General features: G+C 31.8%; 105 protein-coding genes and 12 tRNA genes (2 of these 117 cut by a window edge). 61 read left to right on the top strand and 56 right to left on the bottom strand.

Features of this window, described 5'->3' with window-relative positions; all coding sequences use genetic code 11:
* Positions 1–980: the 3' portion of a chorismate mutase gene (locus ACOSP6_RS09430; protein WP_422095266.1), read on the top strand. The gene continues 103 nt to the left of window position 1, outside the view; the window shows 980 of its 1,083 coding nt (coding positions 104–1,083); its start codon lies beyond the left edge, outside the window; its stop codon occupies positions 978–980.
* Between the two features lie 54 nt (positions 981–1,034).
* Here ACOSP6_RS09430 and ACOSP6_RS09425 read toward each other — a convergent pair whose 3' ends face one another.
* Positions 1,035–1,685, bottom strand: a complete 651-nt coding sequence (locus ACOSP6_RS09425) for a hypothetical protein (protein ID WP_422095265.1) — start codon at positions 1,683–1,685, stop codon at positions 1,035–1,037.
* 59 nt (positions 1,686–1,744) lie between these two features.
* Here ACOSP6_RS09425 and ACOSP6_RS09420 point away from each other — a divergent pair, with 59 nt between their 5' ends.
* The 4 genes from ACOSP6_RS09420 (at position 1,745) to ACOSP6_RS09405 (ending at position 4,660) form a co-directional block, all read left to right on the top strand.
* Entirely contained in the window at positions 1,745–2,497 is a 753-nt protein-coding gene (locus ACOSP6_RS09420) for a DUF5995 family protein (protein ID WP_422095264.1), read from the top strand.
* A 41-nt stretch (positions 2,498–2,538) separates the two neighbouring features.
* Positions 2,539–3,489 carry a ribosome small subunit-dependent GTPase A gene (gene rsgA / locus ACOSP6_RS09415; RefSeq protein WP_422095263.1) on the top strand — a complete coding sequence of 317 codons (951 nt, stop codon included), beginning with the start codon at positions 2,539–2,541 and terminating at the stop codon, positions 3,487–3,489.
* Positions 3,490–3,495: 6 nt separating this feature from the next.
* Complete coding sequence (dtd, locus tag ACOSP6_RS09410) at positions 3,496–3,948, top strand: D-aminoacyl-tRNA deacylase (protein ID WP_422095262.1); 453 nt, start codon at positions 3,496–3,498, stop codon at positions 3,946–3,948.
* Between the two features lie 67 nt (positions 3,949–4,015).
* Complete coding sequence (locus ACOSP6_RS09405) at positions 4,016–4,660, top strand: YceI family protein (RefSeq protein ID WP_422095261.1); 645 nt, start codon at positions 4,016–4,018, stop codon at positions 4,658–4,660.
* A 35-nt stretch (positions 4,661–4,695) separates the two neighbouring features.
* On the opposite strand, the gene lipB is transcribed toward ACOSP6_RS09405, so the two are convergent.
* Positions 4,696–5,409: a lipoyl(octanoyl) transferase LipB gene (lipB, locus tag ACOSP6_RS09400; protein WP_422095260.1), complete on the bottom strand. Its 714-nt coding sequence runs from the start codon at positions 5,407–5,409 to the stop codon at positions 4,696–4,698.
* 358 nt (positions 5,410–5,767) lie between these two features.
* Between lipB and ACOSP6_RS09395 the strand changes: the two genes are divergently transcribed.
* Together ACOSP6_RS09395 and ACOSP6_RS09390 are read left to right on the top strand one after the other, a co-directional pair.
* Complete coding sequence (locus ACOSP6_RS09395) at positions 5,768–7,984, top strand: reprolysin-like metallopeptidase (RefSeq protein ID WP_422095259.1); 2,217 nt, start codon at positions 5,768–5,770, stop codon at positions 7,982–7,984.
* A gap of 163 nt (positions 7,985–8,147) precedes the next feature.
* Positions 8,148–10,364: a reprolysin-like metallopeptidase gene (locus tag ACOSP6_RS09390; protein WP_422095258.1), complete on the top strand. Its 2,217-nt coding sequence runs from the start codon at positions 8,148–8,150 to the stop codon at positions 10,362–10,364.
* Between the two features lie 83 nt (positions 10,365–10,447).
* Here the strand turns inward: ACOSP6_RS09390 and ACOSP6_RS09385 are convergent, their stop codons facing one another.
* From ACOSP6_RS09385 to ACOSP6_RS09370, 4 genes are all read right to left on the bottom strand, one after another.
* Positions 10,448–13,174, bottom strand: coding sequence for a carboxypeptidase-like regulatory domain-containing protein (locus tag ACOSP6_RS09385; RefSeq protein WP_422095257.1), 2,727 nt, complete (start codon positions 13,172–13,174; stop codon positions 10,448–10,450).
* 18 nt (positions 13,175–13,192) lie between these two features.
* Positions 13,193–14,065, bottom strand: coding sequence for a GLPGLI family protein (locus ACOSP6_RS09380; protein ID WP_422095256.1), 873 nt, complete (start codon positions 14,063–14,065; stop codon positions 13,193–13,195).
* Positions 14,066–14,145: 80 nt separating this feature from the next.
* Positions 14,146–14,982, bottom strand: a complete 837-nt coding sequence (locus ACOSP6_RS09375) for a GLPGLI family protein (protein ID WP_422095255.1) — start codon at positions 14,980–14,982, stop codon at positions 14,146–14,148.
* Between the two features lie 18 nt (positions 14,983–15,000).
* Positions 15,001–15,579, bottom strand: a complete 579-nt coding sequence (locus ACOSP6_RS09370; protein ID WP_422095254.1) for a hypothetical protein — start codon at positions 15,577–15,579, stop codon at positions 15,001–15,003.
* A gap of 123 nt (positions 15,580–15,702) precedes the next feature.
* On the opposite strand from ACOSP6_RS09370, the gene ACOSP6_RS09365 reads away from it, so the two are divergent.
* The 5 genes from ACOSP6_RS09365 (at position 15,703) to ACOSP6_RS09345 (ending at position 20,681) form a co-directional block, all read left to right on the top strand.
* Positions 15,703–17,319: a sensor histidine kinase gene (locus tag ACOSP6_RS09365; protein WP_422095253.1), complete on the top strand. Its 1,617-nt coding sequence runs from the start codon at positions 15,703–15,705 to the stop codon at positions 17,317–17,319.
* A complete protein-coding gene (locus tag ACOSP6_RS09360) occupies positions 17,312–17,992 on the top strand; it encodes a response regulator transcription factor (RefSeq protein ID WP_422095252.1) in 681 nt (226 codons plus the stop codon). Before ACOSP6_RS09365 ends, ACOSP6_RS09360 begins: the two co-directional genes overlap by 8 nt.
* 55 nt (positions 17,993–18,047) lie before the next feature.
* Positions 18,048–18,662 carry a deoxynucleoside kinase gene (locus ACOSP6_RS09355; RefSeq protein WP_422095251.1) on the top strand — a complete coding sequence of 205 codons (615 nt, stop codon included), beginning with the start codon at positions 18,048–18,050 and terminating at the stop codon, positions 18,660–18,662.
* Between the two features lie 480 nt (positions 18,663–19,142).
* Positions 19,143–19,367 carry a hypothetical protein gene (locus ACOSP6_RS09350; protein WP_422095250.1) on the top strand — a complete coding sequence of 75 codons (225 nt, stop codon included), beginning with the start codon at positions 19,143–19,145 and terminating at the stop codon, positions 19,365–19,367.
* A gap of 75 nt (positions 19,368–19,442) precedes the next feature.
* On the top strand, positions 19,443–20,681 hold the full coding sequence (locus ACOSP6_RS09345) for a radical SAM protein (RefSeq protein ID WP_422095249.1): 1,239 nt from the start codon (positions 19,443–19,445) through the stop codon (positions 20,679–20,681).
* Here ACOSP6_RS09345 and ACOSP6_RS09340 read toward each other — a convergent pair.
* Positions 20,678–21,412 (bottom strand): TrmH family RNA methyltransferase, encoded by a 735-nt coding sequence (locus tag ACOSP6_RS09340; protein ID WP_422095248.1) that lies wholly within the window; start codon positions 21,410–21,412, stop codon positions 20,678–20,680. The two genes, ACOSP6_RS09345 and ACOSP6_RS09340, sit on opposite strands and share 4 nt — an antisense overlap.
* A gap of 169 nt (positions 21,413–21,581) precedes the next feature.
* On the opposite strand from ACOSP6_RS09340, the gene ACOSP6_RS09335 reads away from it, so the two are divergent.
* From ACOSP6_RS09335 to accD, 3 genes are all read left to right on the top strand, one after another.
* Positions 21,582–24,062: a BamA/TamA family outer membrane protein gene (locus tag ACOSP6_RS09335; RefSeq protein WP_422095247.1), complete on the top strand. Its 2,481-nt coding sequence runs from the start codon at positions 21,582–21,584 to the stop codon at positions 24,060–24,062.
* A 110-nt stretch (positions 24,063–24,172) separates the two neighbouring features.
* Positions 24,173–25,231 (top strand): class II fructose-bisphosphate aldolase, encoded by a 1,059-nt coding sequence (fbaA, locus tag ACOSP6_RS09330; RefSeq protein WP_422095246.1) that lies wholly within the window; start codon positions 24,173–24,175, stop codon positions 25,229–25,231.
* A gap of 102 nt (positions 25,232–25,333) precedes the next feature.
* Entirely contained in the window at positions 25,334–26,191 is an 858-nt protein-coding gene (gene accD, locus ACOSP6_RS09325) for an acetyl-CoA carboxylase, carboxyltransferase subunit beta (RefSeq protein WP_422095245.1), read from the top strand.
* Between the two features lie 57 nt (positions 26,192–26,248).
* Here the strand turns inward: accD and ACOSP6_RS09320 are convergent, their stop codons facing one another.
* Positions 26,249–27,091, bottom strand: a complete 843-nt coding sequence (locus ACOSP6_RS09320) for a hypothetical protein (RefSeq protein WP_422095244.1) — start codon at positions 27,089–27,091, stop codon at positions 26,249–26,251.
* 184 nt (positions 27,092–27,275) lie between these two features.
* Between ACOSP6_RS09320 and rpsO the strand changes: the two genes are divergently transcribed.
* The 6 genes from rpsO (at position 27,276) to folK (ending at position 33,892) form a co-directional block, all read left to right on the top strand.
* Positions 27,276–27,545 carry a 30S ribosomal protein S15 gene (gene rpsO / locus ACOSP6_RS09315; protein ID WP_422095243.1) on the top strand — a complete coding sequence of 90 codons (270 nt, stop codon included), beginning with the start codon at positions 27,276–27,278 and terminating at the stop codon, positions 27,543–27,545.
* A gap of 147 nt (positions 27,546–27,692) precedes the next feature.
* Positions 27,693–29,873: a polyribonucleotide nucleotidyltransferase gene (locus ACOSP6_RS09310; RefSeq protein ID WP_422095242.1), complete on the top strand. Its 2,181-nt coding sequence runs from the start codon at positions 27,693–27,695 to the stop codon at positions 29,871–29,873.
* Between the two features lie 212 nt (positions 29,874–30,085).
* On the top strand, positions 30,086–30,616 hold the full coding sequence (locus ACOSP6_RS09305) for an RNA polymerase sigma factor (protein ID WP_422095241.1): 531 nt from the start codon (positions 30,086–30,088) through the stop codon (positions 30,614–30,616).
* On the top strand, positions 30,591–32,123 hold the full coding sequence (locus ACOSP6_RS09300) for an outer membrane beta-barrel protein (RefSeq protein ID WP_422095240.1): 1,533 nt from the start codon (positions 30,591–30,593) through the stop codon (positions 32,121–32,123). The genes ACOSP6_RS09305 and ACOSP6_RS09300 overlap by 26 nt, the downstream gene beginning before the upstream one ends.
* A gap of 157 nt (positions 32,124–32,280) precedes the next feature.
* Entirely contained in the window at positions 32,281–32,613 is a 333-nt protein-coding gene (locus ACOSP6_RS09295; RefSeq protein ID WP_422095239.1) for a hypothetical protein, read from the top strand.
* A gap of 151 nt (positions 32,614–32,764) precedes the next feature.
* Positions 32,765–33,892 (top strand): 2-amino-4-hydroxy-6-hydroxymethyldihydropteridine diphosphokinase, encoded by a 1,128-nt coding sequence (gene folK, locus ACOSP6_RS09290; RefSeq protein ID WP_422095238.1) that lies wholly within the window; start codon positions 32,765–32,767, stop codon positions 33,890–33,892.
* Here folK and ACOSP6_RS09285 read toward each other — a convergent pair.
* The 4 genes from ACOSP6_RS09285 to gldB form a co-directional block, all read right to left on the bottom strand.
* A complete protein-coding gene (locus ACOSP6_RS09285) occupies positions 33,889–34,686 on the bottom strand; it encodes an SH3 domain-containing protein (protein ID WP_422095237.1) in 798 nt (265 codons plus the stop codon). The genes folK and ACOSP6_RS09285 overlap by 4 nt on opposite strands.
* Before the next feature lie 158 nt (positions 34,687–34,844).
* Positions 34,845–35,279 carry a hypothetical protein gene (locus tag ACOSP6_RS09280; protein ID WP_422095236.1) on the bottom strand — a complete coding sequence of 145 codons (435 nt, stop codon included), beginning with the start codon at positions 35,277–35,279 and terminating at the stop codon, positions 34,845–34,847.
* A 70-nt stretch (positions 35,280–35,349) separates the two neighbouring features.
* Positions 35,350–35,688 carry a gliding motility protein GldC gene (gldC, locus tag ACOSP6_RS09275; protein WP_422095235.1) on the bottom strand — a complete coding sequence of 113 codons (339 nt, stop codon included), beginning with the start codon at positions 35,686–35,688 and terminating at the stop codon, positions 35,350–35,352.
* Entirely contained in the window at positions 35,688–36,644 is a 957-nt protein-coding gene (gene gldB / locus ACOSP6_RS09270) for a gliding motility lipoprotein GldB (protein ID WP_422095234.1), read from the bottom strand. Before gldB ends, gldC begins: the two co-directional genes overlap by 1 nt.
* A gap of 57 nt (positions 36,645–36,701) precedes the next feature.
* On the opposite strand from gldB, the gene nadE reads away from it, so the two are divergent.
* Positions 36,702–37,490 carry an NAD(+) synthase gene (gene nadE, locus ACOSP6_RS09265; RefSeq protein WP_422095233.1) on the top strand — a complete coding sequence of 263 codons (789 nt, stop codon included), beginning with the start codon at positions 36,702–36,704 and terminating at the stop codon, positions 37,488–37,490.
* 365 nt (positions 37,491–37,855) lie between these two features.
* Here the strand turns inward: nadE and dnaG are convergent, their stop codons facing one another.
* The 10 genes from dnaG to ACOSP6_RS09215 all read right to left on the bottom strand — a co-directional run bounded on the left by dnaG (position 37,856) and on the right by ACOSP6_RS09215 (position 50,040).
* Positions 37,856–39,832 carry a DNA primase gene (gene dnaG, locus ACOSP6_RS09260; RefSeq protein ID WP_422095232.1) on the bottom strand — a complete coding sequence of 659 codons (1,977 nt, stop codon included), beginning with the start codon at positions 39,830–39,832 and terminating at the stop codon, positions 37,856–37,858.
* 66 nt (positions 39,833–39,898) lie between these two features.
* Positions 39,899–41,137, bottom strand: coding sequence for an ATP-dependent Clp protease ATP-binding subunit ClpX (clpX, locus tag ACOSP6_RS09255; RefSeq protein ID WP_422095231.1), 1,239 nt, complete (start codon positions 41,135–41,137; stop codon positions 39,899–39,901).
* A gap of 51 nt (positions 41,138–41,188) precedes the next feature.
* Positions 41,189–41,863: an ATP-dependent Clp endopeptidase proteolytic subunit ClpP gene (gene clpP, locus ACOSP6_RS09250; protein ID WP_422095230.1), complete on the bottom strand. Its 675-nt coding sequence runs from the start codon at positions 41,861–41,863 to the stop codon at positions 41,189–41,191.
* Positions 41,864–42,317: 454 nt separating this feature from the next.
* Positions 42,318–43,949: a tetratricopeptide repeat protein gene (locus ACOSP6_RS09245; protein ID WP_422095229.1), complete on the bottom strand. Its 1,632-nt coding sequence runs from the start codon at positions 43,947–43,949 to the stop codon at positions 42,318–42,320.
* Positions 43,950–44,012: 63 nt separating this feature from the next.
* Entirely contained in the window at positions 44,013–45,326 is a 1,314-nt protein-coding gene (gene nqrF / locus ACOSP6_RS09240; RefSeq protein ID WP_422095596.1) for an NADH:ubiquinone reductase (Na(+)-transporting) subunit F, read from the bottom strand.
* A 2-nt stretch (positions 45,327–45,328) separates the two neighbouring features.
* Positions 45,329–46,063 carry an NADH:ubiquinone reductase (Na(+)-transporting) subunit E gene (gene nqrE / locus ACOSP6_RS09235; RefSeq protein ID WP_422095228.1) on the bottom strand — a complete coding sequence of 245 codons (735 nt, stop codon included), beginning with the start codon at positions 46,061–46,063 and terminating at the stop codon, positions 45,329–45,331.
* Positions 46,064–46,091: 28 nt separating this feature from the next.
* Positions 46,092–46,736, bottom strand: coding sequence for an NADH:ubiquinone reductase (Na(+)-transporting) subunit D (locus ACOSP6_RS09230; RefSeq protein WP_422095227.1), 645 nt, complete (start codon positions 46,734–46,736; stop codon positions 46,092–46,094).
* A 2-nt stretch (positions 46,737–46,738) separates the two neighbouring features.
* Positions 46,739–47,479, bottom strand: a complete 741-nt coding sequence (locus tag ACOSP6_RS09225) for a Na(+)-translocating NADH-quinone reductase subunit C (RefSeq protein WP_422095226.1) — start codon at positions 47,477–47,479, stop codon at positions 46,739–46,741.
* 2 nt (positions 47,480–47,481) lie between these two features.
* The gene (locus ACOSP6_RS09220; protein ID WP_422095225.1) at positions 47,482–48,690 is read right to left on the bottom strand and encodes an NADH:ubiquinone reductase (Na(+)-transporting) subunit B; all 1,209 of its coding nucleotides are present in this window, start codon (positions 48,688–48,690) and stop codon (positions 47,482–47,484) included.
* Positions 48,691–48,693: 3 nt separating this feature from the next.
* Positions 48,694–50,040: a Na(+)-translocating NADH-quinone reductase subunit A gene (locus ACOSP6_RS09215; protein ID WP_422095224.1), complete on the bottom strand. Its 1,347-nt coding sequence runs from the start codon at positions 50,038–50,040 to the stop codon at positions 48,694–48,696.
* A gap of 161 nt (positions 50,041–50,201) precedes the next feature.
* Here ACOSP6_RS09215 and ACOSP6_RS09210 point away from each other — a divergent pair, with 161 nt between their 5' ends.
* From ACOSP6_RS09210 to ACOSP6_RS09200, 3 genes are read left to right on the top strand one after another with little or no spacing between them, the layout of a single operon-like run.
* Complete coding sequence (locus ACOSP6_RS09210) at positions 50,202–51,419, top strand: DUF5103 domain-containing protein (RefSeq protein WP_422095223.1); 1,218 nt, start codon at positions 50,202–50,204, stop codon at positions 51,417–51,419.
* A 46-nt stretch (positions 51,420–51,465) separates the two neighbouring features.
* Positions 51,466–51,852, top strand: coding sequence for a Co2+/Mg2+ efflux protein ApaG (gene apaG / locus ACOSP6_RS09205; protein WP_422095222.1), 387 nt, complete (start codon positions 51,466–51,468; stop codon positions 51,850–51,852).
* On the top strand, positions 51,852–52,940 hold the full coding sequence (locus tag ACOSP6_RS09200) for a DUF3667 domain-containing protein (RefSeq protein ID WP_422095221.1): 1,089 nt from the start codon (positions 51,852–51,854) through the stop codon (positions 52,938–52,940). Before apaG ends, ACOSP6_RS09200 begins: the two co-directional genes overlap by 1 nt.
* Here the strand turns inward: ACOSP6_RS09200 and ACOSP6_RS09195 are convergent.
* Positions 52,877–53,638 (bottom strand): NRDE family protein, encoded by a 762-nt coding sequence (locus ACOSP6_RS09195; protein ID WP_422095220.1) that lies wholly within the window; start codon positions 53,636–53,638, stop codon positions 52,877–52,879. The two genes, ACOSP6_RS09200 and ACOSP6_RS09195, sit on opposite strands and share 64 nt — an antisense overlap.
* Positions 53,639–53,770: 132 nt before the next feature.
* Here ACOSP6_RS09195 and pruA point away from each other — a divergent pair, with 132 nt between their 5' ends.
* From pruA to ACOSP6_RS09175, 4 genes are all read left to right on the top strand, one after another.
* Positions 53,771–55,396 (top strand): L-glutamate gamma-semialdehyde dehydrogenase, encoded by a 1,626-nt coding sequence (gene pruA, locus ACOSP6_RS09190; RefSeq protein WP_422095219.1) that lies wholly within the window; start codon positions 53,771–53,773, stop codon positions 55,394–55,396.
* Between the two features lie 139 nt (positions 55,397–55,535).
* Complete coding sequence (locus tag ACOSP6_RS09185; RefSeq protein ID WP_422095218.1) at positions 55,536–57,161, top strand: DUF1800 family protein; 1,626 nt, start codon at positions 55,536–55,538, stop codon at positions 57,159–57,161.
* A 26-nt stretch (positions 57,162–57,187) separates the two neighbouring features.
* On the top strand, positions 57,188–58,822 hold the full coding sequence (locus tag ACOSP6_RS09180) for a DUF1501 domain-containing protein (protein WP_422095217.1): 1,635 nt from the start codon (positions 57,188–57,190) through the stop codon (positions 58,820–58,822).
* A 260-nt stretch (positions 58,823–59,082) separates the two neighbouring features.
* Positions 59,083–59,268 (top strand): hypothetical protein, encoded by a 186-nt coding sequence (locus ACOSP6_RS09175; RefSeq protein WP_422095216.1) that lies wholly within the window; start codon positions 59,083–59,085, stop codon positions 59,266–59,268.
* Between the two features lie 178 nt (positions 59,269–59,446).
* On the opposite strand, the gene rsmG is transcribed toward ACOSP6_RS09175, so the two are convergent.
* Positions 59,447–60,076, bottom strand: coding sequence for a 16S rRNA (guanine(527)-N(7))-methyltransferase RsmG (gene rsmG, locus ACOSP6_RS09170; protein WP_422095215.1), 630 nt, complete (start codon positions 60,074–60,076; stop codon positions 59,447–59,449).
* 141 nt (positions 60,077–60,217) lie between these two features.
* On the opposite strand from rsmG, the gene ACOSP6_RS09165 reads away from it, so the two are divergent.
* Together ACOSP6_RS09165 and ACOSP6_RS09160 are read left to right on the top strand one after the other, a co-directional pair.
* Positions 60,218–61,309: a fatty acid desaturase family protein gene (locus tag ACOSP6_RS09165; RefSeq protein WP_422095214.1), complete on the top strand. Its 1,092-nt coding sequence runs from the start codon at positions 60,218–60,220 to the stop codon at positions 61,307–61,309.
* Between the two features lie 11 nt (positions 61,310–61,320).
* Positions 61,321–62,508 (top strand): pyridoxal phosphate-dependent aminotransferase, encoded by a 1,188-nt coding sequence (locus tag ACOSP6_RS09160; protein WP_422095595.1) that lies wholly within the window; start codon positions 61,321–61,323, stop codon positions 62,506–62,508.
* Between the two features lie 23 nt (positions 62,509–62,531).
* Here the strand turns inward: ACOSP6_RS09160 and ACOSP6_RS09155 are convergent, their stop codons facing one another.
* Positions 62,532–63,011, bottom strand: a complete 480-nt coding sequence (locus tag ACOSP6_RS09155; RefSeq protein ID WP_422095594.1) for a retropepsin-like aspartic protease — start codon at positions 63,009–63,011, stop codon at positions 62,532–62,534.
* Positions 63,012–63,144: 133 nt separating this feature from the next.
* Between ACOSP6_RS09155 and ACOSP6_RS09150 the strand changes: the two genes are divergently transcribed.
* The 4 genes from ACOSP6_RS09150 (at position 63,145) to ACOSP6_RS09135 (ending at position 65,589) form a co-directional block, all read left to right on the top strand.
* Entirely contained in the window at positions 63,145–63,909 is a 765-nt protein-coding gene (locus ACOSP6_RS09150; protein WP_422095213.1) for a TatD family hydrolase, read from the top strand.
* Between the two features lie 156 nt (positions 63,910–64,065).
* A complete protein-coding gene (locus ACOSP6_RS09145) occupies positions 64,066–64,581 on the top strand; it encodes a hypothetical protein (protein WP_422095212.1) in 516 nt (171 codons plus the stop codon).
* Positions 64,582–64,669: 88 nt separating this feature from the next.
* Positions 64,670–65,110 carry a doxx family protein gene (locus tag ACOSP6_RS09140; RefSeq protein ID WP_422095211.1) on the top strand — a complete coding sequence of 147 codons (441 nt, stop codon included), beginning with the start codon at positions 64,670–64,672 and terminating at the stop codon, positions 65,108–65,110.
* Positions 65,107–65,589, top strand: a complete 483-nt coding sequence (locus ACOSP6_RS09135) for a methylated-DNA--[protein]-cysteine S-methyltransferase (protein WP_422095209.1) — start codon at positions 65,107–65,109, stop codon at positions 65,587–65,589. Before ACOSP6_RS09140 ends, ACOSP6_RS09135 begins: the two co-directional genes overlap by 4 nt.
* Positions 65,590–65,674: 85 nt before the next feature.
* Here the strand turns inward: ACOSP6_RS09135 and ACOSP6_RS09130 are convergent, their stop codons facing one another.
* Positions 65,675–66,121, bottom strand: a complete 447-nt coding sequence (locus ACOSP6_RS09130; RefSeq protein ID WP_422095208.1) for a nucleoside deaminase — start codon at positions 66,119–66,121, stop codon at positions 65,675–65,677.
* Entirely contained in the window at positions 66,121–66,678 is a 558-nt protein-coding gene (locus ACOSP6_RS09125; RefSeq protein ID WP_422095207.1) for an MOSC domain-containing protein, read from the bottom strand. Before ACOSP6_RS09125 ends, ACOSP6_RS09130 begins: the two co-directional genes overlap by 1 nt.
* A gap of 63 nt (positions 66,679–66,741) precedes the next feature.
* On the opposite strand from ACOSP6_RS09125, the gene ACOSP6_RS09120 reads away from it, so the two are divergent.
* Entirely contained in the window at positions 66,742–67,506 is a 765-nt protein-coding gene (locus ACOSP6_RS09120) for a UDP-2,3-diacylglucosamine diphosphatase (RefSeq protein WP_422095206.1), read from the top strand.
* Positions 67,507–67,560: 54 nt separating this feature from the next.
* On the opposite strand, the gene ACOSP6_RS09115 is transcribed toward ACOSP6_RS09120, so the two are convergent.
* Positions 67,561–70,173 carry a TonB-dependent receptor gene (locus ACOSP6_RS09115; RefSeq protein WP_422095205.1) on the bottom strand — a complete coding sequence of 871 codons (2,613 nt, stop codon included), beginning with the start codon at positions 70,171–70,173 and terminating at the stop codon, positions 67,561–67,563.
* A gap of 248 nt (positions 70,174–70,421) precedes the next feature.
* Between ACOSP6_RS09115 and ACOSP6_RS09110 the strand changes: the two genes are divergently transcribed.
* From ACOSP6_RS09110 to ACOSP6_RS09055, 12 genes are all read left to right on the top strand, one after another.
* Positions 70,422–71,411: an AAA family ATPase gene (locus ACOSP6_RS09110; RefSeq protein ID WP_422095204.1), complete on the top strand. Its 990-nt coding sequence runs from the start codon at positions 70,422–70,424 to the stop codon at positions 71,409–71,411.
* Positions 71,412–71,489: 78 nt separating this feature from the next.
* A complete protein-coding gene (locus ACOSP6_RS09105; RefSeq protein WP_422095203.1) occupies positions 71,490–71,819 on the top strand; it encodes a hypothetical protein in 330 nt (109 codons plus the stop codon).
* A 3-nt stretch (positions 71,820–71,822) separates the two neighbouring features.
* Positions 71,823–72,689: a DUF58 domain-containing protein gene (locus ACOSP6_RS09100; protein ID WP_422095202.1), complete on the top strand. Its 867-nt coding sequence runs from the start codon at positions 71,823–71,825 to the stop codon at positions 72,687–72,689.
* Position 72,690: 1 nt separating this feature from the next.
* Positions 72,691–73,767: a hypothetical protein gene (locus tag ACOSP6_RS09095; RefSeq protein ID WP_422095201.1), complete on the top strand. Its 1,077-nt coding sequence runs from the start codon at positions 72,691–72,693 to the stop codon at positions 73,765–73,767.
* A complete protein-coding gene (locus tag ACOSP6_RS09090) occupies positions 73,757–74,761 on the top strand; it encodes a vWA domain-containing protein (RefSeq protein ID WP_422095200.1) in 1,005 nt (334 codons plus the stop codon). The genes ACOSP6_RS09095 and ACOSP6_RS09090 overlap by 11 nt, the downstream gene beginning before the upstream one ends.
* 3 nt (positions 74,762–74,764) lie before the next feature.
* Entirely contained in the window at positions 74,765–75,808 is a 1,044-nt protein-coding gene (locus tag ACOSP6_RS09085; RefSeq protein WP_422095199.1) for a VWA domain-containing protein, read from the top strand.
* A 1-nt stretch (position 75,809) separates the two neighbouring features.
* Positions 75,810–76,619 carry a tetratricopeptide repeat protein gene (locus tag ACOSP6_RS09080; RefSeq protein WP_422095198.1) on the top strand — a complete coding sequence of 270 codons (810 nt, stop codon included), beginning with the start codon at positions 75,810–75,812 and terminating at the stop codon, positions 76,617–76,619.
* A gap of 90 nt (positions 76,620–76,709) precedes the next feature.
* Positions 76,710–78,470, top strand: coding sequence for a BatD family protein (locus ACOSP6_RS09075; RefSeq protein WP_422095197.1), 1,761 nt, complete (start codon positions 76,710–76,712; stop codon positions 78,468–78,470).
* Complete coding sequence (locus tag ACOSP6_RS09070) at positions 78,467–79,231, top strand: hypothetical protein (RefSeq protein WP_422095196.1); 765 nt, start codon at positions 78,467–78,469, stop codon at positions 79,229–79,231. Before ACOSP6_RS09075 ends, ACOSP6_RS09070 begins: the two co-directional genes overlap by 4 nt.
* A 53-nt stretch (positions 79,232–79,284) precedes the next feature.
* Entirely contained in the window at positions 79,285–79,584 is a 300-nt protein-coding gene (locus tag ACOSP6_RS09065; protein WP_422095195.1) for a hypothetical protein, read from the top strand.
* Between the two features lie 77 nt (positions 79,585–79,661).
* A complete protein-coding gene (locus tag ACOSP6_RS09060) occupies positions 79,662–81,254 on the top strand; it encodes a SulP family inorganic anion transporter (RefSeq protein WP_422095194.1) in 1,593 nt (530 codons plus the stop codon).
* A 99-nt stretch (positions 81,255–81,353) separates the two neighbouring features.
* Positions 81,354–81,983, top strand: coding sequence for a carbonic anhydrase family protein (locus ACOSP6_RS09055; protein WP_422095193.1), 630 nt, complete (start codon positions 81,354–81,356; stop codon positions 81,981–81,983).
* Between the two features lie 48 nt (positions 81,984–82,031).
* Here ACOSP6_RS09055 and ACOSP6_RS09050 read toward each other — a convergent pair whose 3' ends face one another.
* Positions 82,032–82,550 carry a CvpA family protein gene (locus ACOSP6_RS09050; protein ID WP_422095192.1) on the bottom strand — a complete coding sequence of 173 codons (519 nt, stop codon included), beginning with the start codon at positions 82,548–82,550 and terminating at the stop codon, positions 82,032–82,034.
* Positions 82,551–82,613: 63 nt separating this feature from the next.
* Between ACOSP6_RS09050 and ACOSP6_RS09045 the strand changes: the two genes are divergently transcribed.
* Positions 82,614–82,970: a hypothetical protein gene (locus ACOSP6_RS09045; protein ID WP_422095191.1), complete on the top strand. Its 357-nt coding sequence runs from the start codon at positions 82,614–82,616 to the stop codon at positions 82,968–82,970.
* On the opposite strand, the gene ACOSP6_RS09040 is transcribed toward ACOSP6_RS09045, so the two are convergent.
* Complete coding sequence (locus ACOSP6_RS09040; RefSeq protein ID WP_422095190.1) at positions 82,967–83,761, bottom strand: SDR family oxidoreductase; 795 nt, start codon at positions 83,759–83,761, stop codon at positions 82,967–82,969. The two genes, ACOSP6_RS09045 and ACOSP6_RS09040, sit on opposite strands and share 4 nt — an antisense overlap.
* A 121-nt stretch (positions 83,762–83,882) precedes the next feature.
* Here ACOSP6_RS09040 and ACOSP6_RS09035 point away from each other — a divergent pair, with 121 nt between their 5' ends.
* Positions 83,883–85,271, top strand: a complete 1,389-nt coding sequence (locus tag ACOSP6_RS09035) for a TlpA family protein disulfide reductase (protein WP_422095189.1) — start codon at positions 83,883–83,885, stop codon at positions 85,269–85,271.
* Positions 85,272–85,324: 53 nt separating this feature from the next.
* Here ACOSP6_RS09035 and ACOSP6_RS09030 read toward each other — a convergent pair whose 3' ends face one another.
* A complete protein-coding gene (locus ACOSP6_RS09030) occupies positions 85,325–85,681 on the bottom strand; it encodes a YraN family protein (RefSeq protein WP_422095188.1) in 357 nt (118 codons plus the stop codon).
* A gap of 37 nt (positions 85,682–85,718) precedes the next feature.
* Between ACOSP6_RS09030 and ACOSP6_RS09025 the strand changes: the two genes are divergently transcribed.
* Complete coding sequence (locus ACOSP6_RS09025) at positions 85,719–86,075, top strand: hypothetical protein (RefSeq protein ID WP_422095187.1); 357 nt, start codon at positions 85,719–85,721, stop codon at positions 86,073–86,075.
* Between the two features lie 132 nt (positions 86,076–86,207).
* Here ACOSP6_RS09025 and ACOSP6_RS09020 read toward each other — a convergent pair whose 3' ends face one another.
* Positions 86,208–87,122 carry a S66 peptidase family protein gene (locus ACOSP6_RS09020; RefSeq protein WP_422095186.1) on the bottom strand — a complete coding sequence of 305 codons (915 nt, stop codon included), beginning with the start codon at positions 87,120–87,122 and terminating at the stop codon, positions 86,208–86,210.
* Between the two features lie 156 nt (positions 87,123–87,278).
* Here ACOSP6_RS09020 and metG point away from each other — a divergent pair, with 156 nt between their 5' ends.
* From metG to ACOSP6_RS08975, 9 genes are all read left to right on the top strand, one after another.
* Complete coding sequence (gene metG / locus ACOSP6_RS09015) at positions 87,279–89,333, top strand: methionine--tRNA ligase (protein ID WP_422095185.1); 2,055 nt, start codon at positions 87,279–87,281, stop codon at positions 89,331–89,333.
* Between the two features lie 120 nt (positions 89,334–89,453).
* Positions 89,454–90,920 (top strand): hypothetical protein, encoded by a 1,467-nt coding sequence (locus ACOSP6_RS09010; RefSeq protein WP_422095184.1) that lies wholly within the window; start codon positions 89,454–89,456, stop codon positions 90,918–90,920.
* Between the two features lie 39 nt (positions 90,921–90,959).
* Positions 90,960–91,862 (top strand): histone deacetylase, encoded by a 903-nt coding sequence (locus ACOSP6_RS09005; protein ID WP_422095183.1) that lies wholly within the window; start codon positions 90,960–90,962, stop codon positions 91,860–91,862.
* Between the two features lie 21 nt (positions 91,863–91,883).
* Positions 91,884–93,461, top strand: a complete 1,578-nt coding sequence (locus ACOSP6_RS09000; RefSeq protein WP_422095182.1) for a hypothetical protein — start codon at positions 91,884–91,886, stop codon at positions 93,459–93,461.
* Between the two features lie 82 nt (positions 93,462–93,543).
* Positions 93,544–95,673 (top strand): Tex family protein, encoded by a 2,130-nt coding sequence (locus ACOSP6_RS08995; protein WP_422095181.1) that lies wholly within the window; start codon positions 93,544–93,546, stop codon positions 95,671–95,673.
* Positions 95,674–95,725: 52 nt separating this feature from the next.
* Entirely contained in the window at positions 95,726–97,039 is a 1,314-nt protein-coding gene (locus ACOSP6_RS08990) for a cytochrome ubiquinol oxidase subunit I (RefSeq protein WP_422095180.1), read from the top strand.
* Positions 97,036–98,064 (top strand): cytochrome d ubiquinol oxidase subunit II, encoded by a 1,029-nt coding sequence (locus ACOSP6_RS08985; protein WP_422095179.1) that lies wholly within the window; start codon positions 97,036–97,038, stop codon positions 98,062–98,064. Before ACOSP6_RS08990 ends, ACOSP6_RS08985 begins: the two co-directional genes overlap by 4 nt.
* A 323-nt stretch (positions 98,065–98,387) precedes the next feature.
* Complete coding sequence (locus ACOSP6_RS08980) at positions 98,388–98,579, top strand: cold-shock protein (protein ID WP_422095178.1); 192 nt, start codon at positions 98,388–98,390, stop codon at positions 98,577–98,579.
* A 424-nt stretch (positions 98,580–99,003) separates the two neighbouring features.
* Positions 99,004–99,219 carry a hypothetical protein gene (locus ACOSP6_RS08975; RefSeq protein ID WP_422095177.1) on the top strand — a complete coding sequence of 72 codons (216 nt, stop codon included), beginning with the start codon at positions 99,004–99,006 and terminating at the stop codon, positions 99,217–99,219.
* A 165-nt stretch (positions 99,220–99,384) separates the two neighbouring features.
* Here ACOSP6_RS08975 and ACOSP6_RS08970 read toward each other — a convergent pair.
* From ACOSP6_RS08970 to ACOSP6_RS08900, 15 genes are all read right to left on the bottom strand, one after another.
* Positions 99,385–99,456 (bottom strand) — tRNA-Arg (locus ACOSP6_RS08970).
* A gap of 5 nt (positions 99,457–99,461) precedes the next feature.
* Positions 99,462–99,947, bottom strand: coding sequence for a ribonuclease H-like YkuK family protein (locus ACOSP6_RS08965; RefSeq protein ID WP_422095176.1), 486 nt, complete (start codon positions 99,945–99,947; stop codon positions 99,462–99,464).
* 30 nt (positions 99,948–99,977) lie between these two features.
* A tRNA-Phe gene (locus ACOSP6_RS08960) sits at positions 99,978–100,061 on the bottom strand.
* A gap of 6 nt (positions 100,062–100,067) precedes the next feature.
* Positions 100,068–100,140, bottom strand: a tRNA-His gene (locus ACOSP6_RS08955).
* 5 nt (positions 100,141–100,145) lie between these two features.
* Positions 100,146–100,217, bottom strand: a tRNA-Gln gene (locus ACOSP6_RS08950).
* Between the two features lie 5 nt (positions 100,218–100,222).
* Positions 100,223–100,296 (bottom strand) — tRNA-Leu (locus ACOSP6_RS08945).
* 5 nt (positions 100,297–100,301) lie between these two features.
* A tRNA-Lys gene (locus ACOSP6_RS08940) sits at positions 100,302–100,374 on the bottom strand.
* A 184-nt stretch (positions 100,375–100,558) separates the two neighbouring features.
* Positions 100,559–100,631: transfer RNA gene (locus ACOSP6_RS08935), tRNA-Asp, on the bottom strand.
* Positions 100,632–100,800: 169 nt separating this feature from the next.
* Positions 100,801–100,872: transfer RNA gene (locus tag ACOSP6_RS08930), tRNA-Arg, on the bottom strand.
* Between the two features lie 6 nt (positions 100,873–100,878).
* Positions 100,879–100,965 (bottom strand) — tRNA-Ser (locus ACOSP6_RS08925).
* A gap of 7 nt (positions 100,966–100,972) precedes the next feature.
* Positions 100,973–101,066: transfer RNA gene (locus ACOSP6_RS08920), tRNA-Tyr, on the bottom strand.
* Positions 101,067–101,174: 108 nt separating this feature from the next.
* Positions 101,175–101,247 (bottom strand) — tRNA-Cys (locus ACOSP6_RS08915).
* Positions 101,248–102,160: 913 nt separating this feature from the next.
* Positions 102,161–102,676: a hypothetical protein gene (locus ACOSP6_RS08910; protein WP_422095175.1), complete on the bottom strand. Its 516-nt coding sequence runs from the start codon at positions 102,674–102,676 to the stop codon at positions 102,161–102,163.
* 15 nt (positions 102,677–102,691) lie between these two features.
* Positions 102,692–104,155, bottom strand: a complete 1,464-nt coding sequence (locus tag ACOSP6_RS08905; RefSeq protein WP_422095174.1) for a SusD/RagB family nutrient-binding outer membrane lipoprotein — start codon at positions 104,153–104,155, stop codon at positions 102,692–102,694.
* A gap of 10 nt (positions 104,156–104,165) precedes the next feature.
* Positions 104,166–107,249, bottom strand: coding sequence for a SusC/RagA family TonB-linked outer membrane protein (locus ACOSP6_RS08900; RefSeq protein ID WP_422095173.1), 3,084 nt, complete (start codon positions 107,247–107,249; stop codon positions 104,166–104,168).
* Between the two features lie 409 nt (positions 107,250–107,658).
* On the opposite strand from ACOSP6_RS08900, the gene ACOSP6_RS08895 reads away from it, so the two are divergent.
* Positions 107,659–108,234: a phosphatase PAP2 family protein gene (locus ACOSP6_RS08895; RefSeq protein WP_422095172.1), complete on the top strand. Its 576-nt coding sequence runs from the start codon at positions 107,659–107,661 to the stop codon at positions 108,232–108,234.
* Here the strand turns inward: ACOSP6_RS08895 and ACOSP6_RS08890 are convergent.
* The 9 genes from ACOSP6_RS08890 to ACOSP6_RS08850 form a co-directional block, all read right to left on the bottom strand.
* Positions 108,226–108,789, bottom strand: a complete 564-nt coding sequence (locus ACOSP6_RS08890; protein WP_422095171.1) for an exonuclease domain-containing protein — start codon at positions 108,787–108,789, stop codon at positions 108,226–108,228. The two genes, ACOSP6_RS08895 and ACOSP6_RS08890, sit on opposite strands and share 9 nt — an antisense overlap.
* A 2-nt stretch (positions 108,790–108,791) precedes the next feature.
* Entirely contained in the window at positions 108,792–109,892 is a 1,101-nt protein-coding gene (locus ACOSP6_RS08885; protein WP_422095170.1) for a slipin family protein, read from the bottom strand.
* A 302-nt stretch (positions 109,893–110,194) separates the two neighbouring features.
* Positions 110,195–110,275, bottom strand: a tRNA-Ile gene (locus tag ACOSP6_RS08880).
* Between the two features lie 620 nt (positions 110,276–110,895).
* A complete protein-coding gene (locus ACOSP6_RS08875; protein WP_422095169.1) occupies positions 110,896–111,213 on the bottom strand; it encodes a hypothetical protein in 318 nt (105 codons plus the stop codon).
* 17 nt (positions 111,214–111,230) lie between these two features.
* On the bottom strand, positions 111,231–111,758 hold the full coding sequence (locus tag ACOSP6_RS08870) for a tetratricopeptide repeat protein (protein ID WP_348710246.1): 528 nt from the start codon (positions 111,756–111,758) through the stop codon (positions 111,231–111,233).
* 1 nt (position 111,759) lies between these two features.
* Complete coding sequence (prfH, locus tag ACOSP6_RS08865; RefSeq protein WP_422095168.1) at positions 111,760–112,452, bottom strand: peptide chain release factor H; 693 nt, start codon at positions 112,450–112,452, stop codon at positions 111,760–111,762.
* An 8-nt stretch (positions 112,453–112,460) separates the two neighbouring features.
* Positions 112,461–113,012, bottom strand: a complete 552-nt coding sequence (locus ACOSP6_RS08860; RefSeq protein ID WP_422095167.1) for a hypothetical protein — start codon at positions 113,010–113,012, stop codon at positions 112,461–112,463.
* A gap of 192 nt (positions 113,013–113,204) precedes the next feature.
* Positions 113,205–114,596, bottom strand: a complete 1,392-nt coding sequence (locus ACOSP6_RS08855; protein WP_422095166.1) for an RtcB family protein — start codon at positions 114,594–114,596, stop codon at positions 113,205–113,207.
* Positions 114,597–114,653: 57 nt separating this feature from the next.
* Positions 114,654–115,343: the 3' portion of a PcfJ domain-containing protein gene (locus tag ACOSP6_RS08850; RefSeq protein WP_422095165.1), read on the bottom strand. Its footprint extends 672 nt past the window's final position; 690 of the gene's 1,362 nt are visible here — the last part of the coding sequence; its start codon lies off the right edge, out of view — the gene reads right to left on this strand; its stop codon occupies positions 114,654–114,656.

Here is a 115,343-nt window from a genome sequence, read left to right as displayed (position 1 = left end):
TAAAAATTGCTCATGAATTGAAAGATACTGATGCAACAGTATTAAGAGCGGGAATTTGGAAACCAAGAACAAGACCTGGAAATTTTGAAGGTGTTGGTGCACTTGGATTAAAATGGTTACAAAGAGCCAAGAAAGAAACTGGAATGTTAACTTCTACAGAAGTTGCCAATAAAGATCATGTGAAGTTAGCTTTAGAGCACGACATTGATATTTTATGGATTGGAGCAAGAACAACGGTAAGTCCATTTATTGTTCAAGAAATTGCAGATGCTTTAGAAGGAACTGATAAGATTGTTTTAGTTAAAAACCCTGTAAATCCAGATTTAGCTTTATGGTTAGGTGCTATTGAGCGTTTATACTCAGCAAACATCAAAAAGTTAGGTGTTATTCACAGAGGGTTTTCAACGTATGAAAAAACAAGATATAGAAATAACCCAAACTGGCAAATTCCTATTGAATTGCAGAATCGTTTCCCAGACTTACCATTAATCTGTGATCCTTCTCATATCGCTGGACGTAGAGATATTATTTTCGATATTTGTCAGACTGCTTTAGACTTAAACTTTGACGGTTTAATGGTAGAAACTCACTACGATCCTGATAATGCTTGGAGTGATGCGAAACAACAAATTACTCCTGAAACATTAATCCAGATGATGGTGGATTTAAAAATCAGAAAAGAAACGGATACAGAGGCAGATTATAGCAATGCTTTAAATACACTAAGAACTCAAATTGATGTAGTAGATCATCAATTAATTGAAATGTTAGGAAAACGTATGAAAATTTCTGACCAAATTGGTTCTTTAAAGAAAGACAAGAACGTTGCAATTCTTCAAACAAAACGTTGGAACGAAATTCTAGGCAAAATGATTCTAGAAGGAGAAGAAAATAATTTAAGTGAAGAGTTTGTGCTTAGAATATTTAAAGCAATTCACCAGGAAAGTATTAATCATCAGAAAAAAATTATTAATTCATAAAAAAAGGAGAGGCTTAAAAGCCTCTCCTTTTTTTATGAATTATTATAAGAATTATTATTTTTTCTTAGTGTAAGACAACCTTCTTGAAGCCTTTCTCATTAATTTATTTATTAAATCATCCGGACTACTTCCTAAGCTTCCTCTAACTTTTTTATTGTAGTTCCATAACAAAACCCCATCTTTTGCATTATGCACAGACATGTTAACTGTAGCTGCATTAGTTGTTCCCCAGAAACCAATTAATAAACCTAGAGCAACTGAGGCTCCCTCTGACATAGGTTTATTAGTTTTGTAGTCTCCAGATATAATAGCATCAACACCTAAAATTTGAGCTAACTCTTCAGGTGTAAAGTCAATAAGATTCTCTTGTGTAATCCCTTTTTTTCTCAATAAAGCTGTTGTTCTATTCGGGTCTTGAACCTCAATAGTTTTTAATTTTCCTCTTTTCTTTCTCTTTAAAAACCAAGAATACATTGCTGTTTGAATACTTTTACCTTCTGCTAGCTCTAGCTTGTGTAGGTCTTCCGTAGTCATTTTTTCCATTTGTTTTTTTCTCAACTCCACCTGAGCTCTGAAAGGTAAAATGGCTATTTTTTTATGATCCTTGGCTATTTCATCAAAATCAGGATTTTCATACAAACTAGTTTGAGAATAAGCCGAAAAAACAGTAATTGTAAAAACAATAAGAGTAAAAATTTTTTTCATAGAAATTTAAATTTATATTTCGGTAAAAGTAAAAGAAAATTAGTACAACTTGAAAAAAAATGATTAAAATCCATACAATTGATGATGTTATCACTGTACTTCAAGACATTATCGAAACTTCAGTAATAGAAAAAAGCCCATTAGGTTATTTTGCTGCTTTATATCAAAAAGTAACCATTAAAGTAAAAGAAGGAATTCAAGACAACTTTTTTGAAGATGGTCCACGAATGGAAAAGCTAGACATTATTTTTGCTAAAAGATACATTGATGCTTATTACAGCTACAAGGAAAATAAATTGGTTACCGAATCATGGGAAAAAGCTTTTTCATTATCAAAAAATTTCTGGCCAATTGTATTGCAGCACCTGTTAATTGGTATGAACGCACACATTAATTTAGATTTAGGAATTGCTGCTGCTCAAGTTTCACAAGGACAACCTATTGAAAATTTAAAAGGTGATTTTGATAAAATAAACTCGGTTTTATCTTCTTTGATTTTAGATGTTGAAAATGATTTAGCAACTATTTGGCCTTTCCTGAGAAAAATCTTGAAATACACACGCGATGTAGATAATTTTTTAGTTGATTTTAGTATGGAGATTGCGCGAAATGGCGCATGGGATTTTGCAGTTAAACTTGCCAATACACCATCATCAGAATTGAACAATGCAATTAAACAAAGAGATTTAAGTGTAGCAAAAACAGCATCTTTAATTAGTGAACCTGGAATAATTGCAGATATTATTTTCGGCATTATTCGATTAGGAGAAAGAGGAAGTGTTCCAGAGAAAATTAAAGATTTAATGAGTTAATCTTATCAAAGAGATTCAATTTTTATTCTCATCTTTGTTATATGACAGGTACCGTTTATAAATCTACAGGAAGTTGGTATTGGGTAAAAACTGAAAAAGGTGAGTTTTTAAAATGCAGAATTAAAGGAAAATTCCGAATAAAAGGCATCAAGAGTACCAATCCTATTGCAGTTGGGGATCATGTGAAATTTGATATCGATACTAAAAGTGATGAAGAAACTGGAATTATCACCGAAATTTTTGACCGTAAAAATTTCATCGTTCGTAAATCGGTAAATCTTTCCAAACAAACACACATCATTGCATCGAATATCGACCAAGTATTTTTGCTGGTTACAATAGACAACCCACCAACATTCACCACATTTATTGATCGTTTTTTAATAACAGCCGAGGCTTATTCAATAGAGGTTATTCTTGTTTTTAATAAAATCGACACTTACGAAATTGAGCAAAAAGCTGAGATTTTATACCTAAAAGACATTTACGAACCTATTGGATATAAATGCATAGAAGCTTCTGCTACAGATGGAACTAATGTTGATAAAATCAAGGAAATGATGGAAGGAAAAGTGAGTATGTTTTCTGGTCATTCAGGAGTTGGAAAGACAACTTTATTGAACTGTATCGAGCCAACATTAGATTTAAAAACAAAAGAAATATCTGAGCAACATAAGCAGGGTCAGCACACAACTACTTTTGCAGAAATGTTTGATTTAAGTTTTAATGCTCAAATTATTGACACACCGGGAATAAAAGGTTTCGGTGTTGTTGATATGGAAAAAGACGAATTAGGAGATTATTTTCCTGAGTTTTTCGCCTTAAAACAAGATTGTAAATTCAACAATTGTATTCATATTAACGAACCTCATTGTGCCGTGAAGGAAGCATTAGAAAACGAAGAAATTTCTTGGTCCCGATACAAAAGTTATCTGCAAATTATAGAAGGAGAAGAAGAAAACTACAGAACCGATATTTTATCAGGAAAATAAAGTTAAATGAAAGCGGTAATACAAAGAGTTACTAAAGCAAGCGTAACTATTGAAGGTGAAAAAGTAGCATCTATAGATTCTGGTTTGTTAATTTTATTGGGAATTGTAAATGATGATACTCAAGAAGACATAGAATGGTTATCCAAGAAAATTGCAAACCTTAGAATTTTCAATGATGAAAATAATGTGATGAATAAATCACTAATTGATGTTAATGGTGATGCAATAATTGTAAGTCAATTCACGTTACATGCATCGACCAAAAAAGGGAATAGACCAAGTTATATTCAAGCTGCAAAACCTGACATTGCCATTCCTTTATACGAGAAATTTATTACTGATTTTGAGAATGTTACTCAAAAAAAAGCACAAACAGGTCAATTTGGAGCAGATATGAAGGTAGAATTATTAAATGATGGTCCAGTAACTATAATAATCGACACAAAAGACAAAAAATAGTTTTCATAAGTGACAGATATTAAATATATTTGCCATGGAAAATAAATTAAAATTAATCCATAAAAAAATGAAAAAACTAATTTTATCATTAGCAGTTATTGCTATAGCATTAACTTCTTGTAAAAGCGAGAAAAAAGTTGAAACTAAAGAAGAGGTAAAAGTTGAGGAAAAAGTAACTGATCCAGTTAACTCATACAACGTAAACGTAGCAGAATCTACTGTTACTTGGAAAGGAGATAAAAAGATTGGTGATGCTCATAACGGGACAATCAGTTTAGAGAAAGGATTATTCGACGTTGAAAACGGACTTGTAAAAGCTGGTGAATTTGTAATCGATATGAAAACTATTACAAATTTAGATTTAGAAGCTGGTAAGGGTAAAGAAAAATTAGAAGGACACTTAAAGAACCAAGATTTCTTCGATGTTGAAAAATTTCCAACTGCTAAATTTGTGGTTGCAAGCTCAGAAGTTAAAGATGGAAAATTACACATCACCGGTAATTTAACTATTAAAGAAGTTACTAAAAGTATTACAATTCCAACTACACTAACTGAAAACGGAAATGACATTACTTTAAAAAGTGATACTTTTAATGTTGATAGAACTGATTTTGGAGTAGTATACGGATCAGGAAAATTTACTGATAAATTGAAAGATAAGGCTATTAACGATTTAATCGCATTTTCTTTTGATTTAAAAGCAAGAAAATAATTAGAATATTGATTATTTATATAAAAAAAGCGAGCCTATAGGCTCGCTTTTTTTATGAATTCATTTACTTCAAAAAGTTCTTTGAAGTACTTTAGAATTTTCTCTTTTACCTCCTCTAAATCTAACTTTCTACCTAATTCAACTTCTAAAGATGTAACAGTCTTTCCTTTAATTCCACATGGAATAATATGATCGAAGTATCCTAAATCGGCATTTACATTCAAGGCAAAACCATGCATGGTAACCCAACGACTTGTGCGAATTCCCATAGCACAAATTTTTCTAGCAAACGGAGTTCCAACATCCAACCAAACACCAGTTTCACCTTCACTTCTTTCACCTTCCAAACCATACTCAGCAATTACTTTGATAATTACTTCTTCTAAAAAACGAAGATATTTATGAATATCTGTAAAGAAATTTTCTAAATCTAAAATTGGATACCCCACTATTTGTCCTGGTCCGTGATAGGTAATATCTCCTCCTCTATTAATTTTATAAAAAGAAATTCCTTTATTCTCTAGTTGTTTTTCATTTAGTAAAAGATTACCCATATCTCCACTTTTACCAAGTGTATACACATGAGGGTGCTCAACAAATAAAAAATAATTATCCGTTAATAAATCTAACTCTTCCCTTCTATTCTTAATTTTTGTATCAATGATACCTTGAAGTAATTCAGCTTGATAATCCCAAGTTTCCTTGAAATCTTTTTGCAACAGCTCAATTAAATAAATATTTTTATTCATTTCCAGTCATTCAGTTAACCTCCATTAATTACTAAAAAAATCAACAAACCTTCAAATATTATTAGCAAAACCAAAATAAGTACGCTTATTTAAGTTGATTTGATTTTTCAAAACTAATAGAGTTCAAAGTTCGTTGAAAAAAATGGATTTAAAAACTTTCTATTTTAAGAATAAATCATGGAGATAAGAAAAAAGTTAGACAAATCATTATATATACTCTGATTTTAACATTTAAACTACATTTTTTTATGAATAATTCTGTAAATCAAGTATTTTATTAATATTTTTGTCGACCCTTACGAATTTTGTTTTCATAACAATAAATTTTAAAAAACAAATTTAATTAAAATTAATCCCGATGAAAAAAATTACACTGGTATTAGCCCTGTCATGTGTGGTATTCGTAAACGCACAAAGTTTGTGGAAGAAAATAGATTTACAAAACACTTCTTTTAGGAGTGAAAAAACCTTCAGAAAATCCCAACCAACAGAATTCTCTATATTTAGTTTAAATCTAGAAAGTTTTAAGAATCAGCTTACTTCCCAAAGTAAAGGATTCAAAAAGATAATTGAACTTCCTGGACATGACGGAAAAATAAAGGAATTTGTTTTTAAGGAAAATTCAAACTTCACAGAACCTCTTAATCCGAAATATGGTTTTATTAAAACATATACCATTCATGGTGTTAAGGATAAAAATGAATCTGGTAAAGTATCCATTGGAACTGATGGTGTTCATATAGTTTTAAATTCTCCTGAGAGAGGGACTTTTTACGTTGATCCATACACAAAGGACAACAAGAATTACATTGCCTACAACCGCAATAGTTTTGAAAGTAATGATACTGATTTTGTATGTTTTGTAAAAGAAAATGTATCGAGACAAGAAACAAAACTTTCCCAACAAAAAAATGCGAATGACGGCAATTTAAGAACTTATAGACTTGCATTAGCTTGTACAGGTGAGTATTCAACATACCATATAGAAAACCAAGGTATTTCTGGAGGAACTATAACTGAAAAAGAAGCTGCTGTTTTATCAGCAATGAATACTACATTAACTAGAATTAATCAAATTTTTGAAAAAGAACTAGCCGTAAAATTGAATATGGTAATCTCTGGAGGGAGAAATCGTATGTTATTTTTAAATGCAAATACTGATGGTTATTCAGGAGGAGATGATATCGATCTGATGATCAATGAAAATATTACTCGAACAAATGGTTTATTAGGGCCAACCAATTATGATATTGGACATTTATTCCATAAGAGCAGTTCTGTCTCTGGTTTAGCATATGTATCTGCTGTGTGTCAAAGTTTTAAAGCAGGAGGAGTTACTAGTTCGGCTAACCCAATAGGAGATCAATTTGATATTCACATCTCGAGTCATGAATTAGGACATCAATTTGGGGCTAATCATACACAGAATAATGGTTGTAATCGAAATAATGAAACGGGTATTGAGCCTGGGAGTGGTTCCACAATTATGAGTTATGCAGGTATTTGCCCACCTAATGTTCAATCTATTGCTGATGATTATTTTCACGCAGTAAGTATCAACGAAATGTGGACGAATATTCAAGGTACTTTTTGCGGAGTTACTACTGCAACGGGAAATACAGCTCCAATTGCCGATGCAGGACCCGATTATAATGTACCAACAAATACACCACTTATCTTGAATGGAAAGGGTGAAGATGTAGACGTAACAGATAATTTAAGCTACAATTGGGAACAGATAGATAATGGAATCGGGTTTATGCCTCCTACTTCAAACGGTAAAGGTCCCTTGTTTAGATCAATCCCGCCAAGTGCGTCAAGTCAGCGTTTTTTACCTGATTTAGAGAATGTTTTAAGTGGATCCAACTCAAACCTTTGGGAGGTATTACCTTCAGAAGAAAGAGATGTTAATTTTGCTTTTACTGTCAGAGATAATCACCCTGGAGGTGGTTCTAGTGCCAGAGATGACATGAAAATTACTTTTGTAAACTCTATAGGATTCCGACTGACCTCATTTGAAAATGCAATTAATGTTGATGGCGGAACTTTACAAAACATAACTTGGGATGTTGCAACGACAGACCAAACACCTATTAGTTGTCAAAATGTAAGAATTAAATTATCAACAGATGGGGGGTTAACTTTCCCAATTGTGTTAGAAGATAGCACACCTAATGATGGAATCCACGAAGTTTTAATTCCAAATATACCTACAGCCCAAGCAAGAATTAAGATTGAAGGTATAAGCAATATTTTTTACAACATAAATAATTCTAATTTTAGAATTGTAAATAATCCAACAGCATCTGTAGAAAATTTTGAATTCTCTAATTTTAATTTATACCCTAATCCTTCCAATGGTAACTTTAAAATTACTTTTGAAGTTATTAATACGGAAAGTGTAAAAATTAAATTATTTGATCTTCGTGGAAGATTAGTAGGAATTAAAGAATTTAGTAATACATCAAATACGTTTTCTCAAGAGCTTTCATTTAATTATGTTAATGCTGGATTATATTTACTCGAAGTATCAAATGGTAACAAAAAAACTGTAAAAAAAATAATCAAAAAGTAATTTTTTAAATTTTGAACATAAGAAGACGAACCTAGAAGGGTTCGTTTTTTTTAGAAAAATACTCTAAACCAGTAATTTTATTACTACTTTTATATTCCCTTACATAATATTGTTGCTACACAAAGCAATAAGTTTAAACTAATGTTAATTAAAAACAATCCCAATGAAAAGAGTTACACTTGTAGCGTTGATTTTTTGCGCAACAATAACCATGGCTCAAAGTTCATGGAAAAAAATAGATTCCGAGAACTTTGCATTTCGTGGTGAAAAAGTATTTAGAAAAACACAACCAAAAAAATTCTCTGTTTATAATTTAGATTTAGAAAGCTTCAAAAGTGAACTTACCTCCCAATCAAAAGGTATTAGTAAAATAATTTCTTTGCCAGGTTATAATGGTAAATTGAATGATTATACAGTAATTGAGACTTCTAATTTTACTGAACCTATTCATCCAAAATTTGGCTTTATCAAATCATATTCAGTTCAAGGTATTTCTGATAGAAGTGAAAACGGAAAAATTACAGTTGGAAGTGACGGCGTTCATATTACAATTCATTCTGGAAATCATCCTACCGTATATGTAGATCCTTATTCAAAGGATAAAACAACCTATATTAGTTATAACAGAGCTAATATTGAAAAAAACGATGATGATTTCACTTGTTATGTAAAAGAAACTGTAAAGGCTCAAAAAACAGAAATTAATACAGCCCAAAAAACAGCAGATGATGGCTTTTTACGAACTTACAGATTGGCTTTAATTTGTACAGGTGAATATGCACAATACCATATTAACCAACAAGGAGTTGGTGGTGGTACTGAAACAGCTCAAAGAGCAGCAGTCTTATCTGCAATGAACACAACTATGGCTCGTGTAAATGGTTTATTCGAGAGAGATTTATCCGTTAGAATGAATATTATTTTACAAAGTGGAGACAACCCACTTATTTTTTTGGATCCTGACACGGATAACTTAACGAATGATAGCGCTGGTTCTTTACTTACAGAAAGTCAATCTACATGCGATGCCGTAATTGGAAACGCTAATTACGATATTGGGCACGCTTTCAGTACTGGAGCAGGTGGATTAGCTGGTTTGGGTGTAGTTTGTTTTGCTCAGAAGGGGCGCGGTGTTACGGGAACTTCAGATCCAATAGGTGACCCTTATAATGTTGATTATGTCGCTCATGAAATAGGGCATCAATTCGGTGCACCACATACTTTTAATAATTCATGTGATGGTAATAGATCAGCCTCTTCTGCTGTTGAACCTGGAAGTGGTTCTACCATCATGGCTTACGCTGGAATTTGTGAACCTAATGTTCAGAATAATAGTGATGATCATTTTCATTCTGTAAGTATTACTAGTATGTGGAATCATATTCAAGGAACATTCTGTGGTACTACAACCGCTACTGGAAACAATGCTCCTGTTGCTAATGCCGGTGCTGACTTTAGCGTACCTAGAGGCACACCATTAATTTTAAGGGGTAATGCTACCGATGCAGATGGCACAAATAGTCTAACATATAATTGGGAACAAATAGATACTGAAATAGCAACTATGCCTCCTACAAATGGTAATACTGGCGGTCCTCAATTTAGATCCTTTTCTTCTAGTTCATCTCCTGATAGATATTTACCTAAAATAGAAACTGTAGCGGGCGGATCAACCTTTTCCACATGGGAGGTTATTCCTCAAGTTGCCAGGGAAATGAATTTTTCTTTAGTAGTCCGAGATAATAATGCCGGTGGAGGAGCAGCTGATAGAGATGATATGAAAGTTACAGTTACTAGTGCAAATCCTTTTACAGTTTCAAATCCAAGTAATACAAACTGGACTGGAGAAACTTCTCAAACTATTACTTGGGATAGATCAACAACTCATCAAGCACCTATTAATTGTCAGAACGTTCGTATTAAATTATCTACGGATGGAGGACTAACATTTCCTACAACTTTGATAGAAAGCACTCCTAATGACGGTTCACAATCTGTAACAATTCCTAATATTCCTACAACAACAGCCAGAATTATGGTTGAAGCTGCGGATAATATTTTTTATAATATGAACTCCGTTAATTTTAATATTATTGACAATCCAACCGCCTCAGTTGATGATTTTGACTTCAACAACTTTAGTGTTTATCCAAATCCTTCAAATGGAAATTTCAATATTACTTTTGAGGTTATAAATACTGAAAGTGTAGATATCAAATTATTTGATATTAGAGGTAGAATGATTGAGCAAAAAGAATTTAACAATACTCAGAGCACTTTCTCTGAAGAATTGAATTTTGACGGAATAACTACTGGGTTGTACTTATTACAAGTTCAAAACGGAGATAAACGAACTACGAGAAAATTAATTATAAAATAATCTGGAAAATAATTAGATTTTCTATAAAATAAAAACGGCAAGCTTTAGTAATTAGCTCGCCGTTTTTTGATTAATCCCGAAAACTATAAATTATACGTAATATTAAATGTTACAAATCGTGGCTGTACAATATATACAGATGAACTATTGAAAATAACATTAGAATCATCTTGGTTTAATGATTTCGTATTTAATAAGTTCGTAGCTTTAATTTTGTATTCCCATTTACTATCTCCTTTTTGATACGTTAAGTCTGCATCCCAAAAACTATAATCATTTAATGTACGTGATTGATTTCTGAAGTTATTATAAGTATAACTTGTATTAAAAACTAAATCATCTGTAATAAAAGCATCAAAATTGATGAATGGACTGTGAGTTGTAAAGGTATTTATAACTCCACCTTGATCATATTTATTAATACTTACATTATATCCAACATCGAAGTTTGGAAACTCTCTAAAATTCGAGCTAAACCTAGTTCTATAAGCCTGTGTAAATGAATTTGACTCTCTATTTTCATTCTGACCAGTTTGTCCAGAAAAGAAAAGGTTATTCGAAACAGAATACGCCATATTCCCTCCTAAAGTTACTTTAAACTTTCTATAGCTTTTTTGGAAGTTTGCGTTTGCAGAAATTGTTTCGTCTGGGAAAACTGAATTAATAGAACTAGAAACCTGATCTACTCCATTAAAAACCGTAGCTCCTTTTACTGCATCAATCAACTTACTATAATTAACACTAGCAAATACATTAGTGTAATTAAACATATTAAAACTAAAATAGCTTAAGTTTACATTATGAGACAATGAGCTTTCTAACTCTCTATTTCCACTATACAAGCGGTTATAATTGTTAAATACGAATCCCTCAGCGACTCTATTAATATCAGTAAAACTAACTTGCTGACTATAGTTTAATCGTAAACTTTCTGATTTCTTTAAAGCCACTTTAATAGAAGCATCTGGAAGTAACTTTGTAAAACTATTGTCAAAAACGCTTCCTAATTGTGTGTTTATAGCTGCATACTTATGCGCTGTAAACCCTTGATTGAAGGTAAAAATTCCTGTGATAAATTTATAATGTAATCCAGCATAATAATCATCAAAAGTATATTCAACATCATTAATTGCATCAGGATTATTGATATTGTTCTGATCTCCATTATCTAATACTTGGAAAACATCCGAATTGAATTGTTGATTACTTAATGTTGTTCCTAAAGTTACGTTTAAATTACTTTTAGAATTGATTACGTAGAAGTAATCTAACTTAGCATCTAACTTGTTTGTCTTAACTCTTTTATTCTGTGAAACATCAAATAAAGACTGATTTGTTAACCCTAATTGATTGAAAAACGATAATTGTGATAATTGCGCATTGTAAAACGGATCTTCATTCTGCCATAAATGCTGACCTTCAAAAGCGAAAATATTATTATCATTTAACGTATAGTAATAATTCAAATTCTGATTAATAGAATATGGATTCTGACTTGTTAATTGATTAATTGGAACAGATGTAAAAGTTCCATCGATTGTAGTTCGATTAGAAGTTAATAACTGTGTTTCTTTTTGATCTGAAATCTTAGCAAACACATCATAATCAAACTGATTATCAGCATTCGCTTTATAACTTGAACTTAATTTAATTAAACCTAAATCACTCTGTTGATTTGTCATACTTTGAGTAGTTTCTGTCTCAATTGATTGTGGATCATTCATGTTTGGATTCAAGTAATTTCTAACCGTATTTTCCTCTAAATCTGTATCTGAACCAGAATAGATTGCAAATCCACTTAAATCCCAATTTTGCTTTGGTGAATAGCTAAAGTTTAAAGCACCAAAACGAGATTCGATTTCTTTTGCTCTGTTATTCCTTAAGGTTAAGAAACCAATATCTGAGGAAGCGACATTAAAACCTGTTCCTTGTCCTCCACCTCCACGGAAACCTCCAGTGAATTTAAAATAATCACGACGCGTAAAAGGAACTTCACCAATATTATTGAAATCAGTTATCAGATTTAAACTATATTTTGGACTGTAATAGAATAGTTTCGGATGAACGATATATCGAGTATCTTCTCTTGCCATCCCAATTCCTGCAGAAACTTCTCCGAACCAGAAATTCTTTTTCCCTTCTTTTAGCTTTAAATTGATAACGATATTATCTTCATTATCGGTTACACTACTCATTTGACGAACTTCACTATGATTCTTTAATACCTGAACCTTGTCAATTGCGTTTGCAGGAATATTCTTTGTCGCTAATTTAGAATCACCATCAAAGAAATCTTTTCCTTCGACCATTACTTTACTCACTGTTTTTCCTTCAACCTGAATTTCTCCTTCATCATTTACTTCAACACCAGGTAATTTCTTTAAAACATCACCAAGTTTTTTTTCGGTTCCGCTTTTAAAAGAATCTGCATTATAAACAATCGTATCACCTTTTACCGTAACAGGCATTTTAGATACAATTTCAACTTCGTCAAGTGTATCATCGAGCGTTAATACAATATCCTTTATAATGTCTAATTCTTTTGTAGATATTTGAATTTCTCCCGATTTCATACCTACATAACTAGCTTTAATTGTATAGGTTGAATTTTTCTGTAAATTCAATTTATAATTACCAAAAGAATCGGTAAATCCGTAGGAATCAATTTTTTTAGTTTGCTGATTTATAGCAATCATATTGGCCATTTCCAATGCGTTACCACTGTCATCTTTCACTACTCCCGACAGTTTAATTTGGGCACTAGTATGGCTAGCGATCAAAATGATCGCCAAAAGTAATATTTGTTTCATTATTAAAATTTTGGTTATCTAACGTCTAGAATTTCTACCTCTTCTTCCTCTCCACATTTCACGCATCTCTTCCATTTTTTTCTTTACAATTTTATTGTATTCCTCTCTTGTTACTTTGTCTCCTTTAGTCGGCGCTTCAATTTCAATTCGCTCTTTAGGATTTAAGATAACCTGAGTACATAATATAGTAGTTCTACCAGAGTTAATTTCTAAAATAAGTCCAGGTAATCCCCAGTATTCTCCTGGTCCGTTACTTACTGGAATTTGAGGAGTATACCAAGCTGTTACTAAAACTTCTTTTGGCATTTCGATATCCTCAGTTACCTTCTTAACATTGGCAGTATCTTTCTTCTTTTCTTCCTTATTACGATCTCCATCTCTTCCTCTACCACGACCTCTTCTTCTCATGTTTTGCCAATCGAATTCATCGGTTTTTTTAAGCATGGTAGCTTTGTAGCATAAATAGTTTCCTATTTGTTTAGTTTCTCCAGTCATCTCCCATTTTGGCATTTCAGAATTGTCTTCAATTAAAAATTTCTTACCAAAAAACTCGCGCTCTTCTAAAAACTGTTTATCAGTAATACTTTTATATTGCAATTCTGCTGAAAATCCTCCGAATCTAAATCCGCCTCCACGTCCAGGAGCTTCTAACTTTTCTTCTTCCTTATAAATAGAAGCACTTTTGTTAAATTGAAGCACATACTTTTTTTCTAGCATATTCTTCATTCGTTCCATGATTCTTTTCTTCTGTTGCTCGGACATTTCTCGATTGTTCCACTGCTCTAAATCGAAGGTAGTTTTTGATTGATACACTGCTTTACCGTAAAAATCTTTCTGAGAAAAAGCTGTTACTGTAAAGAAAATAAACAAATAGGTTATAATTGATTTCATGTTGATTAGCTTTATTTTGTCGTTAAAGATACTATTCATAATCTAGTGTTAGACTTAAAAAAAAGCTAAAGGTTTAACCACTATCCTTGAATTTCAATACTTATTGATTCTCCTTTGTTTTTTGACTTACGATTGTTCTTGAAGCGCTCCATCATTTCTTCAGTTTTCTCTCTCATAATCTTATCAAATTTTTCCTGAGAAACTTTCTTTCCTTTTTTTGGTTTTTTGATGGTTACTTTATCCGAAGGATTTAATACTAATTCAGAACAAACAATGGTTAATTTACCTTCATGCACTTCTAAAATTAAACCTGGTAATCCCCAAAACATTCCAGGACCATTACTTACTGGTATTTCTGGTGTATACCAAACTTCAGTTGTCACGGTTACTTTCTTTTTCGTTTCTTCTTTGTCTCCATCGGTCATGGTAAAGCTAACTCGTTCTTCTTCTCTTGATCTTGTTGCTTTATAGCAAGTGTATTTACCTATCTTTTTTGTTTCAGCCGTCATTTCCCAGTCAGCAGTTTGTAACTTATCTTCAATTAAAAAAGTTTTACCACTTATTTCAGTTTTGTTTCTATAGGTTTTATTGTTTACATCTTTGTACAAAACATCATTTCCTCCACCATCACCAATCATTACAATACTTACACCTCCTGTTTGCGCTTCAGGCTTTAATTCCTTGTTTTGAGTATAAGTAGATTCTGATTTGTTGAAATTTAACGTAAATGTTTTTTGAGACATTTTTTTCAACTGCTCATGCAGCTTCTTTTGCATTGCTGAATTAGGAGCGTTTTGATCTGTGCTTATTTTAATATCCATATTTCTATGGGTTTTATACGTAGCTTTACCTTGGAAGTTTTGTGCTCCTGTTATTAATGATAACAAAACTAATGCTAGAAATAATTGAACTCTCATTATATATAATTTTAATGTTTATTTTTGGTTTTTAGTGTAATTAGACATAATCTTAATCAACTTGTCTAAATCCTTTACTTTACCTGAAATAATAAAGCTTTGCTTTATATTTAACTTTGAATTTTCATCTTCAGATTTTTTCACTTTACATCCTAAAGTTATCTCTTCGTCTTCATCTTTATCTACGAACGATTTTTTTACCTCTTCCCAGTCAATCTCTTGCAATTCTTCAACGGAATCTACTGTATAAATCAAAGAAGACATCTTAACTTTTGGAGTTGTTTCAACTTCATAATTAGATATGATTTTTATCAAATTATCTAAATTTTTTACCTTCCCTGATATTAAAAAATTGTGCTTAGAATCCGATTTTAAAACTTTCCCATTCTTTTTTACTTTTATACCAAGAGTTATTTCCTCATCTTCATCAGCATCTTCAAAAAACTCTTTAGTATCATCCCAATTAATTTTTTTTACCTCCTCTGATGAATCAACTGTAAAGATTAAAGATGTGGTTTGAATTTTAGTTTTTTTCTTTGATTGAGAATATAAATTTATTGACAAAAGTGCTAGTGCTATAAAGAATAAATTTTTCATGATTTTTTGGTTTTTTAGTTTCACACTACAAATATGATTTCAAAAAATAGCTTTCTAGGTTAACGAGTGTTAACTAGTGTTAACCGATTGAATTTGTATATATATAAAGTGTACTTTTGAAGTATGAAATCAAAAAAATACAATTGGATTCTTTATTTCATCTCGGCAACCATCATCACAACAATTGCCGTGCAATTCTATTGGAATTATAAAAACTACCAAGAGAATAAGCAACGTGTTATGAATGAAATCCAAATAAGCTTAGATAATGCTGTTGAACAATATTTTGCCGACTTATCTAAACGAAGTTATTTTGCCATTGTTACTGATGAAAAAGACACTAATGGTCAGGGTAGAATGAAAAACGTTTGGAAAAACATTTTTTCTAAAATAGATAGTACACATAATAAGTCAAACAAAAAGAATCGAAAAAAAGATTCAACCTCTAAAGTTGATTTTCAAATAACTTCTATTAAAGTCGAAACGGACAATGAAAACGAATTCCTTAAAACAACATCTGTTGTGGATAGTATTATGTGTGATACTATAATTGGCTTTAACTATAAATTCAAGAATAATAATTCAGAAAAAGGGATTACTCAATTTCATAAAGACGGAAAAACAGGTACACATATCGAAGGAAATAAAGTTTCCGATGTTAGAGTTTTTAGAGGAAAAAGAGCAACTGACAGTTTAAAACTAATTAAAGGGTTGCAAACTGTTTTTGTTGCTGTTCAAAACGATACTATTAATCCTGTAAAAATTGACTCCATTTTAAAAAAGGAATTACTTCAGAAAAACATCAATGTTAATTATGGATTCGAATATTTTAAATCTGACACATTACAAGTAGATTTTATTCCTACACCAATTAAACAGTTTGATATTATCGAATCTAAATCTACTTTTTTAGGTCCGGATAAACAATTTAAAATGAAATATTCCAATCCTTCAGCCGAGGCTCTGAAAAGAAGTTCTACTGGAATATTATTATCGTTATTATTGTCATTAGCAGTTATATCGAGTTTATTCTACTTATTAAAGATTATCAATGAGCAAAAAGAATTAGCTGAAATAAAAAACGATTTAATCAGTAATATCACTCACGAGTTTAAAACACCAATTACAACTGTTTCTACAGCTTTAGAAGCAATTAATAATTTCAACGCAATTGAAGATACTGAGAAAACTAAAAAGTATGTTTCTATCTCAGAAAATCAGATCAAAAAATTACACCTAATGGTTGAAAAACTATTAGAAACTGCAACTCTTGACAGCGAAAAACTATTGTTAAAAAAAGAGCAAGTTGAAGTCATTAATTTATTAGAAAAACTTTCAAATAAACATCAACTTTTAACCACCGAAAAAGATATTCAGTTTTCCTCAAATGCCAAGTCATTGTTTCTAAATATCGATGAATTTCATTTTGAAAATGCAGTATCAAATTTGATTGATAACGCAGTTAAATACGGAGGTGATAAAATTGATGTTTTATTAATTTCCGAAAGAGATAATATAACAATTACTGTATCTGATAACGGAAAAGGAATCGATAAAAGTCAACAAGAAAAAATATTTGATAAGTTTTACAGAATTCCTAAAGGAAACACACATGATGTAAAAGGTTTTGGAATTGGCTTGTATTACACTAAAAAAATCATTGAAAAGCATAATGGTTCAATAACCTTACAAGCAACTTCAGGTAAAACAGTTTTTAAAATTAACCTAACCAATGAGTGAAAAGATTAAGTTACTATTAGCGGAAGATGAACCAAGCTTAGGGCAAATCGTTAAAGAAAGTTTAGAAACTAGAAACTTTGAGGTAATTCATGCTTTAAACGGTGAAGAGGCTTACGAATTATACGAAAAAGAACAACCAGAAATTTTGGTATTAGATGTTATGATGCCTAAAAAAGATGGATTCACTTTAGCAAAAGAAATTCGTGAAGAAAATAGTTCGATTCCTATTATTTTCTTAACGGCAAAATCACAAACTAAAGATGTAATTGATGGATTTCAACACGGAGGAAATGACTATTTAAAAAAGCCATTTTCTATGGAAGAACTCATCGTTAGAGTGTACAATTTATTAGATAGATTAAGCTTAAAAAGAAACTTAGAGAAAATTCCAATTGGAGAGTTTACCTTAAATTACGAGAAGCAAAAATTGCACTATAAAGACGATGTAGAACTACTTACACATAGAGAGTGCGAGCTTTTATATTATTTAACCGAAAAGAAAAATGAAGTTTTAGACAGAACTTTTATTTTGAACAAACTTTGGGGAAATGATGATTTCTTTAATGCACGCAGTATGGATGTTTTTATTTCAAAACTTCGTAAGAAATTAAAAAAGGATCCATCCGTTGAAATTATTAACATTCGTGGCTATGGTTATAAATTAACCTGCTAATCTTAAAAATAATTGAAAATTATATGTAATTTTGACTGCCTTAAAACTATGATGTATGCACATAGCAATCGCAGGAAATATTGGAGCTGGTAAAACTACATTAACTAAATTATTAGCTAAACATTACAATTGGGACCCACATTTTGAATCAGTAGATGAAAATCCATATTTAGATGATTTTTACAGTGAAATGGAACGTTGGTCGTTTAACTTACAAGTTTACTTTTTAAATAGTAGATTTCGTCAAATCTTAGAACTTCGTAAATCAGGAAAAGCTATCATTCAAGATAGAACTATTTATGAAGACGCTCATATTTTTGCTCCTAACTTACATGCGATGGGCTTAATGACAAATAGAGATTTTGGAAATTATTCATCTCTGTTTGAACTCATGGAAAACTTAGTTACTCCTCCTGATTTATTAATTTATTTACGTGCAGACATTTCTACGCTTGTTGGTCAAATTCACAAAAGAGGACGTGATTACGAAAGTTCTATTAGTATAGATTATTTAAGTAGATTGAACGAGCGCTACGAAGCTTGGATTAGCACGTACAATAAAGGAAAACTACTAATTATTGAAGTTGACAAACTTGATTTTGTTGACAAACCTGAAGATTTAGGTTATATCATTGACCGAATTGATGCTCAGATAAACGGACTATTTTAAGTCAAAATTGACAATCATAATATTCAAAACTCACTAAGTATTTAGTGAGTTTTTTTGCTTTTATTCATAAAATTAAATTACGAGATTACTCATTATTTTTTCTTTCTAAAGGAGTTTTTTTACATCTACTAAAAAATATTAAGAAGTTACTTTTTACAAAAAATACCTCCACTTTTTATAAATAACAACTACAGTCCCTTTATTTCTAACTCGATTCATTAAATATTTGCATCAAATAAATTAACTCAGATTTTACTAAACCAAGTTTTTTTATTCCAGTGGGGTAACAAAAATCTTCTCTTGTTGATATAACTACAAAGAACCAGATTAAAAGTTAAGAAATGCTGGCACATTTCTTAGATAAACCAGTTTATTGCCAGATAAACGGTAACCAAAGTTTAAATATTTACAGGAAGCTGAAAATGTATTATTTAACCTGAAATCTAAAAAAGAGTAAGCGAAAAACTAAATTTTACTAAAATGAAAAAATCATTTTTTTTACCAAAAGGATTAGAGAAATTTTCAAACAATCAACTTAACGATTTATCTCTTATTAAAGGTGGAGCGATTCCAGCAGATGATGATGTAATTTATTACCCAACAAGTGGTGGCGGTAAAAACTGTCCTTACGGTCAAGTTTGGAGCGACAAATTACAAAGATGTGTTGCTATTGCTGAAAAAGAAGAAGAAAAATTCAGATTCTAACATAATTTAAAATCTATACAAGGGAATTTTTTAATTCCCTTGTTAAATCAATCTTTAACAAAACTCTTTTCAATCATGAATTTTAATTCTTTAGCTTTAAAAATAGCAAGTAGATGTAACTTAAATTGCTCTTATTGTTTCATGTATAACCTTGGTGATACAACATATAAAAAACAACCAAAATTTATGTCTGATGACATAGTAGAACAAGTTATTTCTAAGACAAAAGCATATGTTCAAAAATATAATAAAAAAGATTTTTCTTTTATTTTTCATGGAGGAGAGCCTTTACTTACTTCTAAAGAGTTTTACATCAATTTCGTAAATAAAGTTCAAGAAATACAAAAGGAGCTTCCAAATGTTGCATTCACATTTGACCTACAAACAAATGGAGTTTTACTCAACAAAGAATGGATTTCATTATTTAAAGAGTTAAATATTTCACCAAGTATTAGTGTTGATGGAACAAAAAAAGCTCATGATATGTTTCGTGTAGATCATAAAGGAAATGGCAGTTATGACAAGGTATTTGAAAGTGCTAAGTTATTACGAAAAGAAATGGATTTTGCAGATATTGCTTGCGTTATCAACATAAAAGAAAGTCCACAGGAGATTTACAATAGCTTTAAAAAAATGGATGCTAGTTATGTAAACTTCCTAATTCCTGATTATACACATGATAATTTTCCTTTTGACAAAGATAAAACTGCTATGGCCGATTGGTTAATTGAACTGTTTGATATTTGGATTAGTGATGCAAATCGTTTCAAGATTCCAATTTTCTTAGGACTTTTAAACTCATTAATGCGACTTCAAGAAAATGTAAAAAATGAATCTACCGTTTTAGTTATTGAAACTAACGGTGAAATAGAAGCAATTGATTCTTTGAAAGCTTGTGGCCATGGATTTACTAAAACTGGATTAAATATTAAAAATCACAATTTTGATGATATCCAAAACACTTCATTGGGTAAGTTATATTTTAATGATTTCAACACAAAATTGTCTAGTCAATGTTTACAATGCCCATTAAAAGAAATATGTAAAGGTGGAAGATTAGTGCATCGATTTAACAAAGAAAACGGTTTTAATAATCCATCTGTGTATTGTAATGATTTGATAAATTTAATTGCTCACGTTCAAAAATTCTTTATTTCATGTTACCCTGAACTGCATGAGCAAGAAAATATCGAGCCGATAAATCCAATAGAAATTAAGAATTATTTGAAAACTATATCAAAAAGCGAACACGATTTATTCGTTGAAGAATTAGAAGCTTTCTCTCAAAAAAGACAAGTTGAAAAAATTTATTAGAGTCTTCTTTTGAATTCACTTAACAATATAGAAGTTGCAGTTGCAACGTTTAAACTTTCTGTTTCTTGAATCCTACCGAATCTAGGAATCGTTAGTTGTTCTTGAATTACTGATTTAACCTCGTTTGAAATTCCATTAGCTTCATTCCCCATAATTAAAACAGCTTCTTCCGGCAATTCAGTTTTATACACATTTTGCCCATTCATGTCTGCCGTAAAAGTTGGTAATTCACTTTTTTTCAAAAAATCTACCAAATCTGTATAAACAATATTTACCCGAGTTATTGACCCCATTGTAGATTGAATTACTTTTTGATTATAGCAATCAACGGTATCTGTAGAACATATCAATTGTTCAATTCCGAACCAATCACATAAACGAATAATGGTTCCCAAATTCCCGGGATCATTTATAGAATCTAACGCTAAAATCAGACCCGATTGTTTAATTGGTTTCATTTTTGGAACCTTAAAAATTCCCAAAACTTTATTTGGAGTTTTAAATGAACTTACTTTTTTAAGTTCTGATTCAGTAATCAAAACAACCTTATTCATTTCATTAATGGAAATACAATTTTCCTCAGTAACAAATAATCGTTCAATTTCTAAATCTGATTTTATTAGCTCTTTTACAACTTTAATTCCTTCTGCTATAAATAAGCCGTTTTCTTGACGGTATTTTTTTTGTCTTAAACTATTAATTAGTTTGGTTTGATTTTTGGATAAACTCATTGGCAGTTTTTTAACAGCACTTAACCATAAAATTGGTATTTTTGACGAATCAGTTATTTTTGGAAAAGCATTAAAACTCACTTATAACACAGGTGATTTCTAGTTTTTTTTAGATTTACCGTAGTTAGAAAAGGCCCAAATTAAAAGACTAAAACGAGGCGTAAAGTTAATGAAAAAACTTTCTTTTTATTTTTTATTTCTGCTGCTTTTAAGTTCATGTAACACAATTAAACATGTTCCTGAAAACGAATTATTATTAACTAAAAATGTTATTACAGTTGATAGTATTCAGCAAAATGATGAAAAATTAAATGAGTTATTACTACAACGCAGAAATGCTCGAGTTCTCGGTGCTCTTCCTCTCTCACTTTACTTTTACAATTTAGGAAATCCGAAGGGATCTCAAGATGTAGAAGAATGGAAAGAAAATCATCCTCGTTGGTATAATTTATTTAAAGATGTTTTTTCGGAAAAGCAAAGTATTTCTGTTGCAAATACTTTCATTGGTCTAAATCAGTGGTACCTAAACAATGGACAGGCCCCAGTTATTATCAACGATAAAAAAACGAGGAAAACCGTTCAAAATTTAGAAAATTACTTCTTAACAGAAGGTTACTTTAGAGCAAAAGTATGGTCAAAAAAAGACACTCTCGGAAAGAAGAAAGGTAAGATTTCTTATTTCGTTACCAAAAACAAGCCTTCTTTTCTAGACTCGATAGTAGTAAATATAAGGTCAAAAGTACTTGATTCTATTTATAAAACTCAAAAAAGTAAAAGCTTCCTAAAAACAGGAGATCAGTATAAAAACCAAAGTTTTATCAATGAAGCTAATCGTTTGGTAAAGTTATTTCGTAACAAAGGAGTCTATCATTTTAACGAAAACTATATTGAATTTATTAATGATACGCTTCAAAACTATCAGAAAACTAAAGTTGAGTTAGGTATTTTAGATCGTTTGGTTGAACAGGATGGTAATTATGTATCAAAACCATTTAAAGTACAGCGAATCAAAAAAATTAACGTTTACACGGATTACACGTATGCTTTAAGGAATGAATCTTATTTAGATTCTACTTCTTATAAAGGTGTTAATTTTTTCGCACACAAAAAATTAAAATACAATCCTAAATACTTAGGTCAATCCATATTTATAAAGCCTAACCAAATTTACACTGATTCTTTAAGAACATTAACTCAAACACATTTAAGAGGTTTGAGAAACTTTAAAAACACATCGATAAGATATAATCCGTATGATGAAGAATCATTAGAAGCAAATATATTTTTAACTCCAAGAGAAAAGTATACCATTGGAATTGAAACTGAATTATCGAGATCCAATATTAGAAACTTTGATATTTCGGCTAAATTTTCTGTTACCAATAGAAATACATTCAAGGGAGCTGAAATATTTAAATTATCATTTTCTGGAGGATACTTCAATTCTCGAAATGGTCCTGGATGGGAAATCGGTACAAATGCTTCTCTAGAAGTTCCAAGATTTATGGTTCCATTCGGGCTTCATAGATTAGTTCCTAAAAGCATGCAACCTAGAACTACTTTTTCTTCCGGTTTAAATATTCAAAAAAATATTGCTTTAGATAAGCAGAATATTTCAGTTGGTATTGATTACCGTTGGAATTTTAATGACCGAAAATCTATCCAGCTCGAATTGTTAAACGCACAATATGTACGTAATTTAAATGTAGATAATTATTTCACTATCTACAGCTCTGAATATTCCAAATTAAAAGAAATTGATGATTTAAATCCAAACTTTACATTACCAGAAAACTCACCAGAAAACAATGCTGCTATTGTCCGCTTCATGAATGACATCCTTGGAGATGTAAGTTTTCAAGCCTCTAATCCACAAGAATTCCAAGACAATAAAAACATTTTAAATCGATATGATATTATTACTTCCGATTTCTTAATTCCAGAAATTGCCTACGCTTTTACATATAACAATCAGGTAAACATTAAAGACAATGATTTTTCTTATTTCAGGGTTAGAATAGCAAACTCTGGAAATGTTATGGGATTATTATCAAACCAAACTAATCAAAACGATCAAAAAACAGTTTTTAAGATTCCCGTAGCGCAATATTTTAAAACTGATATCGAGTATAAAAAGTTTTGGGATTTAGGACAAAATAATGTGATTGCACATAGAACTATGCTAGGAGCTATTATTACTTACAATAATTCGGCAATTCCTTTTTCTAGAAGCTACTTTGCTGGAGGTTCTAATGATATCAGAGCTTGGAGGACTTATGATTTAGGTCCGGGAAGAAGATTACCAGGTTTAGAGTATAATATTGGTAGTTTAAAATTTCTAACTTCCTTTGAGTACAGATTCGACATCGCAGGGAACTTAAAAAGTGCCATATTCATGGATGCAGGAAATATCTGGGATATTACTAACTCTTCTTTAGTTGATGAAGAATCTCGTTTTTCAGGGCTAAAATCTCTTACAGACATGGCTGTTGGAACAGGTTTCGGTATTCGTTATGATTTTAAATTTTTAGTTGCGCGACTCGATTTAGGCTTTAAAGTTAGAGAACCGTATTTAACCGATAAAAGATGGTTCCAAAACTTTGGTTTTTCAAATGCAGTGTATAATATCGGTATAAACTATCCATTCTAGCAAGAAAACTTAACTATAACGTAATCGTAATCTCTTTTTCTTTTTCTTCGTTAAATCGAAAAATTATGTAGTTTTGTTTCTATTCATGACACAAACCTAAAACTGAAAAAATGATAAAACCTGGAGTTGCAACTGGACGTGAAGTTCAAGAGATTTTCAAATTAGCAAAAGAAAAAGCATTCGCACTACCTGCAGTAAATGTTGTAGGTTCAAATTCTATAAACGCTGTTTTAGAAACTGCAAAAGAAGTAAATGCACCTGTTATTATTCAATTTTCAAATGGAGGAGCACAATTCAATGCAGGAAAAGGATTATCAAACGAAGATCAAAAAGCTGCAATTGCTGGTGCAGTAGCTGGTGCAAAGCATATTCACCTAATGGCTGAAGCTTACGGGGTTCCTGTAATTTTACATACAGACCATGCCGCTAAAAAGTTATTACCATGGATTGATGGTTTATTAGATGCTAGTGAAAAACACTTCGCTGAAACTGGTAAACCTTTATATAGTTCTCATATGATTGATTTATCGGAAGAACCTATTGAAGAGAACATTGAAATTTGTAAAGAATACTTAGCTAGAATGAGCAAAATGGGTATGACTTTAGAAATTGAGTTAGGAATTACAGGAGGTGAAGAAGATGGTGTAGATAATACTGATGTTGATACTTCTAAATTATATACACAACCTGAAGAAGTTGCTTATGCATATGAAGAGTTAATGAAAGTTAGTGACCAATTTACTGTGGCTGCAGCTTTCGGAAATGTTCATGGTGTTTATAAACCAGGAAATGTAAAATTAACTCCAAAAATCTTAAAGAACTCTCAAGAATATATTTCTGAGAAATACAATGTGCCAAGCAACACTATAGATTTCGTATTCCATGGTGGATCTGGATCAACTGTAGAAGAAATTCGTGAGTCAATTGGTTACGGAGTAATTAAAATGAACATTGATACTGATCTTCAATTTGCATTTAACGAAGGAATCAGAGATTATATGACAGGTAAAATTGAGTATTTAAAAACTCAAATTGGTAATCCTGAAGGAGATGATGTGCCAAATAAAAAATATTACGATCCTCGTAAATGGTTACGTGAAGGTGAAATTACCTTTAAAACTCGTTTAAAAAAGGCGTTTGAAGATCTAAACAACATCGATACATTATAGATATTTAATCACATTTTAGTTTATTTTGGTAATTAACTTTAGTTTTTTACTTATTTTGCGGGCTAAATAACAAACTGACTAAATACTATAATACATCGTAATATGGCTTGGTTTAAACGAAAAGATAAGGGGATACAAACCCCTACAGAAGAGAAGAAAGACACTCCTAAAGGTTTATGGTACAAAACTCCTAGTGGAAAAATTATTGATACTGACGAGTTAAAGAAAAACCTTTATGTAAGTCCAGAAGATGGTTACCACGTAAGAGTAGGAAGTAAAGAATACTTTGAATTATTCTTCGACAATAATGAGTTTACTGAACTTAACGAGAAGTTAACAGCAAAAGATCCTTTAAAATTTGAGGATACTAAAAAATACCCAGAGCGTTTAAAAGCTGCACAAGAAAAAACAGGATTGAAAGATGCTGTAAGAACTGCAGTAGGAAAATCTCAAGGTAAAGATTTAGTAATTGCTTCTATGGATTTCGCTTTCATCGGAGGTTCGATGGGAAGTGTTGTTGGAGAGAAAATAGCAAGAGCTATTGATTACTCTATTCAAAATAACATTCCATTCTTAATGATTTCAAAATCTGGTGGAGCACGTATGATGGAAGCTTCTTTATCATTAATGCAATTAGTAAAAACTTCTGCAAAGTTAGCTCAATTAGCAGATGCAAAGATTCCTTATGTTTCTTTATGTACAGATCCAACTACTGGAGGAACAACAGCTTCTTTCGCTATGTTAGGAGACATTAACATTGCTGAACCAAATGCTTTAATTGCGTTTGCTGGACCTAGAGTTGTTAAAGATACTACAGGAAAAGAATTACCAGAAGGATTCCAAAGATCTGAGTTTGTATTAGAACACGGTTTCTTAGACGGAATTTATGAAAGGAAAGACTTAAAAAAACAGGTAAACTTGTATTTAGATTTAATTCAAAATCAACCTGTAAGAGCATAAAACAAAAAACCAGCCCAAAAGGCTGGTTTTTTTCAACTGAAAAACTACTATCACTACCTATTTATTTCTTAACGAAATCTCTATGCTTTCTCCTGCAGCATTTGTTAAGGTAGCTTTATTATCGCATGATCCATCCCCAAAATCAAGTGTGTAAACATTTCCATTTTTTGATATCTCTGTAACTCCGCTTACAATGTACTTACAAGCATATTCTCTTCGTAAGCTTTCTATGATATTTCCTGTGAACTCAACACCATTTTTATTTACAAACTTCCAATTACCTGAAATCGAATAAACATCATCCCCTCTTAATAAAGTATCATCACCCTCTATCTTCTCGCGAATTCTAGTTCCTTCTAATGTTACAACTTCACCTGAAGATAAAGTCAAACTTAAATCAACTGTATGAGTAGCTTCTTTATTCCCATTTCCGTTTTCCTTAACCTTCACCACAGATTTAGAACCTTCTAACTGATTACCATCAATAGAGAAGTCTTCAAAAGTTACCGATTTAGAATACCCCGAATCTGTTTTTTCGTACACAATAATAATTTTTCCAGTAAAGACTCTTCCTCTTTTACCAACACAACCGTCGCCAAAATCAAGAGTAATAGTTATTGTATTTTCATTTGGATTTTGTTCTACAGATCGAATTACACAATCAGCAACACTACTTTTACTTTGGTCAATACCTTTGCCCAACAAATTAAAATCGTTATCATCATCTTCTAGAACATTATCAATATCAGCGGTAATATCATCTGCTAATACAACAGCTTCCACATCATCTGTAGTTAAATCTGTTTCTGTCGTTTCTATCCCATCGTTTTCAGAACAAGATGCAAAAACTACCATTCCAATAATTGCTAATAATCGTAAATTAAAAACCTTAAGTATCATAATTAATAAGTATTAAAAGTTAATATGGTTCTATGACTTTATGTTTCTTAAAAGGTTTAATTTCAATAAAAAAAAGATTGGTTATTTTAACTTTAAACGTAGTTTAATCTTTAGAAAAATAATTGTACATTTGCAACTTCAATGAAATTCATTGGTACATTAAAATTATTTAAACAATATTGGTATGTATTTAACTAAAGAAGTAAAGCAAGACATTTTTGCAAAGCACGGTAAAGGCGCACAAGACACAGGTTCTGCGGAAGGACAAATCGCGTTATTTACTCACAGAATTAACCACTTAACTGAGCATTTAAAGAAAAACCGTAAGGATTTTAACACAGAGCGCTCGTTAGTGAAGATGGTAGGTAAGCGTAGAAGCTTACTAGACTACCTTAAGAAGAAGGATATCAATAGATATCGTGCAATCATTAAAGAATTAGGAATTAGAAAATAATACCTAAATAAAAAGAGGCTGGAATTTTCAGCCTCTTTTTTATTATCTTTAGCAAAAGTTGTAATTTACTTCAACTTCCATTGAAACAACAACACACACAACACAACACACAACCTAAAAAATTAATTTTTTATTAGAAAACATTTTATGATTCCAAAAGTATTTAGCCAAGTTATTGAACTTGGAGACGGAAGAACTATTACATTAGAAACAGGAAAATTAGCAAAACAAGCAGATGGTTCTGTTGTTGTTAGAATGGGAGACACAATGTTATTGGCAACTGTTGTATCTGCAAGAACTGCAAATCCAGGTATTGACTTTTTACCTTTAACTGTAGATTATAGAGAAAAATTTGCCGCTTCAGGTAGGTACCCTGGAGGTTTTATGAAGCGAGAAGCAAGACCTAGTAATGACGAAATTTTAACAATGCGTTTAGTGGATCGTGTTTTACGTCCATTATTCCCAAAAGATTATCACGCTGAAACTCAGGTAATGATTCAGTTAATGTCTCACGACCCAGAGGTAATGCCTGATGCTTTAGCTGGTTTAGCTGCATCTGCTGCTATTCAGTTATCAGATATTCCTTTTGAAACTCCAATTTCTGAAGTTCGTGTAGCCAGAGTTAATGGTGAATTTATAATTAATCCTAGTTTTGACCAATTAAAAGAAGCTGATATCGACATGATGATTGGTGCATCTGCTGATTCGGTTGCCATGGTAGAAGGAGAAATGGATGAAGTTTCAGAAGAAGAAATGGCAGAAGCAATTAAGTTTGCCCACGAAGCTATTAAAATTCAATGTGAGGCTCAAACAAAACTTGCAGAAGCTGTCGGTAAGAAAGAGACTAGAGAATATGAAGGTGAGGAAGTAGACGAAGAATTAGAAGCTAAAATTAAAGAAGCAGCCTACCAAAAATGTTATGATATTGCAAAAAAGGGTACTTCTAAACAAGAAAGAGGGTTAGCTTTTTCTGAAGTTAAAGAAGAAGTTTTAGCAATGTTTACAGAAGAGGAACTAGAAGAAAAAGGAGATTTAGTTTCTAAATATTTTAGTAAAGCTCACAAAACAGCAGTTAGAGATTTAACTTTAGAAGAAGGTTTACGTTTAGATGGACGTAAAACAACTGATATTAGACCAATTTGGTGTGAGGTAGACTATCTACCTAGAACTCATGGGTCATCAATATTTACAAGAGGAGAAACTCAGGCATTAGCTACGGTTACTTTAGGTACTTCTAGAGATGCTAACATGATTGACTCTCCTACTGTTCAAGACGAAGAGCGTTTTTATTTACACTATAATTTCCCTCCATTCTCAACTGGAGAAGCTAGACCTTTAAGAGGTACTTCTCGTCGTGAAATTGGACATGGAAACTTAGCACAACGTGCTTTAAAAGGGATGGTTCCTGAAGATTGTCCTTACACAGTTCGTGTAGTATCTGAGGTATTAGAAAGTAACGGTTCGTCTTCTATGGCAACTGTATGTTCTGGTACTATGGCATTAATGGATGCTGGTGTTCAATTAAAGAAACCAGTTTCAGGTATCGCAATGGGATTAATTTCTGATGGTGATCGTTATGCTGTATTATCTGATATTTTAGGTGATGAAGATCATTTAGGAGATATGGACTTTAAAGTTACTGGTACTGCTGATGGAATTACTGCTTGCCAGATGGATATTAAAATCAAAGGACTTTCTTATGAGATTTTAGTAAAAGCTTTGAAACAAGCTCGTGATGGTCGTTTACACATCTTAGAAAAATTAACAGACACAATCGCAACTCCAAATACTGAAGTTAAAGCTCACGCACCTAAAATGGTTACTGTACGTATCCCTGGAGATTATATCGGAGCTGTTATTGGACCTGGTGGAAAACATATTCAAGAGTTACAGAAAGAAACTGAAACTACAATCGTAATTAACGAAGACGAAGTTACTGAAGAAGGAATCGTTGAAATCTTAGGTACTAGTCAAGAAGGAATAGATAAAGTATTAGCGAGAATAGATTCTATTACTTTTAAACCAGAAAAAGGAAGTATTTACGAAACGAAAGTTGTAAAGATACTAGATTTTGGTGCAGTAGTTGAGTATACTGATGCTCCAGGAAACGAGGTCTTATTACATATTTCTGAATTAGCTTGGGAACGCACTAATAATGTTACTGATGTGGTAAATATTGGTGATATCATTGATGTAAAATACTTCGGTGTTGATCCTAAGACACGTAAGGAAAAAGTTTCTAGAAAAGCTTTATTACCTAGACCTCCTAGACAAGATAAAAAACCTAGAGAGGATAAAAAGCCAAGAGAAGATAAAAAAGAGGTTTAGTCTCTACAAATATTAGAATATTAAAAAATCGTCAAGTAAAATTGACGATTTTTTTATTTTATACGCAACCTTTTTTATAATTAAAGACTAAAGAATAGGACAAGCATTTTTTCGTCTCAATCTGTTTACTAAAACAAATGTTAATCATTCATAAAAAAACAGAAAACGATATTGTTCTGTTTTAAATTGTGGTGAAATTGTAATTATAAAAATTGAAGCTAGAGAAACTAATTAAATCATGTGTTAAAGGTGATATGAATGCACAAAGCATTATCTATAACAGATACAAAGATTCTCTGTTTTCTCTTTCTCTTAAATACTGCACTACTAAAGAAGAAGCTAAAGATAACTTACAAGATACTTTTCTCGATATTTTCTTAAATATCAAAAAATACAAACACAAAGGATCATTTGAAGGATGGATGAAAAGAATAGCTATTAACAAAGCTATCGATCGTTACAAAAAAAACATAAAAACTAATCCAATAGATAACTTCAATGTAGAGTCTGAAGAAATTTTAATTGACAATATTGATGAAGTTCCGTTAAATGTAATTTTATCATTTGTTCAAAATCTTCCAAATCAATACCGATTAGTATTTAACTTATATGAACTTGACAATTACTCTCATAAAGAAATAGCTAAGCTATTATCTATTTCTATAGGAACTTCTAAATCTAACTTATTTAGAGCCAAGAAGATTTTAAAAGATAACATTGAACAATACCAAAGAAGGAATTAATATGAAGCATAAAAATGACATAGGAAAGGTATTGAAAAACAGATTAGGAGAGCTTAATGAATCACCTGATATTGACATTTGGAATACTCTTGAATCAGAGTTAAGAATTCATAAAAGGAATAGAATAATTAAAAGAATTGCTTTCATTCTAGTCTTTCTGATTAGCTTATATATTCTTTACGTTGTGATTGATAAAAACAAAGAAATACCATTAGGCAACCCAATAGAAAATACTGTATACAATCATAATACGTCTATTATAAAACAGAATTCTACAGAAACTTATAATGAACATCAGTTAGTTCTTGAAAATCAAAAAATAACGAATGAGACTAATTTAAAACTAGAATCTTTAAATGACAAGATTGACAATAATAGAAATAACAATAAAACAATCAATAGTACTCAAAAGAAAGAATTCAAAAATATATCTAAGAAAATTTCGAGTCCCAAAAATAATCATGACTCCATTCAAAAAAAACTCCTTAAAAATACTCTAACAAAGAAACTAGAAAGGAAGGATTCTTTAACTAAAAAGCTCACAACAATTAGAAAACATAATGCTATAAATAGTTCTGAGAATTTTAGAGTTCATGATTATAATCAACAAATTACCTTAAAGGAATTCGATAATCGCAGTTCTGAATCAGGCAAATACTTCAATGAAACCAAAGAAGAAATCACAAGGTCCAAATCAGAAGTAAATCCTTCAGAAAAACACCATGAATATTTGAAATTAAAAAGTAACGGTTACTATCAATTTCAACTTTCAACGATTCTGAATGATTCTTTAATCTTAAAAACCATCTCTAAAGATTCAATTAAAAGGACTTCAAGTCGCTGGAGTATATCTGTAAATGGCGGTATAAATCAAATTAACACTAATTTAAAGGAGAACATTATTCACAATAACCTTATTGATACTAAAAATAATTCTACATCGGAATCGTATGGAATTCGTTTAAACTATCAATTAAACGATAAATTTTCCTTGCGTTTGGGTTTACAAAAACTATCATTCAGATTTAACACTTCTAATATAGCAAACACTAACCCAAACATACGTATTGACTCAATTGTAAACACGAATAATGTTACACCATTAATATCAACTGGCGATTTAATAACTAAATTAAATAACTCCTCTTCTTTTGAGCTTAACGAGATGAGCAATTACCTCGAATTTCCTCTTGAAATTAAATATAAACTTCCGAAAGTTGAAAATCTTAGCTTAATAGCAGGTGCGAGTTATTTACACCTTTTAAATAGTGATGTTTATGTTAACTCAAATAATGGAAATCAGTTTAAACTGGCTAAATCCTTAGATACACGTACAAGTGCCTATTCATTAAACTTTGGTATAGGATACGATATTCGACTTAGTAAAAACTTTTATCTCAACTTAGAAGGGTTTTACAAACAATACTTAGGGCTTTATGATTCTAATGGAACAAATTTTAGCACACACAACTTAAACTTTCAAGCCGGATTTACATTTAAGTTCTAATCTTAAAACTCATTATTAGAGACAACTTTATTCTTAAATAATCTTAAAAACTGTTAATCTATATTTCTTTACGCAACCCTTTCATTTTTTTTAGACTTCTATATAGAAGGAAAATTGAAAGTCTTTCTTATTTAATATTAATCATAAAAAATCTAACATGAAAAACGTTGCATCATTCTCTATCATCTCTATTACATTTATACTTTTTAATTGTCAAGATCCTTATAATTTAGATTTACCTACAGCTCCTAAAACATTAACCTTTAATGATTCTATCATTGATATAGACACCATTATTGATATCGATACAATTCCGCCATTAGACACTATTCCTGCCGACACAATATTTCCGCCTGACTCATTAGCTATAAGTTCAACCATAAATCCTAATGATATTTCAAGGGCTTACAAAAACGCAGAATATTTCGAGAAATCTTATAATGAATTAATGGAAATTGCCAGTGTTTCACATGAGGAATTACTTAACTAATAAAACTGTACAACTGAAAACATATTTTCTGAAGTAGCTTATTTTGACGCCAAATAAAAACTTTATATTATAACATTCGTTAGTAAAAAACAGTCTAAAATTAACATTAATAGTATAAGGTTTTGTTTCTTTGCTCTTCTAAATAGCTACTTTGAAAATACAACGTATTACATACTTATCGTTAGGCACAAATCAAGGAGATAAATTTAAAAATCTACAAGATGCAGTTAATCTAATTGCAGAAGAAATTGGCAGTGTTCTAAAGGTTGCTTCGATCTATGAAACCGCTTCTTGGGGTTTTGATAGTGCCAATTTTTACAATACTTGTGTTAAAGTATCTACATATTTGCCTCCAGAAGAACTTATAACAAGATTATTAGAAATCGAAAAAGAACTAGGTCGTATCCGAAAAGAAAACACCACATATTCAGATCGTTTAATCGATTTAGATATTCTTCTTTTTGATGATGAGATTATCTTTTCTAAGAATCTAATTGTACCGCACCCAAGAATGTTGGAACGTAAATTTGCATTAGCTCCGTTGGCAGAAATTGCAAATACATTAATTCATCCTATAGAAAAAAAACAAATTGGAGTTTGCTTGAAAAATTGTTCTGACAATTCAGAAATTTCAAAGGTCAAGGAAAAGATTAATCGTCCGGTTTCAATTGCTGAAAAGTACAATTACATCGCTATTGAAGGAAATATTGGTGCAGGAAAAACTACACTAGCTAAAATGATGTCAGATGAATTTAATGCTAAGATTGTTTTAGAACGCTTTGCTGACAATCCTTTTCTACCAAAATTCTACAAAGATGAAGAGCGTTATGCTTTTCCTCTTGAAATGAGTTTTTTAGCTGATCGTTATCAACAACTTTCAGATGATTTGGCACAATTTGACTTGTTCAAAAACTTTATTGTTTCTGATTACTATATTTTTAAGTCATTGATTTTTGCTCAAGTTACGCTTCAAAATGACGAGTATAAATTATATCGTAAAATGTTCGATTTAATGTATAAGGAAATTGTAAAACCTGATTTGTATGTTTATTTATATCAGAATACAGAAAGACTGCTTCAAAACATCCAAAAACGAGGCAGAGCTTATGAACAAAATATTGAGGCTGCTTATTTAGAAAAGATACACGACGGATACACTAATTTCATCAAAACTCAGCAAGATTTAAATATTCTAGTGATAGATGTATCTGAGCTTGATTTTGTAAACAATAAGGAAGATTATAAAACTATTTTAAACAAGATTAAGAATTACAATTAATTTATTTCTTCTACTAACTTTTCACCGTTCCAAGAATACGTTTTTAATACTTCGATAGAGTCAACCTTATAATCCTCTCCGGGAATTATTTTCGCATAAATTATTTTATCTTTTTTACCGTTCTTATCCATTGGGAAAATATAATCAAAATAAGGCTCGGGACCATCGCAATGATCATTATTAATCATTGGAAGCTTCACCAACTCCTCATCTTTATTTAGAAGGAAGAAGAATTCTTTAGTATAAGAACAACATGCTGAATAATTCAAACTTACATTTACTACAAGGTTTATATTTTTCAACTCACTCGCTTTTTGCATATTAGCATCAGACCCTTCGTAAAATTCCAAATCCCCTAGAGGAAACTTAGCGATCTCCTTTTGTTCTTTACTCATTAAATATAAATATAACGGTTTCGCATTCTCTGGACTTCCCATTACTTTATAATAAGCGCTTTCTTCAATTGCATCTTCTTTGGTTAAATAGTAGCCATATTCACTGCAATTGCTTTGAGATATAAATCCGCTAAACACATATCCTGAAATATTTTCTATAGAGTCTTCAACTTCAACCCATTCTCCTTTTATAGAAATACCATTATCTTTTATAGTCAGATTTTGACCGCTTCTATTTATTAATGAAATTTTGGTTCCAAACTCAAATTTCCCTATCCTATTAGCATTTTTGCTGGGAGCATCTCTAACGATTAACCCGTTCGGAGCATCAACATAATGCACTTCTTGACCAAAAGTATTTGCTACTATAATCAATAATAAAAGAGTTAAATATTTCATGTGTATAAATATTACGTTTATTAAAAGGTTCACAAAAACTAAAAGTGTTACCCTTATGGTACAAAATAGCAAGATAAAATTTTCTTAAAAAAATAAAGTACGGTTTCCCCATACTTTTGGTAAGGAAAAACCGTACTTTATTTTACTTTAATAAGAATTTATTCAACGATTATAGAAAGCTTTGTTTGCACCTCAAAAGGAACATCAGTATCAAAATCTTCGTCCCAATATACGTCTGCAACTCCCTTCCATGAAATTTCTATTGTATCATTTGTAACATCACTGAATTCAAGAGAATTGTTTTTGGTTTCAGTATGACTAAAAACATAAAGCAACCCTATCTCTGGATGTTTATAGCTTACATCATTTGAATCTTTCCAACTTATTACTCGATTCTTTAAATCTGGCCAAGTAGAAACATTTTTGAATATAAAACCTTGATGACGCAAACACGGTTCCCACAACTCTTCATCAATCATTTTATCGACAGTCTCTATTTCAATGTAACAATGTAAATCACCATCCTTAAATTCACCTTGAATGTAGGCTTTAGATATGTCAAAAACTCTATTCTTTAATTTCAGAAATGCCATATATAAGTGTATTCAATTGCTTAAAAACCAATTACAAGTTGTGCTTTTAATATGAATTATGATAGAGAATTTACTTTTTTAGTAACTCTAACTTTTCGGCAAAATAATCGCAAAAATCGCGCATTGTAGCACTCATTTTTTCATCATTCGTGGCACGCTCAAAAGTGTCTGCCATTGATACCAAAGTTTGATGAAAAAACTTTTTCATTTCATCAACAGGCATGTCTTTTGTCCATAAATCCATACGCAAAGTATCTTTTTGTTTATGATCCCACACAGACAACATAATTGCTTTAGAAGCTTCGTTGGTAATTCCACCGTCTTGAGCATTCCAAGAAATTTCTTCTGGAACTCTATTTTCATCTAATCCAACTTTAAATTTTATCTCTGATGTATGTACTATAGCCATTATCTTTTTGGTTTGTATTTTGATTTTTTGAAAATTATATCTTCTTCCGTTTGTAAAAGTTCAGGCAAAGATACGTCATTATTCTCCATATAAGAGCGCACAATTTGCCATCCAATCCACACTCCTATTCTTCCAGGAGATAAATTATCCTCTCCTAAATAAAACTTAGAAAAAGGAGCTGTATCCAAAAATCGTTTATTCAATTTTGAGTCGGTATCATATAATAACTCTTTCTCAATGAAGTACTTCCATATCTCTTCTTCACTCTCTTTAGCCCAGTTAAACTTTGTGTCACTATAACCAATCTTTTCTCTATCCGAAATTCTAGGCAAATACGCATCTAACAAATACATCTTTTTACCTTCATAAATCATTTTATTAATAAAACTACGCTCATTATTTGGAAGCATTTGTTTATTAATTATAGCATTAGCCACGTCTACAATTATATGATTTTTGCGATTGTTTTGCTTTACATATTCAGGAAAATCGATATAAAACTCATGATTATCACCTAAATAACAATCCAGAGAAATTAAAAGTAAACCTCCATCAAATAATACACGATTTTCATAATCGACATTTGTCAACATCGTTATTACAACTGGTTCTTCAAACTTTTTATCATAAAATTTAACATATTGAAATAACTGCTTGAGCTGATTTTCCAAAAAAGATATATCACTATACACTTTCTGAGTTTCAGCAAACAATTCCTGTTCGTCTTTATTCTGAATTTTGTTTACCCAAACTGAATCAATATCATGAGGAAAAAACATTGGGTAAATTTCTTTGGTCTTAGCAAGTGTTTCTGGAGTTGTTTTATAGAAATCAATATCGAAGCGAGCTAATTTTAAATCAACATCAATATCAGAAACATTAATATCTAATTTGTTTTCTTCTTTACAAGAAGTTACAATAAACAGCATTAGTAAAAAGGTCAATAATTTTCGCATTAAATGGCTATATTTACGTTCAATTAATAAACTTCGAATTTACTAAAATCGTATAACATGAATACTCCTAAAGTTGCTGAACACATTATAAATTGGTTAAAAGATTACGCTATAAACGCAAAAGTAAACGGATTTGTAGTTGGTGTTTCAGGAGGAATAGACTCTGCTGTTACTTCTACTTTATGCGCCAAAACTGGTTTACCGACGTTATGTGTTGAAATGCCAATTCATCAAGCTCAAAGTCAAGTTACTCGAGCACAAGATCATATTGCACAACTAAAAAAGCGTTTTTCAAATGTGAGCGATACAAGAGTAAATTTGACATCTACTTTTGAAGACTTTAAAACTGTGGTACCTGAAGTTGAGGCTTCGCCAAAACAAGATTTAGCTTTAGCCAATACAAGAGCACGTTTACGAATGACTACATTGTATTATTTTGCTGGCTTACATGGATTATTAGTTGCTGGAACAGGAAATAAAGTTGAAGATTTTGGTGTAGGTTTTTTTACTAAATACGGTGATGGTGGAGTCGATTTAAGTCCGATTGCTGATTTAGTAAAATCTGAAGTATATGCTTTAGGTAAATATTTAGAAGTTCCTGAAGCTATTCAGAAAGCCCAACCGACTGATGGATTGTTTGGTGATAGTCGAACAGATGAAGATCAAATTGGTGCCTCTTACGACGAATTGGAATGGGCCATGGAAATGCAAGATAAAGGAAAAAAAGCTGACGATTTCGAAGGTCGTGAAAAAGAAGTATATACTATTTATACTCGATTAAACACAATTAACCAGCACAAAATGGTAGCAATACCTGTATGTGAAATTCCTAAAAAACTAAAGTAAATTAGCAGACACCATTAACTGCTTAATTTTTTTATACGCTCGTTTTTTATGACCGTTAGAAATTTGAAATGGTAATTCTATAAATAATAGAATTAGCTTACCTATTTGAAGCAATTTTCTCATAGTTTCGTTAAGTTTTGTTTCTGTTTCTTTTCTTTGGGGATCCTAAATTTACTAAAAAATTATTGTTAGACTAAAATTATTATCTATTTTTTAGCATCGCTCAAAATTTTGATTAAAATTTTACATTTAATTAATCAAAACTTAAAATAAATTCATTTTTCCATAAATAGGACACCAAAGCTACTCAATTATAAAACAATTGAAATGGAGAAAAACCCCCTTTTTGAATTAGGAAAAAAACGCTAAACTACTCTGTTCAACTTTTCGTATAATAATTTTTTTAGCTCAATGTAATTTGTTACCTCTTCAAAATCAAGAGTTTGATTTTCTACTTCTGTTTCTTGAGCCTCTTTAATTATAGTGTTGATTTTTGTTTCAATTAGTACTCTTCTAATATTCAAAATTGCATCAGTTACTAATTTGGGAAGTATTTTTGAAGTTTGGGTTACAAAAACCTCCTTACGCTCCCAATCACTTAATTCATACTTTTCTTCATCCATTAAGATATTGGTTACCAAACTAGAAACTTGACTATTTTCACTTGCAATTAATTTATCAATCGATATTTTCTCATCTTGATTTAATTGATGAATAATTTCATAGTAAACGTCTCTGAAAGTTTCGTGTGTAAATTCAATTTCGTCTTCTTGTAGATTTAAATACAACTCATTAGAAACCGTATTAGTATACTCTTCTTTCTCGATAATTGGACGACCATGTTTATCTTCAGAATGCACCCAATTAATTAGCTCAATTTCCTCATTACCATACATTAAAAGTATTCTAATAATCTCTTTCTCTAATAGCAGCAAACTATTAACTTTTGGTTCAGAGGCTTGTTGTTTTACAGGTTGTAAAGGTGCGGTTGTTGTTGGGTACTGACTTCCCCTATTTTTATCTTTTTGATCTTTATTTATTAACTGAGCAAGCTCACTAAATAAAACACGCTCGGAAATATCCATAATTCGAGCACATTCTTGCACGTAAACTTCGCGTTGAATTCCATCAGGAATTTTAGATATACTAGTAACAATATCTCTAATCAATCCTGCTTTTTTCACAGGATCGTTTTCAGCATCTTTTATTAATAGAGATACTTTAAAATTTATAAAATCTTGTGCCTTCTCGTCAAGATATTTCTTTAGTTCAGCGTCAGAATTTGCTTTCGCAAAACTATCTGGATCTTCGCCTTCAGGAAAAGTAACAACTTTAACGTTCATCCCTTGTTCCAGAATTAAATCAATTCCTCTTAAAGAAGCTCTAATTCCGGCTGCATCACCATCAAAAAGAACTGTTATATTATTTGTTAAGCGATGAATTAAACGTATTTGTTCTGGTGTTAAGGCTGTACCAGAAGAAGCAACAACATTTTCAATTCCAGATTGATGAAACGATATAACATCTGTATAACCTTCAACTAAAAAACAATTGTCTTGCTTGGCTATTTCCTTTTTTGCCTGATAAATACCGTATAAAATTTTACTCTTATGGTAAATATCACTTTCTGGTGAGTTTAAATATTTAGCGGCTTTTTTATCATTAGTTAAAATTCGACCACCAAAACCAAGTATTCTTCCTGACATACTATGTATCGGAAACATTACTCTACCTTTAAATCGGTCGAACATCCTATCTTTCTCTCCTCCTTCTTTTACAATTGTAAGCCCCGTAGATTTCAAATATTTGATATCATATCCTTTATCTAGAGCTGTTTTTGTAAAGTTATCCCATTCATCTTTACAATATCCTAAGTCGAATTTCTCTATGGTATCTTCTCTAAATCCTCTTTCTTTAAAATAAGAAAGACCAATAGCTCTACCTTTTTGAGTATTCATCAAAATGTCGTGAAAGTAATCTTTTGCGAATTTAGAAACCAAAAACATGCTTTCGCGCTCGTTTACTTGTTTCTTTTGCTCTTCACTTTGCTCTGTTTCCTCGATTTCAATATTATACTTTTTTGCGAGCCATTTTATAGCTTCTGGATATGAAAAGTGCTCATGTTCCATTAAAAATGAAATCACATTCCCTCCTTTTCCAGTACTGAAATCTTTCCAAATTTGCTTTACAGGAGACACCATAAAAGAAGGTGTTTTCTCATCTGTAAAGGGACTTAATCCTTTAAAGTTACTTCCTGCTTTTTTTAACTGAACAAACTCACCTATTACCTCCTCTAATCGAGCGGTTTCAAAAACTTGATCTATGGTTTGTTTGGTAATCATACTATAAAGATAAAAAACCTCGCAAATATAATATTTGCGAGGTTTATTCTGTACTATTTTATTGTTTTAAGACGCCGCTTTTAATTTTTGAAGAGCTTTTTTCGTAAGCTTCTCTTCAGCGTAATCTTTTGTTACTTCGAACTCTTTTATATCAGAACCTGGTAACTCAAACATCGCATCAGTTAAAATTGCTTCACATAAAGAACGTAAACCACGTGCTCCTAAGCGATATTCAACAGCCATATCTACTATATATTGTAAAGCATCTTCGGTCAAAGAAAACTCCACATCATCCATGTTAAACAACTTAGTATATTGTTTAATAATCGAGTTCTTTGGTTCTGTTAAAATAGCTCTTAACGTTTTAGCATCTAAGGGGTTCATGTAACTTAATACTGGTAAACGCCCAATTATCTCAGGAATTAAACCAAAAGATTTTAAATCAGCAGGAATAATGTATTGCAATAAGTTTTCCTCATCAATCTTATCTTCATCAATAGAAGCACTATAACCAACAGCTTGCATGTTTAGACGCTTACTGATAATTCTATCTATTCCTGAAAAAGCTCCTCCAGCAACAAATAAAATATCTTTAGTGTTTACTTGAATGAATTTTTGCTCTGGATGCTTTCTACCTCCTTTTGGAGCAACATTAACAACTGCACCTTCTAACAACTTTAATAGAGCCTGCTGCACGCCTTCTCCTGAAACATCTCTTGTAATTGAAGGATTATCACCCTTACGAGCAATTTTATCTATTTCATCAATAAATACAATTCCTCTTTCTGCTTTTTCAACATCATAATCTGCAGCTTGTAACAACCTACTTAAAATGCTCTCTACATCTTCACCGACATAACCTGCTTGGGTTAAAACGGTGGCATCAACGATAGAAAAAGGTACGTTTAACATTCTAGCTATGGTTCTAGCAACAAGTGTCTTTCCAGTTCCTGTCTCTCCTACTAAAACGATATTTGATTTTTCAATCTCGACACCATCAGTTGGGCTTTTGGCTTGCAATAATCTTTTGTAGTGGTTATAGACAGCCACAGACATTGCTTTTTTAGTTTGCTCTTGTCCAACAATGTATTCATCTAAAAAAGTTTTAATTTCTATTGGCTTTTTAAGAATTAAATCATTTGAAAGACTTGTTGTTTTTGCTTCTGCTATTTCCTCTTCTACAATCCCGTGAGCTTGCTCGATACATTTATCACAGATATGAGCATCCATACCTGCTATTAATAAATCTGTTTCCGCTTTTTTACGCCCACAAAACGAACATTCTAAATTTTGATCTTGTGACATTTTATTATTCTATAACTACTTTTATTTCTTACTTCACTTCTATTCAAAAAATTACTTTCTGCTTAGAACTTCATCTATCATTCCATACTCTTTTGCTTCGTCAGCTTTCATCCAATAATCACGATCAGAATCTTCGTGAACCTTTTCATATGGTTGTCCAGAATGCTTAGAAATAATATCATACAATTCTTTCTTAAGCTTTCCTATTTCTTTTACAGTAATCTCCATATCAGAAGCTTGACCTTGCGCTCCCCCTAAAGGTTGATGAATCATTATTCTTGAATGAGGTAATGCTGATCTTTTCCCTTTTTCTCCTGCACACATTAAAACTGCTCCCATTGAAGCTGCCATACCTGTACAAATTGTAGCGACATCTGGCTTAATAAATTGCATTGTATCGTAAATACCTAAACCAGCATAAACTCCACCACCTGGAGAATTTATATAAATAGAAATATCTTTATTAGCATCGACACTTTCTAAAAATAAAAGCTGCGCTTGGATAATATTCGCAACTTGATCATTAATTCCAGTTCCTAAAAAGATAATACGATCCATCATTAATCGAGAGAATACATCAAATATAGCAACGTTAAGCTGACGCTCTTCAATAATATTTGGTGTAAGCCCAACAGGATACATACTACTCATGATTTTATCATAATAAGTACTACTAATACCTTGGTGTTTAGTAGCGTACTTTTCGAATTCTTTTCCGTAATCCATTATTAAGATTTTGTTTTAAAAGTTACAAAGGTTAAAGATACAAAGTTTTTTCTTAGAAGAACGTGAACAGTAGCCTATTACTTAATGTTACTTCTCAAAATCTCGAATAACTATCTCAGAAAAAAATAAAAACCAGTACCGGGGGATACTGGTTCTTTAATACTACTTAATTGGGGATAATAATTCTATTAAAAATTAGGGATTAATTCTTAGGATTATTTTAGGGGGAATTAAAACCCGGTAGTATCACTACGTTATTTACACTGCAATATTAATACAAAATGAAGAATCAGATAAGAAAAAGGAGGTAACAAAAAGTGACAAAACCATTTTTAACAATACAGTCAAGTTTAAAAAACTAATAAACAGCGTTTTAAATGTTTTTAGTTTTACTAGACAGAAATATTAATTGATGTAGTATTGTTGTAGACAAAATTAAACTATGTAAATAAATCTATAAGGTTTGTATATAATTCTCCAGCTCTTGAGTCTTCGGAATTTCCATTTTCTTTCGAATTCTATACCTAACTGCTTTTACAGAATCTGTTGTTGAATTTCTTATGGAAGCGATTTCTTTAATGGATAAATTTAATCTTAATAGTGAGCAAATTTCTCTTTCAGTTTTAGTCAAACTAGGATATTTATTACTGATATTATGCTCAAAATTTTTATTCACTTCAGAAATTTTATCTTGAAGCTTTGAAAGTTTATTTTCAGTAACTATTTGTTGTTGTAATTTAAGGAGTAATCCATTTGCATACCTTTTTACGTTTTTATCCTCGGCAGAATCTTTATCGTCTTTAATTTGTTGAGTTAAACGTTTAATAAACTCCAACCGCATTGAATTATCAGCTATCAAGTTCTTTAACTCCGTCTCAGAAGCCTTAATTTTTTGAGTTAAAATTTCCTTTTTCAATTTTTCTTTCTCAAGTTTATCTTTAGCTCTTTGAGATCTTTCTTTATAATTTCTACTTACTAATAACGCGGTAATTAAACTAAAACAAAAAATTACAATTGATAAAGTGGCATATAAATTAGCCTTTAATTCTTTTCTTTCATTAATTCTTTCAAGTTCTAGTTTTTCTTTTTCTAATTGGTTTCTAAGCTCAATATCTTTTATCACCTTATCCTTTTTCACAATTAATGTTGAATCTGAATAACGTTTGTAATACACGTGATTTACAAAAGCTTCATCGAACATTCCCAAGTCTTTGTAGATACGACTTTTTGATCTGTAAGAACTTGCTATATGCTGCTTAAAACCAAATTCTTTTGCTAACTCTAAACAAGAATCTGCATACTTTAAGGCCTTATCATAATCCTTTAACATGCGATATTCAAAACAAATATTACTGTAACCAGTGGCAATATTATTTTGGTCCTTAAGCTTCTTAAGGAACTCTAAACATTTCAGGTGAATTTCGAGAGCTTTATCATATCTTTTCTGTCTACCATAAAGCATCGCCATATTACTCTGAATTTCATTAAGTTTTATCGTATCATTCAACGATTTAAATATTGTCTGAGCTTTATTATAGGAATATTTTGAAGAATCATATTTTTTCAACACTCGATATACACCTCCTAGCATGTTATATGAACGTCCGATTGTGGTACTGTCATTATTAGCACTTCCTAATTGAATAGATTGGTTAAAAATAGCTATGGCTTTTTCCGGTTTCCTAAGATATCTATACAAAATTCCAATATCCACTAAAACTTCAGCGTACTTATTTTCTTCTTTTCTTTCCTCATAAATCATTTTTGATTCTAAAAGAAGTTTTAAAGATTTGCTATAATCTCCTCGAGTCCTATAAATTCGACCTTTTTGTAAAAGTACATGAGCTTTTTCTAAAGATTCATCATCTATAATTGTATTGAAAGCCTCATCATAGAAGTATTCAGCCTTAATGTCATCTTTATCAATAAAACTATCTCCAGCATCAATTAATGCCTTAACCTTTCTCTCTTTATTGGTAATAAATTCAACCTCGCTTTTTAAACTAACAAAGATACTATCAATCTTTTGAGCATAAGAAACCAGTATTGAATAGATAAAAATAACCCCTAAGAAAATTCCCCTCATAGCCTAAATATAAAAAAAACCAGCAAAAATGCTGGTTTTTTAATATTATAAAATTGGATTTGATTATCCTCCGAAATCGTCAAAACGGATATTTTCATCATCAAGACCAAAATCTTCACCCATTTTTTGAACAGCTTTGTTCATTAATGGTGGACCACAGAAATATAGTTCTAAATCTTCTGGACTTTCATGTTTAGATAAATATTGGTCTATTACAACTTGGTGAATAAAACCAACAAATCCATCTCCTGATTCATCATTAATATCTTTTTTAACTTTCCAGTTATCTTGTTCTAATGGCTCTGATAAGGCTAAATAGAATTTGAAGTTTGGAAAATCTTTTTCTAATGCTCTAAAATAGTGAATGTAGAATAACTCAGCTTTAGAACGACCTCCGTACCAATATGTTACTTTTCTACCGGTTTTTAACGTTCTAAATAAATGATAAATATGTGAACGCATTGGTGCCATACCTGCTCCACCACCTACATATAACATTTCAGCATCAGATTCGTTAATGAAGAATTCTCCATAAGGTCCTGAAATCGTTACTTTATCACCAGGTTTTTGGTTAAAAATATAAGACGATGCTACACCTGGGTTTACATCCATCCATGCATTTTTAGCTCTATCCCATGGTGGAGTAGCGATACGTACATTTAGCATGATTTCTCTTCCTTCAGCTGGATAAGAAGCCATAGAGTAAGCTCTTTCAACTGTATCGTCATTTTTCATGACTAACGGCCATAACCCAAATTTATCCCAATCCGCTTGGAATTTATCTGGCTCTCCTGGATGATCATCTGGGTGAGCAGTGATATCCATATCAGAATACTTAATCTCACACTTAGGAATTTCAATCTGAATATATCCACCTGCTTTGTAGTCCATTTCTTCTGGAATTTCAACTACAAATTCTTTAATAAAAGTTGCTACATTGTAATTTCTTACAACAACAGCTTCCCATTTCTTAATTCCAAAAATCTCTTCTGGAATAGAAATATCCATATCCTGCTTAACTTTTACCTGACAAGCTAAACGAATACCGTGTTGTAACTCTTTACGTGTAAAGTGCGGAGTTTCCGTAGGTAAAGCTTCACCTCCACCAGAATTTACGTGACACTCACACTGTACACATGATCCACCACCACCACAAGCTGATGGTAAAAATATTTTTTCATTACCTAACGTCGATAATAAAGTTCCTCCAGATGGTACTTCAATAGTTTTTTCTCCGTTAATGGTAATTTTTACTGGTCCAGATGGAGCCAATTTTTGCTTTACAAATAATAATAACGACACTAATAACAATGTAATTGTTAAAAATGCAATTACCGTTATTGCAACTGTTCCTCCTGTACTTACTTCTAAAAACATCATTATTCTGTAATTTCTTTAGTGTTAGTTGCTAATTTTTCTACCTCCTCTTTGGTCTCTTCCTTCTTTTCAACCTTAACTTCAGCCTGTGGAGTTTCCTTCTTCTTACTAGCATCATCACCTCCTGTTAACATTCCACCGAAACTCATAAATCCGATAGCCATTAAACCAGTGATAATAAAGGTAATTCCTAATCCTCTTAACGGACCTGGAACTTGAGAGTACCTGATTTTTTCACGAATAGCTGCAATTGCTAAAATTGCTAAGAACCATCCGATTCCTGAACCAACTCCATAAACAAGAGATAAACCTAAAGTTGGAATTTCTCTTGACTGCATAAATAAAGAACCTCCTAAAATCGCACAGTTTACAGCGATTAATGGTAAGAAAATACCTAAAGAGTTATATAATGCTGGTGCAAATTTCTCAACGATAATCTCCACTAATTGTACCATGGTAGCAATTGTTGCGATAAACATAATAAATGATAAGAAACTTAAATCGTAACCTGCATATTCCTCACCTAACCAAGATAAAGCTCCGGGCTGTAATAAGTATTGGTCTAACAACCAGTTCACAGGAACTGTTACAGCCAATACAAAAATAACTGCTGCTCCTAAACCTACTGCTGTTGATACTTTTTTAGATACTGCTAAGTATGAACACATTCCTAAGAACGTAGCAAATACCATGTTATCTATAAATATTGACTTGAAAAATAATTCTATATGTTCCATAATCTTATTTTATTGAAACGCTATGCGTTTAGTCTTCAATTAATGCTTTGTTTCTACTACGCTGAACCCAAATGATAATTCCAACTACGATTAACGCCATTGGAGATAATAACATAAATCCGTTATTCTCATATCCTAAGGCATATAAACCTGTCTTTTCAATTGGATCTCCTAATACTTTAATACCTAATAAAGTACCAGAACCTAACAACTCTCTAAAAAATCCTACAATAATTAAGATTGCAGCATATCCTAAAGCATTCCCAATACCATCTAAGAATGATCTCCATGGTCCATTTCCTAAAGCGAAAGCTTCAAAACGTCCCATAATAATACAGTTGGTAATAATTAATCCGACGAAAACGGATAGCGTTTTACTTAATTCGTAAGCAAAAGCCTTTAATACCAAATCTACAATAATTACTAAAGTAGCAACTACGATTAACTGTACAATAATTCTAATTTTAGATGGAATAATATTTCTCATTAAAGAGATTACCACGTTACCTACTCCTAATACAAATAATACAGAAATAGACATTACTATTGAGGCTTGTAATTCTGCAGTAATTGCTAAAGCAGAACAAATACCTAATACCTGAATCGTAATTGGATTGTTATCCGCTAACGGGTCAGTAATTAACTTTGCGTCTTTCTTTGATAAAAGTCCCATAATTATTTTAAAGTTTTAAAGTAAGGCACGTACAATTTCAACTCTGATTTGATCATAGCCGCTACACCGTCTCCAGTAATTGTAGCTCCTGCAATCGCGTCTACCTCGTTATCAGTTTTATCTTCGTTCTTAGGATCGGCATTAGACTTAGAAACAGCAATTCCTTTGAATTCACCATTATTCATTAAATCTTCTCCTGCAAAATCATCCATAAAGAAACGTTGCTTAATGTTAGCCCCTAAACCTGGTGTTTCTCCTTTATGATCAAAGAAAACACCTTGAACTACCATATTTTTATCCATAGCAACATAACCCCAAATCGCATCCCATAATCCTTTTCCTCTAATAGGAGCAATGTAGAATGTTTGATTATCTTTTTCTCCAACGAATAAAGGTAACTTTCTAGCTTTTCCTTCTTTCGCTAAAGCTTGTTGCTTTTTAACATCAATTAAATATGCTTTATCATCTTCTTTTGGAACGTTATTCTCGATAACAATTTGTTTTGTGATATACTTTCCAAAAATTTCTTCTGCTTTATCTGCAGCTACAAAATTAACGCTTGTTTCATCATTTTCGTTAACTCCCATAGCGTACAAAATATTTTGTTGCTTCTCAACTTTTTCGTTCATAGTAATTAACGGCTTTGTTAATGAAAATATAGAAGCTAATAATGCACCTACAACCACAACCATTCCTACTGCGAATAGTACCGTGTATACATTACTGTCTGTTTTGTTACTCATAATTAGGCAGTTTTAGCTTTTAAACGTTTTAATCTTCTTTTTACATTTCCTTGAACTACGTAGTGATCAATAGTTGGAGCAAAAACATTCATTAATAAGATTGCCAAGAATACTCCTTCTGGATATGCTGGATTGAATACACGAATCATAATAGAAATAAATCCGATTAAGAATCCATAAATCCATTTTCCTTTGTTAGTTTGAGAGGCTGTTACAGGATCTGTAGCCATATAAACAGCTCCAAATGCTAAACCTCCAATAATTAGGTGCTCATACCAATCTGCGCTCATTAAACCGTAAAACTTACTTGTATCAGCAATGATTCCATTTGCAGCAATTGCGTTAAAAATCATTCCCATCGCAGCAGCTCCTAAGAACGTAGAAACAATAATTCTCCAACTTCCAATCTTAGTAAAGATTAAGAAGGCAGCTCCTAATAAAATTAAGAATGCTGAAGTTTCTCCAACTGAACCTGGAATAAATCCAAAGAACTTATCAAACATTGAGTAAGCTACTTCTTGATTTTGAGCATAACTACCTAGAATAGTTTCTCCTGAAATAGCGTCAGCAGAACCTGCTTTTGCTACTGCATCATGAACCCAAACCTTATCTCCTGACATCCAAGTTGGATATGCGAAGAATAAAAATGCACGGATAGTTAATGCAGGATTTAATATGTTCATTCCTGTACCTCCAAAAACTTCTTTACCTATAACAACTCCAAATGCAACAGCTACTGCTAACATCCAAAGTGGTAAATCTATAGGTACAATTAACGGAACTAACATTCCAGTTACTAAATAACCTTCTTCTACTTCGTGTCCTTTAATTACAGCAAAAATAAACTCGATAATTAATCCAACTCCATAAGAAACGATTACTAATGGAAGTACTTTAATAATACCAATCCATAAGTTATTGAAATTCCAGAAATTTGAAGAAAAGAAATTTCCTCCAATTGCTTCAACTTCTCCTGTTGCTAAATGGTGTTGATAACCTGCATTGAACATTCCAAAAATTAAACATGGAATTAATGCCATAATTACCGTATTCATTGTACGCTTTAAATCGTCAGCCGCTTTAATATGCGTTCCACCGTGAGTGGTTTCGTTCGGTAAATATAAAAAGGTATGGATTGCGTTAAACGCAGGAGCCATTTTCGTCCCTTTATATTTCTCTTTTAAATTATGTAAATTTTGTTTTAAGCCCATATCTTATCCTAGTTCTTTCATCATTAAATCTAAACCTTCACGAATAATTTTCTGATGTGGTTGTTTAGATACACAAATAAATTCAGTTAATGCAAAATCTTCTGGAGCAACTTCGTAAGCTCCTAAACCTTCCATTTCATCAAGATCTTTATACATACAAGCTTTTAACAATTGCATCGGATAAATATCTAAAGGAAATACTTCTTCATAAGAACCAGTAACAACGAATGCTCTATGCTCACCGTTTGTATTGGTATTTAAATCATATTTCTTTTTCGGATTTAACCAAGAAAAAGTTAATGCTCTCGAAGTTGATATTTTATTAAACACAGGCTTATTCCATCCGAAGAATTCATAATCATCTCCCTCTGGAATTGCTGTAATTTGATTGTCATAATATCCTAAGAAACCATTTTCATCAACTTGTAAACCAGATAATACATTTCCACTGATAATTCTTGTATTATCATTCGTTATGTTATCTTTTATAACATCAGAAATTTGAGCCCCTGCAACAACTGTTACATACTTTGGCTCGTTAATCTTAGAACCAGTTAAAGCAACTGTTCTAGTGATATTAAATTTACCCGTTAATAATAACTCTCCTATTACAACTAAATCTTGTGGAGAAACTACCCATACAACCTCACCTTTGTTAATTGGATTAACTTGTGCGATTTGAGTACTTACATTACCAACTGGATGTGGACCAGACACAGAATGCAACTCAACTCCTGACATAGATTTTAAAGGAGAATTAGATGAACCAACAGAAACATGAACTTTCCCTTCTGTTAATTTAGTTAAAGCCGTTAATGCAGCTTGTAACTCAGCTTCTTTTCCCTGTAAAACATAATCATAATCAGCAGCTAATGGAGCACTGTTATAACCTGAAACGAAAATTGCTTTCGGAGCTTGGTTAGGATTTGCAACAACATCATAAGGACGTTGTTTGATGAACGGCCAACATCCTGAATTGAATAAGTGATTTTTCACTTCTTCTCCAGACATTGAGTTCACATCTACTTTTCCAAAATCTTTGTACTCTTGTGTTCCGTTAGTTGTTATTTTTATTTCTAAAACTTTTCTACGAGCTCCACGAACGATTTCTGTTACTTTACCACTTACAGGACTTGGAAATAAAATACGCTCGTCACTCTTGTTATAAAAAAGAGCTTCTCCTGCTTTTACCTCAGTACCTTCTTTTGCTAAAATTTTTGGAATTACGCCGTGAAAATCATCAGGCTTTACCGCAAAAACACTACCTAAAGAAAGTTCGGTAGTTACTTTATTTGCTTCGCCAACGAGCTTGATGTCAAGCCCTTTTTTTATACGGATGTCTTTTGACATAGTAACTAATGTATTTGATTTTCTTAAAAAACATGCAAATTTAAAAATTTAAAAAATGACTCGTAATCAATTAACAGTATATCTTGTGCATAATTTTCTATTTATATTGATTCTAAATAATAAGTTGTTATTTGGCTCGCATTTTGATATTTTTGTTTACTATGTTAAAAAAACTAATTTTTACACTATTAATATTCTTGAGCTTACCATCAATAAGCCAGAACATTAAGGCAATTCAACTCTTACCCCTGAACAAACAATCTCCAATTCCAATTGTGCCTTTAGGAAGTGTTCTTGAGCTTTCTTTTGACGATTTAGAGGCAGACAATAAAGATTACCAGTATAAAATTGAACACATGACATACGATTGGAAACCGAGTAATCTTCAAGCCAATCAATACATAAATGGTTTCGAACAAAATTATATCATCGATGTAACCAATTCTTTTAACACGCTACAGAGCTACACACATTACAAAATTCAAATTCCTAATCAGAATACTATTGTTACCGAAAGTGGAAATTATTTGATTTCCGTTTTAAACGATGATGATGAAGTCGTTTTTTCGAGAAGATGTGTGTTTTATGAGAACAAAGTAACTATCGGTGTAAATGTTTTGAGGGGTAGAAATACCTTAACAAATAATTCAGAACAGACGGTGCAATTTATTATCAATCATAAGGGATTACAAATAAATAACCCCGCACAAGAAATAGAAATTCAATTATTTCAAAACAACAACTGGCAAACTTCAATTACTGATTTAGACCCTCTATTCATCAGACCAAGTCAGCTAATTTATAACTACACAAATGGCACAAACTTTTTGGGCGGGAACGAGTTTTTATTCTTCGATAACAAGTATATCAGAAACACCAACGTAAATATTGCCAAAACTACAAGAGAAGATATTTTTCATAATTATTTATATACTGATGTAGAAAGAAGTTTAAAATCGTACACCTATTATCCGGATATTAACGGAAACTTTCTGATTAGAACCTTAGATGCAGAAAATGAAGATACAGAAGCGGATTATGCTATGATGCATTTCTCTTTAGAAGTAAACCAAGCTTTCCAGGATAAAGCAGTTTATGTATACGGTGCTTTCAATAATTTTGAGTTATCGGATGAAAATAAAATGACTTATAACTCTGATGATAACACCTATCAAGCTTCTATTTTATTGAAACAAGGATTTTACAATTACACCTACGTTACTGTTGATGAAAACAACAAAATAGATTTGACTGCGATTAATGGTTCCTTCTTTCAAACAGAGAATGAATACACCGTAATAACCTATTACAAACCCTTTGGTGCATTGTTTTATAGAGTCATTGGTGTAGGCAATGGTTTTTTCGACCAAAACCGCTAAATTCTAAAATGTTGTAACATTCAAGAAAAAAGGTTACTTTTAATACATGTTTCAACAAATAACTAAAGGAATTAAAATTTCAGTAAAAACTGTTTACAACGGCATAATCTACCGAGGTTATGTTCAGCATTATGCTTTTAGTTATTTTATTTCAATAAAAAACAACTCCAAAGATACTGTTCAATTATTAGAAAGGTTTTGGACTATTTATGACTCATTAAATGAAACGGAACATGTTGCTGGAGAAGGCGTTGTTGGTCAAACCCCAATTATTAAACCAAACGAAGAATACAATTACCGATCAAATTGTTTTTTAATATCATCTATCGGGGCAATGGGCGGAAGCTACAAAATGAAAAACATTAAAAACAACCAAGAATTTCTTGTAGAAGTACCTACATTTCAACTAATAACGACACCTACACTTAACTAATGGCTAAAAAGAACAAACTAGCTGTAATTAAAGATTCTAACTGTTTAAATTGTGGATTTCCCTTTGCTGGTCATGAACTATTTTGTCCTAGTTGCGGACAAAAGAATAAGGGAAATAAAATAACCTTTGGAAGTTTTATTAAAGAGGTTTTTGCAGGTTTTTTCTCATGGGACACCAAATTTTGGCGAACTACATTTACCCTAATCACTCAACCTGGTAAAATATCTGCCGACTATATTGAGGGTAAAAGAGAGCGATATGCCAATCCTTTTCGCTTTTACATAACTGCTTCTCTACTATTTTTTCTTTTTTATGGTATTAATGAAACCATTGATAATTTTCAAAATTTAGATAAATCCTTTTCTTCTAAGCCTCAAAATGAAAAAGAAATAAACTTAGATTCTATTAATAACATTATCAATACCGAGTTGAGCAAAAACAAGATTCCGCTTGATTCTACTCAAAAAAAATTAGCACAAAATTTCAATCTAAAAATAAACGATTCCGTCAAATTAAACAAAGAACCTAGAATTAGCTTTGGTGGAGATTCAAGACTGGATCAGTTCATTAAATTTAATAGAAAAAACCCGGATATTGATGCAACTTCCGCACTGGATAGTCTAAAATATGAAAACACTTTTTGGAACCGTTTTTTTTACAATAGAGCTCAATTGGCAAATTCGTTTTTTAACGAAAAAGACAAAAGAAAAGAGTTTGTAAGCAAAATGCTTTCCTACGGATCGATTTCACTCTTTATACTGCTCCCAATTTTCACACTAGCACTTAAGCTTTTTTATATCAGAAGAAAATACACCTATGTTGAACATTTAATTTTCGTTTTTCATACACAGACAGTGTTTTTCTTGTTATTAACGCTCCTAATGATTGTAAACTTTTTTACCAATAATATCGGAAACGAGTTATTTCTGTTATTATTCTTGATTTATCTTTTCATTGCCATGAAAAAGTTTTACAAACAGGGCTACATAAAAACAACCATTAAATTTATCATGATAAATATGGTTTATATGTTTTTAGCAACGATTGGAGTGACATTTGTAGGTTTGCTATCGTTTGCTTTATTCTGATAAGCCAACAAAGTTGTTTGATTGTTCAGTAAATCGTAGTACTGTAACTCTAATGATTCGTTTTGTTTCTTTATAGAAGTAACACTTACTGTTTCAACAAAAGCTCTTTTCATTTTCAGGGAAATTTCTTCTCCATTCGACTCGTCTAAATGAAAATTTAAAACGTCCGATTGTTCAAAATTTCTATTTTTACTTAACCATTTTGAAAACCAATCTTTTCTCAAACTCTTCATTTCTTGTGTATAGAGTGTACTACTTGACCAAATGTAAGGTTGATTATCTAGCTTTCTAAAGTCTTTTCGCTCCCCTGTCCACACCAATTCATATGCCATTAAATCATTTTTCCAATCAACCATAACAACTGTAAAAGGCTCAACACCATTTAATTCTAAATCCTCAATAAAAGCAACGGCATTCTCAGATTTCAATATTTGTTTTACAATTACACCTCTACTTAATCTATAAGAAACTTCTCTTTCATGAATCTCATAACCTCCATTTAACAAACAAACTAACCTCTCTCGTTCACTTAGACCAATCCATGTGCCCCCAGCTAGCTCATCTTTTGGATACACCAGCTTTACATTGTCCTCCAAATATTCTTTCGGCTCAATTGTATTTCGTTTAGGATTCTCATCCCTGTTAGAAGTAAAAATAAAATTATCTCCTTCTAAAGGTAAATATGTCACAGTGCACATATAGTTCGGTTTAAAAAAATTAAATACAATTCTTTTGTAGATTGGAATTGAGAAACTTTACAAAAACCATCCTAAAAATTGTACATTTGCTAAACCAAAATTATCATATATAAATTCAATAAACAAACAACCATGGGAAAAGGATTTTTCAATGTTCCAGTTGCAGTAAATGAACCTGTTAAAGGATACGCTCCTGGATCACCAGAAAGAGAAACTGTTTCAAAACAATATAAAGCATATTTTAATGGATCTGTGGATGTTCCAATGTATATCGGAAACGAAGAAATTAGAACTGGAAACACCAAAAATATGACTCCTCCACACGATCATCAGCATGTTGTTGGTCAATATCATATTGGAGATAAAAGTCATGCTCAAAAAGCCATTGATAGTGCTTTAGAAGCTCGTACTCAATGGGCACAAATGCCATGGGAACAAAGAGCAGCAATTTTCTTACGTGCGGCTGAATTAATCGCAGGACCATATAGGGCTAAAATGAATGCTTCAACAATGATTGCTCAATCAAAAACTATTCACCAAGCAGAAATTGATGCAGCATGTGAGTTAATCGACTTTTTACGTTTCAACGTAGAATATATGTCTGAAATTTATGCTGAACAACCAAACTCTGATGACGGTATTTGGAATAGAGTTGAGTATAGACCATTGGAAGGTTTTGTATACGCAATTACTCCTTTTAACTTTACAGCTATTGCAGCAAACTTACCTGCATCAGCAGCGATGATGGGAAATACTGTAGTTTGGAAACCATCTGATAGCCAAATATTCTCAGCAAAAGTTATTGTTGATGTATTTAAAGAAGCTGGATTACCTGACGGAGTTATAAACGTAATTTACGGTGATCCTGTAGAAATTACTGAAGTAGTTTTATCTTCACCAGACTTTGCTGGGTTACACTTTACAGGTTCTACGTTTGTATTTAAAGAACTTTGGAAAAAAATCGGTGAAAATATTCATACATATAAAACATACCCAAGAATTGTTGGAGAAACTGGAGGTAAAGACTTTATCGTCGCGCATCCATCTGCAAACCCAAAACAAGTAGCTACGGGTATTTCTCGTGGAGCTTTTGAATTCCAGGGACAAAAATGTTCTGCGGCTTCAAGAGTTTACTTACCAAAATCTATGGCTAGCGAAGTGTTAGATTACGTAAAAGAAGATATTGCTTCATTTAAAATGGGTTCTCCTGAAGACATGAGTAACTTTATTACTGCCGTTATTCATGAAGGATCATTTGATAAGTTAGCTAAATATATCGATCAAGCTAAAGAAGATACTGATGCAGAAATCGTTGCTGGAGGAAATTACGACAAATCAAAAGGATATTTTATTGAACCAACTGTAATCTTAGCTAAAGACCCTAAGTATACTACAATGTGTACTGAATTATTTGGACCTGTTGTTACTGTATATGTTTACGAAGATGAAAACTGGGCTGAAACTTTAAAGTTAGTTGATGGCACATCTGAATATGCTTTAACAGGTGCTGTTTTCTCAACTGACAGATATGCAATCGCAGAAGCTACAAAAGCATTAGAAAATTGTGCTGGAAACTTCTATATCAACGACAAACCAACAGGTGCTGTTGTAGGACAGCAACCTTTCGGAGGTGCGAGAGCTTCTGGAACAAATGATAAAGCAGGTTCTGCTCAAAACTTATTAAGATGGGTTTCTCCAAGGTTAATTAAAGAAACTTTTGTTTCACCATCAGATTATCGTTATCCATTCTTAGGATAAAAAAATATTTTAATAATTTAAAAAAGGCTGGAAATATTTCCAGCCTTTTTTCGTTTATGAAAGAAAACTATGTTTTCTAAACGTGTTTTTTTCGTAACAAACTTGTAAACAAAACAATACACTCACAAATCCCCTAGAAATGACTTTAGATCAAAACACCGAAACTTTAGGTTTACGAAATGCCAAACATTTACTCCGGAGAACGTCTTTTACCTATAACAAAGAAACCTTATTAGAGTTTTCAACCTTAACCCCTGAACAGGCTTTTGACAAACTAATCTCTGATCAAAATAAAAAACTTTTAGAGCCATACGACCCTAAACCTGAGGAAAACCCTCATGGTTTTTGGACCTCTAGTTCAGACCCATTGTCTTTAGATGGACAATTTCGAAAGAGAATCTACATCGCTTACTGGTGGTTATATAATGGTTTGCATCAAAACTCATTGAAGCAAAAGATGACCTTCTTTTTACACACGTCTTTTACAGTATCTAAATTCGACGCTGGTAACTCTGTGCATTTCTATGATCATATGAGATTATTAGAACATTATGCATTTGGAAACCTAAAAACCATGTCTAAAAAAATCACTTATGACAATTCAATGTTAGATTATTTAGACAACACTAAAAACAATGCCAATAACCCAAATGAAAACTATGCTCGTGAATTCTTAGAGTTATTCACAATTCTAAAAGCAGAACAAGTTGGAAACGGAGACTATACCAATTATACGGAACTTGATGTTCAACAAGCAGCAAGAGTGTTTTCTGGAATAAAAATTCAATATGACAGAGCCATTATTGATTCAGAAACTAATCTTCCAATGGGAAGAATTGATATTCAACGACATGATAAAGAAGACAAAACATTTAGTCATGCTTTTAATGATGCTGTAATTACTGGTAGCGATACTGAAGAAGGTATAATTCAAGAACTAGATAATTTTGTCGAAATGGTTTTTGCTAAAGAAGCTACAGCTATTTCATTTGTTCGAAAATTATACCGTTATTTTGTTAAAAGTGAGTGGACCGATGATGTTGAGGAAACTGTTATAAAACCGCTGGCCTCTCAATTACAAAGTGATAATTATGAAATTTTACCAACGCTAAAAACTCTTTTAACTTCTAAGCATTTTTATGATTTAGACGATAACAACAACACTGATGAGATTATAGGAAGTATTATAAAAAGTCCACTTCAACTATGCAACGAAGTGATGTCTTTTTTTAAACTTTATATTCCCGACCCAATTAATGAAACCGAAAATTTTTACAGATTTTTCGACTTCTTATATAGATTCTACCTAACTTCAGCAGGGATGTCTATATGGAACCCAGATTCTGTTGCTGGTTACCCTGCTCATTATCAAAGCCCTGATTTTGACCGTCACTGGTTTTCTTCTAATACAGTATTAGCCAGATACAAGCTGATTGAAAGTTTACTTACAGGAAGAAATAAAATTCGATACAACGGAAAAATAAATACTGAAATAAACATAGTTGAATTCATTTCAAACAATATCAACGAACCTTCAGATGCTACAGCTTTAATAACAGAATTATCAGATTTGTTATATCCTGAGTCTATCGACGACGAACGAAAAGCGTATTTCGCTCAAAATCTCTTAGAAGGTTTCCCTGACTATTACTGGTCAAATGCCTGGTTAGGTTATGAAGGATCTGGAGACGATACTGTTGTTAAATCTCGATTAAATGCCTTGATGATTCAAATGATCAACGCTCCGGAATTCCAAATTATGTAAAAGTATCATCCCCTTAACTTATTATCATGAAAAGAAGAAACTTCATAAAATTAGCAACTACAACTTCAGCTATTGGTTTAATGCCTTTTGAACTCAAAGCGATGTTGAAAACGATAGATTTAGATATTGACTGTGGCGATATATCTAACAGAAAGTTGGTCCTAGTAAACCTAGTAGGTGGAAATGACGGATTAAACACATTAATTCCTATTAATTCTTATGATCAATATGCCAATTTACGTCCTACGATTAGAATACCAAGTTCAGGAGCCAATGGTTTTATCAGGTTAGACACCACTCTTGATGACAATCAACAATTAGGACTAAATCCAGCTTTGACTGGGTTTAAATCACTTTATGACCAAGGTGAACTACGAATTTTACAATCCGTAGGATATCCTTCACAAAACAAAAGTCATTTCGCTTCAAAAGACATCTACTCTACTGGAAATGACGGGAACAATTGGTTAAACGGAAAAGATTCTGGTTGGATTGGTCGTTTTATGGAAAATTTTTATTCTGAAGAAGTAGAAGAGGCATATCCTTTAGGTGTGCAAATTGGAAATGGCAAAACGGAGCTCGGCTTTCATGGAGCTGAAGAACATGGTTTATCAATCAATATTACTGGTCAAGATCCTGCAGGTTTTTTTACTGAAATCAGTGGTCTTGGAGGCGAACCTCCAACCAATATCCCAGACTCTCATTTTGGCGAAGAATTAAAATACATCCTGGATGTTAATAATAATTCTAACAAATATTCTAAATCAATTTCGGATGCATTTAACGCGGGAAAAAATGCAACCTCCTATGATGACACTGATTTATCTGATCAATTAAAGACAGTCGCACGATTGATTAGTGGCGGATTACAATCCAAAGTTTATATGGTTAGTATTGGTGGTTTTGACACGCATGATAACCAAGCTGAAGGGAATGGCGATGTTAAAGGAATACATTACGAATTACTCAACGAAGTATCTAGTGCTATTGAAACTTTTATGAAAGACCTAAATGAGCAATCTTTAGGAGAAGATGTTGTTGGACTCACATTTTCTGAATTTGGAAGAAAAGCAAAAGAAAATGGAAATTTAGGAACTGATCATGGAGAAATCGCTCCAATGTTTATTTTTGGAAAATCTGTTCTTGGAGGTGTGTCTGGGACTAATGTTGATCTTTCAGAAGCTACTGACAATAACAATTATCAATTAGAAAGTATTCAGTACGATTATCGTCAGACTATAACTACGCTACTACAAGATTTTTTAGGAGCGTCTGATACCGTTATTGATAATACCTTTTTTAATCACAGTTTGAATTCGAGTTTTGTTAATGATAAAATTCCAAAAATCATTAAAAGCGAATTCTCTATAGCTAAAGGCTGTATTCGAGATATACTAGAACAACCCGGTATTGACAGAAGAAAAGATTGGTTTATTTATCCGAATCCTTTCGTGGATCAAATCAGTTTGAACGCTTTAAAAGACCGAACTAGTCTTCAATATAAACTATTTACCAAAGGAGGAAGTTTAGTTACTCAAGGACAAAAGACAGCTATCAACAATAACACATCAATTAATTTACCTAGATTGGCAACTGGCCTTTACTTTCTTCAAATTGAAAGTGGAGGAACTACTGAAAACCATAAAGTTTTCAAACTTTAAAAAAACAAACCAGATTTTCGATCAATTCGAAATGGTTTTGGCAAACTTGATTTATTTATTATATTTGGATAACCACCTGAATTAAAATAAAATGAAACTGCCATTCATGTTTTCTTACATATAATTTCGATACAGAAAGTAAGGGAATATCTTTAGCAGTTTTTAATAAAATTCTTTCTAAAAGAATAGACATAAACCTTAAGTGTCTTTAAATAAATTAAGGATTTATTAACCAACTTAATTTAAAATCTTAACTAATTATGAAAAAATCAATTTTAAACTTAGGAAAAGCCTTAACTAGTTCTGAACAAAAGGAAATCAACGGAGGCGCTTTAGGACCTTGCTACCAACAAGGTGCAATGTGCTGTAGAGACACTGGATCTGATTGGGGACCATTTTGTGAGCCGGGAGCTTGTACTAGATGGGGAACTTGTTTTTACTATTAAAATCAGTTTTTTATAATATAGAAAAGAAAAAGACTAAAAACTAGTCTGCTTTTGGGTCGGAAAATGTTCCGACCTTTTTTATTTAAAAATAAATAGTTAACTTTAAATTGGCTGTTATCCCCTTCAGATGACACCAAAATTGGGGAATCGTTTTGAAACATATTCGATTCCCTTATTTTTAACCTTTATATTTAATTGGTAAGTGAACTACTTTTTTTGTTTCGAAAAATTCTTCCTCAAAAAAACTCGGCAAATCATAAATAGTAGCTTTTGGAAACTTCGCCAATTCTTCAGATAAATCACCACCTTTCAAGTACAAAATCCCATTCTTAAGCTCATGGTTTTGTTTTTTCTGAACTTTATTCTTCACCCATCTATGAAATGTTTCCATTTGAGCCACAGCTCTGCTTACAATAAAATCATATGTTTCTTTAACCTCTTCAACTCTACCATGGGTAGTTTTTACGTTTTCCAAACCTAAACCTTCTACTACTTCGTTTACTACCTTAATCTTTTTTCCAATAGAATCAACTAAATGAAAATTAGTTTCAGGAAACAAAATTGCCAAAGGAATCCCAGGAAATCCTCCTCCGGTTCCAACATCCATTACCTTTGTTCCTGGCTGAAACTCCATAACTTTTGCAATCCCTAAAGAATGTAAAACATGACGTAAATACAATTCATCAATATCTTTCCTCGATACAACATTGATTTTCAAATTCCAGTCCTCGTATAATGACTGTAACTTTTCGAAGTGTTCTATTTGTTTTTCCGTAAGATTTGGAAAGTATTTTAAGATGATATCCATGTTATTCTATTTGCAACCACAAAAATAAGAACAATTACCAATAGTTAAAGATTAATACAATTTAATAATTATCGTTAAAAACTTTCGTTAACAGATAAAGATGTTACAAAAACACTTATTTTTACCCCTTTAAATTAAAACATGAAAACAATAAAATTCTCCAGAATAGACAAAACAAAGTTCTTCAGAACTTTGAACAAACGTGTAAATGACTATTTTAAAGAAAACGAAATAAAAAGAACTGGTAACTGGAAGCTTTATTTTAAAGCCATTGTAATGTTTACCTTATTCTTGGCTCCTTTTGCTATAATTCTTACTGTAAATATGCCAGGATGGTTACAATTATTATTAACTGTAGTAATTGGATTTGGTATGGCCGGAGTTGGGATGAATGTAATGCATGACAGTAATCACGAATCGTTCTCTAGTAAAAAATGGGTGAACAACCTTATGGGAAGCAGTATGTATATTTTAGCAGGAAATGTATACAATTGGAAAGTTCAACATAACGTTCTGCACCATACTTATACGAATATCCAGGATCATGATGAAGATATGGATGCGGGTAGAATTATACGTTTTTCGAAACATACACAGTGGAGACCTTTCCATAAATACCAAAAGTATTATTCTCCGATTTTATACGGTTTACTAACAATTAACTGGGCAATTACAACTGATTTCAAACAAATGCACCGTTATTTAAAGAGAAAACTTTCTTACGGAAAGTTCCCTAATCCAAAGGTAGAGTGGACAAAATTAATAGTTACTAAAATTGCATATTATGCAATGTGGTTAGTTTTACCTTTATTGGTTTTAGATGTTGCTTGGTGGAAAGTATTAATTGGATTCTTTGTAATGCATTATACTGCAGGAATCATTTTAAGTTTTGTTTTCCAATTAGCTCATATTGTACCTAAAACTGAAACTCCATTACCAGACGAAGGAGGAAATATGAAAAACACTTGGGCAATTCACCAGTTATACACTACGGCGAATTTTGCTCCAAAAAACTGGTTCATCAATTTTTATACAGGAGGACTAAACCACCAAGTTGAGCACCACATTTTCCCTCATATTTCGCATATTCATTATAGCAAAATTGCGAAAATCGTAAAAGAAACAGCTAAGGAATTTAACTTACCTTATCATGAGTACAAAACAACACGAAAAGCAATATTAGAACATTTAAGACATATTGCTGAACTAGGAAAAAAACCACAACTAGCATAATGAAACACAAAATGTCTGAAGCATTATCAAACAGAATTAACAGTTTACCTGTTTCACAAACTTTAGCAATGGCGGCTAAAGCGAGAGAGTTAAAAGGCCAAGGAAAAGATATTATTAGCTTAAGCTTAGGAGAGCCTGATTTTAACACTCCAGATTTTATTAAAGATGCTGCAATTGAAGCCATCAATCAAAACTACAATTCATATACTCCAGTTGATGGATATATTGAATTAAAAGAGGCTATCTGCACCAAATTTAAGCGTGATAATAATTTAGATTATAAACCAAATCAGATTGTAGTTTCAACCGGAGCTAAACAATCTATTGCTAATGTAGCACAGGTTTTATTAAATCCGGGAGATGAAGTTATATTACCTGCTCCTTATTGGGTAAGTTACTCTGCAATTGCAATGTTATGTGAAGCTAAATTTGTGGAGATTCCTTCTTCTATTGATACTGATTTTAAAATCACACCACAGCAATTAGAAGAGGCAATTACTCCTAAAACAAAAATGATATTCTTTAACTCGCCAAATAATCCAAGTGGAAGTATTTACAGTGAAGCTGAATATAGAGCATTAGCGGAAGTTTTAGAAAAACACCCACAGATTTACATTCTTTCTGATGAAATTTATGAGCACATCAACTATGGTGTAAAACCATTTAGTTTTGCTGCAATTGAAAGTATGTACGATCGAACAATTACTGTAAATGGATTAGCAAAAGCATTTGCTATGACAGGATGGAGAATTGGATATATTGGTGCTCCAGATTGGATTGCTAAAGCTTGTACTAAAATGCAAGGACAAATTACATCAGGAACAAATTGTATCGCACAACGTGCAGCAATTACAGCGGTTTCAGCTTCTCCAGATCAAGTACAATACATGGTAAACGAGTTTAAATCTCGTAGAGATATTGTATTAGGTTTATTAGGAAAAATTGAAGGGTTCAAGTTAAATGTACCAGAAGGTGCTTTTTATATTTTCCCAGACATCTCTGCTTTCTTTGGAAAGACTATTAGAGGTAAAGAAATTAAAAATGCAAACGACTTTTCTATGTTATTATTAGAAGAAGCAAACGTTGCAACTGTAACAGGTGAAGCTTTCGGAGCTCCAAACTGTATTAGAATGTCCTATGCTGCTTCTGAATTACAATTAAGAGAAGCAGTTAAAAGAATTAAAGAAGTCTTAAGTTAATTACAAACTTATTTCAAGATAAATTAAAAAGGCAACGACAATGTTCGTTGCTTTTTCTTTTTCATTTTTTTCAAGTACAATACTTTCTTATCGTAATCGATAAATGCCTTTCCTTTTTCCAACACATCAGCACCAATAATTCCATGAACCTTTTCAGCCTTATGTTGTGTTAACGCAGTATTTACATGAGTCATATCAAACAATACTAAATCACAGCTTTTTAGTTTCCAATCACCAATTTTTAAATCATTACCTGACGATTTATAAGTTTCCATATCTGTAGCTCCAGCTCCTGCAGCTTTTACTTCACTTTCTTCAGAAGTTAACTTAAAATAATCCAGTAAATCTAAACCAACACAAGAATTGGAAGCTCCAGTATCTAAAATAAATGTTCCTTTAACCCCATTAATTTTTGCAGATAATTCCAAATGATTTGTAATCATTTTTTTTAATTTGATTCGAACGTATTTCTTTTTACGTAATACTTTTTTCAAACTTGCCATTTCTTGTACTTTTGCATCCGAAAAGCAAAAATACGTCATTACGAGTTGTCAAACAACGAAGTAATCTCATTTAAAAGATTGCCTCAACTTTTTAAGTTTACAATGACAAAAACTTTATAATTTTCTAATATTAATGATTACAGATACACATACACACTTATATTCTGAACAATTTGATGAAGATAGAGATGAAATGATTGCAAGAGCTAAAGAAGTTGGAGTTTCACGATTTTTTATTCCAGCGATTGATAGTTCCTACACGGATAGAATGTTCGAATTAGATAAAAATTACCCGAATGATGTGTATTTAATGATGGGATTACACCCAACTTCTGTGAAAGAAAATTATCAGGAAGAATTGGCACATGTTAAAGAATGGATTGATCAACGAGAATTTTATGCCATCGGTGAAATTGGAATTGATTTATATTGGGATAAAACATTTTTAAAGCAACAACAAGAAGCATTTAGAACACAAATACAATGGGCAAAAGAAAAAAAACTTCCTATCGTCATTCATTGTAGAGATGCTTTTGACGAAATTTTTGAGGTTTTAGAACTAGAAAAAGGAGAGGATTTACGAGGAATTTTTCATTGTTTTACCGGAACTATAGAACAAGCTAAAAAAGCCATTTCGTATAATATGAAATTAGGAATTGGTGGAGTGGTAACATTTAAAAACGGTAAGATTGACAAGTTTTTAAATGAGATAGATTTAGAACATATTGTTCTTGAAACTGACTCTCCTTATTTAGCACCAACTCCATATAGAGGTAAAAGAAACGAAAGTAGTTATATAGAACAAGTAGTTGGAAAGCTAGTTGATATTTATGGAAAATCTTTTAATGAAATCTCAGAAGTTACTACTCAAAATTCTAAAGCTGTTTTTGGTGTATAAATGACTTTAACCACTGTAAATACTAAATTTAATATTCTCAATTTTAAGCATCCTTTTGGATACTTTGTCTTTCTACTTACTTTTACAGTATTTGGCGTTATCATTCATGTTCCCAGTGTTATAACTTTTATTCTTAGTGTGATTACCATAATTTTAATGGGTATATCTTCTTATTCTAGAGAATCCTTAGAAATAGTAAAAACGGGTACATTAAAAATCACAGAAGATTCGTTTATTATTAATCAAAATGAAAGAATATACTATCATCAAATCAAACACATTGAATTATCAAATCACGACTATCAAGGGAGACAATTAAGCACAAACGGATTAATCACAGGTAATTTCAGTTCTGGAACTAGGAATTCTATTGAGATAATTACTATCGAGGACAAAAAAATAAAGAAAAAGCTTCACTTGACTTCAGAAAGACAAATGCATGCTCTTAGCGTATTTTTATCTGAATTTATTATCAATAACTCGTTCATAAATATTAGCAACATTAAACAATTAACTAATATTCTACCAGAAGATTTTAGAAAAAACGATCGATCAAGAAAATATATTGCTCAACTTATTAAAACAGGTAAACTGAATCAACCTGAAGGTTTATTAATTATGAATTATTCATCTTATGAAGAAGCTCAAGATTTAAAGAAACAATACCTTTAGTTGTCAAAAACACTATAATTTTAAAAAAAACAACATACTCTTTTAAAGAAATTTCAGATATTACCCTCGAAATTTTTAATAGTAAATTTTGTTTAACTCAAACAGCCCTTACAAGTTTTCAGAACATCAAATTTTAGCTACACTTATAGGAATAGTGTATTTATGGTTTGGTTTACTGAAAATTTTCCCTCAATTAAGTCCAGCAGAAGAAATTGCTTACCAAGTAATTGATTTAATTACTTTTGGATTATTTCCAAAACAATTAGCCATTTACACTCTCGGAATTGGAGAAATATTAATTGGTTTCGCTCTTGTGTTTTATTCCAAAAAAACAATAGTTATAAAGATTACATTAGCACACATGTTCTGTACATTTTTACCATTATTTGTTTTCCCAGGAGAATCATTTGCTTATTTCCCTTACGCCTTCTCTTTACTAGGACAATACATTTTTAAGAATATTATCATTGTTGGAATATTACTTATATTACTTCGTGAAAATATAAACCAAAAAAAAGCGCTTAGTTGAATCCAGAAACTGCATATTATTCCTCTCCTATTGGAACTATTGAAGTAAAAGGAAATGAGAAAGAAATTCATTCCATTTATTTTATAAATGATGACTTCTCGACTTCGCTCGAAGTGACATCGGGAGAGTTAAAAAAATGTATTCAACAATTGGATGAATATTTTAAAGGAAAGAGAAAGGAATTTGCTTTAACCTTACGTCCTAAAGGAACAGCATTTCAAGGAAAAGTTTGGACTGAATTATTAAAAGTTCCTTTCGGAAAAACTAGAAGTTATTTAGAGCAATCTAAAAAATTAGGTGATGTAAAAGCAATAAGAGCTGTTGCTTCTGCAAACGGTAAAAACCCAATTTCAATTATAATTCCTTGTCACAGAATTATAGGATCGGATGGATCTTTGACTGGATATGCAGGTGGAGTTTGGAGAAAAAAATGGTTACTTGAACATGAAAGTGGCAACAAACAACAGAGTTTGTTTTAAGACCGAAGAAAGAAGACAAAAGACCAAAGTAAGACTTTAGACTTTAGACTTTAGACTTTAGACTTTAGACTTTAGACTTTTAAAACTAATTCAAATTCCTTTTTTCAATAAAAAACCGTTTCATCAAGTTACTACATTCTTCTTCTAACACTCCTGAAACAACCTCGGTTTTTGGATGTAATTTGGTTCCTAAAATTGTAAAACCCGATCTTGGCTCACTAGCTCCGTAAACTATTTTTCCTATTTGTGTCCAATAACTTGCTCCTGCACACATTTGACATGGTTCAACTGTAACATACAACGTACAATCTCTTAAATATTTCCCGCCTAAATAATCTGCAGCTGAAGTAAAAGCCTGCATTTCTGCATGTGCTGTAACATCGTTTAATCGTTCGGTTAAATTATGAGCTCTTGCAATTATCTGATTTTTAAAAACGATAACAGCGCCCACTGGAACCTCTCCTTTATTATAAGCTTCTTCTGCTTCCAAAAGCGCCTTTTTCATAAAATATGTATCGTCAAAAGGATTCATTACAGTTTCTTTTTCAGCTTTTTTTCATTGTAAACTTCAGCAATTGTAGGTTTGGATTTGTCTGTTTGAACTAACTCAAAAACATCCCCTTTTTTTACATATCCTGTTTGTAAAACTTTAAAATAAACCCCACTCTTATCTGTATCCCAAAATTGCTTTACGATTTTCATATCGTTAAATCGAACTCCCAATTTCATGCAAGGTTGTCTCGGTTTAGTCACTTCAATAATAGTCTCTCCAACTTTAAAAGTATCTCCAACACGAAGTTCAGATTCTTCACAATCCGATAATGTTAAATTCTCTCCAAACATTCCCAATTCCCATTCTAAATTTGGATATAACTCTTTAAAGTATTCATAATGTTTTTCCGAAAACGCATAAACAGCTTGATCCATTCCTCCATGATGATTTCTATCACAAATAACATCACCTTTTACATCCTCCACATCTAGGAAAATTGGTTCCTCAACAGGAAATTTAAAGATTCCAGTAGTAACAGTTTTCCCTTTCCAATCTATTTCTCTTCGCTCTCCTATATTTGTAGCAACTATTTTCATACAAATGCGTTTTATACAAAGTTAGCTAAATAAAATAGTTATTTTTACCTAAAATAATTCGATTTGACGTCTATTACTATTTCAAATAATAAGAAAGTATATTTTGCTTCCGATCAACATTTAGGAGCTCCTACTCAAGAAAAAAGTTTCCCTAGAGAGCAAAAATTTGTTCGTTGGCTAGAAGAAGTTAAAAAAGATGCTGAAGCTATTTTCCTATTAGGAGATTTGTTTGATTTTTGGTTTGAATACAAAACGGTTGTCCCTAAAGGTTTTGTTAGAGTTTTAGGAAAATTCGCTGAAATTAGAGATAGTGGAATTCCTATTTACTTTTTTGTAGGAAATCATGATTTATGGATGCGCGATTATTTTGAAAAGGAACTTACTATTCCTGTGTTTCATTCACCACAAGAATTTACGATAAACAACAAACTCTTTCTAATTGGTCATGGAGATGGTTTAGGCCCACATGACAAAGGATATAAGAGAATGAAAAAAGTATTTACATTCCCTTTATTCAAATGGATGTTTCGTTGGTTGCACCCAGATTTAGGAGTAAAACTTGGTCAGTATATGTCTGTAAAAAACAAAATGATTTCTGGTGATGAAGATTTCAAATTTTTGGGAGAAGACAAAGAATGGCTAGTTCAGTATTGCAAACGAAAACTAGAGAGTAAGCATTATGATTACTTCATTTTTGGACATAGGCATCTTCCTCTAGATATTCAATTGAAAGAAAACAGTAAATATTATAATCTTGGAGATTGGATTAATTACTTTACCTATGGGAAATTTGACGGAACGGATTTTTCTTTAGAAGAATATAAATAAAAAGGCACTGAATTGATTCAGCACCTTTTACGTAAACAAAATTGATTAATTCAATTAGAATTTAAAAGTAAGTCCTCCTCTAAAGGTCATACCATTAAATCCAAATTGGTTAACTTCCCAAGGATATCTAAAACGACCTCCTAAATCGGTAACTACATCTCCACGTGTATCAATTTCATCGGGGTAAACATCGAATAAATTATTTACGGTAACATTTAACGATACTAAGTCTGAAAATTCATAACCCAAAGATAAATCGGTAACTACTTTACCTGTAAAAGTTTGGTCTTTTAATGGGTCCGATGCATGTTGCCATGTAACTTCACCAAAGAAAGTATTATTTACAGCAGCATTGAATTTACCAACCTCGTAGGTTCCGCCAAATAAAAATTTTGTGTTCGGACGAGCACTGATAATTCTTGACTGCTCTTTTCTATTGAAAATATTGTTTTTGTAATTCGCTAAACTAGCTGGTGTTTTTACCTCTCCTTCTAGTTCTGTATTATTTATATTTAATGCTAAGTTAAATCCGAATTTACCTGACCATAAAGGAATATTCTTATAACGCATTGTATAGTCGAAACCTTGTGTAATTGTATTTACTGCGTTGATAAAAAACTTGATACTCGTAACTTGATTAGCATCTAAAATTTGCTGTACAGCTGCGTTTGGATTTCCGTTATCATCTGTTCCTCCTATTTCTCCAGTAAATAACACCCTATCATTAACCCTTACATTATAATAATCTAATGAAATAGTGAAATTTCTAGAAGCCTTAATGGTTAATCCAGCAGAAATATTTTCAGAAGTTTCTGCAAACAAAGGCTCAACGCCTAAATCTCTAATTACCGGACTAACATTGTTAAAAGTACCTTGATTAGAAATTGTTCCTCCAGAAACTAAAGTTTGTACGTTACTTAAATATACTTGATGTAAAGATGGCGCTCTAAAACCTGTACTATAAGAACCTCTTAAAACACCTGCTTCTCCAACTTTATATCGAGAGTTTACTTTCCAGGTTGTATTTCCTCCAAAATCAGAATAGTTTTCATAACGAACAGCTCCACCGATTAATAAATCCTCATTAATATCCCAATCTAAAGTTCCATAAGCACCAACGTTAGTTCTTGTTTCATTTAAAGCATTACTAGGTTGTAATCCTGGGAAAGATTGCGCTCCTCCTCCAAAATAAGAAGCTTCTTCACCTGCCGTAACTTCAAAACGTTCTTGTCTTGCTTCTACTCCAAAACCAAAACTTACATCTTCGCCAAACTGTCTGTTAATATCTAAATTTCCAATGATATTGCTAAATCCATATGCTCCGGCATCAAAAGTTGTTGGACTATTTGCTCCTAAATCAACATTTATCGTATTTCCTATAGTGTAATCTACCGTATTACCTCCATAAGTTGCACTTAAATCAGTATTAAAATCACCTAATTTAAATTTACTTCCAGCCGTAAATAATATATCTTGAATATCAGTTTCAAATGTTGGCTGAAAACCATCATATGTTTCTCCTGGAGGTGTTAAAAGACCAAAATCATCAGTAATCCAATATGGTGTTCTATATAAAGCAAAACTTTTTCCTTTTCTGTAGTTGAATCCACCAAAGGCATATAATTGAACATCATCATTTAAATCATATTCTCCATTAATAAAGATATCTCCTTTAGTCATTTCCGGTTGCCCGATGATCATTCCTAAATCTGGATTATCTCTTGTCCATTGATTATCTACTCCAAACAAATCATCCTTTCCTGGCTCACCGGCTCTATCTGTGTAATCTTGATGATAACCACTTAAGGTAGCATTTACAAAACCACTATCTCCTATTGAAAATGTGTGATTTACGTCTGCTCCATAGTTCAATCCATCGCCAACTTTGGTAACACCTGAATAAGCATTTACCTGAGTGAAATCAATATCCTTTTTAAGAATAATGTTTACAACCCCAGCTACGGCATCAGAACCATATTGAGCAGAAGCTCCATCTCTTAATACTTCGACTCTTTCTATGGCTGCAGTAGGAATACTCTTCATATCTGTTCCTACTTCTCCTTTACCTGGTGTGTCGTTCACATATACCAAAGCGCTTTGGTTCTTACGTTTACCATTTACTAAAACCAATGTTCTACTTGGCCCTAAACCACGTAAATCAGCTGGATCAAAATGAGCAGTTGCATCAGAAACTGTTTGATTACTTGAGTTATAAGAAGGTACAGTATACGTTAATGCTTGATCGATACTTGGCTGACCTGTAGTTTGTAATTCCGCTAAACCGATATTATCAATAGGCACAGCAGAATCTAAAATAGTTCTAGGCTTTGATCTATTACCAGTTAAAACAACCTCATCTAAAAGATCGCTCTCTTCTTTTAAAACTACATTTACAGAACTCCCATAGGAAACACTTTTTTCCACAGAAGAAAAACCTACTGACGAGATAACAATTGTCGATGGACTATTTTTAAGTGTTAAAGTGAATTGACCCAACTCATCGGTTGTTGTCCCATTTGTAGTTCCTTTTTCAATAACGTTTGCATAAGGAATTGGTTCTCCCGAAGAATCCTGAACCTTACCTTTGACCGACTGAGCAAAGGCACAAATTGAAATTAAGTACAAGCTTACAGCCAATACTTTGGTTAAATAGCTAGTTTTTATCATTTTATTTTAAAGTTTGGGTTAATGATTATACAATCAAATTTAACACTATATTCAACAAAAACAACTTTTAATTATATTTTTAATAATAAATCACAAATCTATTTGTTTAGTTTTCTAGTTTTTTAACTTTTAGTTTACATATTTCATACACAAAACTCACTTAACCTTTAACCTACTTTTAACAAGAAAAAAAATGTTAATATTGTAGCTTTGTTCACTGAAATTATAACGAATAACATTTTTTACATATGGATGTAGATGTAAGAGCTATTAATGAAAAAATTGAAGTTGAAAGTGCGTTTGTAGATTTACTTACAAATGAAATGAATAAAGTTATTGTTGGTCAAAAAGACATGATTGAACGACTTTTAATTGGCCTATTAGGAAATGGGCACATACTATTAGAAGGAGTTCCAGGACTAGCAAAAACCTTAGCAATCAATACATTATCTAAAGCTGTTCAAGGAAGTTTTAGTAGAGTTCAGTTTACACCAGACCTTCTTCCTGCAGATGTAGTAGGTACGATGATTTACAATGTAAAAGAAAATGATTTTTCTATTAAGAAAGGGCCTATTTTCGCCAATTTCGTTTTAGCTGATGAGATTAACCGTGCACCTGCAAAAGTGCAGTCTGCATTACTTGAAGCGATGCAAGAAAAACAAATTACTATTGGGGATGAAACTTTTAAGTTAGATGAACCTTTCTTAGTAATGGCAACTCAAAACCCAGTTGAACAAGAAGGAACGTATCCACTACCTGAAGCTCAGATGGATCGTTTTATGTTGAAAACAGTTATCGATTATCCGAAATTACAAGACGAGCAACTCATTATGAGACAAAGCTTAAATAATAGCTTTGGTAAAGTGAATCCTGTAGTTTCATTGGATAAAATCATAAAGGCTAGAGAAGCTGTAAATGAAGTTTACATGGACGAAAAAATTGAAAAGTATATTCTTGACATAATTTTCGCTACACGTTATCCCGAAAACTACAACTTAAGTAAACTGAAACCTTTAATAAGTTTTGGATCATCTCCTCGTGGAAGTATTGCCCTGGCAAAAGCTGCTAAATGCTATGCTTTCATAAAACGAAGAGGATATGTAATTCCTGAAGATGTTAGAGCAATGGCTCACGATGTGTTACGCCACAGAATTGGCATCACGTACGAAGCTGAAGCGGAAAACATGAGTTCTATTGATATTATTAACACTATCATCAACGAAGTTCAAGTTCCTTAAACTAACACCAAACCAACTTAGATTACAATCAACTAGCCATTCACAAAATAATTTAATCCCTTAAAATTTTTGCTAAGAATGACTTTTAAATTAACAACGTACAAAACGTTAACTGGTGAAAAACAAATTTTAGAAACAAAAAACCAAAAGAGTACCGAAGCTGTTATTTATGAAAACAACCAACCAGCTTACTTGGTTGATTGTTTTGATTTACAAACAGAGTCTAATGTGCAAATGAATTATTTAGTTCTTTGCCAACAAAGAAGTATGAAAAATGTGATTGAGGAAATAGGAGAAAAAAACAACGTTGATTTAAGCGTTAAAGAAGCTCCTTTCTTTGCCATTAAAAAATCATCAGAAGATAAAGATATAAAATTACCACCTCTACCACTAGAATGGGTAAATTAATATATGGACACTAAAGAGTTACTTAAAAAAGTTCGAAAAATAGAGATTAAGACAAAACGCTTGTCGAATCATATATTTGGCGGTGAATACCATTCAACATTTAAAGGCCGTGGAATGACTTTTTCTGAAGTTCGTCAATACCAATTTGGTGATGACATCAGAGCTATTGATTGGAATGTTACTGCAAGATACAACGAACCTTACGTTAAAGTATTCGAAGAAGAACGCGAACTTACCATGATGTTAATGGTTGACGTATCTGGTTCAGAACTTTTTGGTACCTCAACACAATTCAAAAAAGATACTGTTACTGAGATAGCTGCTACGCTTGCATTTTCTGCTATACAAAACAATGATAAAGTTGGTCTTATTTTGTTCTCAGATCAAATTGAATTATATATTCCTCCTAAAAAAGGAAAAAGCCATGTCCTTCGAATTATTCGAGAATTAATTGAGTTTACACCAAAAAGTAGACGCACAAATATCAATGAATCTTTAAAATTCTTATCAAGCGTAATGAAGAAAAAAGCTATTGTATTTATGCTTTCTGACTTCGTTGATGAGAACTACGAGAGAAACTTAAAAATTGTTGGAAACAAACATGACTTAACAGGTATTAGAATTTATGACAAGTTCGATGAAGAAATACCAAACTTAGGTATGGTTCCTATGCTTGATAATGAAACTCTAGAAGTAAGACTTATCAATACCAGTTCTAAATCTGTAAGAACAAAGTATAAAGCCAATGCTTTACGATTAAAAGATGAATTTCAAACATCTTTTAAGAAAAGTGGATTAGGAACTATAGATATTCGAGTAGATGAAAGTTATGTAAAAAAGCTATTAGGATACTTTAAAAACAAAGGATAAATTGAAGAAAATTTTACTCTACATAGCATTATTTTGTTCAGGTTTGATGTCAGCACAAACTTCTCCAGTTGAAGCTGAATTGGATACAACTAACATCCGTATTGGTGAACAATTTGAGTATAAAATATCTGTTGACGGTACCGAAAACGTAATCATGCCTAAACTTGAACTCAACGGAATTGAAGTCGTTGATAGTTTGCGTTTAGACACAGTAAAAAATAAACTCATACAACGGTATATTTTAACAGGCTTTGATAGCGGTGCTTTTTACATTCCGCAACAACAAGTTTTTATAAGAAATCAAGCACATTTAACCGATAGTTTGCTTATTAATATTGCCACAGTAAAGATAGATACCACTAAGGTTAAAATGTTTGAAATAAAAGGAATCAAAGGAGAACCTTATCAATTTGATGACTACAAAAACACTCTTTTCTGGATTTTAGGAATCATTTTAATAGTCACAACTGTTCTATATTTTGCATTAAAAAGAAGTGATTCAGATGAAATTAAAACCAGAGAACAGCTACTCAACCCATATCAAGAAGCCGTTCGAAGTCTTAAACTTTTAGACGAAAAATTACTTTGGCAAAACAATAAAGTTAAACAATACTACAGTGAACTTACCGATATTGTTCGTAATTTCATTGAGCGTGAATTAAACGTACCTGCTTTAGAGACGACTACAAGTGGTTTGATTGAAACTTTATCTGATTTTAATGAAACAAAATCGATTCTAACCGATAAAGACACCATTCAAAGTTTAAATAAACTGCTGCAACAAGCAGATTTGGTAAAATTTGCTAAATCAAAACCTTTAGCTCATGAAATCGAAGCTGATCGTAATATTGCAAAACATATCGTAGATAATATTAAGCCTAATATAGAAGTTGAGGAAATAGCAGAGGTAGATCCGGTAATAATTGTGGAAAAACCAATCGTTAAAAAACCATCAGTTTTACTAAAAATTACAGCAATTATTTTAGCTCTTACTTTATCTGTAGCTATTGCATATGCTATTACCAAATCAATTCCGAAGTCGAACTCGTTAAAAAATCCGGTAACAAATGTTGAATAATTTCGAGTTTCATAGTCCAGAATTTTTATGGCTGTTTGTGTTAATACCATTTTTAGTTCTGTGGTTTTTCTCAAGTAGAAAAAAAGAAAATACATTACTTTCTGTTCCTAGTATTAAAAGTTTTGACGGAGGCAACTCTCTTTTACCAAAATTAAAACCATTATTACATGTATTTAGGCTACTAGCTCTTTCAGCTTTAATTATCGCTTTAGCACGACCTAGAAATGTTTCGGTTAGTAAAAAAACAAAAACCAATAAAGGAATTGATATTGTAATGGCAATTGATGTTTCTGCGAGTATGCTAGCGAAAGATTTAAAACCTAATCGATTAGAAGCTTTAAAACGTGTAGCTGTCGATTTCGTTAACAGAAGACCAAATGATAGAATTGGGATTGTTGTTTATGCTGGTGAGAGTTTTACACAAACACCAATTACAAGTGATAAGTCAATTGTAAAAAGAACAATCTCAGAAATTAAATGGGGACAATTAGAAGGAGGAACTGCCATTGGAATGGGATTAGGTTCTGCGGTAAACAGATTAAAAGAAAGTAAAGCTAAAAGTAAAGTCATAATTTTACTTACTGATGGAGTTAACAACGCAGGATTTGTAGATCCAAAAACAGCGACTGAATTAGCTAAAGAGTTAAATATAAAAGTTTATACCATAGGTATAGGAACAAATGGAATGGCTCCTTTTCCTTGGGCCAAAGATCCTAGAACTGGTAAACTATCTTTTAGAAATCAACAAGTTGAAATAGACGAAAAATTATTGAAGTTTATCGCTAACGAAACAGATGGACAATATTTTCGTGCAACTGGTAATGCCAAACTAAAAGAAATTTACGATGAAATCGACAAACTTGAGAAGACTAAAATAGAAGAGTTTAAATACTATAATTATTCAGAAAAATACCGCTTATGGGTACTTTTAGCTGGTATATTTTTAGTGTTAGAATTTATTTTACGAAATACAATCTTTAAAAGCTTTATTTAAAATATGTATAAGTTAGAAGAACCAATATATTTTTACTTTTTTGCGATAATACCCGTTATTATTGTAATTTTTCTATTGGTTTTATGGTGGAAAAAACGAACTCAAAAGAAGTTTGCGGACCTCACTCTTTTAGAAAGGTTAGCTCCAAATTTATCTACTTTTAAATCTGTTTTAAAACTTACTTTTCTTCTCCTAGGTTTATCTTTTTTAATAATCGCTTTAGTGAATCCCAAAATGGGCACAAAGCTTCAAACCGTTAAACGAGAAGGGGTTGACATTATTTTTGCTTTAGATGTTTCAAAAAGTATGCTTGCTCAAGACATTGCTCCGAATCGATTGGAAAAAGCTAAACAGATTATTTCTAAAATAATCGATAAACTTGGCAGTGATCGTGTTGGAATTATTATTTACGCCGGAAATGCTTATCCGCTATTACCGATAACAACAGACCATGCAGCTGCAAAAATGTTTTTACAAAATGCCAATCCTGATATGGTTTCTAGTCAGGGAACCGCGATTACTGAGGCCTTAGATTTAGCAAAAACATATTATAACAACGATGAGCAAACAAATAAATTCTTATTAATTATCTCCGATGGAGAAGACCATCAAGAAGAAACAAAACAAAAGGCGCAAGATATTGCAAATGAAGGTGTAAAAGTTTACACTGTTGGTGTTGGAACAGAAAAAGGTGGCCCAATACCAATTGAACTGAATGGTGGGTTAATTGGTTATAAAAAAGACCGAAAGGGAGAAACAGTTATTACACAAAGAAAACCCGATATTCTTCAAGGAATAGCCGATGCTGCAGATGGAATTTATATTGATGGAAATAAGACTGAACAACCTGTTAAAGCAATTGAAAAGATTATTTCAAATGCGCAGAAAAGCGAGTTTGAAACAAAGCAGTTCTCTGATTATAAAGATCAGTTTCAATGGTTTTTAGGAATCGGATTTCTGTTTTTATTTATTGATGTTTTCTTCTTTGAAAGAAAAACAAAATGGTTAAAGAAAGTAGATTTATTTAATGAAAAGGAGGAAAAGTAGTATGAAAAAAATCATTCAAATACTTGTAATAGTTCTCATTTGTTTTGCCAATAACATGGAGGCACAACAAGATACTATTAAATTAAAAAGAGAAGCGAGATCATTACTGAGAGAAGGAAACAAGCTATACAACAAGCAAAAGTTTGATGAAGCTTCTATAGCCTACAGGAAAGCCTTAAGTAAAGATACTAAATACGATAAAGCAAGTTATAATTACGGAAACACTTTATATCAAGAGAAAAAATATAAAGAAGCTGTCTCTCAATATGAACTTACCACAAAAACTGCTAAAACCAAAGCCGAAAAAGCTGAGGCTTATCATAATATTGGAAATGCAATGATGGAGCAGAAACAATATCAACAAGCGGTTGAGGCATACAAAAACGCGCTAAGAAATAACCCTAGCGACGACGAAACTCGTTATAATTTGGCAGTAGCTAAAGAAAAAGCAGAAAAGGAAAAACAACAAAACAAAAACGACAAGAACAAGGACAAGAAGAATCAAAAGAATAAAGATCAAAACAAAGATCAAGACCAAAAAAACAAAGATCAGAATAAAGATAAGAAAGAAGGAGACGATAAAGATCAAAAGAAAAACCAAGATCAGAAGAACAAAGACGACAAACAAGATCCTAAAAACGATCAGAACAAAAAAGATAATAAGCAGCAGAAACCTCAACCAGGTAAGATGACTCCTGAGCAAATGAAACAGTTGTTAGAAAGTTTAAACAATGAAGAGAAAAAAACTCAGAAGAAGATGAACGTAAAGAAATCAAAAGGTAGAAAAATTAAACAAGAAAAGGATTGGTAAGAATTAGCAAAATTTTAAGACCAAAATCTTAAAAATCAATTATTTTATCCTATCAAAAAAATAGTATTTTTGTCCGATTTGAATTTACAAATGAAATTAAAGTTTATTACATTTTTCGTATCACTGATTACATTATCAGTCTTTTCACAAAAGACTGAGCTTGTAGCCAAAGTAAGTAAAAATAAACTTGGGCTAAACCAACGACTCCGTGTTGAATTTTCAATTAACAAGCAAGGAGCTGATAATTTTGTTCCACCTAATTTCAAAAATTTTAAAATCGTTGGCGGACCAAGTCATTCTGTGAGTCAGTCATGGATTAATGGTAAAGCTACTTTTTCTCAAAAGTATTCTTACATAATCAAACCTCTTAAAAAAGGAGAATTCAATCTTCCTTCGGCAAGCATAGAACTTGAAGGCAAAAAATTACAGTCGAAACCAGTAAAGATTATTGTAACTGATCCTGTAGAGGTTCCAAAAAACCCGAATGACCCAGATTATATAGCCGAACAAAATATTCATTTAGTAGCTGAAATTTCAAAAGCTAGACCTTATGTGGGAGAAGGTATTTATGTAGAATACAGACTATATTTTAGCAACAATGTTGGTATATATGACAATGCCGTTACAGAAGCTCCTCAATACAATGGATTTTGGAATCAAGAGATTAAAAGAGATGGTTCTCAAGTAAAAACAGCTATGTATAATGGAGAGCAATATCGTTATGCTGTATTAAACAAAGCACTTCTTATTCCTACAAAATCTGGAAAACTCACTATAGATCCAATGAAAATGGATATCGTTGTTGCTGTTCCTACTGGTAGAGGTGATTTCTTTGGAAATCCAATTACAAAACAAATTAGGAAAGAATATTCTTCAGCGAGAAAAACAATAAACGTAAAACAGCTACCTCTCGAAGGTAAACCAGAGAGTTTTACCGGTGCAGTGGGTGAATTTTCTTATGAATTAACTTCTTCAAAAAATGTTTTGAAGGCCAACGAATCCTCGCAGATAAAGGTTTCGGTAAAAGGTAAAGGAAACTTAAAACTATTTGAGCTTCCTAAAATTGAAACCCCAAAAGAATTAGAAGTTTACCAGCCTGAACGCAAGGAGAAAGTGAGTATTACTACTACTGGCTTAAACGGGTCCGTAATTGATAATTACACTGTTGTGCCGCAGTATAAAGGAAAGTATAAAATCCCAAGAACCGAATTTTCATATTTCAATCCTAAGGATGAAAAATATCATACCATTTCAACCGATGATATTTTTGTTGATGTAACTGAAGGGAAAGAGCTGGTCACAAGCTCTACTGAAAATCAAGTTGTAAAACAAAATGTGGTTACAACAGGTAAAAACTTTAGATATATTCAAACTTCGACAGATTTAGCACCAATTGTTAAATCGGACTTTTTCAAGTCGACCTTATTTTATTTACTATTACTATTACCAATTGTTTTTATTCCAATAGCAATACTTGTTAATAAAAAGAAGGAAGAAAGAAATGCTGATATCATTGGAAGTAAACAACGTAAAGCAGATCGTTTAGCTAGAAAATATTTATCTGAAGCTAAATCGCATTTAGGAAATAAAGAAGCATTTTATGAAGCTCTCGAAAGAGCTCTACATAACTATTTGAAAGCTAAATTAAGAGTAGAAACATCAGATATTAGTAGAGAGAAAATTAGTCAATTATTACAAGAAAAGGGTGTTGAACAAAACGTAATTAATGATTTTATCGGTGTTTTAAAAGATTGTGACTTTGCTCGTTACACACCAATTACTAACGTGCAAATGAATCAAGAATATGAAAAAGCAAAACAAGTAATAACCCAAATAGACAAGCAATTATGATGAGAAAAATCGTTTTACTACTTGCGTTTTTTACTTTAAATACTATCATATCGCAAAGTTCGAATGAGTTATTTGAGCAAGCCAATGAATATTATAAAAACCAAGAATATTCAAAAGCCATTACACTCTATGAACAAATTGAAGAAACAGGAGAAGTCTCTTCAGAGTTATTTTACAATTTAGGTAATAGTTATTACAAGATAAATAAAGTCGGTCCGTCTATTTACAATTATGAAAAGGCATTACTTCTTAATCCTTTAAATGAAGATGCACAAAATAATCTCATTTTTGCTAAACGCCTTTCTTTAGATAGAATTGAAGAATTACCGAAGTCGGTTCTACAAAAATTCAACGAGAATTATTTGAGCAAATTAAGTTATAATCAATGGGCAGTGTTGGCCGTAATTTTATCCTTTCTAACCTCATGTCTCTTCTTGTTATACTATTTTTCGCAAATACCTTCATACAAAAGGTTTTACTTTACTTCAAGTATACTTAGTGTGATTTTTTTAATAGCAGTTTTGTCTATAACGTTAAATCAATACAAGAAAGCTTCCAACACAATTCAAGCTATAGTTTACGCCACAGAAGTATCTGTTAAAAATGAACCTATAAAAAATGCTGATGAAGCTTTTGTACTTCATGAAGGAACAAAAGTATTTGTTTTAGATGAAGTAGATGACTGGAAAAAAATTCGTTTAGTGGATGGTAAAATTGGTTGGTTAAAAAAAGATCAAATCAATATTTTAAGTGTTTTTTAGCTTTTTTTAACAGCTAGCTCATCAAGTTTTCATATTTTTATCAACCTAGTAATATGAAAACGCCATTCTTAACATACTTTTTCGCTATAACTTTAATTACTTCTATAGCATTGCCTACTTATTTAAGTTTAAGTGAAAATGCATGTGAATATTCATTAGTTATTAATGATTTTGAAGACGATTCTGAGCAAACAGAAAAAAACCTTGATACAGATGTAAAAATAATCCATTCGTTTCAAGAAATGATTGCCTACAAATCGGTTAATACCGAAAACAATATTGTTTTTTTATCGAGAGAATATAGTGCTCTTTCACTTAAGGTTGACTCTCCTCCACCTGAATTTTTCTCTTAAAATCTCAAATACATTTCTGACAAATAACAAAAAAATAAACCGACAACTTAAAAAATAAGTTCAATAACTAATACATTATGTTTAAAAAAATTAAAAGTGATTTACCCGCTAGTATAGTGGTTTTTTTCGTAGCGCTACCTTTATGTTTAGGTATTGCTTTAGCAAGTGGTGCTCCACTATTTTCAGGTTTAATTGCAGGTATCATTGGTGGTATCGTAGTTGGATTTTTAAGTGGTTCTGAAATTGGAGTTAGTGGGCCAGCAGCTGGTTTAGCCGCAATTGTATTAACTGCTATTACCGCATTAGGTGGATGGGAAAATTTCCTTGTAGCAGTTGTTTTAGGAGGAATCATACAAATTATTTTTGGTGTTTTACGCCTCGGAATCATTGGGTATTACTTCCCTTCTTCTGTAATTAAAGGAATGCTTACCGGTATTGGTATTATCATTATTTTAAAGCAAATCCCGTACTTCTTTGGTATCGATAAAAATCCAGAAGGCGATTTTGCATTTTTGCAACTAGACGGTGAAAATACTTTTACCGAATTACTTAAAACACTAAACGCTTTACTTAGTGGAAACTTTGATAAAGGAGCTACCATTATCGCGTTAATTGCAATGGGAATCTTAATTCTATGGAGCAACGTTTTAAGCAAAAAAGGAAAAATATTTCAATTAATCCAAGGACCTTTAGTCGCTGTTGTCGTTGGAATCTTATATTTCTTTTTTACTAGAAATTCAAATTTAAACTTGTCTGCTGAACACTTAGTTTCTGTTCCAGTACCTGAAAGTTTTTCAGACTTAAAGTCGTTGTTAGCTTTCCCTAATTTTGCAGTAATTACAAGAGCAGATGTACTTGTTACAGGTTTCACAATAGCACTTGTAGCATCTTTAGAAACTTTATTATGTGTAGAGGCAACTGATAAATTAGACCCACACAAAAGAGTAACTCCAACGAATAGAGAATTATTAGCACAAGGAGCAGGAAATGTTGTTTCTGGTTTAATCGGTGGTTTACCAATTACTCAAGTTATCGTGCGTAGTTCCGCTAATATTCAGTCAGGTGGACAAACCAAAGCCAGTGCAATTATTCATGGATTCTTCTTATTAATCTCAGTATTAACAATTCCTCATATTTTAAATTATATTCCATTGTCTGTTTTGGCAGCAATTCTTTTCATTGTTGGATATAAATTGGCAAAACCTTCAACCTTTAAAGCGATGTATAATGGTGGATGGATGCAATTTGTTCCATTTATTGTCACCGTAGTTGGTATTGTTTTTACAGACCTTTTAAAAGGTATCGCATTTGGTCTAGCAGTTGGAATTTTTATCGTTCTATATAGAAGCTTCAAAAACTCGCACTTCTTACATAAAGAAGGAGAAGATATCGATGATGGAAAAATAAAAATGACACTTGCTGAAGAAGTTACTTTCTTCAATAAAGGGGCAATTTTAAAAGAATTAGATAATTTACCAGAGAACAGCTTTTTAGAATTAGATGTAAGAAAAACCAAATATCTAGATAACGATATTATCGAAATTCTGGAAGATTTTGCAGTAAAAGCAAAAGAAAGAAATATTAATATTAAGTTATTCTCAGAAAGAGGAGTCGTTGAAAACCCTCCTAGTTATATTGAGTTTTTCAAACTTAGACCAAAAGCTAGTTAGCAATTTTTAACTAATTATAAAGAAACCCCTAAAGACTATTTAGTTAAGGGTTTGGCAAATTAAAAGAAGACATAAAAACCATTAAACAACAACATAAAAATGAGAAATAAAGCATTAACAAAAGATTTACAGGCTGCTTATACACCGCAGTCGGTATTAGAAGACCTACTTGGAGGTAATGAACGTTATGTTGCAAATAATTTAACTAATTCTGACGTAACTGAATTAGTAAAACAAACTACTGGTGGACAGTTTCCTAAAGCGGTTATTTTATCTTGTATTGATTCACGCGTACCGGTCGAATTAGTTTTCGATCAAACTATTGGAGACGTGTTTGTTGCTCGCGTTGCAGGAAATTTTGAAAATACTGATATTTTAGGAAGTATGGAATATTCGTGCGCAGTTGCTGGTAGTAAATTAGTATTAGTTTTAGGACACGAGAGTTGCGGAGCAGTAAAAGCCGCATGCGATGGAGTAGAATTAGGAAATATTACAGCTATGCTAAGCAATATTACTCCAGCTGCAAAAATGGCCTCAGAGCAAGTTGATGGTGTAGCAGATTCTTCTAATAAAGAATTTGTTGCTCAAACAGTAGAAAACAATGTAAAATTAACGATTGAAAGAATTAGAGAAAAGAGTAAAATTTTACAAGAAATGGAAGATAATGGAGAAATATCTATCGTAGGAGGTGTTTATTCATTAGCAACTGGAAAAGTAAACATGTTATAAAATTATAACACAACCATAAAAAAAGCGATGATTAAATCATCGCTTTTTTTATACATTTTTATCTTCCGATGCGGGCTCTTCATCATCTCCTTTAATAATAGATGGGAAAATCATTGGCGCGATTTTTTTTACAGGACCGTATAAAATCGATTGTTCTAAACTTTCCTTTTTAACAAATGGAATTGTATCATTCATTTTTCCAAAAAAGATGAAAACCACACTTAAAATTAATCCGATTTTTAAGGCACCAAAAACTCCACCTAAAATTTTATTTAATATTCCAAGTGATGCGAAATCTGCTATTTTAGTTAATATTTTTCCTAGTAACGCAATAACAACGATAATAATTACAAAAGTTCCAGCAAAAGCAACAAGTGTAATATATTGTTCTGACCAATCTAAACTTGACTTTAACCAATCTCCTAAAAAATAGGAAAAATGAATAGCTCCATAAACACCTGCCACCAGTGCTACTAATGATGCTACCTCTACAAATAAGCCCTTCATTAAACCTCTTACAAAACCAAAAAGCAACAAAGAAGCTATAATAATATCAAATACATTCATCGTACTAGAATTTTAACAAATATAAATAACTCATTTGTATCTTTGCTGTTCAATTAAAAACGAATGAGTAAAGTTGGAAATTTAAAGGAGAAATGGGATTTTTTAGTTGCATCATTGTCTCAACAATTTGCTGAAGGTGATGAGTTAAATCTTGACAGTATCATATATCTTATTGGAGTTCAAGAACTCGGACAAGGACAACGACGATTTAAAAAAGATGAAAAAGTAAACTTGATGCATATTGCCATATGTAAACTTTTAGAACCATATGGATATTACGAATTTGATTACTTTGATGATGATGGCTGGCCACATTATAAAATGCTTACCGAACTCCCGAACTTAAAACCTGGAGAACAAACAGTTTTAATGAAGGAGGCTATTGTTTCTTATTTCGAAACAATTGATTTTTTTAATTAGGTAACACTTAATTTTCGAATCATTTTAGAAAGTAATTTAGGATAAAAACGTTTTGCATATACTCCTAACTTTTCCTTAGCTCCAGCAATATAAACTTCTTCCTTTTGGTTTGTTATAGCTTTTATCATCAATTTCGCAAACCTATCTGGATGAATTCCATTTGCTGTAGCAGTATCCATTGTGTTTTGTGGACTTCCATCTCCAGTTAAAGCATTCTTGGAAACATTTGTAGTAACAAAACCAGGACAAACTAAGGTTACCTTTATATTATCTTGATGAATTTCAGCTCTTAAACTATCGAAAAAACCATGTAACGCATGTTTAGTCGCTACGTATGAAGAGCGTAAAGGTGTTCCAATTTTACCGACGATGCTTGTGGTCACCACAAAATGGCCGGAATGGTTCTTAATAAAATGTGGTAAAATTGCTTTTGTTAGAGCAACTGTTCCCAAATAATTAATATCCATCAACTTTTTATCAACACTTATATCAGTATTCTTTACCAATGACCTCTGGCTAACTCCGCCGTTGTTAACTAAAATATCCACTTTACCAAAATAAGATATTGCTTCTTCAACTTTAGTATCAAAATTTGAATAATTCTCAAGATCTAGAGATAAAATTTTCACACTCTCTGGGTGCTTACATAATTTTTTCACCTCATTTAAAGCGGATTCATTCCTAGAAGATAATATTAATTTTGTATTTTGCTGCGAGAGTTGGATTGCCAGCGATTTTCCTATACCAGAAGAAGCTCCAGTAATCCAAATTATTTTGTTTTTAATATCCATTATTTTGAATAAAGTTTAGCCTAAAGTACTCAAATTAAATAAGAAATAGTAATTTTGGTACGCTTATTGAAATACTGGAAATAGAATTATAAATATTTTTTAAATAAATCCCTTGTTAACGATGAAAAGATTACTTGCATTATTAATATTTGTTACATCGATTGCAAATGCTCAATACTCTGTAAAAGGAACGATGACTCCTCCAGAAGAAAGTGATTGGGTTATTTTATACAAAATCGAAGGTGCAAAGCAAAAATTTATTAGTAACTCTACTATTGTATTTGAAGATGTAAACATTGGCGGGAATACTCAAAAGGTTGGTAGATTTGAATTGAATTTACCTGCTGATGCTAAAGAAGGTGCCTACAGAGTTACCTACAGAAACCAAGGAGCAGGTTTTGTTGACTTCTTTTTCAACAAAGAGAATGTAGAATTCGTATTTAATCCAGTATACCCGGAAGAATCTATTCTTTTTACCAAATCCAGAGAAAATAAAGTTTATCGCGAATATTTAGAAGCTATTGCTAAAGTTCAAAGAATTTTGGATTCTTTACAAGTAGAGTATTTAAAATCTGAGAATAAACAGGATAAAAAAGCATATAAAAAAGCGTACAAAGAGCAAGAAGAAATTCAAGATATTTACGAGGGTAAATCAGAGGGAATGTTGGTAAACACTTATATTAAAGCATCAAAACCAACTAATTCCTCTTCTATTTTCGATGATACTCAAGAATACTTAAATCACGTAGTAGGAAGTTTCTTTGATAACGTTGATTTTTCGAATAAAAAACTTTACAATTCGCCTTTTATCGTTGATAAAATTACAAACTATGTATTTTATTTAAACATTGCTGAAAGTCAACCATTACAGCAAAAATTATATAATGAGTCTATTGCTAAAGTTATGGGGTTATTAAAAGATGATAAAGTTAAAAAGGAGGTTACAGAGTATTTAATTACTCGTTTTGCAAATGCTAGAAACTCGGAGATAGTTGATGGACTTTTCGCAAATTATTATGATAAACTTCCAAGTGAATTCCAAGATCAAAAATTTAGAGATGATAAAGTTGCTTTATTACGTGCAACTGTTGGTAGAATTGCCCCTGATTTTTCTTGGAAAGAAGGTGAAAGTGATTATAAATTATCGACTTTAAACGATGGTGAAAAGTACTTATTAGTATTTTGGAGCACAGGTTGTTCACACTGTTTAAAAGAAATTCCACAATTACACACTTTCATGAAGACTCATAATAAAACATCTGTTATTGCTTTTGGAATTGAGCAAGAGGCAGCTGAGTGGACGGAATACATTAAAAAATTAGAAGGATGGCATAACGTGATGGGAACTCATCCTGATAACAAATGGGAAAATGAAGTTGTAAGAACCTACCAACTAGTAGGTACACCGACATATTTTATTTTAAACCAAGATAAAAAGATTATAGCAATGCCAAACTCTTTCGAAGATGTAAAAGACTACTTTGAAAATGGTAATGCCGACAAAGAATAATTTAAGTCATTATTAAAGTATAAAAGCGATGCAAATGCATCGCTTTTTTTATTTCAGAAGTGCAAAAAAGCATCTTCAATATGTTGAATTTCAAATGTTTTTTTTCCAACAATAGCGACAATATCGAAACGCACTTCGTTTTCTAAATCATTCTTTTGAATATAATAATCCATTGCAGAAGTTAGTAACTGAATTTTCTTTTGATTAATAAAATCTTGAGGGTTTCCAAAATAATTTGAAGTTCTTGTTTTTACTTCAATTGCTATTATTATATCTTCCTTTTTAGCAATAATATCAACTTCTGCTTTTAAATAACGATAATTTCGACACAGAATTTCGTAATCATTTTCTAAAAGGTAGTTAACGGCTAATTCCTCGCCCCTATTTCCCAAATCGTTATGCTGAGCCATAGCATTTTCTTACAAAAATACCTATATTTAGATTATTATGAATGAAGAAAAATTATTTAAGTACATTTCCTTTTTAAAGGAAGAATGTGCTCGCCACAGATATGATGAATACATCGATGAAGATGAAATCAATCAACTAAACATAGAAATTAAAAGATTTAAAAAGTACGTAATCGATTCTACTCTTATTTCTAATGCTTTTAAACAAGAAATTTATAAAATTGATTTTGACCTTGAAGAAACTAGACATAACAGATCGAAACCTAGTATTCTTTTCTGGTTATTTAGCGGTGATTATGGAAAAAGGCATGTGGAACAGGAAAACCGAAAATATCGCTTTCAAAAATTATCTAATGATTTGGAGAATCTAGAGTTTAGATTAAAAGCGATGTGACTTATTTAAAACTAAATATTAATCTCACCTAGTATTGGTCTACTAATATTATTCCGAACTTATTTCGGAATCTCACATTATTAATACTTCCATTGATGGGAACCTGAAACAAGTTCAGGTTGACATTAATGTTTATTTAAAACTAACAGAAGAAGACTTATCGCCTATAAATAACTTAACTTCTCTTCCCATTAGTAAAGCTCTATTATCAGATTCATGACCAGCCGGAAAACCAAATAATACAGGAATGTCATCAGGAACAATGTCTAGAATTAACTGCTCTATCGAAGTTCCCCATGGAGTTGTATTTTTTCTAATTTTAGTCATATCACCAACAATAACACCTTTTACTTTATTAAAGTAACCAGCTCTTTTTAAACTCTGTAGCATACGATCAATAGCATATTTATATTCGCCTATCTCTTCAATAAATAAAATTTTACCATCCGTATTTATTTGACTATCCGAACCTAACATTGATGCTAGAATTGCTATATTTCCTCCTACTAAAACTCCTTCTGCAGCTCCTTTTTTATTGAATTTAGAAGATTTTATCGTGTACTGAAGTTGCTCTCCGAATAATACCTTTCTAAAAGTTTCTATCGTTTCTGGAATATCTTCAGGCTTATCTTGCACACTGGTTCCCATCATGGCGTGCAAGGTCTCTATTCCTAAATTATGTACATGATTGTGAAATGCTGTAATATCAGAATAACCAATAATCCATTTTGGTTGTTCCTTGAACTTTGTAAAATCAAGTTTATCTAAAATTCTAACCGAACCATAACCTCCTCTTGCACTCCAAATTGCTTTTATTTTCGGATTATCCAGTGCCTCTTGAAAATCCTGACAACGCTGCTCATCAGTCCCTGCAAAGTGATTAGCCTGAGTAAACACATGCTTTCCTAAAACAACTTTTAATCCCCAACTTTCTACTAACTTTTTAGCATCATCTATAACTTGTTCTCTATTTTTTAATATTCCTGCAGGAGCTACAATTGCAATCGTATCTCCCTTTTTTAAATACGGAGGTGTAGTTAATTTCATTGTTTTTTGAGCACTTATCTGGATTGCTGAAAACAGCATTAGTATCATGAATTTTCGCATAGGATTAACTTCTTCTAATCACATTAAAATCTAGTTAGTGTAAATGTAACAAAATAGAAGCGTGTTTTGTACTTTTGCACTTCAAAATACAAGAAAATGAGTTCTTCAAAAAGATATACTATAACAGCTGCATTACCTTATACTAATGGCCCTATTCATATTGGACATTTAGCTGGGGTTTATGTACCTGGAGATATTTATGCACGTTTTTTACGTTTAACAGGAAATGATGTTGCCTACATTTGTGGTTCAGATGAGCACGGTGTTGCAATTCCTATGCGCGCAAAAAAAGAAGGAGTTTCTCCTCAACAAATTATCGATAAATATCATGGTATTATCAAAAAATCTTTTGAAGATTTTGGAATTTCATTTGATAATTATTCTCGTACATCTGCAGAAATACATCATGAAACTGCATCAGATTTCTTCAAGAAAATGTATGCTGATGGTGAGTTTATTGAAGAAATTTCTGAACAATTATATGATGCTGAAGCAGATCAGTTTTTAGCAGATCGTTTTGTAATTGGAACTTGTCCTAAATGCGGAAATGAAGAAAGTTATGGAGATCAATGTGAGAAGTGTGGTACAAGTCATAACGCCACAGATTTGATAAATCCTAAGTCGGCAATTACTGGAAATGTTCCTGTTTTAAAACAAACAAAGCACTGGTTTTTACCTTTGGATAAACATGAAGCTTTTTTACGCGAATGGATTTTAGAAGGTCACAAAAACGATTGGAAAGCTAATGTATTAGGACAAGTAAAATCTTGGATTGATGACGGATTACGTCCTCGTGCGGTAACTCGTGATTTAGATTGGGGAATTCCGGTTCCTGTTGAAGGAGCTGATGGAAAAGTATTATACGTTTGGTTTGATGCTCCAATTGGCTACATTTCTTCTACTAAAGAATGGGCTGCTCGTGAAGGTAAGAATTGGGAAGATTATTGGAAAGATGAAAATACTAAGCTAGTGCATTTCATTGGAAAAGATAATATTGTATTCCACTGTATTATTTTCCCATCAATGTTAAAAGCTCATGGAGATTACATATTACCAGAAAATGTTCCTGCTAATGAATTTTTAAACTTAGAAGGAAACAAATTATCAACGTCTAAAAACTGGGCTGTTTGGTTGCATGATTATTTAGAGGAGTTTCCAGGGCAGCAAGATGTATTACGTTATACATTAACGGCAAACGCTCCCGAAAATAAAGACAACGATTTTACTTGGAAAGATTTCCAGGCTAAAAACAATAATGAATTAGTTGCCATTTTTGGAAATTTTATCAATCGTGTTGTCGTGCTTACTAATAAATATTATAATGGAATCATTCCTACTCCAAACGATTATTCTGAAGTTGATGAAGATGTTATAGAACAACTGAAGCAATTCCCAGATATTATAGCTAAATCAATTGAACGATACAGATTCAGAGAAGCTTCTCAAGAGTTGATGAACTTAGCACGTTTAGGAAATAAATATTTAGCAGATGAAGAACCTTGGATTCTTATCAAAGAGGATGAAGAGCGTGTAAAAACAATCATGTATGTAGCTTTACAAATTGCGGCTGCACTTTCCGTAGTTTCTGAGCCATTTTTACCATTTACATCATCAAAGTTAAAATCTATTTTAAAAACAGATAATAACTTAAGCTGGTCTGATATTTCCGAAAAAGAATCTTTACTTCGTGAAGGTCATGAGATTGGTAAGGCTGAATTATTGTTCTCAAAAATAGAAGACAAAACAATAGAAGCACAATTAGCAAAGTTAGAAGCAACTAAAAAAGCAAACGAAGCTGCCAATAAAGAAATAGAGCCTCAAAAAGACACTATTGAATTTGAAGACTTCACTAAAATGGACATTCGAATTGGAACTATTTTAGAAGCAGAAAAAGTAGCGAAAACTAAAAAATTATTAAAACTTAAAGTAGATGTTGGAATCGATGTTAGAACCATTGTTTCTGGTATTGCAGAGAGTTTTAAACCAGAGGATATAATTGGACAACAAGTTACTGTATTATGTAATTTAGCTCCAAGAAAAATACGTGGTGTGGAAAGTCAAGGTATGATTTTAATGACAGACGCTGAAGATGGATCTTTAGCTTTTGTTGAACCACAACAAAAAATTCAAAATGGCGGACAAGTCTGTTAACAAAAAAAAAGAGCCTTTTAAGGCTCTTTTTTTATTCTCTATTTATTTCGATAATAATACACAAATTGTAAAACTTAATTTATTCAATATTTTGTAAATTAGTGTTTTAAATGTTGTTACATGATTAAAAAATCACCCCTAGTTTTAATCTTATTCTGTAGTGCTCTTACCTTTGGACAAGAATTCTTAGGTGAAATCAATCATTCTTTAAAAAAATCCTCAAAATCAATAAGAGGGTCACTTTCTATAGTTAATCACAAAAACAACGACATTGCAACTTTCATCAGTGATAAAAATAACATCTACTGTTATTTGACAAACTCAAAATTTGAATCTAAAAAACAATTAATATTAACAAGAAACAGGAGATTTAGTGGTATTGTTGGGAAGACCTTTACTAGCGATAAATATACCTTTATTGTATCTGATAATAATACAAAACGTTTCGATAGAATTGAATTTGATTTTAAAAATGATACCGCATATTATAAGAATGAAAAATTTTATGCTAAAGGAATGACGCTTCTGCAATGCATAAATAAAGGAGATAAATCTCATTTACTTTTTTTAAAACACAAAACATCTGACTTAGTTGTTAAAACATATTTTAGCAATGGAAATTCTGAATTGAAAACGTTTAGCATTAGAAATAAAAGTTTGTTGCTAAACGATTCCAAAGAAACAAGTTTGGCTAAATTACTTTTTAATGTTTTGTATAATGATTATACGATTACTAAACTTCACTCTTTAGAACTTGAAAATAACACATCATCAAAAAGCTTATTACAACCTATTCCAATTGAAAGTGCTACAGATTTTACAAAACTTTATGTAACCAATAACACTATCAATATTGTTTTCGATAAGAATAAATTTTACACTCAGATTCTTTCACTAGACTTAGCACAAGAATCTATCTCCTTAACTAAAGTTAGAAAACCTTTTTTTGATATACCTAGTAAAAACAAAACAACCAATTCTTTTCTACTAAACAATCTATTATTTTCCGCAGCATGCACCAAAGAGCAATTGAAAATTAATGTCTACGATTTTAATAAGAAAAGTTTAAAAAAGAGTTTTGTTATTGATGCAAAATCGTTCCCTTTTCTTAGTTACAATATGAGCATCAAAGGAAAAAAACAGCGAAATTCTAAATCCAAAAAGAAATTCCTGAAACAACTTTCCTTTAGTGATATTGGAATTTTTGTAGAACAAAATTCTGATGGGTATCAAATAACAATTGGCGGAAAAAAACCAGCAACACTTGATAACCCAATGATTGGCGTAAATATGAGCAATAAAACCTATTTGTATTCCGTTAATAATTATCGAGGATTTTTAGATCCACATTCCTACATTCTAAACGTGTATCGTAAGGTAAAATCTACATATTTAAAATTCAATATCGATAAAAATTTAACTCCTGCTACGTCAAAGATTAAAGAGAATGTATATCACACTATAAATCGATTTCTTGGAGATAAGGAGTTAAAAAATAATGAAAGTCATTTTTTCAGATTGAATCAAAAAACGGTTTATAGTTACTATGATGAAAAGAATAATAGTTATAAATTTTTAGCATTCTAATTTATTAGATAGCTTTGAAATCTATTTTAGAATATACAAATGCTAAAAATAGCTTATCATCCAATTTACAATCATCCATTACCTGATACGCATCGCTTTCCGATGGAAAAGTATGATTTAATTCCTCAGCAATTAATTCATGAGGGTACTTGTACAAAAGACAACTTTTTTGAACCAGAAATTCCAAATAACAAGTATTTCTTTTCCGTTCATACACCAGAATATTTTTTCGATTTATTAAACATTACCTTATCTAAAAAAGAAGAACGTAAAATTGGTTTTCCATTAAGTGAACAACTAATTGCACGTGAAATGATTATTACCGATGGAAGTATGAAAGCTTCGGAATTTGCCTTAGAACATGGAATTGCTATGAATATTGCAGGAGGAACACATCATGCGTTTACAGACAGTGGCGAAGGATTTTGTTTGTTAAATGATCAAGCAGTTTCTGCTCGTTATCTTCAAAACAAAGGACTCATTGAAAAAGCTTTAATTGTTGATTTAGATGTGCATCAAGGAAATGGTACAGCAGAAATTTTTCGAGATGATCCTTCTGTTTTCACTTTTTCAATGCACGGAAAAACGAATTATCCTTTTCATAAAGAACAATCTGACTTAGATATTCCACTAGAGAATGAAACCAGAGACGAAGAATATCTTTCTCTATTAAAAAACACATTGCCAAAATTAATTTACGAACACCAACCTGATTTTATTTTCTACCAATGTGGTGTAGATATTTTAGAAAGTGACAAGCTCGGTAAACTAAGCGTTTCTCCAGAAGGTTGTAAAGAACGAGATCGATTTGTTTTACAAACTTGTTTCGATGAAAAAATCCCAGTAATGTGTAGCATGGGTGGCGGGTATTCCACAGATATAAATATCATTGTTCAAGCCCACGCGAATACTTTTCGTTTGGCTCAAGAAATATTTTTTTAGTTTATTTTTGCAATCAAAAAAATGCGTAAAAAAGTATTTACATTTCTATTAGTATCAATTCACTTTTTTATTTTGTCCCAAGAAGAAGTTGGTTCATTCATAAATACCTTAAAAAATAATAACGCAAATATTCTTGAGTCTTTTTCTGTTTTTAATAAGAAAACAAAGAATTTAGGTACCTTCCTAATTGAAAAGAAAAGAATTTATGGGTTTCTATTAGATCAGAACTTTAATCTTAAGACTAAACTTTTATTAGATGAAATGAATAAAAAATATAGTTTAGTTCTAGGTAAAATGTATGATTCTAATAATAATTTCAAGATCATCGTTTCAGATAAGAATAAAAGTAAATTCGCTATAATTACTTTTAATTTCTCTAATGGACAAACCTCATTATTAGAAGATACTTTTAACGCTAAAAAATTAATCTTCTTGCAAAGTATCAGTAGGGCAAACAAAGTTCACTTACTATTTTTAGATAGGAATTCATATAATATTGTTTCAAGAAATTATAAGTCAAATGGGGCGAACGATTCATTCTACTTTGACTTTAGTAATGAAAAATTCCTCATAACAAAAGACAAAGAAATTTCCCTAAAAAAATTAATCCCTGATTATTCGAACCCAGAACATAGAGAAATTAAAAATATTGCTTTCGAATTAACAAAAGTAAGTGAAGAATCCTATGATACAAATGTAGAATATGGATTACTATCTACAAATGTGAAAAGAAAACAAACATCTCCTATTTCAATAGAAACTACATCGAAATTAAGTAAGTTATACATTAGAAAAAATGATATTGTTATTACTTTCGATAAGAATAAGTTCTACACTCAAATTTTGTATCTCGATCTGAATACAGGTAAGTATAAATATGAAAAGGTTGAAAAACCCTTATTTGATGCTAAAAAATTAGATAAGACATCTAATTCATTTATAATTGATGATTTTTTACTTTTAATAACCTCAACAAAGAAAAGATTAGTTTTTAATATTTATAATTTGAAAAATAAGGCTTTAATTAAACAATTTAATATTAAAAATAAAGAACCTATACAGTTCAGTAATACGCCAATAATTCAAAAAGGTGGTGACTTTAAGCAATACAGAGAATTAGAGAAAACGAAGCAATTTCTGCGAAAAATATCTTCTTCTAAAATTGGAATTTCGGCTTTTAGAAATACTACTGGATATGAAATAACAATTGGAGGTAGAAAACTTGTTACTTCTGGAACCTTTGTGGCTGGGGTAATTGGAGGAGGACTAATGGGTGCTGCATGGGGTATTTCTGCAAGTCCAATTTACTCAAGTACAAACACCTCTTCTTTTGGAGCCTATTTAAAAAACAAATCTGTCCACATAAAGTGTCTTTTTGATTATAACTTTAATCATTTAAGAGGAAATATTGAAAAAAACATTTACGATAAAATTCAAGATTATAACTTCTCTAAAAGATCACCAAGAGATGAAGATATTTACGAGAATAATCAAGCCATTAGAAAACAAGAAGCGATAAATGTATTTAATATTGGTAACGAAACTATACTAGGCTTTTATTCAAGTAATTTTAAAGCCTATTACTTTTACAAGTTATAAACATGAAAGAAAAAGGAATATTAAAATCCTTCTTTTTTGTTTCTTTGTAACTCTAAATTCATTTTAAAAATACGTACTATCAATGCAGCTAATTTCATATATATCCTCAAAAACTTCTTACGCTCAAAAAAGTATTCAAAATACGGTTGAATTGTTGAATGAAGATTGTACAATTCCGTTTATAGCTCGTTATCGTAAAGAACGAACTGGAAATTTAGATGAAGTTGAAATCGGAGAAATAGTTGCATTAAAAGAAGCTTTTGAAACCCTAGAGAAAAGAAAGAAAGCTATTCTTAAAGCGTTAGAAGAACAAAAAGTACTTACTCCAGAATTACAATCAAAAGTTGAAAATGCACAAGATTTAACGACTTTAGAAGATATTTACTTACCGTATAAGAAAAAGCGTAAAACGAAGGCCGAGACTGCAAGAAATAATGGACTAGAACCATTAGCAAAAATCATCATGAGTCAGAAATCTGATGATTTAGATTATATAGCTTCTAAGTATGTAAATGACAAAGTTGAAAATGAAGATAAAGCTTTAGAAGGAGCTAGACATATTATTGCTGAGTGGATTAACGAACGAACAGATATCCGTAATTTAATTCGTAGAGAATTAGAACGTTTTTCTACTATTGTAACCAAAGTTGTAAAAACGAAAAAAGATGATGAAAATGCTCAAAAATTTAAAGATTATTTCGATTGGTCTGAGAACTTAAGTAGAATTCCTTCGCATCGTTTATTAGCAATTTTAAGAGGAGAAAAAGAAGGAATTATCCGAGTTAAAGTTGAAATTGACGACGATCGTGTCTTAGAAAAAGTAGATCGTAAATTGATTCGAAGTAATAATGAATGTGGCGCTGAAATTCAATTAGCAATTGACGATAGTTACAAACGTTTATTATTACCTTCTTTAACTACTGAAGCAATGAATGTTGCTAAAGAAAAGGCTGATGAATCTGCGATTACAGTGTTTAAAAACAACCTTGAACAACTCTTATTAGGAGCTCCTTTAGGAGAAAAAAGAATTCTAGCTATTGATCCAGGGTATAGAACGGGTTGTAAAGTGGTTTGTTTGAGTGAACAAGGAGAATTATTACACAACACCGCCATTTACCCAAACGCTCCTCAAAATAAAACTACAGAGTCAGCTTACACTATTGAACACTTAATTAAAAAATATAATATCGAAGCTATTTCCATTGGAAACGGAACTGCTTCAAGAGAAACAGAGCGATTTGTAAAGAATATTGCTATCACAAAAAATCTTGAAATCTTTGTAGTAAATGAAGCTGGAGCTTCTATATATTCAGCTTCTAAAATTGCAAGAGACGAATTTCCTAATGAAGATGTAACCGTTCGTGGTGCAGTTTCAATCGGAAGACGTTTAGCAGATCCTTTAGCTGAATTAGTTAAAATAGATCCGAAATCAATTGGTGTTGGTCAATATCAACATGACGTGGATCAAAATCAGTTAAAAAAGTCTTTAGACATCGTAGTTCAACATTGTGTGAATAAAGTTGGTGTAAATATCAATACTGCCAGTGCTTCTTTATTGAGTTATGTTTCTGGAATTGGACCAAAATTAGCAGAAAACATCGTAAATCATAGAAATCAAAATGGTGTTTTCAAAACACGTAACGATATTAAAAAAGTTCCACGTTTAGGAGGAAAAGCGTTTGAACAATCAGCAGGATTCCTACGAATAAAAAATGGTGACAATCCTTTAGATAATTCAAGCGTGCATCCTGAGAGTTATTCTTTGGTAAAAAACATAGCTAAAGATCTACGTTTAAAAACAGAAGATTTAATTGGAAACACAAAGCAATTAAAAGAGATTCAACTGAATAAATATGTTACTTCAGAGTTTGGTTTACCGACACTACAAGACATTGTAAAAGAATTGGAAAAACCAGGTTTAGATCCACGTGAAAAAGCGAAAGCTTTTTCGTTTAGTGAAGAAGTAAAAACCATCGATGATTTAAAAATAGGAATGGTACTTCCTGGTATTGTAAATAACATTACAAATTTTGGTTGTTTTGTTGATATTGGAATCAAAGAAAGTGGTTTAGTTCACATTTCAAATTTATCGGATACTTTTGTTGAAGACATCAATAAAATAGTTCGTTTACAACAGCAAGTTCAAGTGAAAGTTTTAGAAATAGATTTAGCAAGAAAACGCATACAATTAAGTATGAAAAAAGGAGGTTAAAAGTCGGTAATTTCGTAAATTTACGACACACTTATCTTCTTAAATTCTTTCTATGGAAAATATTGATGCTGCAAGACTACAAATGGCATTCACGCTAATTTTTCATATTGTATTTGCTTGTATTGGAATGGTTATGCCTTTTTTTATGGTTGTGTCTCATAAAAAGTGGCTCAATACAGGAAATCCAGTATATCTAAAACTTACCAAAGCTTGGCAAAAAGGTGTTGCCATTTTCTTTGTTACCGGGGCCGTTTCAGGAACTGCTTTATCTTTTGAATTGGGTTTATTATGGCCTGAATTTATGGAACATGCCGGACCTATAATTGGAATGCCGTTTTCGCTCGAAGGAGCTGCATTTTTTGTGGAGGCAATTGCACTCGGATTTTACTTATATGGTTGGAATAAAATTCCTCCTAAATTTCATTGGTTTACGGGAATTATAGTTGGAATTGCTGGTGTAGCTTCTGGTATACTTGTAGTTTCTGCAAATGGTTGGATGAATGCTCCTTCTGGATTTGATTATGTAGATGGAAAATTCCTAAACATTGATCCGGTAAAAGCTTTATTGAATCCTGCTTGGTTTACTCAAGCTTTACATATGGTTTTAGCTGCCTTTACCGCAACAGGATTTGCAGTTGCTGGTATTCATGCTTTTCAAATACTTAGAAGTAAACAAAAAGAATTGCATCAAAAAGCGTTTAAAATTGCCATAACCTTTGGAGCAATTGCTGCAATTTTACAACCTATTAGTGGAGATATTTCTGCCAAAGATGTTGCTCAACGTCAACCTGTGAAATTAGCGGCTATGGAAGCTCATTATGAAACTTCTAAAGGTGTTCCCTTGTATATTGGAGGAATTGTAGATCAAGAAAAGAAAGAAGTTAACTACAAAATAGAAATTCCAAATGCGCTTTCCTTTTTAGCTTTTGGTGATTTTAATGCAGAAGTAAAAGGATTAAATGATTTTCCAGAAGATGAAATTCCGAATGTGGCTATTGTTCACTATGCCTTTCAAATTATGGTAGGAATCGGTGGATTATTAATGCTTGCGGGTATATTCTTTTTCTTCTCTAACTGGAAAAAGAAACAGTGGTTTGATAAGAACCTCTTTTGGAAAGTATTTGCATTTTTGGCACCTGCTGGTTTTATAGCTTTAGAAGCAGGCTGGATTGTTACAGAAGTCGGACGACAACCGTGGATCATTCACAAAATAATGAGAACCAAAGATGCTGTTACACCTATGCCTGGGATTGTTTACAGTTTCTATTTATATGTTGTGTTATATACTATTCTAACAATTACCGTTGCTTGGTTACTGCGTCGACAAATTAAATCGTTAAACTCAACTCCAATTTCTAGCATATGATTTCAGTAGTTCTATTTTTTTTATTTTTCTCTTTGTTGTTATATGTGCTGTTAGGTGGAGCAGATTTTGGTGCTGGTATTCTAGAATTATTTTCTTCTGAAGACAATCAAAAAATTACTAAAAAAACAATCTATCGCGTTATGGGTCCTGTTTGGGAAGCCAACCATATTTGGGTTATTATTTTAATAGTAATTCTTTGGATTGCCTTTCCACTATATTATAAAGTAATGGTAACTTCATTACATATTCCAATTACCTTAATGTTATTAGGAATTACTTTACGCGGTGTTGCTTTTGTTTTTAGACATTACGATGCTTATGTAGATGAATCTCAACGTGTATACAATTGGTTATTTCATGTTTCTAGTTTAATTACACCAATATTCTTAGGGATGATTTTCGGAGGAATGGTAAGCGGTAAAATTGTTTTGATTACTAAAGACGTTCCTCTTGATTTTGTAGAAGCATATATTCATCCTTGGTTCAATATATTCTCTTTTTTAGTGGGCTTATTCTTTGCCAGCTTATGTACTTTTCTATCTGCTGTTTTACTTATTGGTGAAGCGGATGAAGAAGGATATCCTGTTTATGTAAGAAAGGCAAAAATCGCAACCATTGTTGTTGTGGTTTTAGGATTTATTACGATTGCCTATGGATATGTTACGAATGTAGAATTTGTTCACGGAATAACTAGTCATAGTGTTAGTATTGGATTAATTTTAGTTTCCGCAGCATTTTTATATCCTTTATGGTATACTGTTAAAAAAGGAATTAGAATTGCCAGTAGAATTTTTGCAGGAATTCAGGTACTATTAATTATTACAGTGGCTTTATATCCACATTATCCAAGTTTATTAATCACTAAAAGCGGAACTTTAAATTTATTAGAAAAAGTTGCACCAGAATCAGTGATTACTGTTTTAGGAATCTCTTTATTAGTAGGTGGTTTATTAATTGTTCCAGGATTATTTCACTTATTGAAATCTTTTAAAATGATTAAGATTTTGGAGAAAAACAATGAATAAACCTATTATTCAAAGCCAACTGAATCAAGATTTTTTAGTTACTGAATATAAAAAAACAACTAAAATATCGTTTCACCAAAAATAAAATGCATAGCTTTGCACTGTTCAAGTGGAACACCTTTTCAATTTTAGGGTAGTATTTAGTATTTAGTTTTTTGAGTTTTCTCTTCTTACCTTTTTTATTTCATCTTACTTTATTTTTTTAAGTGTTTAATAAACAATTTGACTGCTATATGTTGTTACAAATCAGTAATAATATTTATATCAATTCATAGTAGTTCTCCTTTAACAAAACAATATTTATAATTTAAAATTTAGTAAAGATGCAAGAAGGCACAGTAAAATTTTTCAATGATTCAAAAGGATTTGGATTTATCACATCAGAAACAGGAGAAGATATTTTCGTACATAACTCTGGATTAATTGATGAAATTAGAGAAAACGACAAAGTACAATTCTCAACAGAGCAAGGAAGAAAAGGATTAAATGCTGTTAACGTAGAAGTTTTAGCATAATCCATTCTATAAAATGACAAAGATTATGAACATCGAATCTTTGTCATTTGCATTAACAAACTTTCAAAATAATAACTTAACGTTCGTTATAACAGACAAATCATTTAAGTTATTCCTATTTATTCAAGGTTAAAACAAACAACTTTTTAAGAGTTTTTTTAATCGTTTCTTTATTAAAGTTGAATTTTAGATTACACTTCTTTATCAACTTGAGAAAATAAATACTTATTGTTTAAATATAATCTTTAAGAGCACTTCTCTTAATAATAAAACTGACACTAAAAAGTAATCTAACTTCAGATTTTGGAATTACTTCCAAGCTTTACAAGCTATTGTAAATAACAGTTTTAAAGGTTTTTTAAACAACTCTTATCAAAAATTAATAGACAAGAGAACTATTTTATATTAATTAAAAGACTTAAATATGGCTTCAAAATCGCAAATAACATTTAATAAAAAACAAAAAGAGAAACAAAAGGCGCAAAAAAAGAAAGCGAAAATGGAAAAGAGAGAATTGAAAAAAACAGAAAGCAGTAATGGACTTAAAATAAATTGGTCAATCGCTCCTAAGAACAGAACGTTAACTCCTAATGATAAGGCTTCTAAAGAAGCTCAAAGAATAAGACACATTAATGTTTAGTTGCTACAGTTTAAATTATATTGAACTAACGGACGTTGGTGAACCTTTTAAAACACCCACTTGGAAGAAAAAAATTGTTTCTATAAAAAAACAATGAGCCTCATCATACTAAAAATTATGACGAGGCTTTTCTTTTTCACATTTCTTTCCCCAATAAACTAAAAGTAAGCATAGCAAGAATCGAACTCGCATCTTCAGGGTCGTAACCTAACGTTCTATCCGTTGAACTATATGCTTAAATATTACACTACTTTATCAGCACATGATGAACTTGCAAATGCATGAGGTTTGGCTTTAAACTCAAATCCCATTCCTAAAATATATCCCATAGCATCTTTTAAAGCGACATTTGATTGAAACTTAGCATCTGTATTAATGTCTGCATGTACTTCCAAACCTACATTATGTTTATCTAGAATATTGCAAATTGCATATGCAACTTCCACCGACATTGTTACTTCCTTTAGCATACGTTCTTTAATACCAATTTGCTTAATTCCTTTAAAATTTTTCATAAACATAAAACCTCCTTTTCCTTCTCTCAAAACAACAACTGCTGTTGCATATTCAATGTGAGATTTATAAGCTTGTGAATCTGATCCCACGCATACTTTAAGTTTATATCCTTCACTTAATTCTCTTACAATCGCTTTTTCTACAATTTCTGTAATTGGTTCTTGAAAAATTTTACCACTAAAATTTCTCCAATTCTGATTAACAATTTTCATCTTTTCTTTTCTTAAATTCTCTTTTTCTTGTAGAACAAATAGTCCCGAAATGTCGGGAGAACCTATATCTTCGGTGCTTCAAACCGACGCATTGACCAACTTTGCTATTGTTCCGTTTTTGGGTGATTTCGGGGCTCGAACCCTATTCTTCTCATCCACAATGAGACGTTTTACCAGTTAAACTAAAACCACCATTTGTAAACCTGATAGGATTCGAACCTATACAACAAGAATCAAAATCTTGTATGCTAACCTTTACATCACAGGTTTATTAGTGCAGGAAGAGAGATTCGAACTCTCAATATTCTGATTCTAAATCAGACGCGTATGCCATTTCCGCCATTCCTGCTTTTGTTGAGACATTGGGATTCGAACCCAAGACTCCTGTGTTAAAAGCACAGTACTCTGCCAACTGAGTTATACCTCATTTTAAATGACTCGGGAATTTTCTTTTTCCTGATTAGCCATGATAATTCATAAATCATCCCAAGTCATTAAACACACTCTCCTTTCTAAAATTTGTCTGGGAAGCAGTCCCGAAGCTTCGGGAGAACCTACAACCTCCTGCCTCCAAAGCAGGTAAACAACCAATCGTTATCTTCCCAGTATTGCGGTTCATACGAGAATCGAACTCGTATCTCCCGAGAGACAGTCGGGAAGGTTAACCATTAACCACAATGAACCATTTTGTACTCAACCTTGGATTACTCATCCTTAATTATTTCCTCTTGAAATCGTGAATACTTCGTATTTCGAACCAAGACTTAACACGGCTTAAACTGAACTTCGTTCCTGCTTTCGAAAGAGTATCATTCTCAGCAATCTCTGCCAGTTGGGCTAGTGGAGCTTTTTGTACATCTACTAAGATTCGAACTTAGACTTAGAGATTAGAAAGCTCTAGTGCTATCCATTACACTATAGATGTATTTTGCGGAGAATAAAGGAATCGAACCTTCACCATTATTACATGGACTTAATTAGCAGTTAAGCGTAACAAACCAATATTTACCTATTCTCCAATTTTGTGGAAGTGATAGTCCCGAAACTTCGGGAGAACCTACACGCTTATTAAAGACCAGATTTACAGTCTGGCGAGCCAACCAATTGCTCAACACTTCCTATTGCCAATGAACTTTGAAACAAGGATGAGATTGTTATACTATCTCATTGATTTCCAAATTGGATTTCCATAATTCTCAAATCAATTTGAAATTATTTCAATCATTGAAACAAGGATGAGATTCGAACTCATAAAAAACGGAGTTGCAGTCCGCTGCCTTAACCTTTCAGCCACCTTGTTATTATGCGGAAGAAGTGGTCCCGAAATTTCGGGAGAACCCACACGAGTCGTTAACTCCGAACGGTTTTAACTCGAATAATTCTAGTTTCTTATGGACTCGTTGAATTCATAAACTCATTTCAAAACCGTGGCCACCGCCAATTGGCTTGCTCTTCCTTAATTTTACGTCATAAAAAAAGCATCTCTTTTTAAGGAGATGCTTTTAATTTTATACATATAAACTAATTGTTAGTTTATACCATCGTAATATATCTCCTTTAATAAAATGAATAGTTTATCTCCGCATAACTGAAGATCAAATCCCGGATCACTATATCGGAACTGATTTGTTATATTATGTTTTGAATAATGTTTCATTTTATATCGTTTTTATAAATGTCTTTTTTACTTCGTTTTGACGTTGCAAATATGGAATGTATTTTTCAATTACACAAGAAATATTTTAATTTATTTTATTGATTTTCAATTAGTTATGTTGTTTTTAAACAATAGGTTCCCTATCCGTTTTTCAACGGATTTTAAACACTTTTACAAAGGCCTGTCTCTCAATTGTTTTCAGTTTTTATCGCTTTATGTTATTTCTATTAGTTGAGCATTTTCTTTCTTAAATTTTTTTTCATAAAAAAAGCGTCCAATTCAATTGGACGCTTTCATTTGTATATATTTCTTTTCTAAACTTTATAAATCATACTTAAATATTGAATACATAGCATCCTTTTCGCCATATTCTCGGGCGAAAATCATAAGAACAAAGTCCTAATTGTTTACTATGTATTGCTGTTATATTCATTTTTCAGTTACAAAACTAATTATTTTTTTTGATTTTACTACTTCCTGAAGTAAAGTCTAAATGAAAAGAGGTAAACTAATGAAAGCTTACCTCTTCTATTTATTCAAAAATTATAGAATTAACCTAATCGTTAATCTCTACAATTAAAGTATCATTTATTACAACAGATCCAATACCAACTGGAAAGAACTGTAACTCTATAGTTTCTGTTCCTTCAGTTTGTCCGTCGTTGATTATTGTGATAACATTATTTACTATATGTTCTAAATCAACACTTGCATTGTAACCGTAATAATATCCATCTTGTAATAAGAATGGACTTACATCGAAAATTTTTGGAATGTTAAAACTAAAATCTTCATCTAAAGTAGCCGTTCCACCGATTACTCTAATTCCAATTTGACCAGAAACAACATCAAAAAATTCTTGTCCATCAAATCTTTCTTCAACTAATGCCTCTTGTTCTATGGTAAAAGAAAAAGTATTTCCTTCTTGAACTGAGACAGTCTCTTCCTTTACAATTGCCGCAGATGAGTTTTCTCTAGGGATATCTGGCACACTAACATCTTGATCACATGAAGCTAATGTAAGTCCAACAACTACAGCTAGTAATGATTTTATATTTACTATTTTTTTCATCTTTAATACTTTTTATTAATTAACATCCCAAAAAATCTTAGAAGAGAAAGCATCACTTCTAGTTTGAGATTTAACATTTTGAGAGTTTCCTGAATACTCAGAAGCTGGATATAATAATCTTACTGGAATATTACTATCTGTACTAGCATTTGGTAATGGTAAATTACTAGGGAAACCTGTTCTATTGTACTCAATCCATAACTCAGCCCCAGATACACTTGTTAAAGCAATCCACTTTTGAGTAATAATCGCTCTTAATGGATCTCCTCCATTAAATCCTAAATCCGCATCTGCATCTGTATTTGTAATGTAAGTTGCAGCGTCGGTTGCTCCTAAATAATCAAAAGAAGCTGTAACTCCTTGATCAAACAACATTTTAGCATTTCCAGTTAAATACCCTCTTTGAACAGCTTCAGCTTGTAGAAAATAGCTTTCAGCAGCTAACATAATTGGTAAGTCAGCATCTGCACTTTTTAAAACTCCATCTCCAATAGAAGCCGAATTTCCTGTACCATTTTGCTGAGTTCCTGCAAATGTGTTACTATTTCCTGTGTTAGGCTTCCATAATCTGTTTAATCTTGGATCATTAGAATTGTCTAATAAATTAAATGCAAATTCAGATGGTCCTGTTTGTCTACCTTGTGCAGTAGGAACATTAACTGGTGTAAAACCATAAACTTCCCAAAATGGATTTTGTCTGTCATCAGCGTTAGAATATCCTGGATTCACAGTTACATCTTGAGTAATAAATTGTGCTACATTTAATTCTGCAAATTTAGTAGTAACGTACGTTCCTAATGTAGCATCTGATTGAGCTTTTTCAGTCAAACGAATTAATAACCTTAGTTTGATTGTATTTGCAAAAGCTCTCCATCTACCCATATCACCATTGAAGGTAATGTCATTTATACCAAACTCTTCAGAACCAGCATTGATCATCGCCATTGCTTCGTCTAAAGAATCAATAAGACTCATATAAATATCTTGAGCATCGTCATATTTAGGGAACAAATTATCAGTTCCTTGAAAAGCCTCAGAATAAGGTGCATCTCCGTATAAATCAACGATATATTGAAAATAAAACGCCTTCAAAATTTTTGCTGCCGCTTTTTGATTATTCCAATTCTTATCATCATTATATTTTTCAATAGTAGCGAAGTTAGAAGTGAAACGGTAAATATTATCCCATACATCATCATAAAATGTATTAGAAAATTGGTATCTGCTTTCTAAACCATAGGCATCGTTAAATGCTAAATAGTTACCAGACCAAGCAACACCCATCCAGTTTCCAACTCTATTTAAACGATTAGCATACGTCTGTGCACTTAACGCCTGAGCCCCTACAATTAACTGGTTTGGAGTAAGTTCATCTAAATTTTGATTATCTATACTATCATTTACATCTAAATAATCACTACAAGATACTATGCTTATACAAAGCATTAGCATTGATATTATTTTAAATCTATTCTTCATTTTTATTTTTTTAAAATCCAACATTTACTGAAAGTGTATAGAATCTTGTTGGTGGTGTAATTCCATATCCACCAATACCAAATCTACCCGCAAATTCAGGGTCGTTATAATCTAAGTTTTGAGAAGGTAAGCTTGTCCATAAGTTTCTTCCACTAACTCCAATATTCAACCTTGTTAAACTTAATTTTTCAATAAATTTATTAGGTAAATCATAACTAATAGATACTTCTCTTAATTTAAAAGCAGTTGCATCTGTTATGAAGTTTTCATCGATGTCATTATGATCTCCTGTATAGTAATCATATGCATTGTTATATGGGTGATTTCCTGGTACACCATTCTGTGATAAAACAGTTGTGTTATCAGTACCTGTTCCTTGTACAGTTGAGTTAGGGAAAACGAATGGTAAACGATCATTGTAAGTCGTTTCAATTGTTCTACCTTGACCAGAAAGTTGGTTTTTAATTCCAGAATAGAATACGTGCCCTGTTCTGTAATCAGCAACTGCTGCTATACTAAATCCTTTGTATTTAGCATTTAAAGCAAAATTTAAAATATAATCAGGAGTAGTTTGTCCTAACGTTTTTAAACCTGCAGCAATTTGAGGTGTTCCGTTAGCATCAACCACGACTCTACCTTGATCATCTCTCTCGTAAGCAGTTCCTTGTAAAATCGGAAACTCCTGACCTTCAATAGCATAAGCACCAATAGTTCCAGGACCATTAAAAACCTCAACTCTATCAGATTGATCTGTTACTTTATCAACAGTCGTTCTAAACGAACTATAACCTACTCTACCGCTTAATTCAAAATCTTCTGTCCTAATTGGTGTAAATCCTAAATCTACTTCTAAAGAAGTTGAACTAGTTTCTCCCACGTTAATTAAAGAATTAAAAAATCCTGTAGCTGAAGAACTAGAAATATTTAATATCTGATCAGTGTTTTTTCCGAAAGAAGCAGATGCATCTAATGTTATTCTTGGACCATTAATATTTAAAAACTCCAAGTTTACATTTGCTTCAAAAGAATTGATGAACTCATTTTTAATGTTTTGGTCAACAATTGCTCCTTGTCCAACCAAAGATACTAATCCGGTATCTGGGTAAAAAGTATCATTTACAGCAACTGTAGAAACTTGTTGAGGAGCTAACGCAGTAGCATTTCCTGTTTTTACGAAACTCGCAGAAACTTTTGCCTTATGGAAAAATTTAGTTTTGATTTCTGGGAAAGCCTTAGTAGGTATAAAAGCAACACCTACAGATGGATAAAAGAAGCTTCTGTTTGCTTTTGGTAATACTGAATTCCAGTCATTTCTTCCCGTCATGTTTAAGAATAAGTAATCCTTATATCCTAAATCAATCTGTCCAAAAACACTTATTGTTCTACTTTTAGTATTCTGCTCGAAAATGTCTGGAATAGAAGTAATATTTGATAAATTCCAGAAACCTTCACTTGCTAAATCAAAACCTCCGTTCACTAAACGTGAAAATCTTCTATCCGTAGCGTTCATACCGACGTTAGATTTGAACGTAATATCTTCAGTAAGATTATAATCAAAGTTAACTAATAAATCAGTATAAATGAATCTTTCTGACTTATTATCAATTTGATAGAAAGATCTAATAGATCTATTAGTTCCTACATAATTATCAGTATCTAAATACGAATTTCTTCGAACCTCATCATCATCTTGGATATTTCTAACCGATGAACGCAAAATTGCATTTACATTATCATTAAACTGATACGTAAGTTCACCTGATAAATCAAAAATTCTTCTTGTTCCTAATCTTCTATCATTTTGTAAAGTCCAGTATGGGCTTGTGTCATAAATAGTCCAGTGATCATTATTATCTCCACTATTAAACGCCTCGATAGGAACGTTTCCTGGTGTATTTGATAAACGTTGGTACATGTTTCCTCCGTTAACATCTTCAGTTGACTCCTCAGTGTATCTAGCAATACCTTGAATCGACCACTTATCGATTTGTTTACCAGAAGTTAATGAGAAGTTATGCTTAGACAACTCACTTGTAGGTATAACTCCATCTAACTCTTGGTTTAAATAACTAAAGTTTATAAAACCAGTTTTCATACTTCCTCCAGCAATAGATATCGCATTTTGAAGGTTAAAGCCTGTATCGAAGAAAGGTAAAATATTGTCCTCGATATGCTTGTATTCGAAGTTTCTAAAATTACCATTAGCATCTGGTGTACCTACTGAAATAATTGCGTTGTTGTAAGGAACTCCCCAAGAACCTTGATCAACTGTTTCAATATTACCACCCCAACCTTGACCGAAACGATCTTGTGTTTCAGGTAAAAAAGCAATTTCTTCAACAGTTACAGAAGATTTTAAGTTTACTGAAAATTTATCAGCTCCCTTTACTCCTTTTTTAGTTGTTACAATAATTACACCTGCAGCACCTAATTCACCATATAAAGCAGCTCCATTAGCTCCTTTAATAACGTTCATAGATTCAATAGTGTTAGGATCTAAAGTTGATAATATTTCTGCAGAAGAAACAATATTATCAATTACAATTAATGCTGAGTTATTTCCCGAAATAGATCTGTTACCACGAAGAGTAATTTGCGTATTTGGTGTTAAACCAGCAGAAGTTGTATTAATTTGTAAACCTGAAACTTTACCAGCTAAGGCTTGGACTGCATCGGGGTTACTTGCTTGGTTTAATTCGTCTGCTTTTACAACCTGGTTCGCCGTAGTAATTTCGTCCGGCTTACGTTTAATACCGATTGCAGTTACAACTACTTCATCAAGCACGTTTGAATCTTCAACCATCTGTACATTAATAGTACTATCTGTTGAAACAACTTTTTCTACAGTTTTCATTCCTACGAAGCTAAATACTAAGGTATCACCAGTATTTGCTTTTATAGAATAATTTCCATCAAAATCAGTTTGAACTCCTTTAGATGTTCCTTTGATTACAATACTAACTCCCGGTAGTGGACCACTTGAGTCAGTAACATTACCCTGGATTGTTTTTTCTTGTGCAAAAGATAGTTGCATAAAGAACAACAACAATAGGGTCAAAAATCCTTTTGACTTTTCTTTCATTATGTTTTTCATTTTTAATTGATTCTTAACAAAAGTCATGAATAAAAACTAGTTAAACAACACAATCTTTGAATATTTTTCACTTACAATTAACTATTGAAATGAATTATTAAATTATTGGTAAATTTATTTTAAGAAACATGAATTTTTATCAATTGTAATGAATTGAAAATAAATATACTAAGACGATTTTCTTCAGACTATCATTTACATTCCGTTTTAGCTTCCTGTTTTCTTAAGTATTGTTTCATTCAATTAAACTACGACTTAACTTTTAAGTCATTCACCGAATGAATGATGTATTCTGAAAATATTTAATCTGCTACGCTCCAGATTAGCGTTAACTTTGAAATAAAGTAAAATGGTATTAATCAGGGTTATATATTTACAAAAACTCGGGTTACATATGAAGGTCAAATAAATGATAAAAAGAATATCCCCTAAATTAATTCTTATACTACTAATAGTATTTAACAGTCAATTTTCTTTTACTCAAGAACCGTTAAACTCTTCAGAAAAATTTCATAAAACTTCCGGTGATGTTTTGGTAGGGTTACTTCCTGCATTATCGTTAACTTCAACTTTTATTTGGAAAGACGGTCAAAAAGGAACCTTGCAATTCTCCGAATCTTTGATAAGTACAATTGCTATTACTTGGGGGTTAAAATTATTAATTGATAAAGAACGTCCTAATGGAGAAAGTTTAAATAGTTTTCCATCAGGACATACCTCTGTTTCTTTCGCAAGTGCTGCTTTTATTCAAAGACGATATGGTTGGGAATATGGAGCTCCTGCTTATGTGTTAGCTGGTTATGTAGGATTTTCTCGCATTAAAGCCAAAAAACACGATTCTATAGATGTTATTGCAGGTGCTATTATTGGAACCGGTATGAGTTATATATTTACAAAACCGTTTAATCTTGAAAATAAACTAGCTGTTTCTCCTAGCTTTTTTGATGACACACCTACGTTAAAATTTACATTTAGTTTAGATTAATTTTTCACTTACATCATTTTTGATTGCCCAATTTAGAATCTTTGCTATGTTTTTAGCATCATCTACTCCTCTATGGTGAGTTCCTTCAAGATTGATATTAAGAACTTGCAAAGCTCCTTTCATTCCTACTTTTTTAGGTAAACCTTTTACTTCAGAAAAATATTCTTTGACATTGATATGTTTGTGTGAAAGCGGATATTCAACATTTCTAATTTTGCATTGGTTTTTAATCATTTTTAAATCATAGAAACCGTAACTCGCCCAAACATATTCTTTAGGATTGTACTCTTTTCTAATTATATCACAAGCTTCTTTAAATGAAACTCCGTTTTTATCTAATTGTTCTTGTGTAATTGTAGTAAGCTTTGTACAAAACGAACTCACTTCCGATCGTTCAGGTTGTACTAAAATTCCTTTATTCTTAGAAATTTCACCTGTATCGGTATCTAAAATACAGATACCAAATTCTATAATTTCGCTTACCTGTCCGGATGGAATTTTTCCATCCCAACAAGTAGCTTCTATATCTATAACTATAATTTTATTCTTATTCATTTCTATTTATTTACTGTGAATATGTCTTTCAACTGTTTCACCATATTACCGTTTCCAGAAACTGTAATTTCTCCAATTTTATCAGCAATTTTTTCAACATACTCCATTTCTTTTAACTTAAACAACATTTCGTTGTCTTCCATTAATTTAGCCGTATTTAATAAACTTCTTGTTGAAGCAGTTTCTTCTCTTCTGGTAATAATATTTGCTTGCGCTCTTTTTTGTGCAACTAATACTTGATTCATGATTTCTTTCATGTCTCCAGTTAAAATCACATCTCTAATTCCGCAGTTAATTACCTTGACACCTAATTGACCCGCTTCTTTAGATACTTGATCAAACACAGCAGTTGCAATGTTTTCCTTTTTCTCTAATAACTCATCTAAAGTATAAGTACCAACATAAGTTCTTAATGCTAATTGCATTAATATGTACAATTGCTTTTCGAAGTCTTTATTTTCTAAAAGTGCTTTTTCAATATTTGTAACTTTATACTGAGTAAAAAAGTTAATTCTAATATTTGCTTTGTCTTTTGTTAATAACTCTTGACCTGCGATTTCCATTTGTAACTGTCTTGTATCGGCTTTCGCAATTTTGATTGTAGTATCGTTTCTCCAGAATCTGTAAGTTCCACCTGTTAAGGTTTTCGTATACACATCATTTACTAACAATACTGCTTTTTCATAAGCGGCTACTTCAAATACTCTGATATATTTTGATAATTCGTAATTTCTAAATAATGATTTCTCAATATTTTCTGTGATGTCAATTTTATTTAAATCAACTCTTTTGAATTTTCTGTCAACCAAACCTTTCCAATACACATATCTTCCGGCCTGTAATGTAGTTTTGAAGTTATTATTTTCATAAACCAATACTAACTCATTATCCTCAACTTCAACAAGTTCTAACATATTAGCTAAAACCTCATCTTTTAATAAAATCTCTAATGCTACTGATGTTCTAAATTCTTGAGTTAAATCGTACATAACTACGTTTTGGTTTAAAAACAACCAGTGCTTTCCTTGTGTAATTACTTTTTGATAGTCTCCTCCTTTGAAAACTAATCCTACTTTTCCTGCATTAATTCTTACTCTTTTCATTTTTCTAGTTTTATTTTTTGTTTGGTTTTAGTGAATACTAAAACACTCTTATTTAATTTTTTTATAAAAGCGATATGTCTAAATTCTTTTCAAAGCACGGAAATAAACAATCTAAAAAAAGGCGATAATTCGTTTTTAAAAATGGATTGAAATCTAATCTGACTTCAACTGATTTGTAAAAAGTTATTACTTTCTAGTTTTAGTATTGAAAATCTCAAAGTTCTTGTCAAAGTGTTCATTTAAGAACTCATTCAGAACATACCAACTTTCTTTCCTAACATCAGTTTTACAAGATGATGAGCTTTGGATCGGAGTCGAACCGATTCGCCGTTAGGCTTACCTCAATTACCAGATTATCAGTCTAGCGCGTCTACCATTTCGCCATCCCGAATTTTCGGGAGTGGGATTCGAACCCACGAATTAAAAAATCTATCGTTCTTGCCAACTGAACTACATAAACTATGTTTATGACGGGAATCGAACCCGTGACCTATAGAATGATGATTATTTTTTGGCTAATAATCGAAACCTTCAAATCAAGTTGCATATACAAAAGCGAATACAAATTTTGCACGATTGTACACAATGGTGTTATACAGAAACACGCAACAAGACTCGTTTGATATTTTAAATATTTTAATGAACTTTTTTGTTCCTCTTATCAGATTCGAACTGATACTCCTTAAAAATAAGGCTGACTGGCTCTAAATGCGCTTCCCTACTCTTAAACTTTTAATTTCGGTGCTTCTGCAAATTCTATTCATTAGTATGCAAGTTACTAACAACATCATCCAATCACTCCGTGGCTACGAAACAAAGGTCTTTTACCACAGCTCTTCCTTTTGAGCTAAAGAGGATTTTAATTTGCCTCATCATAATCCATTTGTTATGATGAGGCTTTTTCTTTTTCTACTTTCGCTTTTACAAGCTTTTTTATTCTTCTTTTTCATAATTACACTGCAAATATGTTGTGTTATTGCGCATTGTATTTGCGTAGTGAAAATTATTTATAGTTTTTCTCGTAAATTTTATCTCTACGATCAATTTCCGCAAGCGGACTTCCTTTGAATGTATTGATATTTACAAATCCATTTTCTTCAGTAATTAGAGATTCGGAAGGTTTAACAGCTCCTCTTCGAATGTTCCCATAATCACCGGTTAGCTTTTTCGTAGCTGGATCTACATCTCCCCACAGTTTATCAGGTTTTCCGCTATCAATTGGTTCTACATAATAGGTGATTCCTGTAATCTTAGATTGTACAATAAATCTTCCCGTGTTATCTGTATTCTGTAAAAACCTGTGTAAAACTTCTCTTCTCATAATTATTGATTTTAAAATTATTTCTTCTTTTTCTTTTCTTTTTTACCTTTTTCTTTCTTTTTCTCTTTAGGCATCTTCCCTTTTATACGTTCCTTTTCTTGATCAATCGTATATAAATAGTCATTATTATAAGTAACTCGCTTCGCTTCTTTTAAAGCTTTCAACGCTTTTTTATATGCTCCACATTTTTCTAAATACTGAGATTTCTTTACGTATAAAACTCCTTTGTCTGCACCTTTAATTGTTAATGCAAAATCTATTAATCTCTCCGCCTCTTGATTGTCATCATTCCATAGCAATACATTGATGTAATGTGGATATACATGAAAAGCATTTATATTTTCTGTGATTGCTTCTGCATAATATTCCTTAGCTTTTTCAAAATCATGTAATCGTTCTGCATAAATCCTTCCCATTAAACATAAAGCCATAACATTTTTTTCATCATATGCTAAGGCATAGGTTAACGCCTCGATTGCCTCTTCTAATTCATAAGGATATGCATCCAATGCCTTAAAAATGTAATTATTCGTTAGTGTTTTCATTTTAGTTTAATTCTTTTCGCAAATCACTTTTTAATTGACCGCGTTTTGATTTATAATTTTTCTTTTTCTTCTGAATTTTAAAATCTGTGCCAGTAAATATTTGAACTGGATTACCTCTTTCTAAATTCAAATGATTTTCCCATTCGTCTTGAATATTCTTTTGTAATTGCTGAATATTATAGTTTGCCAACTGTTCTTTTAATCTATTAATCGCTAACTTTTTATTTTGATGCTGCGATCTACTTTCTGAAACTAGTACTTGTACTCCTGTTGGAATATGTTTTGCTCGAACTGCCGAACTCACTTTATTTACATGCTGACCGCCAGGTCCAGAACTACGAATTGCCTGAAACTCTATATCTCTCTCAAAAACTTCTAAAGTCTTCAACTCCTTTAATTCAAAACAACCGATAAACCAATTTTTACGTTTATGGTATTTTCTAAAAGTTGATTTTCCAATCCACTGAATTGTTCCTAACCAATCTTTTAAAAAGAGTGTTAGGTTTTGACCTTTAAGTTGCAATGAAACAGACTGAACTGTTCCGTTCTCAACTCCTTTTTCTTGATGCAGAATCGTATATGATATTCCCTCATTCGAACTATTTTTAATGAACGTTTTTAAAACTTTTGCAACTACCCAAGTACATTCTGCCGGACCACGCCCTGCTGTAAACTGAATTGTTTTTGTTTCCATGTATTAAACTATCCTTCTAAAGGATTTTCTGATAACAATGGATTACCAACTGGATTTTTATGTTCCGATACTAATTGTAATGCTCCTTTTACCGCCCAACATTTATCACTTGAATGAATGTTTGAATAGAAACTCAATAAGGTTTGTGGATCAACCACATTCCAGCCATTCACTTCTATAGTCTTAAGCGATTTTGATTCAAAAAAATCGATGGTAATTCTTACTTCTCTTCCAATATCTAACCATTCTACTTTTTCGTATCGTCTAAAGTTTTCATCACTTTGTAGTTTATCGTATCTCGTCCAAACTTTTTGAAATCCTTCTTCCAATAAAATCTGCATTACGATTCCTACATTCTTCGGATTCACAAAAATGTCTATGTCTTTATGATCATGAGCATGCTTATATTCTTTATGATTCATTTCTGACATAAAATGCCATGCCCATCCTCCAGAAACAATAATCCATTGCTTTAATTTTTCTAATATTTTTAAGCCTAATTCTATTCGGTAATCAGGCCATAATTCTCCGTATCTTTTTGTGTTATGATTTGCTCCCATAGTATTTTGTTTTTGTCATTGCGAGTGAAATGAAGCAACCTGCTTATCTATTTACAGATTACTTCTTCCTTTCACTTTGTTACTCTCATCGTAATGACGATTTATATTTTATAAATAGTTCTCAACTGGACTCGAACTGACATTGCACACAGTTTACTGATAACTGTTCACTGAGATAACTGTTCACTCAAACTACTTATCCATTCTCACGATTTTCGGTGTAAATGTTCCAACGACATCAACTAATTCTTGTTGATTTCCCATTACTTTTTTAATGTTTTTATACGCCATTGGTGCTTCATCAATTCCTCCACCGATTAAACTAACATCATTCATTTTTAATTGATGTTTGATATCGCTTTTTGTAAATTTCTCTTTACACTTTCTTCGAGAATGTTTCCTTCCTGCTCCGTGAGATGCTGATTGTAAACTATCTGAATTACCTTTACCACGAACAATATATCCTGGTGCTGTCATAGATCCAGGAATAATTCCTAAAACTCCTTTTCCTGCTGGTGTTGCTCCTTTTCTATGAACAATTCTTTCTATCCCATCTACTTGTTCTTTCCAAGCAAAATTGTGATGGTTTTCGATCATAGTCAATGGTTTTACACCTAACAACTTGGTAATTCGTTTATGAATATTATCATGACATGCTTTTGCATAATCTCCCGCTAAATTCATAGCCAACCAATACTCTTGTCCGTCGTGCGTATTTAAATCTAACCACGCTAAATGCTGAACATTTTTTGGTAACGGACATTGTTTTGTTGCTAAATAGGTGTAATGCTTTGCTATGTTAGCTCCCAATCCTCTTGATCCGCTATGTGTTAGCAATCCAACATATTCACCAACTGGAACATTGAATTCATTATTCTCATCTACGATATTTACAATTCCAAACTCCACAAAGTGATTTCCACCTCCAGAAGTTCCTAATTGGTTATAGGCCTTTGTTTTTAATCTCTTAACCAAAGGAATCTCTTGAAACTCTTTTCGTTCAAAAATTTCATGATCTTGTTTTTTATCATGGGTTTCATACATTCCAAACTTGGTGTGATCTTTTAAAATATTTTCCATTTGATGCTGCTTCCCTTTTAAATATGAAGCCTTCATTGGAAAAATACTTAATGCCATTCTACAACCAATATCTAATCCTACGCCATAAGGAATTACAGCATTCTCTGTAGCTAAAACACCTCCTATGGGCAAACCGTAACCCGAATGTGCATCTGGCATTAATGCGCCTTGCACTGCTATTGGTAATTTTAATGCATCGTACAATTGATACTTCGCTTGATCGTCAATTTCGTTTTCCCCATAAATTGAAAATGGTGCTCTTGTATTACGTAATTGATGCATTCTCACTTCTACTGGTTTTGTTAAACCTTCTGCAACTTTCCCCCAAATCGCATTCCCTTGATATTTTTCTGGATGAAGCAACACGTCTTTTGCTTCTTCTAAAATGCGATCTTTCTTTTCCTTTTTTCTATATCGGTTAATTTGCCCTAAGGCGATGTTTATGCTATTATTCTTTGGAAATCCTAAATTGATTAGGTCTTTTCCTTTTAATTTTTTTCCCATTATTTCTAATCTTTTCTGTTGAAGAGAAGATGAATTTCAATATCATCATCTTCTCTTTTATCTGGCAAACAGCATTACCTTAAAAATGAAATACAAAATCCAAAAGACTGCTCTAATCACTTCGCCTGTATCATATTCAGAACTTTGAATATGATCTGCATTAAAAACTTCACCTTCTACGACATTTACTGGTCCGCCGTATGAAACAGCTTTTGGCTTTTTAATCTTTGCATTTGTCATCCATAAGTCAATCAATTCTGCAGACTTCTTATCTGGCTCTTCATTGTACTTTGCTTGTGCTTGCAAGATTTCTCTTTCAGGTAATCCTACTTCAATGGTTACCATACGTTTCATCGGTTCTCCTTCAACTTGACGCTGTAATGAAAAGATTGTACATGCTTTATCTTTACAATCGTCGTCATATTCGGCAACACAGTGATGCATTTCATTTCCTTCTTCGTAGAGATCAACTGAGTTTAATAACTCAACAGTTTTATAAACTACTTTTTTACCTTCCTCAACTTCCTCTACATACAAAGGTTTTATTCCCGATGGTTTCCAAGTTAACACCTCACCTATTTCAGCTTTGTATACATTTCTATGCCACTCTCTGGTTTGATTTAATAGTGCATTTAGTGTTCTACTTTTCATTGAAAATGACTGATCTTCTCGATATTTATATGACAAATAATCGATTATTTGATCAACTTCATTTTTAACTAATCCTTTTTGTTTTGCAAAAAACTG

This window comes from Tenacibaculum sp. MEBiC06402, assembly GCF_049239625.1.
GTDB lineage: Bacteria > Bacteroidota > Bacteroidia > Flavobacteriales > Flavobacteriaceae > Polaribacter.
This window is presented reverse-complemented; position numbering and strand designations above follow the sequence as displayed.

Excerpts from the sequence above, each read along its gene's own strand:
- ACOSP6_RS09425 (WP_422095265.1), bottom strand. The coding sequence starts at position 1,685 with ATGAAAAAAATTTTTACTCTTATTGTTTTTACAATTACTGTTTTTTCG.
- ACOSP6_RS09420 (WP_422095264.1), top strand. The coding sequence starts at position 1,745 with ATGATTAAAATCCATACAATTGATGATGTTATCACTGTACTTCAAGAC.
- rsgA (WP_422095263.1), top strand. The coding sequence starts at position 2,539 with ATGACAGGTACCGTTTATAAATCTACAGGAAGTTGGTATTGGGTAAAA.
- dtd (WP_422095262.1), top strand. The coding sequence starts at position 3,496 with ATGAAAGCGGTAATACAAAGAGTTACTAAAGCAAGCGTAACTATTGAA.
- ACOSP6_RS09405 (WP_422095261.1), top strand. The coding sequence starts at position 4,016 with ATGAAAAAACTAATTTTATCATTAGCAGTTATTGCTATAGCATTAACT.
- lipB (WP_422095260.1), bottom strand. The coding sequence starts at position 5,409 with ATGAATAAAAATATTTATTTAATTGAGCTGTTGCAAAAAGATTTCAAG.
- ACOSP6_RS09395 (WP_422095259.1), top strand. The coding sequence starts at position 5,768 with ATGAAAAAAATTACACTGGTATTAGCCCTGTCATGTGTGGTATTCGTA.
- ACOSP6_RS09390 (WP_422095258.1), top strand. The coding sequence starts at position 8,148 with ATGAAAAGAGTTACACTTGTAGCGTTGATTTTTTGCGCAACAATAACC.
- ACOSP6_RS09385 (WP_422095257.1), bottom strand. The coding sequence starts at position 13,174 with ATGAAACAAATATTACTTTTGGCGATCATTTTGATCGCTAGCCATACT.
- ACOSP6_RS09380 (WP_422095256.1), bottom strand. The coding sequence starts at position 14,065 with ATGAAATCAATTATAACCTATTTGTTTATTTTCTTTACAGTAACAGCT.
- ACOSP6_RS09375 (WP_422095255.1), bottom strand. The coding sequence starts at position 14,982 with ATGAGAGTTCAATTATTTCTAGCATTAGTTTTGTTATCATTAATAACA.
- ACOSP6_RS09370 (WP_422095254.1), bottom strand. The coding sequence starts at position 15,579 with ATGAAAAATTTATTCTTTATAGCACTAGCACTTTTGTCAATAAATTTA.
- ACOSP6_RS09365 (WP_422095253.1), top strand. The coding sequence starts at position 15,703 with ATGAAATCAAAAAAATACAATTGGATTCTTTATTTCATCTCGGCAACC.
- ACOSP6_RS09360 (WP_422095252.1), top strand. The coding sequence starts at position 17,312 with ATGAGTGAAAAGATTAAGTTACTATTAGCGGAAGATGAACCAAGCTTA.
- ACOSP6_RS09355 (WP_422095251.1), top strand. The coding sequence starts at position 18,048 with ATGCACATAGCAATCGCAGGAAATATTGGAGCTGGTAAAACTACATTA.
- ACOSP6_RS09350 (WP_422095250.1), top strand. The coding sequence starts at position 19,143 with ATGAAAAAATCATTTTTTTTACCAAAAGGATTAGAGAAATTTTCAAAC.
- ACOSP6_RS09345 (WP_422095249.1), top strand. The coding sequence starts at position 19,443 with ATGAATTTTAATTCTTTAGCTTTAAAAATAGCAAGTAGATGTAACTTA.
- ACOSP6_RS09340 (WP_422095248.1), bottom strand. The coding sequence starts at position 21,412 with ATGAGTTTATCCAAAAATCAAACCAAACTAATTAATAGTTTAAGACAA.
- ACOSP6_RS09335 (WP_422095247.1), top strand. The coding sequence starts at position 21,582 with ATGAAAAAACTTTCTTTTTATTTTTTATTTCTGCTGCTTTTAAGTTCA.
- fbaA (WP_422095246.1), top strand. The coding sequence starts at position 24,173 with ATGATAAAACCTGGAGTTGCAACTGGACGTGAAGTTCAAGAGATTTTC.
- accD (WP_422095245.1), top strand. The coding sequence starts at position 25,334 with ATGGCTTGGTTTAAACGAAAAGATAAGGGGATACAAACCCCTACAGAA.
- ACOSP6_RS09320 (WP_422095244.1), bottom strand. The coding sequence starts at position 27,091 with ATGATACTTAAGGTTTTTAATTTACGATTATTAGCAATTATTGGAATG.
- rpsO (WP_422095243.1), top strand. The coding sequence starts at position 27,276 with ATGTATTTAACTAAAGAAGTAAAGCAAGACATTTTTGCAAAGCACGGT.
- ACOSP6_RS09310 (WP_422095242.1), top strand. The coding sequence starts at position 27,693 with ATGATTCCAAAAGTATTTAGCCAAGTTATTGAACTTGGAGACGGAAGA.
- ACOSP6_RS09295 (WP_422095239.1), top strand. The coding sequence starts at position 32,281 with ATGAAAAACGTTGCATCATTCTCTATCATCTCTATTACATTTATACTT.
- ACOSP6_RS09285 (WP_422095237.1), bottom strand. The coding sequence starts at position 34,686 with ATGAAATATTTAACTCTTTTATTATTGATTATAGTAGCAAATACTTTT.
- ACOSP6_RS09280 (WP_422095236.1), bottom strand. The coding sequence starts at position 35,279 with ATGGCATTTCTGAAATTAAAGAATAGAGTTTTTGACATATCTAAAGCC.
- gldC (WP_422095235.1), bottom strand. The coding sequence starts at position 35,688 with ATGGCTATAGTACATACATCAGAGATAAAATTTAAAGTTGGATTAGAT.
- gldB (WP_422095234.1), bottom strand. The coding sequence starts at position 36,644 with ATGCGAAAATTATTGACCTTTTTACTAATGCTGTTTATTGTAACTTCT.
- nadE (WP_422095233.1), top strand. The coding sequence starts at position 36,702 with ATGAATACTCCTAAAGTTGCTGAACACATTATAAATTGGTTAAAAGAT.
- dnaG (WP_422095232.1), bottom strand. The coding sequence starts at position 39,832 with ATGATTACCAAACAAACCATAGATCAAGTTTTTGAAACCGCTCGATTA.
- clpX (WP_422095231.1), bottom strand. The coding sequence starts at position 41,137 with ATGTCACAAGATCAAAATTTAGAATGTTCGTTTTGTGGGCGTAAAAAA.
- clpP (WP_422095230.1), bottom strand. The coding sequence starts at position 41,863 with ATGGATTACGGAAAAGAATTCGAAAAGTACGCTACTAAACACCAAGGT.
- ACOSP6_RS09245 (WP_422095229.1), bottom strand. The coding sequence starts at position 43,949 with ATGAGGGGAATTTTCTTAGGGGTTATTTTTATCTATTCAATACTGGTT.
- nqrF (WP_422095596.1), bottom strand. The coding sequence starts at position 45,326 with ATGTTTTTAGAAGTAAGTACAGGAGGAACAGTTGCAATAACGGTAATT.
- nqrE (WP_422095228.1), bottom strand. The coding sequence starts at position 46,063 with ATGGAACATATAGAATTATTTTTCAAGTCAATATTTATAGATAACATG.
- ACOSP6_RS09230 (WP_422095227.1), bottom strand. The coding sequence starts at position 46,736 with ATGGGACTTTTATCAAAGAAAGACGCAAAGTTAATTACTGACCCGTTA.
- ACOSP6_RS09225 (WP_422095226.1), bottom strand. The coding sequence starts at position 47,479 with ATGAGTAACAAAACAGACAGTAATGTATACACGGTACTATTCGCAGTA.
- ACOSP6_RS09220 (WP_422095225.1), bottom strand. The coding sequence starts at position 48,690 with ATGGGCTTAAAACAAAATTTACATAATTTAAAAGAGAAATATAAAGGG.
- ACOSP6_RS09215 (WP_422095224.1), bottom strand. The coding sequence starts at position 50,040 with ATGTCAAAAGACATCCGTATAAAAAAAGGGCTTGACATCAAGCTCGTT.
- ACOSP6_RS09210 (WP_422095223.1), top strand. The coding sequence starts at position 50,202 with ATGTTAAAAAAACTAATTTTTACACTATTAATATTCTTGAGCTTACCA.
- apaG (WP_422095222.1), top strand. The coding sequence starts at position 51,466 with ATGTTTCAACAAATAACTAAAGGAATTAAAATTTCAGTAAAAACTGTT.
- ACOSP6_RS09200 (WP_422095221.1), top strand. The coding sequence starts at position 51,852 with ATGGCTAAAAAGAACAAACTAGCTGTAATTAAAGATTCTAACTGTTTA.
- ACOSP6_RS09195 (WP_422095220.1), bottom strand. The coding sequence starts at position 53,638 with ATGTGCACTGTGACATATTTACCTTTAGAAGGAGATAATTTTATTTTT.
- pruA (WP_422095219.1), top strand. The coding sequence starts at position 53,771 with ATGGGAAAAGGATTTTTCAATGTTCCAGTTGCAGTAAATGAACCTGTT.
- ACOSP6_RS09185 (WP_422095218.1), top strand. The coding sequence starts at position 55,536 with ATGACTTTAGATCAAAACACCGAAACTTTAGGTTTACGAAATGCCAAA.
- ACOSP6_RS09180 (WP_422095217.1), top strand. The coding sequence starts at position 57,188 with ATGAAAAGAAGAAACTTCATAAAATTAGCAACTACAACTTCAGCTATT.
- ACOSP6_RS09175 (WP_422095216.1), top strand. The coding sequence starts at position 59,083 with ATGAAAAAATCAATTTTAAACTTAGGAAAAGCCTTAACTAGTTCTGAA.
- rsmG (WP_422095215.1), bottom strand. The coding sequence starts at position 60,076 with ATGGATATCATCTTAAAATACTTTCCAAATCTTACGGAAAAACAAATA.
- ACOSP6_RS09165 (WP_422095214.1), top strand. The coding sequence starts at position 60,218 with ATGAAAACAATAAAATTCTCCAGAATAGACAAAACAAAGTTCTTCAGA.
- ACOSP6_RS09160 (WP_422095595.1), top strand. The coding sequence starts at position 61,321 with ATGTCTGAAGCATTATCAAACAGAATTAACAGTTTACCTGTTTCACAA.
- ACOSP6_RS09155 (WP_422095594.1), bottom strand. The coding sequence starts at position 63,011 with ATGGCAAGTTTGAAAAAAGTATTACGTAAAAAGAAATACGTTCGAATC.
- ACOSP6_RS09150 (WP_422095213.1), top strand. The coding sequence starts at position 63,145 with ATGATTACAGATACACATACACACTTATATTCTGAACAATTTGATGAA.
- ACOSP6_RS09145 (WP_422095212.1), top strand. The coding sequence starts at position 64,066 with ATGGGTATATCTTCTTATTCTAGAGAATCCTTAGAAATAGTAAAAACG.
- ACOSP6_RS09130 (WP_422095208.1), bottom strand. The coding sequence starts at position 66,121 with ATGAATCCTTTTGACGATACATATTTTATGAAAAAGGCGCTTTTGGAA.
- ACOSP6_RS09125 (WP_422095207.1), bottom strand. The coding sequence starts at position 66,678 with ATGAAAATAGTTGCTACAAATATAGGAGAGCGAAGAGAAATAGATTGG.
- ACOSP6_RS09115 (WP_422095205.1), bottom strand. The coding sequence starts at position 70,173 with ATGATAAAAACTAGCTATTTAACCAAAGTATTGGCTGTAAGCTTGTAC.
- ACOSP6_RS09110 (WP_422095204.1), top strand. The coding sequence starts at position 70,422 with ATGGATGTAGATGTAAGAGCTATTAATGAAAAAATTGAAGTTGAAAGT.
- ACOSP6_RS09105 (WP_422095203.1), top strand. The coding sequence starts at position 71,490 with ATGACTTTTAAATTAACAACGTACAAAACGTTAACTGGTGAAAAACAA.
- ACOSP6_RS09100 (WP_422095202.1), top strand. The coding sequence starts at position 71,823 with ATGGACACTAAAGAGTTACTTAAAAAAGTTCGAAAAATAGAGATTAAG.
- ACOSP6_RS09090 (WP_422095200.1), top strand. The coding sequence starts at position 73,757 with ATGTTGAATAATTTCGAGTTTCATAGTCCAGAATTTTTATGGCTGTTT.
- ACOSP6_RS09085 (WP_422095199.1), top strand. The coding sequence starts at position 74,765 with ATGTATAAGTTAGAAGAACCAATATATTTTTACTTTTTTGCGATAATA.
- ACOSP6_RS09080 (WP_422095198.1), top strand. The coding sequence starts at position 75,810 with ATGAAAAAAATCATTCAAATACTTGTAATAGTTCTCATTTGTTTTGCC.
- ACOSP6_RS09075 (WP_422095197.1), top strand. The coding sequence starts at position 76,710 with ATGAAATTAAAGTTTATTACATTTTTCGTATCACTGATTACATTATCA.
- ACOSP6_RS09070 (WP_422095196.1), top strand. The coding sequence starts at position 78,467 with ATGATGAGAAAAATCGTTTTACTACTTGCGTTTTTTACTTTAAATACT.
- ACOSP6_RS09065 (WP_422095195.1), top strand. The coding sequence starts at position 79,285 with ATGAAAACGCCATTCTTAACATACTTTTTCGCTATAACTTTAATTACT.
- ACOSP6_RS09060 (WP_422095194.1), top strand. The coding sequence starts at position 79,662 with ATGTTTAAAAAAATTAAAAGTGATTTACCCGCTAGTATAGTGGTTTTT.
- ACOSP6_RS09055 (WP_422095193.1), top strand. The coding sequence starts at position 81,354 with ATGAGAAATAAAGCATTAACAAAAGATTTACAGGCTGCTTATACACCG.
- ACOSP6_RS09050 (WP_422095192.1), bottom strand. The coding sequence starts at position 82,550 with ATGAATGTATTTGATATTATTATAGCTTCTTTGTTGCTTTTTGGTTTT.
- ACOSP6_RS09045 (WP_422095191.1), top strand. The coding sequence starts at position 82,614 with ATGAGTAAAGTTGGAAATTTAAAGGAGAAATGGGATTTTTTAGTTGCA.
- ACOSP6_RS09040 (WP_422095190.1), bottom strand. The coding sequence starts at position 83,761 with ATGGATATTAAAAACAAAATAATTTGGATTACTGGAGCTTCTTCTGGT.
- ACOSP6_RS09035 (WP_422095189.1), top strand. The coding sequence starts at position 83,883 with ATGAAAAGATTACTTGCATTATTAATATTTGTTACATCGATTGCAAAT.
- ACOSP6_RS09030 (WP_422095188.1), bottom strand. The coding sequence starts at position 85,681 with ATGGCTCAGCATAACGATTTGGGAAATAGGGGCGAGGAATTAGCCGTT.
- ACOSP6_RS09025 (WP_422095187.1), top strand. The coding sequence starts at position 85,719 with ATGAATGAAGAAAAATTATTTAAGTACATTTCCTTTTTAAAGGAAGAA.
- ACOSP6_RS09020 (WP_422095186.1), bottom strand. The coding sequence starts at position 87,122 with ATGAAATTAACTACACCTCCGTATTTAAAAAAGGGAGATACGATTGCA.
- metG (WP_422095185.1), top strand. The coding sequence starts at position 87,279 with ATGAGTTCTTCAAAAAGATATACTATAACAGCTGCATTACCTTATACT.
- ACOSP6_RS09010 (WP_422095184.1), top strand. The coding sequence starts at position 89,454 with ATGATTAAAAAATCACCCCTAGTTTTAATCTTATTCTGTAGTGCTCTT.
- ACOSP6_RS09005 (WP_422095183.1), top strand. The coding sequence starts at position 90,960 with ATGCTAAAAATAGCTTATCATCCAATTTACAATCATCCATTACCTGAT.
- ACOSP6_RS09000 (WP_422095182.1), top strand. The coding sequence starts at position 91,884 with ATGCGTAAAAAAGTATTTACATTTCTATTAGTATCAATTCACTTTTTT.
- ACOSP6_RS08995 (WP_422095181.1), top strand. The coding sequence starts at position 93,544 with ATGCAGCTAATTTCATATATATCCTCAAAAACTTCTTACGCTCAAAAA.
- ACOSP6_RS08990 (WP_422095180.1), top strand. The coding sequence starts at position 95,726 with ATGGAAAATATTGATGCTGCAAGACTACAAATGGCATTCACGCTAATT.
- ACOSP6_RS08985 (WP_422095179.1), top strand. The coding sequence starts at position 97,036 with ATGATTTCAGTAGTTCTATTTTTTTTATTTTTCTCTTTGTTGTTATAT.
- ACOSP6_RS08980 (WP_422095178.1), top strand. The coding sequence starts at position 98,388 with ATGCAAGAAGGCACAGTAAAATTTTTCAATGATTCAAAAGGATTTGGA.
- ACOSP6_RS08975 (WP_422095177.1), top strand. The coding sequence starts at position 99,004 with ATGGCTTCAAAATCGCAAATAACATTTAATAAAAAACAAAAAGAGAAA.
- ACOSP6_RS08965 (WP_422095176.1), bottom strand. The coding sequence starts at position 99,947 with ATGAAAATTGTTAATCAGAATTGGAGAAATTTTAGTGGTAAAATTTTT.
- ACOSP6_RS08910 (WP_422095175.1), bottom strand. The coding sequence starts at position 102,676 with ATGAAAAAAATAGTAAATATAAAATCATTACTAGCTGTAGTTGTTGGA.
- ACOSP6_RS08905 (WP_422095174.1), bottom strand. The coding sequence starts at position 104,155 with ATGAAGAATAGATTTAAAATAATATCAATGCTAATGCTTTGTATAAGC.
- ACOSP6_RS08900 (WP_422095173.1), bottom strand. The coding sequence starts at position 107,249 with ATGAAAAACATAATGAAAGAAAAGTCAAAAGGATTTTTGACCCTATTG.
- ACOSP6_RS08895 (WP_422095172.1), top strand. The coding sequence starts at position 107,659 with ATGATAAAAAGAATATCCCCTAAATTAATTCTTATACTACTAATAGTA.
- ACOSP6_RS08890 (WP_422095171.1), bottom strand. The coding sequence starts at position 108,789 with ATGAATAAGAATAAAATTATAGTTATAGATATAGAAGCTACTTGTTGG.
- ACOSP6_RS08885 (WP_422095170.1), bottom strand. The coding sequence starts at position 109,892 with ATGAAAAGAGTAAGAATTAATGCAGGAAAAGTAGGATTAGTTTTCAAA.
- ACOSP6_RS08875 (WP_422095169.1), bottom strand. The coding sequence starts at position 111,213 with ATGAGAAGAGAAGTTTTACACAGGTTTTTACAGAATACAGATAACACG.
- ACOSP6_RS08870 (WP_348710246.1), bottom strand. The coding sequence starts at position 111,758 with ATGAAAACACTAACGAATAATTACATTTTTAAGGCATTGGATGCATAT.
- prfH (WP_422095168.1), bottom strand. The coding sequence starts at position 112,452 with ATGGAAACAAAAACAATTCAGTTTACAGCAGGGCGTGGTCCGGCAGAA.
- ACOSP6_RS08860 (WP_422095167.1), bottom strand. The coding sequence starts at position 113,012 with ATGGGAGCAAATCATAACACAAAAAGATACGGAGAATTATGGCCTGAT.
- ACOSP6_RS08855 (WP_422095166.1), bottom strand. The coding sequence starts at position 114,596 with ATGGGAAAAAAATTAAAAGGAAAAGACCTAATCAATTTAGGATTTCCA.